Raw genomic sequence first — 115,343 nt, 5'->3', positions numbered from 1 at the left:
AGGGCCCACTTCCCCCGCGAGGTCTTTCACATCCTGGGTGACGCCGGGCTGCTCGCCCTGCCCTACCCGGAGGAGTTCGGCGGCGGCGGCCAGCCCTACGAGGTCTACCTGCAGGTGCTGGAGGAGATCGCCTACCGTTCGGCGTCGATCGCCGTCGGGGTGAGCGTGCACAGCCTGAGCTGCTTCCCGCTGGCCTACCACGGCACCGACGACCAGCGCGCCGCCCTGCTCCCCCGGCTGCTGTCCGGCAAGCTGCTCGGCGCCTACTGCCTGTCCGAGCCGCACGCCGGCTCCGACCCGGCGGCGATGACGACGGCCGCCCGCCCCGACCCCGACAGCGGCTACCGGCTGTCCGGGACGAAGGCCTGGGTGACGCACGGCGGCGCCGCCGACTTCTACACCGTGTTCGCCCGCACCTCGACGGACCGCTCCGGCGGCATCTCCTGCTTCCTCGTCGACGCCGGCACCGCCGGGATGGACGTGCACCCCCCCGAGCGCAAGATGGGCCTGACCGCCTCCCCGACGACCCAGATCGGCTTCGACGAGGCACCGGTGCCCGCCGACCGGCTCATCGGCACGCAGGGCAACGGCCTGCGGATCGCGCTGGCGGCCTTGGACGCCGGGCGACTCGGCATCGCCGCCGCCGCCGTGGGCCTCGCCCAGCGCGCCCTCGACGACGCGGTCGCCTACGCCAAGGAGCGCCAGGCGTTCGGCAAGGCGATCATCGACCATCAGGGCCTCGGCTTCCTGCTCGCCGACATGGCCGCGGCCGTCGAGTCGGCCCGGGCGACGACGCTGGCCGCGGCCCGGCGCCGCGACGCCGGCCTGCCCGCCGGCAAGGCCGCGAGCATCGCGAAGCTCGTCGCGACCGACGCGGTCATGAAGGTCACCGAGGACGCCGTCCAGGTCTTCGGCGGCGCCGGCTACACCAAGGACTACCCGGTCGAGCGCTACATGCGCGAGGCCAAGATCATGCAAATCTTCGAGGGAACCAACCAGATCCAGCGCCTGGTGATCAGCCGCCACCTCGCCCGCTCCTGATCAGAGGCTGTTTTCGCAGGTCAGAACTCCAAGTCGGGACCGGTCGGCGGTTCGGGCACTGCCGGGGTGATGCCCGGCGGTGTCCGGTCCAGTCCGGTCGTTTCCGGCTGGCTGTGGATGAGACGTGGATGAGAATCCGCCGCCTCCGGAGCCGCCGGGACCACGGGCGTGTCGCTCTCGGCGGCCAGGGCAGCGTCGATTCGCCGCCGGGCGGCCTCGTCCTGGCCGGCGATGCACTTCGCGTAGACGAGCATGCATACCCGGACGGAATGGCCTGCCCATTCCGCGGCCTGGGTGACCGGGACTCCGGCGTTCAGCCAGCCCGATATGGCGGCGTGCCGCAGGTCGTACGGCCGGCGCGCCAGCGGCGACGCCTGCTCGGCTGGTGTGAGCGCGATCTCGCGGGCCTGCCGCCACCTCGCCAGGTACCGGATCGCCTTCACCGGTCCATCCTTTCCAGACCGGAAAAGGCGCCCATCTGCGGTAATGCCGAACGTGTCGACGTGGCGGCGCAGGATCGCGACCAGTCGGGGGTTCAACGGCACCGGCCGCGTCTCCCCTTTCGCCCGGTGCTTGAGCTCGCGAGGCTGACGCGGCCCGTCCGGAGCGTCGGACCAGCGAGGCGAGATCTCAGGGTTGTTGCCATCCAGCAACGCCTCACCCCAGCCAGACTCGGGCAGGGTCAGCTGGTCGAGGCGTAGTTCCTGAAGTTCACCAGGCCGCAGTGCCGCATGGTAGATCCTGGCGTAGAAGGCCTCAAGATCGGGAGCATGCTCGGCGACGGCAGCGAACAGGCGGCGCGCCTGGTCGGCGTTGACGACGACGCGCCGGTCGACCGCGACGAGCTTGCGCGGTGGCCTCCAATCGAGCCCCGTGAGCGGATTGGCATCGAGGTCACCACGAGCCATGGCGTACTTGATCGCCATCTCGAAGACTTGCCGCCGACGGACGATGGTGTTCCCCGCAGCCGGCCGGCTGTCCATCCGCCGGGACAGCGCCCCGAGGGCTGCGCGGGCGACCTCCGGGTCCGCCAGGTCCGTGACCGGCCGGCTGTGCCGCTCCATCCACTCCAGCACCCCCGCCCAGTCGTCAGGCGGCGGCACCTCGCGGCTACGACCATCCCGGCCTGGCGTGGTGCGCACGCCGGTATTGAACGACCAGCCCGCCAGGGCCTCACGGACAAGTTCCTCGAACTCCGCCGGCACGGGAGCGTCGAATAGGGCAACCGTGATCGAGCTGAGCCCCTGCGCAATCGAACGCCGACTACCAGGAGCCTGACGCTCCTCCCACTTCGCATCGGTAAACCCCCGCGCCACCTCAAGCCATGAACGCGGCGCCGGAGGCGGCTTCGCCGCCCGCTGGGCGAGCACCTCACGCACCGGCAACCCAGTGACGACGTCGAACGCCTCCCCCTTCTTCACCGCAGTGAAGATCTCCGCCCGGCGCGCCTCAGCCGCCCCCTTCGTGGCAAACGAGCGGGCATTCGCCGTCGGCCGCCCGGCAACCGACCAACGAGCCTGCCACGCCGACCGCTTCTTCCCCTTCACCTCACGAACAGCCCACACCCGGACATCGAACGAGATCCGCCGCTCTTCCCCGTCCCCGTCAAGCCCGCCGCTCCCAGCGGACCCTCCGGAGGTACCGGTGCTCATCGGGCCGGGTCACGGGTCAGGCCGTCAAGCCAGGCATTCAGATCGTCACGAGCGACCCGGATCTGCCCGTTCGGCAACTTGATGACCTTAGGCCCGGTCCCCTTCCGCTGCCAGTCAGACCAAGTCGACCGCGGCAACGGCCCGTCCGGCCCGCCAAGCTCCACAAGCACCTGCTCGAGAGTCAGCAGAACCCGCTGATCGACCCGAACCGGCTACTTCCTCCCCTGCCCGGACCCCGCCGACCGGCTCATCGGACCCTGATGGACCCCGCCGCCGCCCTTGGATCCGTTCGAAGCCCCGGGAACAGGACTGCTTGGCTCTGAGCTTACCGAGAGTGAGCGCGGAGGGCGGCCCCGGCGTCTCGCGGATTGACCAATGGACGGCACGTGACCGGAGGCACTGCCGGCCCGGCGTGAGGAACTTTGCATGGCCCGACAGCATCAGCAGCGATGACATCGCCGCTGTCACCACAACCGACATCGCCCCCCGCACCGCAAGGATCGGCCCCGATCTGATCGACACCAATGACGTCATCGCGGCTCCTGTGACGGTCAGAGACACAAAGGCCGTACGGTTTGGGGTCGCCGCAGAAGCCGATGCAGCGCCGGCAAGTCGCCAGCCCGCGGACCGATCGGCACCGCGTATGCCTGGGCCCGCGTCCCGAGGAAGACGTGTCCTAAACACAACTGGGTTCTGCTGTCTACCGAGCCCACGGTCGAGGACATCGCGTCGGCAGCAGAGATCCGCGGGGCCAGTTAGCTGCTCTACCCAACGGCCGGGAGGAGGCGGGCACCACCCTCATTTTATGATCCAGAAGATGGCGAGGGACCAGGTCAACATGAATGACTATCTTGACCGATCGGACAGTCGGGCCGTTCAGGTCCGTTGCGCGGGAGGAAGTCAAGGTGCCGGGAGCCGCAGCGCGGTTCCGCGGCGCGCCGTAGACGTTGCCCCGCGCCCTCTATGGGCCCGCGGCCCGCGATCCCTGCTTCCTGCCGGCAAACCTGACTGCGGTCGAAGCCGGCCGGATCGGGCCGTCCCCGGATGATTCCCGACGACCGGTTCGAAGAGGTCGCTGCGATGGTCACCGAGCTGCGCTCAGGCCCGCTGAGAGCCGTTCGCCGCAGCACCCGAAGTTCACCCGGCCGAGCACTGGGGGCTCGCTGACTTCGGGGATGCGCCACTTGTTCTGTCAGCGCGCGTCCTGCAGGCCCCGTACGGGCTCACCCTCGGGCGCCCGGCGAACGGGCGCAGTGGGATCAGGATGACCGTGTCCAGTTCTCCGACCGACCCCGGCCCGACCAGGCCCCGACACCGGTCCGGAACCAACAGAGCCGCCGCCGGGCGGTTCCGCGGAACCGCCGCGGGCGCCCGGCTGCCCGCCGCTGCGCCCGGTCGACTGGGATGGCCCCTTCACCCGCACATGGCAGTCGAGCTTGGGGGGCGGTAACGCTCCGACGTATAAGTGATCCGCCGCCCATGGGGACAGCCAGAGCAGTAATCCTTCCTGATCTGTGGCGCGGCTGAACTGGCCTGGGCCGCGCTCGCGAGCAGGTCGGGGACGAGGGAGTCCGCCAGGGCTCGCTGGGTGCGGTCAGGCTGCCCAGCCCGGCGGGTACCGGCAGGTCGGGGTCGCCCTCCTCGTCGTCGAAGGCGTGCTTGTAGCGCTCCCCGCGTTCCCCAGCCATCCAGGCCAGGTCGGGAGGCCGTAAATCACTGGCGGCGATTCCAGCACGGACACCCACGATCGCCGGCAGCGACTCCTCGGCGATAATCCGCCCATCTGCCGTGCCGTCCCAGAAAAATTAATCTTGGAACAGTCTCACCTGCGAACTACGCGCCTGGAGCTGGCGCCATGAGCGAGGCGATCTCGTTGATCTGGCGGCGCAGGATGGACAGTTCGGCGGTCAGATCCAGAGGGTGAAAGGTGATCGTCGTGCCGGTGGTGAGGGTGTAGGTGCGGCGGACTTCGGTCGAGGTGCCGGCATAGACGACGTGACCGGCGGGCAGGCCGAGGGCGGTGCAGTACGCCAGCAACTGGTAGATCGTGTCGGGGTTGTCAGCCTTCTTCTCGATCTTGTATTTAGCATCGAGGACGGCAACAGGGACCCGTCGGCCGGTCGAGGCCTGCTGATAGCAGATGAGGTCGGGCTTCAGTTTCACCAGACCTGCCCGGTCCAAGTGGTGGGTCTCGTCCTGGAAGGTGACGTGGCGGCCCGGCACGCGGCCGGTTGGCGGCTGCAGGAGCGCGTCGCGAACAGCCTTCGTGACGAAGGCCTCGAACACCGTCCACATCGTCACCAGGAAACCGTCGACCCGGACGGTCGTCGGGCCTGCGCCGCCGCCATACTCATAGGAGTGACCGCGCAGGATCATTTCGGCGAGGCCCAGTGCCGTCCAGTAGCGAGCGTTGTGGGCGCTCGGTGTCCACGTCGGTGGGGACTCACCACGGCCAAGCGGGGTGACGTCGACGAGCTCGTCGATGATCTCGCGAAGCGCCATCCTGGTCGGTCGAATGATGCCGGGGAGGGCACGCAGCCGCCGGGCGGCGGCGAGGAGCAGCCGGTTCTCCGCGATGTCCACGGTGAACTCGTCGTACTCGCAGGGGATCGCGGGCCCGGACCAGTGGCGGCGGCGCATCTCGTCGGAGCGGACCCGGCCGCGGATCGTCATCAGGTCATCCTCGACCGGCCGGTAGCCGTAGAGCAGACCTCCGGCAAAGGCACGTTGCTGGATCGCACGGGTGAAGGACCGCGCAACGGCCGGCAGCAGGTCCTCGGCCTCGTCGACCTCGACCTCCTCCTTCTGCCACGTGCCTTTGTCCTGGGCATAGCCGAGCAGGAAGAGCAGCCGACCGATCGTCACCTTCGGGCGAATCCGCACAACCACGGTGTCCGGACCTGTACCGAAGGCCGCCGAGCCGACCTCGGCCTTCGCCTTCACCTTGTATCGACCCGCACCGAGAGGAGTCACTTCTACGGCGTCGGCTCCCTTCAGTGCTGCGACTTGCCCGGGGCTAAGCCGGTGCTCCTTGCTGCCGTACTCCGCCAGGTCGATCACCAAACGTCCGGTCGGTGTGGGCGCAGCGGGGCTGGACATCAGGCGCCAGCGGACTGTGGCGGTATGGCAGTCTGCCGCAGCGCGTCCAGGCCGAACTCGTGGTGCACGTCGGTCTCGTCATCGCCGTAGAAGTACTCCTCGAGCAGTGGCTCGATCTGCGTCAGCCAGACCAGGTCGAGTCCGGCATCGATGCCGTCCGCGTACAACTCGGTTTTCATCAGGTACGCCGGGCCGACGCGCGAGCCTGTGAAGCCATCCTTCGCATCGAGACGGCGGTTCAGCTCGTCGAGCACATCCGCCGGCTGGGCAGACAGTGACTGGGCCGTGAGCCAGGTGCGCAGCAGGGACCGGGTCGGCTCCTCCGCCGGGTCGAGGGTGACGAAGTGGAACCGGCGGCGGACGGCCGCGTCCAGGCGGGAGATCGACCGGTCGGCGGTGTTCATCGTGCCGAGGATGAACAGGTTCTTCGGAAGAGAGAACGGACGGCCGTCTTCCTGCCGGTAGAGCAGGTAGGCGACCTCGTCGCGGTACTCCAGCAGGAAGTACAGCTCCCCGAAGATCTTCGCCAGGTTACCCCGGTTGATCTCGTCGATGATGACGAAGAACGGCTCGTCGGGATGCTCCTCCGCCGCCTGCGCCAGGCGGACCAGCGGTCCCGAGACCAGCTCGAACCGGATCGACCCGTCACCACCCGCCTCGCCACGCGGCCGGTACCCCTGGATGAAGTCCTCGTAGCTGTACGCAGGATGGAACTGGACGAACGCGATGTTCTCCCGCTTCTGGCCGGTGAGGTGCAGGGCCAGTTCGCGCGCGACGAAGGTCTTCCCGGTACCCGGTGGACCCTGGAAGATCATCTGTGGCTTGAGCCGCAGGAGGCGCAGGCAGCGCCGCAACCAGTCATCGTCGACGTGCAGGCGCGCCGCCAACGCCTCCAGCCTGTCGTCGCCGACGTTCAGGAGTCCGGCCGCCGCCATGGTCGGGTCTGCGGATGGCCCTCGGGCTTCCCCTGCCCCGACATTGACTATGCCGCCCGCCGCCAAACCGCTCAGGGTGAGAGCCTCGCCCTGAACACGCCCGACGAGCTCGGGCAGGAAATCGCTCAGATCGATGACCGACTGGTCTGGAACGGCGACAGCGGCCGCGAGCGGGCCGGAGAGGTCGTCGGCGAAGTCGAGCGGGTCGCGCGGATTGCGCCAGCGGACAGTACGCCGTAGCTCGAGGACGGCCCCGGCGGGACTTTCCGGGTTCCGGAAGTAGTACGGCGAGCCGGTGATCTCGCCAACATAGAAATCCGCGCCGAAGTTGGTCAGGACCAGATCTCCGATGGAGATCCGGCTGAGGAACGCGTAGATGTCGTCGACTAGCCGCAGCCGCTGGTCGGACCGTCGCTTCGGGTAGGTCGCCTCGACCGCGTCGGCCACCACGCTGCGTCCCGTTCCCGGCCGCAGTTGGGGAAGCAGGTCGACTGGCAACGCGCACACCGCATCCGGAAGCCACTCGCCGCGGACCGCGTCCCGCCGGGATGGCGGTCGAACCAGCCAGGCGCGCCGCGCCTGCTCCGTCTCCAGCACGCCCGCGACGTCGTCGTCCCCGCCGTCCGCCTCGCCGACGACAGCGCGTAGGTCCGCCCCGGCGAGCTGGCGCAACGCATCGGCCCGACCCGTGACGATGTCGATGCCGTCTGCTTCCAAGAGCCCCAGCCACACCGCTCGCTCTCGCTCCGTGGCGTGAGCATCCCTCGGTAGCCGCCCGCCGACGTCAAGAGCACGGAACCAGCCTTCAGGCCGGCTCCCAACCAGGTAATGCACAATACGTTCGGCCGGCAGATCGGCGCTTTCGGCCAGGTCGCCGGCCCGAACCCAGTAGCCCGCCGGCACGGCCGCGAGCTCCGCCTCGACCAGGTCGAACTGATCCCTGTCACGCCGGTAGTCGGCATACCGGCGCCCGGCCTCCTTGCGCCAGGAGACAGGGTCTGGATACTCACGCAGCGACCACTCGCCGACTCCGGTCGCCAGCCAGCCCTCAGGAGTCTTGGCGAGCCAGCCGGCCCGGACCAGCTCGCTGCTTGTCCAGCGCAGCGTCTGCTCCGCGGTCGTCTTCCCGTTGGTCGCCGCCGCCCACTCGTCATCGACCGTCGGGTAACGCTCGTCGGTGACCGGATACTGCTGCCGGACCTTCGACCAGACCAGACTCGGGTGGACAGGCGCCTCTGCCGAGACCAGGTAGCGTACGGCGAGCTGCATCACCCGCGACATGACCTGTATCCGTACGGGCACCCCAGCCACCCCCAGTACCGCCAGCGGCCCACCGCGCCGCGAGCCTGGGCAGATTATTCACCTAAGGCAGCTACCTGGAGACTCTGTGGCCCAGCGTTGTGTCTGTGCACGACTACAGTGTGACGGAGTGTGCTGGGCTATGGGCTGCCGGTCTCCAGGGTCGAGAAGAGGGTGTCGGTCGGAGGGCGTGACGCCAGGACATGCTTTGGCCTGGTCGACGCCGGATGCCGCAGACCCTCCCCAGGGGGTGGCGTCAGCTCGGAGCGGAACGCCACGCCCGTCTCCTCCGCGCGGGTCATCTCGTCGTAGACCGCGAGGATCTTCTTCCTGGTCGCCTCGAAGAGTTCGGGCTCCTTGTTCCGGAAGGCCCGGAAGCTGGTCAGGGCGTACTCAACATCGGCTCGTTCCACGCCGTACAGCCGGAAGTAGGCGGCGTCGAGTTCCGCTCGCAGCACGAACCTACGATCGGGGTCCCAAACGAAAGGCGGCCCGCCGTCGTTGAGGTCCTTGGCGAATGGCTGCATGTCCCAGGCCGTGTAGGTCAGCTCAAGCACCCTGGCCGTGACCCACGAGTCCAGGGAGACATCGGGCCGCCAGCTGGCCTGGTCGTCGTATCGTCCGGGTTCGAGCACCGGTATCTGCTTGACCAGGAAATAGCTCACCGAGGCGCCGGACATCTTCTGACGTAGGACGTAGTCGAAGACGAACGAGCCGAGGTTCGCGAGCAGCAGGTGGCCGCGCTGGCCGAACAGCATCAGCGGAAGCTTGTGACCGACCGCGAGACGCGGGACCGCCGATGCGATCATCGTCCGAACATCGGAGCCGCGTGCCACATCGCGAAATCCCACCAGCCATCCCCGGTCCCACCTGGCCAGCTTCTTCTCCACCGCGTCTTCGGGCACCCAGTACCGAGGCATCGGCACGACGCTGGCGCCGTCCAACCGTTCCTTCCCTAGCAGTGGGGGCAGGATATTCTGTTTGGCTTGGGCCTCGGTCTGGCCGTCATACGTGCCGTACCGATGGTCGAAGTGGTGCACCATCTTGGCCTCGTACAGCGGAATCATCCGGTCCGGACCGTCGACCGGCCCACGGACGAAGACCGAGGAGACCAGCCGCCAGCCATCGGCCTGCAGATCCTCGCGGCACTCGAAGATCTTCGAGTCGTTCGACATGTGGAACAGGGTCAAAAAACTAATCATCCACGGATTTTCCGGAGGCGCGTCTCGCCAGATGACGGGCAGGCGGTTGTAGATTCCCTTAATGATCTGCGCATGCCTCGGGCTCTCGCATACTGGGGAGGTTTTCGTGTTCGGATTCAGCTGGGCAATGTCCTCGCGTGTCAGTGTGAACTCGATGTGGGCGATGTCCGGGACCTTGCGTGCACGGAAGGCGAGCCGGATATGTTCGTTCTGGGTACGGGATCCGCTCACCGTCACGAGCGCGAAGCGGAGCCGGTGGTCGATACCCGGGAACAGCTTCTCCTCGTTCTCGAAGTCGAGTACCGACACGAGAGCCCGCTCATCGACGAGATCACCGAAGAACTGTGCGGTGGTCGCGTCGGTGGCGATGCCCGTGGGCAGGACCTGGCCGAAGCGGCCGGCCGGGGCAAGGAGCGTTCGGGCGGTCTCCGCGAAGACGGCGTAGGTGTTGACGTCGCCGCGGCCCGTACGGGGAAAACGGCCCGAGCCACGGAGGAACTCCGACTCGCACGTCGCCGCACGCTTCGCGGCTTTGTACTCCGTGTGCAGTTCGAGGTCGACCGAATCCTTGCTAGCCAGCAGATCCTTGATCAGGCGCTCGCGGGCCGCCTTGTTGGAAGCGGCGGCGATGTCGACCCGGCGAGCGGCGAAGAACTCCTTGTCCTGGATTTTCACCCGGTCCCAGGGCGGGTTCCCAAGGACGCAGGAGAAGCCGCCGTTCCATCCCGGGTCCTGACCGCCCGGTACGGATGCGGCGTCCACCTGGAAGATCTGGGGAAACTCGAGGTGCCAGTGGAAGAAGCGGTTGCGCAGGGCGATCTTGCGCCGCAGGTCGTCGCGGACCGGGTCGGGAGTCAGGGTGCCGTCGCTGAGCTGCTGGACTGTCTCGCTGGTGATTGCCTGCGGGGCGTTCTCCCGCTTGGGCCAGAAGAACGCGGCGCACCAGGCGTCGGCGACCAGGACCTGGCGGCGCCGATCCGGCGAGTCGTCCAGTTCGCGCTGCGCTCTGGTCTGCTGGCGCATGTCGGCGAGGGTCAGGTCGTACCGGGCGCCGATCTGGTCGATCCGTGCGACGCTCTCGGCGAGGCTGGCGTTGTTCAGCCTGGTGGGATCGACCTCGAATGCTTCGATCTGCTGGGAACGTTTCGACCGGTTCTCGCTACGAAGGTGGGTCGCCCAGGCCGAGTCGTCGCCCTCCAGCGACTTGTAGGCCGTGTCCGGGATCCCGGACTGCAGCATCCGCGGCGTCACTCCCAGCAGGGCGTTGCCGGCGCGAATGTGGCCGTCGAGGAAGGCAAGTGGCCGGCCGGGGACAAGGGATTCCAACCAGAGGGAGACCTTGGTCAGTTCGACGGCCAGCGGGTTGAGGTCCACGCCGTAGACGCACGAACGGACGACCTTGTCGAGGGCGAAGCGGAACGCGGCCGGGGTCGGCTCCGCATCGCCCGTGTACATCTGGGCATAGCGCAGGGCGATGCGCCGGGCCGCGGCGACCAGGAAGTGGCCGGAGCCACAGGCCGGGTCGCAGACGGTCAGCTTCAGCAGATTGTCGGCGCCGCCACGAGCGTAGTCATCGATGACCGGGTCGAGGGCCGACTCGAGCAGGGAGTCGATGAGGACGGTCGGGGTGTAGTACGAGCCGGTGGTCTTGCGGTCGTTGCCGGCGATCTCGACGAGGGTGAACGTGCGGCTGGGCAGGTCGGGGCGCGGGACGAGTTCGAGCAGGGATTCGTAGACGCTGCCGAGTTCGTCGGCGCCGAGGTGCCCGAAGTCGACGCGGCGGAGGCGGCCGCGGTCGTCGGGTACGTGACTGAGCAGGCGGACCGCGGCGAGGAGGCGGCTGTTCGGTAGCTGGTAGTCACGCAGTTCGTCGGGCCGGCTGATGAGAGCGTCATCGGCAGCGCTGCGGGGCGCGTCGGGGTCGTCGGCTCGTAGATAGAGGCCGCCGAGTTCGGGGAGGGCGAGTTCGGGCCTGCCACCTTCGGTACCGAGGGCATCGAGGACGACAACGAGGCCGCGCCAGAGGTCGCCGTGCCGGTCGCCGAGGCGGGCGTCGGCGATGCGGCGCAGCCGCTTGGTGGAGAAGTACTGAAGGTAACGGTCCCGGGCCTGCTCCAGGTCGCGGCGGCTTCGACCACGCGCGGAATTCGGCCCGGGGATGACACCTACTCCGATGGGCCTGTCTGGGTCCGGCGGCAGTGGGATGAGCAGAGCATCGCGGTCCTCGGACACAAAGAGGAAAAGAATCTGGTAGGCGAGCCTGAGCAACTCGTGCTCGAAGTCAGCCGCGGAGATCCCGCCGTTGTGTCGGCCGGCTTTCAGCTTGTCGCACAGCGCCGGGTTGGTTTCGAGGAAACCGGTGCCGAGTTCTTCGAGGGCCCTGCGGACCTGCTCGCGCAGCTTGTCCTTGGCTTCGATGCCGGTCTGGTGGGCGAAGGTCCGCCACCGTTCGAGCCAGCAGTCGGCCGGGGTGCCTGGAGTGCCATCGTCGCGTGGCTGGACGGTGAGGCGGGAGGCGTGCAGCGTGGCGTAGAGAAGGGCGAACTCGTCGAACAGCTCGCCATCGAAGATGGCCTGGAGGTCGAACTCCAGATAAGCAGCACCGACGAGCGCCGAAGAGTCACGCAGCAGCCGCAGGTCTCGGCCGTTGGAAAGAATTCCCCAGAGGTGCTCGGGCCGGGCATTGAGATGCTCTTGGAGGAGCGCCTGCGGAGCGCGCTCGCCCTTGGAGCCTGGCCCGGTCTTGCCGAACCGTTCATCGAGGCCACGGTTCCAGCTGACGAGATGTATCGGCACGTGCTGCCAGAGGTGGCTGACCTGCGGGGTGCGGTCGCGGGGTGCCGGCGAGATCAAACCGTAGTCGAGCACCGAGAAGAGGGCCTGCAGCCAGTGCGTGCGGGTGAGTTCGGCGGTGACCTCGGTCGACGCGGTGCCCTGATGGCTCGCAGACTCCTCCTTGAGCCATTCCTGGAAACTCAGCCAGACGCCGCGCAGATGCGTCCAGTGCCGGGCGGCGGCCTGTTTGACGTTCTCGTTCAGGCCGAGGCCGTAGGTCTTCGTGTCGGTGCCCTTGAGTTCCACGTCGCCGTCGACGATGCGGCGCAGCAGGCGGGGCGGCAGGAAGCCGCCTTCGAGGGTGACGGCGGTGAACTTCTCGTCGTCGCGGCGGCTCATCGGGCGGCTCCGGCCGGCAGATACACGTAGACACCGAGCACGTCGGCGTGTTCATGAGGTTGGACGTCGAGGCTGCGGGTCCGCCCGCCGACGATCTCGCGCGCAGCGGCGTGCGCGGCGCGCAGCTCCGCGGCGAGCACCGCGCCCTCGGCGTCAAGGTGCGGCTGGGCGTCGGCGAGTTCGGAGACGGCGCGTTCGGCCTGGCGCTGGACGAGTTGCGGCAGCGCGTTGTCCGGCTCCGCGGCCAGCAGCACCTTGATCTCCTGGTCGTCGAGCCACTTGAAGCTGCCGTCGGGGTCGCGGCGGTAGCCGGCGAGCCGGGCGTCCTCGGCGACGACGGTGTTCGCCCGGGCGGTGCCCGGGAGGGTCAGATGGAAGCGGTAGCGGGTCAGCAGGAGCACGGTGCGCGTGGCCACGGTGCTGACGCGGAACACGCCGAGTCGGGCCGCCGGTGGCGGGGTACCGAGATCCGTGCCGGCCCACGGGTCATCCTCGGCGTCGCTGGGCAGCGCGGACGGCTGGTCGTCGAGGGCGGCTTCGACGATGATGCGGGCGAGCCCGCGCACGGCGGAATCGGTACGGACGAGCGGGCGCTGGCCGGGGCGGGCCGGCAGGTCGTCACAGAACCGGACCGACGTGACCTTGTCGTCACGGACGCCGAGGGCGTCGCGGACGGCGGGGCGCAGGCCGGCGAGCGAAACAGTAAAGCCGTTGTTCTCGGCGGTGATCTGGGCGCCGATCGAGGCCAGGCTGTCGCGGACGAAGCTGCGAACCTCGGTGGTGGTGCCCATCGCGGTCCGCACACCGGCGAGGACCCGTTCGACGTCGGCGTCGGCGATGCCCGAGTGAGCGAACTTCGTCGCGGCGCCCTTCTGCCGTTCCGCCGCGCTCTTCCAGGCTTCGTCTATGTCCGGTGCGAGGTCGTTCAGGTCGAGGTCGAGGGCGAGCTGCTGGCTTTGCAGGGCGTCAGAGCCATCGCTGAAGAGCCGGTTGACCAGCGCCTTGACGACACCGGTGGTCTCCTCGGGAACGGGCACGGCCACCCCGGTGTTTTTCGCGATCTTACGGTGCTTGCAGAGCAGGACGTTGAGGACGATGCCGTCGATGCCGTTGTCCTGGCCGTAGAGGGTGACGGCGCGGACGATGTCCCTGCGCTGGCCGAACCGGTCGACGCGGCCTTCGCGCTGCTCATGGCGGGTCGGGTTCCAGGACAGGTCGTAGTGCACCACCGCGTCGAAGTTCTCCTGAAGGTTGACACCCTCGGAGAGGCAGTCGGTGGCGATCAGGACCCGTTTGCCCGGCACGTCGCCGAACTCGGCGACGGCCTTCTCTCGCGCGGCGGGCGGGTCCTCGCCGGTGACGTAGCGGATGGTCGTTTTCCTGACGAGGGCCTTGCCGAGTTGGGCATGCAGGTAGTGCGCGGTCGGGATGTACCGACAGAAGACGATCGGGTTGTAGCCGTCGGCAAGCAATCCCTTTACCGTCTTGATCAGTAGGCGGAGTTTTGCGTCGGTGTCCTTGCCCGCGAGCTTGGCCGCCGCCTTACCGAGCTCGCGCAACCGCTGCCGGTCGGGCTCGGGAAGGGTCTCGTTGTCTGCTCCCGGTGGGACGTCGGCGCCATCGGCGGCGTCATCGTCCATCGGGTCGAGATGCTCCTGCCGGCCCAGCTGTTCGATCTCCTTGTCGGACATGTTCAGGTCGAGGCCGGAGCGCGATTCAAAGGTCGCGACGGCGGCCGCCGGGGAGCTGGCCAGTGAGCGCAGCAGTGCGAGCGAGGACCACCAGCGGATCCGCCTCTTCAGGTCCCCATCGGCGGTACGGACCATCTGCCGGGCGAACGCGAGGGTGTCCCGGTAGAGCGTCTGGTAGTCCTCGTCGAGCCCGTACGGCAGATCCTTGTAGTCACGATCGCTGGGGAATGGCGTCTCCTCGCCGATGAACTTGCGGATGTCCTTGCGGCGGCGCTGCACGAAATAGCGCGCAAGCCGGTCGCGGCTCATCCTGTCTTCCAGGTCGATCGTCGCCAGATCCGGCTTGACCAGGCCGAGAAGGGCGCGGAACGCCTCGTCGTTGCCCGAGTGCGGCGTTGCGGTGACCAGCAGCAGATGGCGGTTCTCGTCGGCGGCGATCCGCCTGACCAGGTCGAAGCGCTGGTGGCGGTCGACCGACGAGCCACCGACGACGGTATGGGCCTCATCGACGATCACCAGGTCGGCGCAGCCACGGGCAACGATGTCACGCCGACGATCGGCCTTGACGAAGTCGGTCGACACGACCGTGAACGGGAACTTCTCGAAGATCGATTTTTCGCCGGACAGCCGCTCCAGGCGGGTCGCCGTGGAAGTAAGGACCAGCTCGGCCTCGATCGCGAACTTCTCCGCGAGTTCCCGCTGCCACTGCTCGGCCAAGGCCGGGGAGCAGAGCACGGTCAGACCGGTGGCGTCGCCCTGAGCGAGCAGTTCCTTGGCGATCAGCCCAGCTTCCACGGTCTTACCGATGCCCACATCGTCGCCGATGAGCATCCGCACCGTCGGCTGCCGCAGTGCGACCAGCAACGGGACCAGCTGGTAGTTGCGCGGCGTGACGGCCACCGAGGCGAGCGAACGCAGCGGCCCGGCGCCCGCGTCGAACCCGAGCCGCAACGCGGTCGTCAGCAGCCGGGCGGACTGGTGATCACCTACCGTATTTGGCCCGACCTTCGGTCGCGCGAACGCGGCCGGGCTGATCTCATCCGGGAACAGCGCGGCGATGAACTCCTCGTCGCCGTTGAGCGGCCGGGCGATCAGCAGATCCGCGGCGCTACCCGGGAGGACGACCCAGTCCCGACCGCGCGCCGCGACGACACTGCCCGGCTGGTAGGTGGCCGCGCCCGCCGGGGCGATGGCACTGCTGGCTGCTGCCGTCTGCGGAGGCATCAGAAAGCCCGCCCGGTGCCGAAGACGTTCGCGTTGGCGTGCACGACCTGTTCCCACTCCTCGTCATAGCGGAACCGGACCACGAGCCAGCCCAGGTCGGCCAGTCGGTCCTCGGCCGCCGCGTCGCGCTCCGCGACCGGAGCGGCGTCATGGTGCGGCCCGTCCACGAACACCGCGACGGGGCCAGAACTCAGGTGATACACGAAATCCGGCCGGGCGAACGCCCCGTCGACCATGGCCTGCGCGGCGTCTGGTAGCCGAAAGCCTCCGTCTCGAAGAAACGTCAGCAGTTTGCGTTCCAGATCCGACTCGGCCCGCTCGGCCAGTTCGCCGGCGTGGCCGTCCGGTCCGTCTGGATGGCCCTGGTGTCGGACGGTCTCGGCACTGGCGAACCGGCGGAGCAAGTCGACGACGAGGTGCCGGTCGATTCCCAGATGAAAGGTCTGGTTCGTGTAGGACAGCAGGCAGTCGTAGCAGCCTCGCTCGCACCGCTCCCGCGCCCCCGGGGCGTGGCCCAGGTCCTCACCTGTTTTCGGGTCGTAATGGATGAGCTCCAACGCCTTGGCCGCGACCTCGGCCAGAGCCGTCGGTTCGTCGTGCAGCCGACGCAGTACGCCGGCGCCGCCCTCCGCACTCTCGATCAGGAGGAACCGGCCCTGGCCCGCGTTGTCGGGCAGTGCCTCGCTGGTCAGCTCGGAGTCCTCCAGCTGGAACATGGTCTCGATCCCGCGTTCCAGCGCGTAGCGCAGCGTCGTCGCGGTCGCTTCGTCGACCGGAGTAGCGAGGCGGATCACGGCGATGTTGCGCCGGTCCTCGACGAACGGGACGACCTTGCGGGCCCGCAGGTCGTCAGCGAAGTCCGCCAGCTCGGACTCCTCCGCGACCGGCTCCCCCGTCGCCTTCTTCTCCGTGATCCAACGGCCGTTGACCGGGTCGAGCCAGAACCCCAGCTGGTCCTTGCGGCTGCGGCGACGAAGCCCCTGGTTGATCACCCGAACGGTGGCGGTATCCCCGAACACGAGGCTCGCGAGCGCTCCTGAGCCGCCTTCTGCTGGCTCGATCGTCGCGGCGAGGCGGCCAGGGCGCTGGCCGTGGGTGGCGAACCGGTAAGTCGTCAGCAGGTCGAAACCCGCGCGACGGCGTTCCTCTTCGTCCGAGGAGATCCGCCGGCGCCGCTGCGTCGTGACGGTCTGCAGGTGCATCAGCCCCGGCATGGGCGTGCTCAGCAGAGCGTCGCATTCCTCGCAGCGGTTCGTCCCGACGCCGCGGTCGTGCCAGTAGCCGCATTCCCCGCAGAGCCGGGCCTCGGTCGTCGCGATGTCGCCGGCGGCGTTGAGCCCACCGGGAATCTGGACGCGGGTCACCTGATAGCGGTCACCCTCGTGGTAGATCAGCGCGCCCGGGCCGAACTCGGCGACCGCGATGAAGCGAGGCCGCTGGATGTAGTCGCCGCCCGTCCGGCCGCCCCGCTCACCGGGGATGTAGGCCGCCAGCGGCAGGCGAGGGAACGAGTAACCCGGCAGGAAACCCTCGGAGGCGAAGTAGCGGTACGAGTAGAAGTCGGAGAACGGGGTCTCCTCCGCCTCGTTCGTCAGCAGCTTGATCCGCTCCTCGGCCTCGTACCGGCGCCGGCGGGCCAGGTCCCGGCTCGGCGAGGCCATCGACCGGTCGAGGACGCGCAGGTTCTGTTCCCGCTGGTCCTCGACCGCGGCCCGGTACATGTCGCGCCACCGGTCACAGGCGGCGTCGAATGCTCGGGGCGCGGCCTGGATGACGTCGTCGATCCAGCCGTCGTGCCACCAGCCCGCCGCATGGATCTCGTCGCCGGTGAGCACGGCGGCCGCGGCTGCCGAGGCCCGCAGCCGCGCGTCCGGGTCGGTGAGCTGCGCGGCGAGGTGCAGGTGGACCGGGAGCGGCAGCGCGCCGCGGGGCCCTTCCTCGACGGCGAGGATGTCGGTGAGGCTGCGGCCGAGACTCGCGCCGGTCTCGGCCAGCCAGATCGCGTGAACGTGCGAGCGGACCAGGTCCTCGTTCTTCAGGTCGAGCCGCGGCGGGGTGACGCTGCCGGCGACCATCTGATGGGAGCGGCGGAAGTAGTACTGGTCGTGCGCGCTGCCGGTCGAGCAGTACGTCGTGACCAGCGCCGGCTGCCCCGATCGGCCCGCCCGGCCGGAGCGCTGCGCGTAGTTCGCCGGGGTCGGCGGCACGTTGCGCATCGCCACCGCGTTCAGCTCGGCGATGTCGACGCCGAGTTCCATCGTCGGCGAGCAGTACAGCAGCGGCAGCCCGCCCTTGTCCGGGTCACCGCCCAGGCGGAACGCCTCCTCCCGCTCCTGGCGACGTTTCGCCGGGACCTGCGCGGTGTGTTCGGCGGCCAGCAGTCCGTTCAGATCCGACGCCCCGGAACGGTAGAGATCGCGGAAGAACGTGTTGACGCGCATGCCGGTGTCGTCGTCGACCATCTTGCGCAGCGGGTCCGGCGCGCCCCGCGTCCCATCTCCGGCCCGCCAGATCAACGTCGACGAACGGATCTGGTAACCCCGCGTCCCGCGCGGTCCGTCGACCTCCGCGATCAGGCCGTGCCGGACGAGTACCTTGACCAGATCGCCGATCATGCCGTCGGCGTCGCCGATCGTCACCTTGCTCTGTGCGTGCGGGAATTCGCCCGCACGGCGCAGATAGCGGCCGAACGCGCCCCGGGCGGTGATGTGCACCGCGTCGCGGGGACCGCCCTTCGTGCCGGCCGAGGCGAACATCGTCCGCTCGTTGACCCGCGGCTCGCCGGACGGAATCGCCCACACGCCCTTCAGGAGCTGGTCGCTGGAGGTGAGCAGCCGCTCGTGACCCGCCTGGGTCAGCACCTCCGCTTCGACCGCGAGCGCCCGGCGCATCTCGTCCAGCAGGATCCGGCCCAGCTGCGCCCGGTGCCGCGCGCTGTCATCGCGCAGCAGGCCATGCGTATCGGCCCACAGGTCCTGCTCCGCCGCGATCTCGGCAAGGTCGACGTAGTCGAACAGCAGCAGGCCGGTCTGCTCCAGGTTCGGCATCGTCACCCGCCAGCCGCGCTCCAGATCCGCGTAGATCCGGTAGGCGACCGCGGCGCGCAGCGCCCGCAGCACGTTGTCCTTCTGACTGAACCGCGGGTCCTCGATCCTGGAGAACGACCGGAGCGGCAGGTCGAGCGCGTCGGTGACCTTCTCCGCCACCTCGTGATGGCGCAGACCGCGCTCATCGGCCGCAGCCGCCGCCTTCCACAGGGCGCCGCGTAGCCGCGTGACCTGGACGAAGTCGTTGAGATGGCCCGCCTGAAGGCTCGCGTCCTGCCGGTTGTCGACGAACGTCAGCAGCTTGCGAGCCGACTCCTTCAGGTCCTCCTGAGCCTGCAGGCCGCGCAGCACACTCACGCTCAGCAGCGACACCGCCGAGCTGCGGCCCTCGGCGGCGAACGTGGCCAGCTTCGCGAAGTCCTTGATTCTCGGCTGCTCGTAGGAGACCCGGCAGCGCAGGCAGAACCGGAACGGGACCGCGACGAACCATGCCTGAGTGCCCTCGCCCGGCGGTGTCTCACGGCCGTCGGTGCCCGCCCAGACCGTCTTCGGCAGATACTCGACAAGCCGTGGGAGGACCTTCGGACCGCGGGTGCTCGCCGGGTCGAGCCAGGTGTCCGGGATCCGGCCCGCGGCCACCGGATCGTCCGGCCAGACCGCGTCCTGGTCATCGTCCGAGGCGAGGTAGAGGTAGCCCGGGTCCGCGTTCTCCTGGGCAGCCGTCGTACCCGTGCGGGCCAGGTAGCGGACGCCGTCCGCGTCGGTGACGCGGGTGACCTCCAGGTACTCGTGTCCGCACTCCCGGCAGAACGCGAGCGGCAGCAGCGGCCAGTCCCGCTGGCCGGGCACCGACACCTGGTACTGGCTTGTGATCCGCCGTGTCTGCGGCGGCTGAAGGCTGACGTAGGCCGTGTCGCCCTTCGTCAGGAACTGGTGCAACCGGAAGGCGAACAGCGGCCGCTCCGTCTCCGGCTCGCGCGCCGCGGCGCCCTCGGCGAGCATCGCGCTGATCGCGGCGGCGCACTCCTGCTCGGCCCGCCCCGTCCGCTGGGCGAGTTCGGCCGCGGCCTTCGGCAGCGTCGTCGGCGCGCGCCGCTTCAACCGGCCGTCGTTCTCGTCGGTCTCGAGCCCGAAAATGTCCTCGACCCAGATCGCCAACGGATCGCTCGCCAGCTCGCCGTACGGCCGTCCCCCGACGGCCTCGAGCCCGCCGACCTGTCCGCGTTCCGCGGCCAGGGCGACGGCCGTCGCGATGGCCTTGTCCAGCTCGGAGTCGGACGGCGTGCGCGCTTCGGTCGCCCGCCGCAACGTCTCACCAATGACCGCGGACGGTTCGACATCGACCCCGAACAGCCGGCTCGCGACCTGTGACACCTGCGCCTGCGTCTCGGTGAACGTCGTCGCGGTCGCCATCGTCGCCGACGTTCCAACGCACTTCATCTCCGGCGCCGCGCACGCCTCCCGCAGCCGGCGCACCAGCAACGCCACATCCGCGCCCTGCCGCCCCCGGTAGGTGTGCAGCTCATCGAGCACCAGGAAACGCAGGCCGCGAGCCGCGCCGATCAGCACCTGCCGCTCGTGCGGCCGGGTCAGCAGGTACTCCAGCATCACGTAGTTCGTCAGCAGGATGTCCGGCCGCCGCTGGAACACCCGATCCCGGTCCGCCGCCGACTCCTGCCCGGTGTACCGAGCGAACGTCACCTTACGATCCGCCTGAGGGACGCCCCACGACAGGTACTTGGTCAGCTCGTGAAGCTGGCTATTCGCCAGCGCGTTCATCGGGTAGACGACGATCGCCGAAATCCGGTCCTCCCGCGGCGCGCGGAGGATCGCGTCGACGATCGGGACGATGTACGCCAGGCTCTTGCCCGATCCGGTACCCGTCGTCAGCACATAGCTGCCACGGTTCTGCGCCGCCTCAACCGCCTCACGCTGATGCTGGTAGAGCGCCAGCGACCGGCGGCCCGGATCGTCCTCGGCACGCTTCGCCCGGAAGTATCGCCCGCAGTTGGGATGCAGGACCTCGTCGCGCACAAGATCGTCAATCGAGCCACCCGACGCGAAGGTGGGGTTCAGCGAGATCCACGGGTCAGGCCACCGGACCTTCCGCTCCCGCTCGTCGGCCAGGTGCGCGGCAATCCGACCGTCCCGCACCTGCACCAGCGAGTCCGTGAAGTCCGAATAGTCCTTGATCAGCCCCGCATGTATGTCGAAGACCCGCATGCCCCCGCCTACTGTCGCGCACCCGCCGGTCCGGGCCCAACCATCCCCAAATCTTCACCCTACGGCGATCGCCGCCGCCGACCGCGACAGCCCCACCGCCGTCCGCAACGGCCCGCCAACGACAGCGCGTCAGCCGCCGCCCCTGTGCCCCGGCGCAGCGCATGCCGCAGCACGAACGCGGCCGTCGTCTTGCCCTACCCGGTCGGTAGCAGCGTCACGTTCGAACTATCAAACAGATCCGGAATCAGACGGCCACAGTGCCGCATCCGCCGCGGCCTCTTTCCGGACACGCGGCGCCTTCCGTCCCGACCACATCGTCTTCGCCTCGATGAACGAAAGGCTCGTCAGAGCAACGCGATGGCCTGCAAGGCCAGTCCGAGCAGATCGGCGCGACGACGACGTACCGCGCCGGCCGCGGCTGCCACAGCTCGGTCTCGATCGACCACCCTCCGCGGTCGATCAAAACCGTGATTCTTCAAGCGCTACCCCGGTCTCCGATGGACCTCTCACGAGATGAAGTCAGGCGTCGCCCAGGGCCGACTCTCGGAACACCAGAGTCACGTCGACGTCGCCGAAGTGTTCGACGAAGACGGCACCGGACGGCATCGAGGCGAGGACGGCGGCCACCTCACCGACGTCGCCTCGGGCGAGACCGCCAGGCCAAAGTCGACCACCGGCGGGTGCACGACGCGGGTCACCGTGACGGCCCCCGAGGAGCGCCGTGCACCGCTTGGCGGCTCAGCGGACTGGGCTTCGATCATGAGGCGATCCTCCTTGCGGATCGGTCGCGGCGGCTCGGTCTCGTGCCGTCGGCACCGGGAGCGATGCGGCCTGTCGACGCATCGGGTTGCAGCGCTGCAACCGGCAGTATGCGCCCGACGGTTGCAGCGCTGCAACTAGCTAGTGTTGCGCCGTGACGGACGAGACCATGACCAGCAGTGACATCGCGTCGTTGCTCGGGATCTCCCAGACCGCCGTCAACAAGATGATCTCAAAGGCGTCCGGCTTCCCGGCACCGATCGTCGAGCGGCCGAACTTCCGCGCCTGGCGCCGTTCCGAGGTCGAGACCTGGCTACGGCAACACCGCCCAGGAGCGCTTGACAGCCAGTAAGACCTCGGTCATGCAAGGACTTGCGTCACGCTCGTACTGCAGAGCTGGGCCGGCCGCGCGCTGCAGGTGAACGCCGGCGAAGTTGAGGCGGTAGATCGCCGGTGTCGGCATCGACAGCCAGAAGGCGCAGTCGATCGGAAGGCCCACTGCGAGGAGGGCTCGGGCGATCCACGTCCCGTGTGTAGCGGCCAGGATCGTCGATGCGGGCGCCCCCGACGCCACGAGATCACGAACCGTGTTCCTGGCGCGGGTGGCGAGCTCGGCGAGTGTCTCACCTGTTCCTATGCCCGTCTCGGGGTCCGCCCAGCTCCGCTCGTAGTGGGCCTGCCAATCAGACCGCGGGGCCAGACCTGACCGCCATTCGCGAAGCTCATCACGGCGCTGGACAGGCAGTCCCAGGGCCCGGGCAGTCGGTTCAATCGTCTGAATCGCGCGAAGATACGGACTCGACAGGACGATCGACGCACCGCAATCACCGAGAAACGCGACGAGCGCGCCTGCCTGTTCACGGCCCCTCTCGGTCAGCGGCCGCCGGAACTCGTCGTGACCACCAGGGACCGGGGCAACCGAGACAGCGTGACGAACCAAGATCAGATCGACCATGGTAACGATCATGCCTCACCGCAGTTCCCTGCCATGCTTCCGGGACGGAGGACGCGAGGTCGTGGCGCGTGCGATCGGTGGCATCAAAGGGTGAGATTCGGCGGCTCGACGGCGCGGGGGTGCTGCGGGATGGCGGCGGGCATCGGTGACTGGCCGGCAAGCGCCGGTGCGGACGGCGCGCGGCGGGGGCCGGTTTCCGAGTCGGTGGCAGGGGTTTCGAGGGCCTCGGGGGCGTAGGCGGTGACGAGGGCGGCGAGGGTGATGAGGGTTTCGGTGCCGTCGAGGTTGATCCAGGGGTGGCCGGCGAGGATGCCGCGGAGTGCGTTCGGGGATCGGGTGACGGCGGTGGACAGGGTGGTGTTGTCGACTTGCAGGGTGCCGTGGCGGGGGTCGTGGAGGCGGAGGGTTCCGTCGGTTTCTTCGCTGAGGACGGGGGTGCGCCAGCTGGGTCTCGAGGTTTCGTCGACGGCGGGGTCTGCCTCGTGGAGGCCGAGGAGGTCGTGGTCGCCTTCGGGTGCGTGGCGTTGGACGAGGTAGAGGGCGCGGGCGAGCTGCGGGTGGGTGCCGGGGAGGCGGAGCAGGTAGGTGATGGTGGATCCGCTCTGGCGGGTGGCTGCGCGGTAGGCGTCGACGATCCAGGTCTGGTCGTTGTCGCCGAGTGTCGTGGAGCCGGTGGGTGTGGCGGCGGGGCGGAGGAGGGCTTGGTGGGCGAGGAGGGTTTGGACGGCGAGGCCGCTGCGTTCGGCGATCTCCGGGAGGAGCAGGGCCGCGTTGCGTGTCACGTCGAGGGCGCGGGCGAGGTCGCGGCGGTCGGGGTTCTTGCCGGTGCGGGTGTTCGCGCCGAGCAGGCGGCTGGTGGTGTGGGCCAGGTGGGGTATCTGGTGGCCGTCGGTTCCGCGGGAGGTGGTGTCGAGGAGGAAGGGGCGGATGTCGCGCCAGGAGCGGGCGGTGTCCGCGGCCTGTTCGCTGGCGATGTCGAGGTGGGCGCGGTTGGGGCCGCGGGTCAGGGTGGCGGCTCGGCGGGTGAGGACTGATGTTCGGTCGCTGATGGCGATGGCGAGGTTGGCGAAGCCCAGGAGGGCCTGCTGGCTGATGAGGGCGTCGGGTTGGCTGAGCTGGTGCAGCATCCGTCGGACCTGGTGGATGTGGCGATCGAGTGGCGGTGCGGCGGGGTCGCCGAGGAGTGGGGCGATGGGGTCGAGGGCGTGGTCGCCGGTCGGATGAAGGCGTTCTCGGGACATGCGGATCGGGCCGGCCAGGGCGCCGAGTCGGGTGAGGACCTGGGCGGCGGGGATGGCCGAGGGGACATTGGTCTGGAACGGTGCGAGCAGCGGCGGGAGGGCTCGGGCGGCGAGTGCGGCGGCGAGGGTGATGTCGGTGAGGCGGGTCATCGCGCCGCGGACGGCGAGGGGGTCGCCGAGGATGACGGCGTCGAGGCTGCGGTGGTGTCCGGCGCGGTCGACGTGGGTGGCGAGGAGGTCGTGGGCGGCGCCGAGGTTGTCGGCGGCGCGATGCCAGGGGGTGTGGCCGGGGGTGGGTTGGGCGTAGAGCTGGTCGGCGATCAGTGCTGTGGTGACGAGGCGGTTGACGAAGGTCGTGGACCGGCCGGAGCCGCCGAAGGGGGCGTCGAGGAACTTGGCGTGGCGTCCGGCGGTGGCGAGGAGCCGGCCGATGCCGGCGGCGTGGTCGAGGATTTCGCCGACGCGGGCGCTGGGCCGTGGCGGGTTCGCGGCGGCAGTGGTGGCGATGCGGGCGGCGGCGTCGGCGAGGCTGCCGTAGGTGAGGGGGTCACGCATCGCTCGGCGCGGTGGGTGCGGGCAGTGGTGTCGCTGCCGGTGGAGGGAGAGGCTGCCGGGCGCGCGGCGGGTAAGCGTCGCGGCGGCGGGGACGGGCCCGGTTCCGCGCGATCGGCCCTGCCGGGGCTGCGCCGTTCGGCTGGTTCATGGGTGTGCCGCCCGGCTGGGGGGACGTCCTGGCGTTCGGTCTTTCAGTGGTAGTTCAGGCTGCCGCCGGTCCTGCCTGCCGCTCTGGCCCCGGTTCGCCGTCGGTATGCGTGGGGGCACCGGCGGCCGCGGTTCGGATCTCGTAGGCACACCCGAGGCCGATTGGACGGTTGCTGCCGGCAGGGCATGAGGAGCACCGGCTAACGCGGTCGGGTGGGAGTTCGGGTCGGCCGGGTCCTCCTGGCCGGTCAGGCCGAGGGCGTGGAGGAGGTCGGTGGTGCGGACGCGGTAGAGGCGGCCGTAGCGGCGGACCGGGCAGGGGAACTCGTCGTCGCGGGCGAGGTTGTAGGCGAGGGTCCGGCCGAGCCCGAACAGCTTTGCAGCGGTGGGGAGGTCGATGACGGGTGGGAGGCGGCGCAGTCGGGTGAGCTGCCGGTCGGTCCATCCGTTGCTCTCGAGGCCGAGGGCGTGGAGGAGGTCGGCGGTGCGCACCCGGTAGAGCCGGCCGTAGCGGCGGACCGGGCAAGGAAACTCGCCGGCGCGCGCCAGCTCGTAGGCGAAGGTGCGGCCGATCCCGAACAGGGGTGCCGCGGTCGGCAGGTCGAGGACGAGGGGTAGGCGTCGGAGGTTCTCCGGTGATGGCGGCGCAGGCATCTGGGTGGGCTTCTCTCGGGGTCGAGGTTCGGCGTGGTGGGGCCGCAGGCCGCGGTGAGCCGCTGGTCCTGGTCACAGGCCGGGAGTTGGCGGTCCCGGCCAGCCGGGGAGACCAAGGGGCGGGACAGCCGGAGCTGCCGGTGGTGTCGTCGTGGTTGCCGGTCCGGCTCTTGGACGCTGTTCTGGCTCCGGCCGCCTGGCGGAGGGGGTGGTTTCGGTCCGGGGTGGCGGCAGTGCCGCCGGCTCGGTTGCTGCCTGCGGCGGTTGGTGGGGCGGGGCTGCGAATGGTTGGGCTGCGGGTGGTGGGGCGGGTGGGTGTAGCTGCTGCGGGTCGACGGTGAGGGCGCGTCGCAGGGCGCGTTCGGGGAAGCGGGCGAGGAAGGCGACGGCGCGGCTGGGGTGCGGGGTGATGTGCCAGTCGGCGAACCGGGCGTGCGCCTCGCGGGAGGCCTCGTCGAGGAGTTGGCGGACCTGGACGGCGTCGGTGGCGGCGGGATCCCACCGCCAGGTCCGGGCGTCGAGGTCGGTGTCGGTGGGCGCGGCACGGTGCAGCGCGTCGGCGAGGGCGGTGGTGTCGCCGTGGGCGAGGCGGGCGCGGATGTCGTCGGTGACCGCGGTGGGCAGGGCGCGTTCGACGAGTTCGCGGTGGTGGCGTTCGTCGGGGGTGCCCAGCAGCCAGCCGTTGCGGTCGCAGACCGCTTTCAGCGCGGTATCGGTGAGATCCACCGGATGGGCCGGGGGCGGGAATCGGCGGGCGAGGCTGCGCAGGTCGGCGAGGCGGAGCGCGCCGGGTCCGCGCAGGGCGAGTTCCGCGGCCACCGTCGGGTGGGAGGCGTGCAGGACGCCGAGGGCGAGGAGCACGGTGTCGCTGTGGCCGCGGGCGTTACCGGCGCCGGCGAGCCAGCGGCGGCCTTCGGCGGCGGTGCGTACCGCGGCGTCGAGGTCGCCGAGGGCGTGCTGGATGCCGAGCCAGCCGATGAGATCGGTCCGCTGGGGTCGGATGACGGCGTCGGGTCCGGGCACGGTCGCGGGTTCGGTCAGGATCACCTGGGCGGGGATGCCGTGGGTGAGCGCGTTCGCGACCATCCACAGGCGGGGCAGGTCGGGATCCGAGAACGCCGCGTTCTCCCGTAGGTGGAGGCGGGCGAGAAAGGTGTGCAGTGCCAACGGGAGGTTCGCGCCGTGCAGCGCGTTGAGGGCGGGCTTTCCGTCGGCACGACCGGGCCGTGCGCCGCGGTGGCCGCCGGCCGTGGCGTCAGTGCGGGCGATGAGGGTGCCAAAGCCGAGGGCGACGCCGAGGAGCAGCTCCGGGTCGAGCCGATGAGCGGCGGCGATGCGCCGGACGGCCGCGAGCTGCGCGCGGGCCGCCCGGCCGCCGGTCTGACTGGCGGTCTCGTGTAATGCGGCGAGCAGCCGGGAGGGGGGCACGGTCGGCAGCCCGGAGGCCGGTCGAGGGATGGCGCGTAGCTCATTGATGATGTCGGTGGCGCGGCGGCGGAGGTCGCGTTCGTTGGTGGCGGCGAGTGGGGTGTGGGCGGGCCACATGCTCGCGGTGCGGGACAGGCCGAGGGTGCGGTCGTGGGCTGCGGCGGCGCCGACCCGCCGGGGCCTGGTACCTGTCCACGGAACGCGGGCGCCGGCGAGGTCCCGCTGCCCGCGGGGGCTGCTCTCCCGGTCGAAGAAGCCGTGGTCCCGTCGGCCGAGCGCAACGCTGTCGGCGTCCGCAGGCGCACCGCGGCCGGGCAGGTCGTCGTCGACACGGCTCATGGCAGCTCGCCCGGTCGGGTGGGGGCGGCGGCGTCGGAGCGTTCGCGGGCGAGGCGGTGGGCGCGGATCCACGCGGCGGCGGCGAGTTCGGCGGGTTCGGGTTCACCCCAGCTGCGCACGAGCAGCCAGCCGTCGCGGCTCTCGCGGAGTTCGAAGACGGTGCTGATCGTCCGCAGTGCCACGACCCCGCTGTGCGCGAGCTGACCGATGATCCGCGACGCGGTGGGGGCACCGGCGAGGTGGCGTTCCAACGCGACGGCGGCCAACGCGAGCAACGCGTCGGGATCATCGCCGAGCCGGTCGGGGACCGTGAGGACGACAGGCCGGCCGAGCACGCGGATGTCCCAGCCGGGTTCGGGTGTGGTCATGAGGGTCCGTCCAGGTCAGGGCCGGTCGGTGCCTCCGGCTGCGCGGCGTCCGGCACTGGCGGCGGTGGCTCGGGCGGTGGTGGGGTGGGGGGTGGTGGGGTGGTGTGGATGTTCGGGAGGTCGGGCAGGTGCAGGGCGGCGAGGGCCGCGAGGGTGACGGGGGGTTCGGTGCCGTCGATCCCGCGGACCAGCGGTCGCAGGGCGCGGACGAGATCGTCGGAGCGCAGCGTGAGTGCCGCGGCGAGGTCGTCGGCGTCGACGTGCAGCCAACCGAAGCGAGGGTCGCTGACGGTGGCGGTGTCGCCGTGCCAGGTCAGCGACACCGAGGCCGGGGGCTGCGCGGGCTCGCGCCAGGCCGGTTCCCGGGATGGATGGGCACCTGGGCCGCCGGCCGTCGGGCCGCGGCCGGACCGGTCGGCGGCGTCGGGGGCCCAGACCTGGGCGGCCAGGGCGTGCTGGGCGGCGGCGTAGGCGGCGGGCAGGGTGGGGTGCGGGCCGTGCAGGACCAGCGCGCCGCGTTCGACGGCATGCAGGTAGCCCCACCACTCGATGACATGGACCGCGGGCGACGGCGGTGGCGAGCCCGGGCGGGCGGTCGACCGCGGGACGCCGGCGAGCTGGGGGCGGGTGACGGCGCGGAAGCCGAGGACGTCGCCGAGGTCGATGATCTGCGGTAGCTGCAGGCCGCGGCCGTGCGGGCCGCGTTCCCATTGCAGGTACGACCAGCCGTTGGGTGCGGTCGACTCGGGCCAGAAGGTGGCGACGTAGACCGCGGCTCCCGGCGGCGGGGTGAACGGAAGGTCCAGCAGCAGCCCGCTGGGGTGCAGCCGGGCAACCTTGAGCCGCGGCCCGGCGAGATCGGTCGTCCGGGGCCTGGCCGGGGTGGGAGACCGGTAGGTAGGTGGCGGCGGATCGACCGGGGCGTCCGAGGGTCCCTTGCCGGACGATGCAGGACCCGGAGTGGGGCCGGGGTCCGGGTCGGGCGGTGGCGGCGACGCCGGGTCCGAGGGACGCCCCGGCGGAGGCCCGGTCACAGGTCCGGGCCCATCGCACCGAACCCCGGGCCCTCAGGCGGCTCCGGAAGGCGGGGAGACGGGATGCCCGGCGGGCCCGTGGCGCCCGCGACGGGAGGCAGGCCGGAGACGTCCGCGGCCTGCGGAACGTCGGAGAAGGCCGGGTGGGCGGGCCAGAACGGGGCGTCGGGATCCAGGACCCGGTCCGCGGAGAGCAATGCCTCCCGGACGAGCGCGCCCGCTACCGGCGGGTCGACGTCGGGCATCACCGCGACTTCGCGGACCGCGACCAGGATCTCGCCGGGGATCAATGGCACCCGGTCGATGTCACGCGCGAGGAGTAGCCGGTCGATGGTCGGCCAGGCGGTGCCGGTCAACGGGATCACGTCGTGGACGTCCAGCCGGTAGCAGACCCGCGGATCGTCGATCGGCTGGACGTCGTAGGCGAGTCGGCCGGCGTCGTCGACGGCGCGCAGGACTGTTCCGCGATCGAAGCGGGGGTCATCGACGGTGGCTATGGTCGCGCCGAAGGTGAGGACCACCGGGCCGTCCGGTCCGTCGACGGCGGTGTCCTTCGCGGCCAGCGTGTCGCGGACCTGGTCGGCGTCGGCGTGCAGCACGTAGTCGGGGCGTCGGTGGCCGGGATGGCCGGGCAGGTCGGCGACGTCCGGGCGCCACAGATAGCCGGCCGTCCGACCGCCCCGCACGACCGGCCCGCGGACGACTCCGGTCGCGGTCAGCCCGCCTGGGAGGTTGACCAGGATCCGGGTGCCCCCCGAATAGGGCGGGGTCAGGCGCAGAGCGCGCAGCGCGAGACGTTCCCGGTTGACGTCGAGGAAGCTCTGCTGCGCGAAGGAGGCCTCCCCGCGGTCCCACGGCTGGTCGATGACCCGGTCGATGACCCTGCGGACCGCGTCGTCCGACCTGGGGTCCGACTCCGCCGGGATCAGGGCGTCCTGGCCGGCGAAGATGACGTCCCCGTTGAGGCAGACCCGGTAGGTCAGGGCATGCCCGCCGCCAGCGAGGCCGTCGCCGCCGGGGGTGGCGCTGACGATGTCGACCCGGTAGGGATCGTGCTGCCAGGTCCGCAGCGGCGGGTCGACGTGCAGCAGCCGACCGTAGGTGGCCGGCTCGCGGCCGGCCAGGTCGACGCGGCTGGCCCGCCACGGCCGTTCGTCCCAGTCCAGGCCGATGTCGAGGAGCAGCTGTGCCTGCGCGACCTGCCAGCCCCCGAACGGCCCGGGGAGAACCAGATCGTTGCGAGGTGGTGACGAGGCGAGCGTCGCACCGACGGCCTGCGGGAGCGGGAAGCCCAGGGTCTGCTCGAGGTCGGCAAGACTCGGTCGGGCGACGCTGACGATGAGAGGAGGCTCGCCGTCCTCAGCGGGCCAGCCCAGCAGCTGGGCCGTGACGGCCCGGGCGTCGTCGGCTCCGGTCGTCGCCAGGAACCGCCACCAGCCGGCCGACACGGTGATGCGCATTGGTGCCGGATCGATGAAGTACGGGTAGGAGCCGCGCGGGTCCCCGTCCCCGGGGATGGGAGCGGTCATCCGCCGGCCCCCGCCGGACCGGCACCGAGGTCCAGTTGGATCGGCGGCGCCTCGGACGGCCCGCTCGGCAACGCCGGTGCCGGTGCCGGCAGGTTGACGTCGGCGGTGGAATCGGGCAGAAGGCTGGCCCGCACAGCCGCGGCGGGGCTGACTATGCCGCCGCGCAGGACACCGCGCGGGCCGAACAGGCTGCCGGGCATTGATGTCCGGTCAGGGTTCCACTGGTAGGACCGCACATCCTGATCCGCGCCCCGAATGGCCGCGGTGACCGTGCCGGTGAGAGTCCGTCCGTCGGGCAGGCGCACCTCGACGCGCTCGTCGACCCGGAACGGCCCGGGATTCTCCGCGACCAGGCTCAGCAGCTCGTCACGGCGCCGGAGGAGAACCTGCTGACCGGCGGTCGGCGGCGCGTCGATGCCGGGGCTGGTCAGCATCGTGATCAGGCCGCGGATCGTGTCGCTGCTGCGCACCACGAGGTCCGCGGGCACCTCGATGTCGTTCCCGGCCACCAGCACCCGGCTGTTCAGCGACAACCGGTAGGTGAGGTCGCGGCGGCCCTCGTGAACGTCCCGGCCGAGCGCGAGGGCATCCAGCCGGTAGACGTCGGAAGGATCCTCGAGACCTGCCTCCTCCCAGCGCAGCAGCGGCCGCGACCGGGCCAGGGACTCGGCGTAGGTGACCGGCTGCCGGCCAGGTAGCCGCAGCAGATCCGCGCCGCGGGGAACCCGGCCCTCGTCCAGATCCGGCCGGTCGGTTCCGCACGCCGCGACGAGAACGCCTCCCACCGTCGCGCCCAACGGCACGGTGACGACCGCCAGGCGCAGGGCCTCATGAACCTCGTCCCCGAGAGCCGCCCCGACCAGCGGCTCCAACTCCCAGCTTGTCGAGGCGGTCACGGTGTACGCCGGGACGGAGAACAGTGCATCCGCGTTCGGCCCGGTCGGGCGATGCACGGCGACGCACAGCCGGGTCGCCGGGTCGACTCCGATCAGCCACTCCCCCGACGGCGTCTCGAGGACAGCAACCCGCTGATCGACGGCGCCACCGCCGCCGGCGGTCTGCGACACCCCAGAGGCGCCGATTCGGATCCGCGGGGCGGCGGAGATCTGCTCGGGGCGGGTGAGTTCGCCGCGGCGGACGACGGACGCCCTGCTCCGAGAGGCGGTCACGGTTCGCGGGGTCCTCTGGGGCGGGTCCTCGATGGCAATCACTCGCCCGCTCCGTCGGGATCACGCCACCGGCCCCAGAGCCGGCGAACCACCGGGCCGAACCGGCGGCGCTCATCCGGGCGTACGGCGTCAACCGCGGGCACGACGGGCCTCGGGTCGCCGGCGGCCAGAGCGCGCAGCGCCGGGTCCCGGAACCAGTAGCGGCCATACAGATGGACCGGCGGCAGCGTGTTGTGCACCAGCAGAGCCTGTCCCGGGGCAACCTGGCGCAGCAGATGCGCCGGCAGCAGTTCCAACCTGGTCGGGGCGTCGCTGACACCCTGGCGTCCCCCGCCCGGCGCGGTGTCACTGGACACGCTGCGCGCGGCGACATGCTCCTGTCCCAGCAGCGACGCCGCGTAGTCCAGGGTCGACTTGTCCGACAGCCCGGAGAAGAACACCTTCGTGAGCGCGTTGGAGACGATCACGTCGGACTTGTTGCCGTAGGCCGCGTCGATCTGCGCCTTGCTCTGATAGACGAGCATCAGCTGAATGCCCATGCCCGCACACGTCGAGATCCGGCCGGGCAGGTTCTGCATCGGCCAGTTCCCGGCCTCGTCGATGACGACGAGCAGCGGCGGGTCCAGCGGCTTACCCGTCGCCCCGACCCGGGCATACACCGAGCGGATCAGATCGTCGACCAGTCCCCCGAGCACCGGCGCCAGACGTTCCGCGCCGTCGAGATCCGCGCACAGGTAGACCGTGTTCGCACGCTGCCGCGCCCTTTCGCCGGGCGGCGCGGCGTCACCGATGCCCTCGGCGAGCGAACCGTCGTCAAGGGATGGCGCACCATCCGCGAACGGATCGGTGTCGAGGTCAGCGAAGGCGTCGTCGTCATCGGCGAAGGGGTCGTCATTGTCGGAGAAGGGGTCGACGGCGGTGTTGGGATTGGCGTCGAGGAGCCAGTCCAGGTCGATCTCAGAACTGTCGGCGGAATGGCGCACCGACGGTTCCTGCCACGGCCGGATCATCTGCCGGGCCACGAGAAACACCGACGAGACCTGCTTGGGATCCGTCTTCCACACCGCGCTCAGCCCGGCGAGCACCTGCTCGCCGTCGGCGCGGATCACCGGATCGTCGTGGCGGGCGAACGCCTGCGCGAAACGCAGCACGCCGTCGCGGTCCATGCTCGTCGTCCACCCGACCACCGCGTGCATCCCGAGCCCGGCGGTGGCCGCGACCCAGAACAGCAACCCGAGGAGATCCTCACCAGCGGCGGTCCAGAAACCCATGTCCGATCCGGCCGACGTCCAGTCGGTGCTGTTCGCGATCGACCGGGCCGCCAGCCGCGCCCCCGCCAGATCGGTCGCCTGCGCCAGCGGCGACCATGTCGCCGACAGCTCGCCGGTGATCCCCGTCGGGTCGAAGACCCGCACCTGCCCGAGCGCCCGCCGCCGGCGCACCGTCGCGCCCAGCAGGTCGGTCTTCACCGACAGCGCGATCAGCGGCCCGTCCCACTCCAGGATCGCCGGCACCGCCAACGCTGCGGTCTTCCCGCACCGGGTCGGACCGATGACCAGCACCGCGCCCCGATCACCACGCCGACGGTCGACATAGCGGCGCAGCAGCCGCGGCACCGCCTCGTCCACCGGCAGGGAGGCGTCCTCGGTCGCCACCAGCCGGCTCATGCGACCGCGGCGGGCCCGGCCGAGGATCACCCGGCCGGCCACCGGCTGGCGCACCCACATCGGGGCGATCTCCCACAGCCGGGCGAACCGCGCCTCGGGGTTCAGGCCCATCCGACGTCGACGGGCGACCCCGACCTCGCCCTGCAACAGCCAGTACAGCGCCGCGCCGAGCAGTAGCGCCCCGGTGATCGGAATCGCGGTGGCGATCCAGTACGCCGTCGGTCCCGGTAGCAGAAACGCCTGGTCGTCGGGCCAGGCCAGCGCCGGATCCCCCGGATGCAGGGCAAGAAGCGGCACCGCCACCAGCGCCGAACCCAGCCCGACCGACATCGGCTCATGCGCGCCGAACAGCACCGCCGCGACCTGCGCACCCGCCCACACCCCGCCTGCCAGCGGCAGCATCGCGGCGAGGAGCAGCAGCACCTTGGGATTCGTCAGGAGCCCGCCGGTCGGCTCACTCGGCGCGATCATGCCGACCTTCCCTCGGACACGCCTGCGGCGGGCGCTGCGGGCCCGGCGGTGCTCCCCGGAAGAGCCTGGCGAGGCACGGGGAGGACCGCAGCCTGGAGCGCACGGACGGCGGCGTCCCGGCGCAGCCGCACCCCGCGATCGCTGATCCCCGCCCGCGCGGCGACCTGCGCCTGGCTACGCCCGACGATCGCCAGCTCCGCGAGCAGGCGCAGATGCGCCGGCCGGACCCCGCCGTCGCGGCCGTCGGCCAGTACGGCGAGCAGCTCCGCGCACGACCCGCCCCGCGGCCATCCGTCCGCCGGCCGCCCGTCCAACCCCACCGCCACGTCCGGCAGGAGATCCCGATAGACGGTGGACCGCTCCGTCAACGGCCGATACCCGAACACCCGAGAGACCGTGTCCCACACCACGTTCACCGCGATCTTCCGAGGACGCCGGTCCAACGGAAACGTGCCGATCACCAGCCACGCCGCACCGACCAGCTCGGCCAGCACCTCACCGAACGCCGAACCTTCCACCGCTGCGCCGGTCACCGCGGCGCCGCCCGCACGCCGCGCCCTCTCCGCGGCGCGCACCGTCAACGCGGGCATCACCCGCTCCAGCACGACCCGCGCCGCCGCCCGATCCTCCGCCCGCGCAAAGGCGATCAGTGCCGCCAGACGCCCGTCGGCAACCGGTACTGCGACCGTCCGGTCCCGTCCGCACGCGGCAAGCAGCTCGGCAACCGACTCGCAGTGCTTGGCAAGCAGGGGATGGGTCGCCCATCGACGCAGTCCATCCGCCGCCTCAGCCCCTGCGGACCAGCGCTCCCAGTCCCGTTGCCAGCGTTGAAGAGTCGCCGTGCGCGGCTCGAACCGCCGGCGATCGACGTCGGAATCTGTGTGGTTCGACATGACACCCGACGGTCCGAACCAGCAGCATCCACACCGTCATCGTCACCGTCATCGCCGAGGTCATCGCCGAATTCGCCCGCATCCGAAACGTCATCGTTGCCGTCATTCCAGCGCCGGGCGGGGTCCACCCCATCCACCGTCCCCGGGCGGCAAGACGGCTGCCCGCGCACGCCACCGGCTGCCGTACCAGCTCGGAGATGCGAATCTGGCGGTGTTGCAGGCGTCGCGACGGACACCAACGGCGACGTCATTCAGCAAGCTGAACCAGGCCAGAGATGACGAGATCCGGAGCGCCTGCTTGAGCTGTCCCCTGGACCGATGGCGGCCCCGGCGAGCACGCCGCCGATCTCCATCCCATCCGCAGGCGCAGCTCTTCCGCGTGTCGGCACTGTCGACTTCTAAAGCTTCGCGGTTTATCCGCCGACGGAAAATATCCTCATAGGTGCACCGAAGAAGATCGAGCCATACATCGGCAACGGTACGGACGCGGATGCACCACTCGAGATCAACTGTCGCCCGGTCCTCCCGCTTGACGGTTTACTCGTGCCGATCCTCACGTCGCTCTCCTTGCAGGAGCGAGCCGAGATAGGCGGCTGCTTCCCAAGCGCAGCTCCCAACAAGCCACTCAGTCTAGCGGTCCACGCTGCATCCATGCACACGCCATCCCAGGGATCTAATGGTGTTACCAGCGCAAACGGCTGGCTCGGATCGCCCTCAGCCCGTCTTACGCCCGACGGGTGGCCCAGGGGTCCTCGGGTGGTCCGTCATACAGGGCCTGCTGGGTGAACATCCAGGCGATCAAAAGGGGGTCCTCGGGCGCTTCCGGCATCAGGTGGGGGCCGGGAGGAATGCGGTCAGCGGGAACGTCGACGGGCTCATCAGGGATGAGATCGTCGTGGGCGACGACGCGAGGTGGAGGCAGCCGACGGCTCCAGCGTTGCCGAGCGCCCTGGCGGGTACGGCCGGTGGCCCGACCGATCTGGCCCCAGTCGGCGCCGGCCGCGACGGCGTCGGCGACCGCCTGGTCGCGTTCGGCGTCCAGGCGCTCTTCACGTTGTGTCAGGACGGCGAGATAGGCCAACGCGACGGTGCGGGGGCTGGCGTGTCGCGATGGGAGCCATTCCGGGTCAAAGGTTCTCACACCCCAACAGATTAGCCACTTTCGGCAACAGATGTTGCCGACCACCCCGACAACATCCGTTGCATCAGTTTTTGAGCCCCCCGGGACCGGACACCCCCATCGATGGCAGTGTCCGCTCCTTCCTTATAGACGCGACAACCTGCGTTTCCGGCAACAATCATTGTCGAAACATCGTCCCGCATGCGACAACCACACCTGTCGTCCTGCATACGACAACCATACTTGTCGTTCTGTGCACGACAACCACATTTGTCGTCGGCCCGGCGGATTCGCTGCCCGCCCGGCTGGAGCAGTAGCCGTGCACGGAGAACGGGAGTGAACGCCGTCGCCGCGATCCTGGCCACGGCCACGGTCCCGGTCCTCGTCGGACTGCTGCTGCGCTACCTCCCCGACGCGGTTCTGACCCTGCTCGCCGGCCTGATCGCCCTGTTCAGCCGCAATCCCGTACGCAGCCGCCGCGCCATGGCGCTCCTGCGCCTCCTGCGCGCCCACACCGACAACTCGCCCCACCCACCACCATGATCGACACCTTCGCGAGATGGCGATCACCAAACGAGGCGTCGGATCGACCGCCGGCCGCCAGGCGCCCGTCGCCTAGACTGGCGAGCAGTAACAGTTTTTCGCGCACGGATGGTGCGCGTCGCGAGCGCGCGGGGTCGACTGCCAGCCTTGGTTCTGTCGCCAGGAACGGAGAGTGCCTGGCAGCGAGAGGTCGAGCGGGCTGTGCCCGTCCACAACAGGAAGCAGGAAGGCGGATCCGGTGGTGTCCAGGGCGCTCACGCGCACGAAGGATGCGGGACAGACGATGCTCGCCGCGCTCGGTCTGTCCGACGGCGCAATCATGATCATGGTGGTGGTTACGGTGGTGACCCTCTTTCTGGCCTGGGTGGTCAGCAGTGATGCGCGTACCCGGCGGCTGTCCAGCCTGATCCGGTCACGACGTGCAGGCGCGCGGCGATGACAACAGCGGACGACCGGATATCCCGGATCGAGGCGGCCCGGGCGGCCGAGGTGGAACCGCCGGCGGTGAACAACTGGGCCCGCCGACACGCGGATTTCCCGGCACCGTCGCACACGACAGGACAGGACCTCTACTCCGTTTCCGCGCTCGCCACTTGGCTCGACTCACGGCGCATTCCCCGTAACGCCCTGCACAGCAAAGAGCCGCTCGGCACGACCTACGGCCAGCGGTTTCGGCAGAACCTCAACCTCCCCTCACTCACCCCGGCCGAAAGGGTCCCACGGCACAGCGCGATGCAGACCGAGGATGCACTGGCGAAAAACCTCTGGGACCCGCTCGAAAAGATCTGGGGCACCGTCGACTTCGGAACGAACCTCGAACTGGTGCTGTCCCTGCTCGACCTACGCGGCTCGGACACCATCCACTGGAAGCAGCTAATCAGCACAAAAGGAAGAATTGGGGATTTCCTCGGGAAGGCGCTGCCTAGGCAGGTGGAACGCTCACCCGGCCTCTCCGGCGTTTACGCCGGGATCCGGCAGGAGCGATGGCCTGACGAGGACCTGACACAGCTCATCACCATCATCGAACGTGCTGCCCCGCGCGAATCCCCGGACACCATCACCGGCGACACGTTCGAGGCCGCCGCCTGCCGGTTCCTCCTCGAAAAGGTCGCCGCCACCCACGGCCGACGAGGAAAGGAGTACTTCACTCCACCGCCCGCGACACGCATGATCATGGAACTGATCAATCCACAGCCCGGTGAACGAATTTGCGACCCCTGCTGTGGCACGGGTGAACTCCTCGTGGCCGCGGGCATCCACGCCCGGCAGGCAGACCGTGCCACGCCCGACCCCCAGCTGCGCGGCTATGCTCTCGATCACCAGTCCTGGCGGCTGGCCACGCTCAACGCGGCCATCCACGGCCTGTCCGTCGATCTCGGCGGTCATCCCGTCAAGCCGCTCTGGCTGCGGCACTCACCAGCCGTCCACGACGTCGTCGTGATGAATCCGCCGTTCAACACGTCCGGCTGGAGCGACGGCGACCCCGCCGAACAGCCCTACTGGGAGTACGGCCCGCCACCCGGACACAACGCCAACTTCGCTTGGCTGCAGTACGCCGTCTCGATCCTCGACGACGGCGGCCGCGCAGCGGTCGTGATGCCCACCATCGCCGCGACCATCGACAAGGCCGGCGAAGGCGCGATCCGCGCAGCAATGATCACCCGCGGGGTCGTGCGCTGCATCATCGCGCTCCCCGACCGTCTGTTCCGCGAGACCTCCATACCGGTCGCCCTGTGGATCCTCGGCAGACCGACCAGCAGCCAGCACGACGTGCTGTTCATTGACGCCCACCGAACCGGCGTCGTCGTCGACCGCACCCACCGAGTACTCACCGACGCCGACCACGCCCAGATCACCCGCGCCTACCAGGACTGGCTCCACAGCCCCCCCGGCACCTACACCGGAGTGGCCGACTTCGCCGCCACCGCCACCCCCAGCCAGATCCGCGACCGCCGCTACCAGCTCAACCCAGCGACCTACCTCACCACCGACCCGCCCGTCATCGACCTCCACGACACCGCAGCCACCCTGCGCGCCCTGCAACAGGAACTCGACTACCAGCACGAACAAGCCGCCTGCGCCGACAGCGCGGTCGCCCGACACCTCAGGTGGATCAATCTGTGAACACACTCCTCGGCCCGGTGCCCGACACCTGGACCACCACCACCATCGGCGACACCTGTCTCGTCCAGGCCGGCCCCTCCGGCACCACCTACCGCCGCGCCGATCGAACCCCCACCGGAATCCCGGTGCTCACACCGAAGGACATCCGGGACAACCAGATCATCTTCGACAGCTGTCACACTGTCAGCCCCGAGACCGTCTGCAGACTCAGCCGCTACACCCTGCGGGCCGGTGACATCATCTGCACCCGCATCGGCGAGACCCGACGCCACGCCCTCGCCGGCGAGGACCACACCGGCTGCCTGCTCAGCGCCGCCTGCATCTTCATCCGCCCACAGCAGGCGGTACTCCCCAGATACCTCGACCACTACCTACGGCACCCCCTCATCCAGACCTGGATAACCCAGCGCATCACCGGAGCCGCCGTCCCGACCATCACCGCCGAAACCCTCCGCGACCTCCCCCTCGTCCTGCCCCCCTTCGAGACACAGCTCGCGGTCGCTGACACCCTCGAAGCACTCGACAAAAAGATCACAGCCCACAGAAGGATCGCCCAGATCGCCACGGAGATGCGCGACACCCTCACGCCCGCACTCCTCATCGGCGCCATCTCGCCAGACGGAACGACGCCCGACGACTGACACGACCTCCACTAAGATCGACTTGGTGGCGGCTGATCGAAGCTCGTCTGGACCGCGCCGCCTCGTCCGAGGGGACGGCCCATTGGCAAGATCAGGTCGTGGCGGCGGTGGTAGGCAGCCGGGCACCAACCACGTCTCCGTGATCACGCGGGACATTTCCTGGCCGCTCCAGCGCCAGCAACCGCTCGCTGGCCAGGCCGCCCGAATGGTCGTCACCGGGGGCCTGGTGGCGCCAGGGTGTCCTCGTCCACCATCCGCGCCTTCCTGCGATCGCCGAGGTCGGCCGGCAAAGCAGTCAGGTCGATCGGGTCGCTGTCGTGGAGGTGAACTCCAGCCACCCCACCTCAACCTGATTGATCGCGTCTTCATCGACACCAACGACGACCGCACCGACCGGCCCTCGCCTTGGAGCCCGCCGGCTCGAGAAACGTCCCGCTTCCGCGTTCCGGATTTGGCAGGCTTGTTCACACAGCGCAGGTGAGCCCGTCCGCTTCGGAGAGGACGCAGCCGCGGGATGCCGACGATTGATCGCGACGCCGTCCTCGACGCCACCGACCTTGCCGCCCTCGCCACGGAGATCTGCGGCGAACCCCACGGCCGTGGACGAGGTGCCCGCTGGCACTGCCCGAACGCCGACCACCCGGACGAACACCCCTCGATGGGCATCTTCCAGGGAGTCCACGGCCGGTGGCGCTGGAAATGCCACGCTTGCGGCGAAGGTGGGACCGCCGTCGACCTGCTCATGACGGGCGCCGGCATGAGCGTGCGGGACGCGCTCCTGCACCTTGCTGACCGGGCCGGTATCCCGGCAGCCCAGCACCTCGCCGGGGTTCGTCCCCGCAGAACCGCCCAGCCCGCACCAAAACCAGCGGCCGAACGGCCCGCCTCGATCAACCCGGCGATCGGCGAGCTCGTCACCGCCGCCGCTGATCTCCTCTGGCAACCCGTCGGTAGCGGAGCGCTCCGCTACCTGCACAGCCGCGGCTTCACCGACCGGCTCCTCGCCGCGAACCGCATCGGCTTCGACCCAGGACCCCGCCAGCTCCCCCGCCCGGACGGACTCCCCCACCAAGGCCCCGGCATCGTCTTCCCCGTCCTGCACACTGAGGAGCGCCGGCCCGTCTACTACCAGCTCCGCTACCTCAACCCTGCGCACCGCCGCCGCTACGACCAACCCGCCCAGGACCTCGCCCCCAACCCCAAACTCGCCCACCTGATCACCGACGGGCCCGCCCACCCCGGCATCACCGTCATCTGCGAAGGATTCCCCGACGCCCTGACCGCCGCCCACAGCGGGCTCGCCGCCGTCGCGCTCCTCGGCACCGGCCACGCAAGCCCCACGGGTACCCCTGCTCTCGCTCGCCGCCTCACCGACGAACGCCCCCACTCCGCGTTCGTGATCTGCTTCGATGACGACACCGCGGCGAACCCGGGCAAGGCTCCCTCCGGCCAGAACGCCGCGCTCCGCCTCGCCGACGAACTCGCCCAGCACGGACAGCTCGTCCTCAACATCCAACCCCCGGCCGGGATCAAGGACCTCAACGCCTGGTCGCAGCACGACCCCGACACCGTTCGCGCCGCCTTCCGAGATCTCCCCAAGGCGCTCGGGATCCCGACTCTCACTCCATCGCCTGATGGACCTGAACTCACCGACTTTCCGGGGCTGTCCGAGGGCCCGTGACCGCCCGAAGCCGCTGCCCTGCCCCGGCAGACGTGATGATAGTGATGGTGGTGGTGGTGACGGCCGGCTGAGGGAGGTGCCTCGGTGGTGGCGGTGGTGAGGTGATCGGGCCGGGAGACCCAGGCTCTACGCGAGGCGCGGCAGATGAGCGTGCGGGCCTCCGCCGCGCACCTGAGCGTCGCCTTCCCCTCCGTCTCCAACTGGGCGACTGGATGGCGAGTGCCTGACCCCGCTGACGTTCCCGGTGCCGGCGGCGCAGCCGTCGTCGGCGCGGCCGACCGGTTCCGGCAGCTTGACCGGCTGCACAACCACTGGGCACGGCCGGGCGAACGCCACTCCTGGCAGTGGTACCTGACCTTCGAGGACTGCCCGGAACTGCACGCGCTGGCCGGACGCTGCCAGGCAGCGGTCACGTTTCCCTACTACGATCTCGTTCCCCTCGATGGGCTGCACCTCACCCTCGGCCGCATCGCGCCCTTGGACGAGATCACGTCCGGGCAGGTGAATGCAATCGCGACAGCCGCGAGCCGGGCCTGCGCGGCCTTGGAGCCGTTCGTCATCACGATCGGCGTCTTGGGTGGGACAGCAGGTGCTCTCGGGTTCGCCGTGGACCCCGCCGAGCAGCTGCGCCAGCTACGCGACATGCTCCGTGAGGCCACCTGCACGGCCGTTCCCAGCGTGAGCCCGACGAGCCCGCAGTTCGAGCCGCACGTGTCGATCGCCTACTGCAACACCGACGGCATCCCGGCCGCACAGGCCGCCGCCGCGGTGGAGAAGCTTCGCGCGCTTCCGTCCGCGACGGCCATGGTCAGGGCCGCGGTGATCGTGCGGCTGGAACGACAGGAGCGGGCCTACGTGTGGCGGCCAGTTGCCAAGCTGCCGCTGCAGGCGAATGCTCGGTGATCTCGTCGTGGTGTCCTGGTGGGGTTAGCGGCCAGGCGAGGGTGCCAGCCGATCTCGGCACAGGCGTGGTTGACCAGCAGAGCGGTCGCTCACCGACAGAGGTAGGGGAACCGGTACAACGATCGCCGTGAAACAGACCGAGGACATTCCCACCGCCGTGAAGACTTCGTTCCCCCCATCCCACCCGCCCTGACCTGGGCCGAGCCGGCGCACCGGGCGAGTAATTTCGGACCGCCAACCCCTGTTTCCGGCTGCGTGACCGATCCGTTACGGTGAATCTGTCCTGCGTCCGCCCTGACGGGAAGAGGTGCGTCTTCGTGGGCAAGCAAGGCCAGCGGGCCGAGCAGGAGGAACTGCGGATCCGGATGCGTGCCGCGGGGATGACGCACGAGGAGATCGCCGTCGAGTTCGCCCGCCGCTACCGGCTCCGACCCCGCGCCGCCTACCGCGTCGCGCACGGCTGGACCCAGCAGCAGGCCGCCGACCGGATCAACGCCCACGCCGCCCGCGCGGGCCTCGACCCCGACGGCATCGCGGCGATGTCCGCCCCCCGGCTCAGCGAGCTGGAGAACTGGCCCGTCCCCCTCCGACGACGGCCCACCCCGCAGACCCTCGCCCTGCTCGCCCATGTCTACGGCACCAGCATCCACGACCTGCTCGACCTCGACGACCGCGAACACCTCGCCCCTGCCGACACGCTCCTCATCAACGATGTCGGCCGCGACCTCAGCCGGGGGGAAGCGGACGCGACCGGGACTGGCATTTCCCCGAGGACTCATGGGGAGGTGGGACCGCCGGTCGGCAGCGCCGGACCGGGATCTGAGCTGCCGGCGCGGCTTGCCGCTGCGGCGTTGATCGCTTCGAGGTCCGTGGTTGGAACCGGCGGACCCGACGAACAACGATGGAGACACGAGACGGCCCTTCCCACACCAACCCCAGAGGTGGATCGCGGGGTGTCCTCGCTGGGTACGCGGCGGATCACCAGGCCACTGGACTTCATCAAGCCTCCGTCAGGCAGCCACCTTGGCGCGGATCTCCCGGATCATCTTCGTCGCCGCACCGCCCGCCTGCGCCGACTTGACGACATTCTCGGCGGCGGCGAAACCTACGATCTTTATCGCGCCGAGTACGAAGCCACGAGCGCCATCGTTCAAAGCTCCGGCTACGACGAAGCCACCGGCCGGGCCCTGCTGTCCATACTCGCCGAGCAGGCCCAGCAGGCGGGTTGGGCAGCCTTTGACGCGGGTAATCAGGCCGAGGCCAGCCGACTGTACAAGGAATCACATGAGCGTGCCGTCGCGGCGGGCGACTCGCCGCTGGCGGGAAATGCGTTGGCGTATCTTGCCTATCAGACCGGCGAAACCGACAGGCGGGCGGCGGTCAAGCTCGCTATCAAGTCCTGCCAGGTCGCGGGTCCCGACGCGCCCAGCACGGTGAGGGCGTTGCTCCGCACGCGTCTCGCGTGGGCCCATGCGAACGTCGGGAACGCCCGGGAGGTCGAACGAGCCCTCACGGCCGCGGAGGCGGCCCTTGCCGAAGATGACGAAAGGCCGCAACCGGACTGGGCCGCGTGGGTCGACCACAACGAAGTCTCGATCATGACGGGACGCTGCTGGGCCGAGCTGCGACGACCCCTGCGCGCTGTGCCCGTCCTAGAACGGGTTCTGGGCAGCTTCGATGAGGCCCACGCCCGCGACAAGTCGCTGTACCTCTCCTGGCTCGCCGACGCCTACCTTACTGCCGACGAAATCGAGCAGGCCGCGAGCGTCGCTGGCCGCGTGTTGGATCTCTCCGCCGGCGTGGCATCGGCCCGACCTCGCCAGCGGATCATGCCGGCTCTTCGTCGCCTCGACCTGCACCGCTCGCTGCCCCGAGTTCGGGAGACGCTGGATCAGGCGAAAGCACTCGGATTCAGCTAGGACTGGTCAGGCTCTGTCGTCTGGCGTACCCAGTCCAGATACGACTTCGACCCCTCCAGAATCGGTAAGGCGATGATTTCCGGATTGCTCCACGGATGGTGAGCCAGCAGGTGTGCCTGAAGATCAGGATACCGGTCGGCGCGCGTCTTGAGGAGGAGCTGCCACTCCTCGCCGGACCCGAACTCACCCTGATGCCAGAACACCGAGACCACCGGGCCGACGATCTGCGCACCCGCGGCCAGGCGTGCCCGCACAGCGGACTGAGCCAGCACCACGGCCGCCTCACGGGTCTCCGTCGCCGTCGACACCTGAACAAAATCAGTCACGTCAGAACAGCCTAGTGCCACGCCAGCCTGCGCTCGCTCGGTCGACGATCTCCCCCCGGGCCGGAGGGGCTCCGTCCCGCACTTCGCCGTCGCGGCCGGAAAACCAGCAGGCCGGAGAGCGGGTTGTGGCACGCGAACGTCTTCTCGTCCCTATCCGCGTGTCGAGCCGAACGAAACGGCCCACTGTCGCCCATGTTCGCAGGTCACGGGTCTGATCGGGCGCGGACCAGAGGTTCCCTGCGGAGGGGATGGCCATGCCACAGCGATGGGCAGGGTTACACCCCGTTGCCGCCGGGGGCTGCGCGACGCCCGATGTATCCGATGCGATCCGGCCGAGACGGCCCGGCTTACGCCGACCGGCGACGACAGACTGTGAGCGGGCTGGAGATCGGCGCCGGCGGGCTGAACGCCGCGCTGCTCGCCGAGGTCGTGGAGGCAAGGGGCGAACTCTGGTTGATCGGTCATACGGGCGCGTTGCCGAATACGGCCTCCTTGGCTGCCCGCGCGAGTATGGCCTGGGTGGTTGCTGTGAGGCCGAGTCGGTTCCAGTGGAAGATCACGTGTAGCGCGATGACCTCGCGTATTCCCCGGGTGAGCGTGCCGCTTTCGCGCAGGGTTCGCAGTGTTCTGCCGGTTTCCTCGAAGGCGGTGAGCCAGTCGCGGCCGATGAGGTCTGCTCGGGCGTCGCCGAGGAGGAGGTGGCGGACGTTGCTGGTGAAGGATGCCCAGACCTGTGGGTCGGGTGGTGGTGCGTCGGTCTGGCCGGGGCGCTGGTCGGTGACTCGTGCCCAGACGTCGCCTTGTTCGTTGAAGTCCAGTCCTGCGGTTCGCATGAGGGCGGTGCACAGCACGAGTGAGTGTTCTCGCCGGTCGGCGGGGCCGTGGTGGAGGAAGGCGAGCAGGTGGTGGCTGTCGCGGTGGAACAGCGTGTGCGCGGTGTTCATGCTGCTGGGGCCGCCGAAGGCGTGGACTTCCGGTTCGTAGATGTCGCCGGTCCAGACGACCCCGTCGGTGAGCAGGGGGCGTAGGGGGTCGATGTCCCTGCCGTCGTGGCCGTTCGTGTCCTGCGCGATCAGGTAGCGGACACGCCAGGGGCCCTTGCGGATGAAGAACCAGGAGGTGATGAGGCCGTCGGCCTCGGCTGCGGGCAGGACGCGGGCGAGATGGTCGACGGCTTGCCGTTCACGCTGGTGAGGATCGGAACTGGGGTAGGTGATGTTCACCTGCTTCCAGGGTGTCGCGTCCATGGTCGGGCCTTTCGGCCAGCAGAGCAGCTCGGTCAGCAGAGCAGGAGGCAGGCGTCCCAGCTGGTCGCAGTCCCGGCGGCGACCAGGTCGACGCCGGCCGCGCCGTCGAGGAACCCGGCGGGTTCGGTGGTTGCGGGCATGGTGTGCTGGTGCAGGTGTGCCAGCGGTCCGATTGAGATCGGAATGAGCGCGTCGGCGGTGATCCGGCGTGCGGCCGTGAGGAGCCCGGCGGTTCCGTGGCAGAGGCCGCGGTCGACGAGGCGGCCGAGTTGCATTGGATCGGTAATGCAGGCGACGAAGGCGGTTTCGGCGTTGTGCTGGCGGGTGGTGTCACCGAGGGCGCGGGCGGCGAGCTGTTGGGCGCGGGCGATGCCGGGGGTGCCGTAACACCAGGACGGGCGCAGCGGGCCGGTCTGGGCGGGCTCGGCGCATTCGAGGTCACTGAGGGTGACGGTCTGTGGCCACCATGCGGCGCCCTCACGGGCATGCCGCTGCCAGCTGTCCAACCATCGGACGATCCGCGTGATCGCCTCCGTCTGGCCGTCGACGTGAACGCCGTCGAGGTGCGTGAGGGCCAGGAGCGCGAGCGGGCCGGCGATGCCGTGGGCGACGCCGTGGTTTCCGTGCCCGCCCGGAAGGGGCTGGTTGCGGTGGGGGCCGTGCAGGCACCACCAGCCGGGCAGGCCGTTGATCGGGTCGGTGAGGCGGACCAGGTAGGTGAGCACGTCGCGGAGCAGGTCGAGGTCGCCGGTGCGGCGCAGAGTCACGCCGAGTCCGGTCAGCCCGCGGATCAGGTCGTATTCGGCGTACGGGGGTCGCTGGCGTCTGTCGATGCGGCGGTGGGCTGCGTCCAGGCGGTGGCGGGTGACCGTCGCGGTTCCGGCGGCGGCGGTCGCTTTCGCGCGGGCGAGGCCGGGCTGGTCGGAGGCGGCGAGGACGAACGCGAGGGCGGGAGCGCCCCAGTAGAGGCTGGCGGGCTCGGCGGCGCTGACGCCGTCGGCGACGGCCTGTTCCAGCGCCGCGTAGGCCGCCTGCCAGTCACCGGTTTCCAGGTGGAGCAGGGCGATGCCCGCCGCGCCCTCGGCGAGCGACTGTCCCGCCGTCACGATGCCCGCCCGGCGAGGTCGGTGCGGGCGACGGCGCGGGCCAGACGCAGGCAGTGCCACTCCGAGGCGGTGTCGACTCCGATCATGCGGGCGTGGTGCAGGTGCAGCAGGTCGGCCAGCACCTGGTCGGTGTCCAGGCCGTCCCGGTCGGCGAGGGTCCTATAGGCGGCCAGCGCCGCGGCCAGGGCGCCGTCTCCGTAGGGCAGGTGGGCGCGGGCAACCTGGGCAGCGTCCAAGCGGGGGCCGCTGCGGTGGGGCGCGTGGTCGACGAGCCAGCGCGCGCCGTCGCTGGTGAACCCGTGGGCGATAGTGATCATCCCTGCGGCAGTGGTGGCCTGCCGGTCGCCGGACAGCTGCCCGAGGGCGGCGTGGGAGTCGGCGGCGAACACCGCCTCGGCCGCGGCGAGGGCCGGGCCGTCTCCCCAGCGGGTTTCGGGCCGGTAGGTGGCCAACGTGTAGTCGGCCAGCAGTCCGTCGTCGTGCAGCCGCTGCGCCCACGCCGCGAGGTCGTGGGCGGCGTCGGCGAACCGGGCAGCGTCCCGCAGCGGGATGCGTAGCCGCAGGTGAGGTTCAGGGTTCGGGTAATGCAGGAACCACCAGCCCGCGGGAAGATCGGGAAACTCGGCCAGGCGGGCGAGGATGTGATCGGAGTGTCCGAACAGGCGGGCGTCCAGCCAGCGCGACCGCCCAGGCCGGTGGGCGAGGGTGCTGGCGGGACGGACCGGCCGGGCGACCCGGCGGTGGGCCGGTGCCGCGCGAGTGTGGGTCAGGGTGAGCAGGAATTCGGCGGGTCTGCCATCGATCCACGCCGCCGGCCCGCCGGCCTCGGTGAGGACAGCAGTCGCGTGCCGGTCGAGGTGGCTGCGCAGCACCGCGAGATGGGCGTTCTCGTCCAGGTCGAGACGCAGTCGCACATCATCGTCGCCGATCAGCACCTGCCGCGGCAGCCGGTGGCGTTCGCGATGCCGGTGCCAAGCGGCCTGCCACTGCGGCCACGTCGCGGTGCGGGCGGGGAGCGCGGTCGCGGGGATGGTCCAACGGGCCGGGTGCAGGATGGCGCGGCCCCGCCGGACCCGGGGCAGGAACGGCAGAACGCGGGCGTGCCCCCAGTCGAACCGGGCGCACGGCGCCGTCCAGGCCGTCCAGATCTCGGTGAGGAACCGGATGAGCGGCTGCTGACTGGTTGGCAGGAGCACACAGTTGACCAGCAGCGGCTCGACCGGCCGCCCGGTAGTGCGCGACACCAGCCACAACCGCTGGCCGTCGCCGGCCACCGCCAGGTCCTCCACCGTCCACGGCGGGTCGGGGTGGAAGTCGCCGACGGGCAGCACCGGCAGAAGCTCGGGTGTGCGGGCGACGGTGGCCAGTCGGGCGTCCAGCGGCGGCCCGGACAGATGCACGCTGTCCGCACCGGGCAGGGCGGTCGGCAGGTCGGCGTAGACGCCGCGGAAACGTTCCAGCTCGGCCGGGGTGAGCAGGTGCAGGAAGCGGGCCGCCGCAACACCCGCATGCCGGGCCCCGCTGACCACCGTCAACGTGAACGCGCCGCGTTCAAGGTCGCGTGGTGTTGCGGCGGCGAGGGTGAACCGCAGCTCGGTGTGCGGGATCGGCGGCCGGTCGTCGTCGCCGTGCAGCGATCCGATCAGATCGTCATCGAGGACCACCTCGGCGCCGCCGTCCAGCGCCGACTGCTGGGCGAGCGCCGCGAGCAGCCTGTCGCGGGTGGTGAATGTTGCCGGGTCGTGGCGGGGCGAGCCCCGGTACCCGGCAGGGAACCCGAGGACGCGCAGGACATCGCGCAGGGGCACGGCCGCGCCCGGACCCCACCGTTCGAGAAACGCGCGATGGTAGGCGGTCCAGCCGGGCAGCTGCGGCGCGACGGCGACGAGCGCGCCGGCAACTTCCTGCGCCTCGCGGACCACGGCGGGGGGCAGCGTCACCGCGCAGTCGACCCGCAGATCGACCGCAACCCTGCCGCCTGGGGCGGGCAGGGCGAGGTGGCGGGCCAGGTGCGCCGCCGGGTCGGTCACGGTCATCGCCGGCCGGACCGCCGACAGCAGCACCCCCGCGCACACCAGCGCGACCAGCAGCCTCTCAGCCGCCGCCATCTCGGTGGCCAGTTCGTCGGCCATCGTCGCGGCCAGCTCCCCGAACGCGATCGGGGCACGGGCCGCCTCGACCGCCACCCGCACTGGGCCAGTCAGATCGATCTCCACATCCCACACCCGGTCGCCCTCGACGCGGATGCAGGGCAGCACCCATATCCCGGCGCGCCGATATCCCAGGGAGTTCGTCACGACCGCGACCGTGCGCAGTGTCGCCACGTCCTGCTCGGCCACCGCCGTCCACTCGGCGATGGAGCAATCGTCAGGGCGGGTCACCTCGTGATGCCGCTCCCCCCAGCGGACCGCCACGCGGGGGCCGAATGCGACCGGAGCCACACCGGCGAACCTGCCGAAGGGGGTCGCGCGGGTCGTCCACCGCAGCAGATACCGAACCGTCGCCTCCACCAGGCGCCGTAGCCTGCGCGCCTGGATCGGCTCACCGGCAACAGCGCGGGTGATCTGGGCGGCCAGGTCCGGCGCGGCCTGCCCGACGGCGGCGGCAAAATCCGGCAGCGCCCACGCCTCCCGCAGCCACCCCAGCCACGCGTCGGGCCGGTCCTCGATCAGGTCGGGCCACGCGGGCAGCCGCAGATCCTGAGGGTAGGAGGCGGCTCTGATCAACGCCGCGTCCGCCGCTTGGAACATCTCTCACTCCGCGTTCCGGGGATAGGCGGAAAGGATGGCGGGCCCGGCCCCTTGAGGCCGGGCCCGTCGGGTGCGCGGGGGTCAGCGACCGCTGCCGCCCGAGCAGGCGTCCGAGGCCGTGTCGCCCGAGCCGCAGTTGTCGTCGGTGCTGGTGGCGTGGCCACTCACGGGCCCGGCGTCGACCAGGCGCAGGTTCAGCTCGTACTCGTTCTCGTTGTCCATCAGGGGGTTCCCTTCTCCTTGGAGGTGAAGGCCAGGACGAGGCGACTGTGCCGCTTGTCCAGGACCGCCCCGTCCGGCAGGTCGCCGTCGGGGGCATGCGTGGGAAGGACGTGCAGCACCGGCGGCGGGCCGCCCGCGTCCACCCACGCACGCATGTGCTCGACCATCCGCCCGGCCGCCGCGGCAGCCTCGGCTCCGTGGGCGTAGGCGCCGAGATCGAACCGCCGGTCGGTCCAGCGCAGGGCCGACCGGTAGGCGAACGTGCCGTCGTGCAGGGTGGCGGGGGTGCCGAACTGCCAGGAGGGCGCGACGATGCCGGACTCGATGGCCGTCTTCTGCGCCGTCAGCACCACGAACTCCCCCGCCTCGCGGGTGAGGCGGGTCGCCAGCCACAGGTTCAGGTCGATCAGGACGGTGCGGGGCGGCAGGCTCGCCCCGGCCCACGCCTCCTCGCGGGGATGCGCCAGAAGGCCATCGAGAACGGTGGGGTCGATCTGCTGGCCCTCATCCAGCCGCAGGTGGACACCGTCGGCGATGTCGACGTACCGCACCTGCTGGGCTCCGTCGCCCTGCACGGAGACGAACCCGCACTGGCGACTGCTTTCGCTGACCAGCCGATCCCCGCGACGGCGCAGCGCCCACGACTTGGTAATCCCGAACGTGCGCAGCGGCACGACGAGCACACCGCCGTCGGTGAGCTGATCACGCCACGCGGGCGGGATGTCCCACGCCCCCGCCGTAACGATGATCAGGTCGTAGCGGCGGGCCGGCGCGATCGGATGCTCGGCGTCCGCGCACACCACGGTGACGTCGTTGTAGCCCGCCGCCGCCAGGCAGGCGGCTGCCCGGTCGGTCACCTCGGGGTCGATATCGACGGTCGTGACCGATCCCGACGGGCCGACGAGCTCCCGCAACAGTGACGCGTTATAGCCACCGCTGCCGATCTCCAATGCGTGACGGCCCGCCAGAGAGCCGAGCGCGTCCGCTGCCTGACCGAGCATCTCCGCGATCAGGAACGGCGCCGACACCGAACTGACGGCCTCCTCGCCGCGCAGCTTCTTCAGGACCGCTTCGTTCTCATACGCCTGCTCCAGCGGAAGGCCCGGCGTGAACAGCTCACGGGGAACGGCCCGCATCGCCGCCTCCACCTCCGGCCGCAAAGTGAGGCCCTTCGCCGCATGATCGGCAGCCAGCCGGTCGACCATCGCGTTGCGAAGTCCCTCGCTGCCCATGGTGCCGACGCTCATGACGGTGTCCTCTCCCGATACGTACGGGCCCGCCGCGGGTCGGGTGGCCCCTGGTATTCCTGCAGCCTGGTGGCCAGCCACGGGCTCTGGTCGCTGCACGGCTCCTGATCGTGGGCGACGCTGGTCGCCGGGGTGGGCACCTGGCTTCTCCTCGAACGCGGATGGTGGCTTTGAACAACGGTCTGTCGACCAGCCTCACCGTGTTGATGATCTTTCTGGAGTGAGCGGGTCCCACGATGCCGCACCCGGAGGTGCGAATCATTCCCCCCGAGGAGAACATTCGACTTCGGGCCCGCATGGGCCGCTGAGCTGCGGAAACAGCGACCGCCACCCGTTGTCGTTTCGGCTCGCGGGCCAGGAATCAGGGCCGACTTTTTCGCGTTTCGAGGCCGAGCGCGGACGTCGCGGGTCTGATCTTGACCTGGCTGCGGGCGGGCGGACCAGCGCCACCGCGCCCGCGGAGTAGCCGGAGTTCGACAGCTGCCCGCCCGCACTGGCACCGACCTGGCAGCGGTGACTGCAGCTGTGCCGGTGAGCTCGTACTCCCCTGCCCCGAGGGTGAGGAGACGGTTACTGTTGCGCTGTTCCGATTGGGGATGGTCGCCGGGCGGCCTCCCCCGGAGCGCCGTCCGGTGTCCAGTCCGGAAGGGGTGCGCGACGTCGTCATGGGCAAGCCTGGCCTGCGAGCCGAACAGAACGAGCTGCGGGCACGGATGCGCACCGCGGGAATGACGCACGAGGAGATCGCCGTCGAGTTCGGCCGCCGCTTCCGCCTGCGACCTCGCGTCGCTCACCGAATCGCGCACGGCTGGACCCAGACGCAGGCCGCCATCCGCATCAACGCTCACGCCGCCCGCGTCGGCCTCGACCCGAACGGTACGGCGACGATGACCGCCCCTCGGCTGAGCGAGGTGGAGAACTGGCCGGTTCCGCCACGCCGACGTCCGACCCCGCAGCTCCTCGCGCTGCTCGCCGACGTCTACGGGTGCGACCTTCAGAGCCTGCTGGACCTGGCCGACCGCGAGCAGATGGCCCCCGCCGACATGCTTCTCCTGGACAGGATGCGCCGGGTTGCGTCCGGGCCGACGGAAGACGCGAACTGGCCGTGTGCTGCGGCCGAACGCCGCGAGCGTCGTCCGCGTGAGCCGCGGACGGGGTGGACGGTGGAGAGGATGGTCATCGTGGCCGCTCGTGCGTCCGCTGATTTCGGCCGAGGGGCCGAGAGGAGCAACGTGGGTCCCCTGACCGTCGAGCAGTTCCACGCCGATCTGACGCGGCTGGCCGAGCGCTACCCCAACTGTCCCGTCGCGCCGTCGTTCGCCGACGTCATCGAGCTACGCAATCACGCTTTCACCCTGCTGGAAGATCGACAACGCCCCAGTAAGACCTCGTTTCAGAATGATCCTTGGAGTTTCCGTAGGCAGATGATCGAGCAGGCCAGGCTCAGGAATGCCTGGTGGATGTCGACGCGGCGTTCCCAGCGGGTGCGCAGCCGGCGGAACTGGTGAAGCCAGCCGAGGGTGCGCTCGACAGGCCAGCGTTGCCGGCCCAGGCCGGAGCCATGCGGTGCTCCGCGACGGGCGATGATCGGAGTGATCTGTCTGGCGGTGAGCCTGCGACGGTAGGCATCGTGATCATAGGCGCGGTCCGCGAGCAGGTAGCGGGGCCGGCGGCATGGCCGTCCCCGGCGTCCACGGATCGGGGGGATCGCCTCGACAAGCGGGATGAGCTGAGTGACGTCGTGGCGGTTCCCGCCGGTCACGGTCGCGGCCAGCGGCACCCCGGACGCGTCGGTGATCACATGGTGTTTGCTGCCGGGATGGGCTCGGTTGACCGGGCTCGGACCCGTCGCGCCCCCCCTTTGAGCGCGTGGACGTGGGAGGAGTCCACCAGAGCCCGGTGCAGGTCGAGCCGTCCCGCGGCGTTGAGCTCGGCGAGCAGGTGTTCGTGCAGAGCTGTCCACACCCCGGCCGTGTGCCAGTCCCGCAGCCGGCGCCAGCAGGTCACCCCCGACACCCCGAACAGGCCCGGAGGCAGTTCCCTCCAGGGGACGTCGTTGCGCAGGACCCACAGGATGCCCGCCAGCGCCGCCCGGTCGTCGACCGGCCGACGGCCCGGATAGCGGAACCGCCGCGGTCGGACCGGGACCAGCGGGGCCAGCCGGTCCCACAGTTCATCGGTCAGCACGTCATCAGTCACACAGACAGGACCTACCCCGAGCAGGCCTGATCACTCATTGTGAAACGAGGTCTAAGAGGTACCACGCTGCGATGCGAGGTCGTCGACCGCCCGCCCACTGTCACTCCACCGCCCCTGGCGACAATGATCGTCAAGCGGGCAATGGCGCACCGCGTGACGTTGGATGTGATCTGCGAGATCCGTCCCGACCTGACACGCGATCAGGCGAAGGAGTTCTGCGCGGCGACGAAACAGGCGCCGCAGGCGCTGCTCGTCGGCCGTCCGATCCTCGAAGTCGAGGTGGGGGCCAAGCGTTTGCAGCGGATGGGTCCGTCCGTCGAGGTGGTACTGGCGGACCCGCCCGCGCTACCAGGCCCCACGGCCGAGATATCGCGTTCCTGACGATGCCCGTGTCGAGCGTGCGTTCGACTCCAGCCGGGTGCAGCTCGTCCTCGACGGCGAGGTCCTCGACCTCGCCCCCGGCTATGTCGACCGTGACGTCGAGCGGGCACGAATCGGCCAGGCCGCGTTCCACTGCGAGGTCGAACAGCTCCACCTCGCCGCGCACCGTACGGCCGCCGACCCGGCCGCCATCGGGCGTCGGCCCATTGCCCGAGGGCCGTTCACGTTGGGTGGTATCACGGGCCACGACGACCCTGGCTGGGCTCGGGTTCCTGGCGGCGCTCGTGGGATACGAGCACGGTCACCCAGCGAGTGGCGGAGCCGCCGTGCACCGCCCCGAACCTTCGCGGCTCGTCTCCGCCGCGCCGATGCAAGCCGCGGCAAGGTGGTCACGATGATGCCAACATGGGGGATCTCGTACGGCCCGCACCGATAATGCCGCGATTCTGCTGCTCGTCCTGTTCGTCAGCGTGACGGCGGCGCTGGCCTGGAAGCTCAAGCCCGACACGGCGCTCGCCTGGCTCGGAGTGGCTTGGTGGCGTCCTGTGCCCACCAAGGCTCTGACTTGCTTGGGCCTCCTACTGGGACAACCGGGCCAAGGATCTGGAGATCACCGGTGTACTTCACCTCGCGCTGGTGCCCCATGAGTGGGCCGGCGCCCCGACCGACAGGAAAATCGTCCCGCTACGTGTCGCCGACTGCACGCCGCTGAAGGTGCTGTCCACGATCGGCTACCGGGACCTGCACGGCGTCGACGAGGCCACCGCACGGCGCCGGCTACGGGAAGCGGTCGGCCTGGCCTGGCCCGCCCGGCTCTCCGGCAGGTTCCCCGGTGGCCCGGCAGCGCCAGCAGAAGAGGTGCCCGTTCCCGAGCCACCCGCCGACGTGTTGCCGTGGACAGGATGTGGCTAAGCGGCATGACTCCGGCGGGTCGCGAGGCATCGTCCCAGCTCACGACCAACATTGATCTTCGGGGACGAAGCTCATGCAGATCTTCGAGGGAACCAACCAGATCCAGCGCCTGGTGATCAGCCGCCACCTCGCCCGAGGCTGATCAGAGGGCGTTTTCGCTGGTCAGAGTTCCAATTCGGGTGCGGGTAGGTCCTCGGCCGGGTGCGGGCCGCTGTCCGGCGGCGTCCGGCCTGGCCCGGTCGTTTCCGGCTCGCCGTGGCCTATTCGTGGACCAGACCGCGCCGGCCGCGCGGCCGCGCGGCCGGGATGACGTCGGTTGTCCCGTCCGCGACGGCAAGGGCTATTCGAATGCGGCCGCGGCCTCCCGCAGTACCCGGATCAGAGTTTCCGGATCGTCCGGCCCGGACTGCCCCGGCGTGTAGGTCACCGTTCGCAGGCGACCTGTGTACCGGAAGCTTCCGTGCCGTTCGTGGACGGGCCAGGAAACCGGGGACTTGCGATCCACCCCGACGCTGATTCCCTGCAGGGGCGCCATGCCGATCAGTTGATGCACGCTGGCCAGCCGCCCGGTCTCGGCTCCGTCGACGGAGATCCGCCAGTCCCAGCGAAGCCCCGACAGCGCCGTGGCGGCGGCGCGGATGGTGTGCTCACCGGCGGCGAGCGGACCGGCGTCCACCTCGCGGAGCGCACCGTATTCGTTGTAGGCGAGGCGCAGCCGTCCCTGTTCCACGTAAATGCTGTACCCCCCGCCCTGGTCGCCGTGGGAGACGAGCACGCCCTCATCGCCGGGCCCGTGGTCGGCCAGGTCGATGTCGATGTCGAAGGACCGGAAGGCGATGAGACTGGCGGACCGGTAACGCTCCAGCTCGGGCGTGCCGGGCAACAAGGTCACAGGCCGCCGCAGCCGTTCCTCGTCCGGGTTGCGCAGGGCCAGCGCGCCGCCGGCGTCGGGGAGCGGGAAGACCCCGTTATGCCAGGCCGCCTTCTCCCAGGCGGCCGCCAGCTCCTCGACCACTGCGGGATGATCGGCGGACAGGTCGTCGATTTCGGTCGGGTCGCGGACCAGGTCGTAGAGCGCCCATTCGCGATCGTCGTAGGGGGCGCCCGGGCGGTGCAGGGTCACCAGTTTCCAGCCGTCCCGGTAGTAACTGCGGTTGCCGATCATCTCGCAGTACTGCTCATGGTGGGTGCTGACCGCGTCGGGGTGCGCGAGCACGGTGGCGAAGCTGACCCCGTCGAGCGCCTGGACCACGTGCTCCAGGCGGCGTGCCGGACGCTTCACCCCGGCCAGTTCGAGCAGTGTGGGTGTGAGGTCGGTGACGTACTGGTACTGCGTGCGGATGCCGGTGTCCGCGTGGGGCCGGTGCAGTCCGCCCGGCCAGGACAGCAGGAACGGGACCCGTACTCCGCCGGCGTACGTCTGGCCCTTGTAAAGCCGGAACGGCGTGTTCGACGCCATTCCCCACCCGCGCGGGTAGTGCACCAGGCTGCGTGGACCTCCGATGAGTTCGGCCTCCCGCTCGACGTCCGGATTCCAGTCGGCGGGCAGTGCGGGATGGTGGGCGAACCGGCTGAAGTAGCTGCGGGTTCCCTCGGCTCCTCCTTCACCGGTGCCACCGTTGTCAGAGGTGAAGACGATGATGGTGTTGTCGAGTTCGCCGAGGGCGTCGAGGGTGTCCACCAGCCGGCCCAGGTTCTGGTCGATGTTGTCGACCATCGCGGCGTAGACCTCCATGTACCGGGGGTACAGCCGCTGCTCCCGCGGTTCGAGGTCGCTCCATGCACCGACCTCGAACCCCGCCTCGAAGTTCCGGCGTGGCAGCCGGGTGCCCGGTGGGAAGAGGCCGGCCTCGAGCTGCCGGCGGAACCGGGCCTCGCGCAGCGCGTCCCACCCGCTGTCGTAGCGGCCGCGATGCCGGGCGATGTCCTCGGGCCTGGCCTGCAACGGCCCGTGCACCGCGTTGTGCGCGAGATAGAGGAAGAACGGCTTCTCCGGGTCGTGCGCGCGCAGGGACGTCACCATGGAGATTGCCTGGTCGGTGATGTCGTCGGTGTAGTAGTAACCGGCCGGCAGCTCGTCGACCTGGAGCGGGCTGTTGTCACGGACCAGCTGGTGTGGGTGAAAAAGACTGGTCAGTCCCTCGAGGACGCCGTAGTACTGGTCGAAGCCCTTCTGCAGCGGCCAGTTGCGCCGGTCGTCCGCGGCGTTCGACGCGGAGTCTCGGGTCAGGTGCCATTTACCGACCGCGTAGGTGGCATAACCCGCGTCGTGGAGCAACTGCGCCAGCGTGGGGACGTCGTCGGCGATCTCCATCCCGTAGCCCGGGAACCCGGGGTCGGCGTTCGCCACCATGGCATAGCCGACGCGATGCGGATTGAGTCCGGTCAGGAGGGCGGCCCGGGCCGGCGAGCACAACGGCATGGTGTGGTAGTTCGTCAGGCGCACTCCGCGTTCGGCGAGCCGGTCCAGGGCGGGCGTAGGGATCTCCGCGCCGAACGGACCGATGTCGCTGTAGCCCATGTCGTCGACCAGCACCACGACGATGTTGGGCGCCCCGGCGGCCGGACGCTCACGGGGCACCCAGGCCGGTTCCGACTCGGCGAAGGTACGGCCGATCCGCCCCGGGAAGTTCGCATACGGGTCGCGACGGTCGGGTGTGCCGTTCTGGACGGCCGGGGGAACGACCTGGGAGGCCGGCTCGGAAGGGTGCCCGGCGGACTGGCGGGACATTCGGCTATCCCTCGCTTCGTCGTCGGTGGGACGGGTAGGTCACGATGGCCGCGCTCATTGAGCGGTGGGCGCCGTCATCGAGCGGTGGGCGCCGGCTCCTCCGGGGCGGGCGGGGTGACCCGCCGCCATCACCTGCCAGCCCGTTTCGGCGGGCTGAGTGCCCGGGCGGTGAAGACGTGGTTCTGGTCCCGGCGGCTGCCGGGCGTGCGGCCGTGCCCCCAGCCCAGCCACCGCCGGTACTCCCCGAACCGGTTCTGCGCCTCGAGCGCGGCTTCGTCCGCAAGCGGTGAACCGGTCGGGGCCGGCCCGGCCAGCGGTGCGACGAACAGGGCGTCGGTCGGGCAGTACGCCTCGCACATGAAGCAGGTCTGGCAGTCCGACTGCCGGGCGATGACCGGAGGGCCGTCGGCTGACAGGTCGAAGACGTTCGTCGGGCACACGTCCACGCAGATGCCGCAGTCGACGCAGCGACTGTCGCTGATCACCTCGATCACGGGACGGCTGTCTCCTCGGTCTCCTCGGTGCGCAGAAGGGCAGGTGGGGCGACGTCCAGGGCCGTCCACACCTCGTCCAGGCCACCGACGCGGATCCGGCGGGCGAAGGCTGGCGTGGTCTGCGGTGAGTCGTCGCGGAGGTGCATGCCGCGGGTCTCCGGCCGGGCCAGCGCACTGCGGTACATCCACCGGGCGTGTGCGAGCATGGCCGTGGCCTCACGGGTACGGAGGACCGAACGCGGGTCGCCGTCGGCCGCGGTAAGCCCGCCCGCCACAACGGGCCACAGCGCGTCCAGCACGGTGAGAGACTCGCGCAGGTCCGCCGCGGTGCGAAACCGGTTGTGCCGCAGGGGCAACACCCGGTCCTGCACAGCCTCCACGACGTCGTCGGCTCGCAGATCGCCGCGAGCCGCTCGGGGGCGCAGCCCCGGGCCGCCCCCGTGCGCCAGTGGCGCGGTCCGCCACTGGCCGGCACGGGTGCTGGCGAACCGCGCGGCCGCGGCTCCGGCCCAGCTGCCAGAGGCGATCGCCCACGAGCCGTTGTGGCTGCCACCGCCGCTGACGGCACCGGTGACCGGCTCCCGGGAGGCGGCGTCGCCGGCCGCGAACAGCCCGGGAACGGCGGTCGCGCACCCGTCGTCGACGAGGCGCAGCCCACCGGTGCCGCGGACGGTGCCTTCCAGGACGAACCGGATGGGGAACCGCCGGGCGAACGGGTCGACACCGATCTTGTCGAACGGCAGGAAGAAGTTCGGCTGCGACCAGCGCATTGCCGAGCGGATACCCGGCTCGGCCAGGTCGAGCTGGGCGTAGACCTGGGAGTACAGCGCTGCCCGCTGTACCTCCAGCACACCGCCGGGCCGCAGGCCACAGGCCAGTTCGGTGCCGTCGGCGGCGGTGAAGGTGGCGAACTGGTACATCAGGCCCTTGGTCTGCGCACCGAACGCGGGCGCGATGCCGTACTGGCAGGAGAACTCCATGCCGGACAGGTCCGCTCCGAGCTCGGCAGCCATCAGGGCACCATCACCGGTGTCGACGTTGAGCCCGAGCGCCCCGGACCGGAAGGCACAGCCGCCGGTGGCCAGGATCACGGCACCGGCGCGAACCTCCCAGCGCTCACCGGCGTGCTGGCGCCGGAGGCCGGCGGCGCCGGTGACGACACCGTCCGGGTCGACGAGGAGCTCGAGCGCCGGCGACTGGTCGATGACGGCGACGCCGGCGCGGCGGACTCGGCGGCGCATCAACCGCATGTACTCCGGGCCCTGCAGGCTGGCACGACGCTGCGTGCCGTCGTCGGACGTCGGAAACGGATAGCCCCAGTCTGCCAGCTGCCCGACGGCGTCCCACGTCTGGTCGAGGAGGCGAAACATCCACCGCCGGTCCGTGAGGTAGCCGCCGGAGATCTCCCGGGCGGCGACGGCCTTCTCCCGGGCCGGCCCGCCCGGGGGCAGGTACCAGAGGTTGTTCCCGGCGGCCGCCGTCGAACCGCTCGTCCCGCAGTAACCCTTGTCCACGAGCGTGACGCGCGCGCCGCGACTCGCTGCTCCCAGTGCCGCCCAGGTCCCCGCCGGACCGCCGCCTAGCACGAGGACGTCGGACTCGGCGGGGATGGCCACCGACGGCGACCGGCGCCGCGGCCCGCCGGTCACCGTGGGACGCCGGCCCCGGCGGCGGGGCGGGCCAGCCGGTAGTGGTCGCGTAGCGTTCTGCCCTCGTACTCGGTCCGGAACAGCCCCCGCCGCTGCAGGATCGGAACCACCTGCTCGACGAAATCGGCCAGCGCCCCCGGCAGATAGGGCGGCATCACGTTGAAGCCGTCCGCGGCTCCGCCGGTGAACCACTGTTCGAGTTGGTCGGCGACCTGTTCCGGGGTGCCGGCGAAGACCCGGTGGCCGCGGCCGGCGGCCAACCGGACCAGCAGCTGGCGGATGGTGAGGCGCTCCCGGCGTGCCAGCTCGATGACCAGGGAGAAGCGGCTCTTGTTGCCGTTGATGTCGTCCACCGTCGGTAGATCCGCCGGCAGCGGGCCGTCCAGCGGGTGGTCGAAAAGGTCGAGACCGACCATCTTCGACAGCTGGGTGAGCCCGTACTCGGGCACGATCAGATCGTTCAGCTCGGCTTCTCGCCGCTTCGCCTCCGCCTCGGTACCGCCCAGGATCGGGGCGATCCCGGGCAGGATCTTGATCTGCTCGGGTGGGCGGCCGTGGTGACCGGCCCGCCTTTTCAGGTCGGCGTAGAACCGCTGGCCGTCGGCCAGGGTCTGCTGCGCTGTGAAGACCGCCTCCGCGTACCGCGCGGCGAACTCGCGGCCGTCCTCGGACGAGCCGGCCTGCACGAGCAGCGGATGGCCCTGTGGACTACGGGGAACGTTGAGCGGCCCGGCGACGGAGAAATACCGTCCGGTGTGGTTGACCGGTCGGATCCGATCCGTGTCGGCGTAGACACCCGCCTTCTTGTCGTAGACCAGGGCGTCGTCCTGCCAGCTGTCCCACAGCGCGCGCGTCACGTCCAGGAACTCGGCGGCCCGCTGGTAGCGGCTGTGGTGGTCGAGATGTCTTTCCTGGTTGAAGTTACGCGCTTCGTCCTCCTGGGCGGAGGTCACGATGTTCCAACCGGCCCGGCCACGGCTGAGGTGGTCCACGGAGGCGAACTTCCGGGCCACGTGGAACGGCTCGTTGTACGTCGTGGACACGGTGGCAATCAGTCCGACGCGGCTGGTCGCCATGGCGAGGGCGGACAGCAGCGTCAGCGGCTCGAAACGGCCGGCGAAATTGTGCCGCACATTGTTCCACAGAGCGAGTCCGTCGGCCAGGAAGACCGAGTCGAACTTCCCCCGCTCAGCGAGCTGCGCGAGGCCGACATAGTGGTCGACGCCGTCCCGCTCCGGGTTGGTCGCCGGGTGCCGCCAGGCTGCCTCGTGGTGGCCGACGTTCATCAGGAATGCGTTGAGATGTAGCTGGCGAGACTGGGCGCTCATTCTGTTCTCGACTCTCAGTGGCTCGGACCGCCGGACCGCCGGGCGGGCGGGCGGGCGTCGGCGTGGGCGATTACGAGCCGGGCGTGGCGCGCCAGCGCGAGAAGCGCCGCTCCACGGCCAGCAGCAGCTGGTTGATCCCGACACCGATCACCGAGATCGTGATGATCCCGGCGTACATCTCCTGGATGGCGAAGTTGGACTGTGCATAATTGATCAGATAGCCCAGCCCGGCCTTCGCGCCCACCAGCTCGGCGGCTATGAGCACGACGATCGCGAAGGCCCCGGCCAGCCGGATCCCGGTGAAAATGGTGGGCACCGAGGCCGGCAGAATCACCTTCTGAAAAAGTCGCGGCGACGACAGTCCCATCGACTTGGCCGACTTGATCAGAAGCGGGTCGACGGTCCGGACGCCACTTACCGTGTTCAGGAGTATCGGCCAGACGCAGGCATAGGTGACGATGCCGATCTTCGAGGACTCACCCAGGCCGAGAATCAAGACGAAGACTGGCAGCAGGGCCAGCGCGGCGGTGTTGCGGAAGAGCTCCAGAAGCGGGTTGAGGATCTCGGCCAGGCGTGGGAACCAGCCGATGACAAGGCCGAGCGGGAGACCTATCGCGACGGCAAGGGCAAAGCCGGCGCCGGTGCGCTTCATACTGGCTTTCGTATGGGCCAGGATGTCGCCGTCCAGGAACAGCTCCCACCACTTGTCGATCACCTCCGAGAAGGGCGGCAGGAACACCCGGTCGACGACGCCGGCGCGCGGAAGAACCTCCCAGGCGACCAACAGCGCCGCGATTGCGACGGTACGCCGGAAGACAGCGGCGGCAATACGCAGCGGCACGGCCCAGGGCCGGGCGCCACGCGACGGGACCCGGTCGTCGCTCACAACGACGGCCAGGTCACTCGGGTCATCGGTAATGACCAACGCCGCTCACCTTCTTCTCCGACGACGCGTTCTTTTCCAAGGAAGCGTTCTTCTCGAACGACACGTTCTTCTCGAACGGCTCGCCTGCGCCGGCCACCGAGGAGTCCCTCCCGGCAGCGGTCGCTCCGCCGCTACTGACGGCCCTGGCCGAGGCCGGTCCTGGGACCGGGGCGTGCGGCGTCCTCTCCCGCTCGCGCGACACCGTTCCCCGGCGTTCCGCCGCCTGTGCCTTGGCGACCTCGTCGCGCAGCAACTCCCACACCAGGTGTCGATAACGCACGAACTCCGGGGCCGACCGAGGGTCGCCGCCGTTGTCGTCAACAGGCGGAATGTCCAGGATCTCCTTGATCCGACCCGGTCGCGACGTCATGACCGCCACCCGCTGGCCCAGGTAGACAGCCTCGTCGATGGAGTGTGTGATGAACAGGATGGTCTTGCGCGTCTTCGCCCAGATCCGCAGCAGCTCGTCCTGCAGCGTCTCCCGTGTCTGGGCGTCCAACGCTGCGAACGGCTCGTCCATCAGCAGGACGGCGGGGTCGTAAGCCAGGCTACGAGCGATCGCGACCCGCTGTTTCATCCCGCCGGACAGCTCATGCGGGTAGCGGCGCTCGAACCCCGTGAGCCCGACGAGAGCCAGGTAATCACGGGCCCGCGCCGATCGCTCGGAGCGCGGAACCCGCTTTGCCTCCAGACCGAACTCGACGTTCGCGAGCGCGGTGCGCCACGGCAGCAGGGCATACTGCTGGAATACGATTCCCCGGTCCAGGCCCGGTCCGGTGACCGGAACGCCGTCCACCAGGACCTCGCCGCTGTTCGGCCTGCTCAGGCCGCCAAGCAGGTCGAGCAGAGTCGACTTGCCGCATCCGCTCGGGCCGACCAGGACGAGGAACTCCCCGCTGCGGATGGTTAGGTCCACCTCGGACAGCGCGGTGAACTCGGTCGTCGTGCCGCGCCGTCCGGAGTCGCGTACCGCGAACCGCTTGGTCGCGCGGCGGAACTCGATGGTACTCATGATCAAATATCCTCGCTGTTGCCGCCGGATGCGGTGCCCGCTCAGCGACCGGAATCAGGCCCGCCGGGTCGGAACGGATTGAACTCGTTCGTGTACAGGTCGGCCGGCTTGACATCCTTCTTGAGCTGACCGTCCTCGCGCAGGAAGTCGATCCAACGGGTGAAGTTCTTGTCCGCGATCAGCCCGCCCTTGTCCGGGACCCCGTAGCTCTTCCAGAATCCGATCGCGCGCTTGTCCTCCTTGCGGTCCCGTTTTTCGATGATCTGCGTGAACCGGGCGATCACCTCGTTGCGCGGATGGGACTTCGCCCATTCGAGTGCTCGTGCTACGCCTTCGATGAAAGACCTGACCGTCGTCGGGTTCTTCGCGATGAAGTCCTTCCGGAAAACATAGCTGCCGGCCGCGAACGTGCCGTAGAGCTCGTAGTCGGAGAAGATCGGACGGATACCACCGCGGTCGAGTGCCTTGTCCCGGAGGAGACCGCCGAGGACGCCCACCTCGATTTGCCCGGCGCGCAACGCCTGCTCGGTGTTGACCGGTGGCACCACGGTCGGAACGACCTTGTCGATCTCGGCCGAGCTGAGACCCTCCTTCTTCAGGTACGAGTCCAGGACGGCCTCGACGTGCGCGCCGAGCGTGTTCATGCCGACCTTCTTGCCTATCAGGTCCCGGGCCGACCTGATAGGACTGTCCGCGAGCACGTAATAGCCGCTGTACGAGTCCTTGTCGACGCCGTAGTAGCTGATGACCGACTTGATCGGCGCCCCCGCGGCGACGAGCTTGATGATCGCCCCGTTGAACGCGCCGCCGAAGTCGGTGTCGCCGGTGGTGGCGGCCTGGATGTCCTGCGGTCCGCTGATGGTGTTCCCGATCCACTCGAGTTTGACCGGGCCGAGGTAACCGAGATCAGCGGCCAGCTCGGGCAGCGTCACCTGACCGACGGCGCCCTGGTAGCGCAGGGTCGTCTTCTCCTGGTCGGAACCGCCACCGCCGCCACCGCCGCCACCGCATGCGGAGGCCAGCAGGGCCGTCACGGCCAGGGTGGCCGCGGTCGTGAGCAGCTTCGATTTCCGACGAATCCTGCGATGCATGAGGTGTGTCCTTCTGACATGGCCAAAGTTCCGAAAGTGCACGTCGGACCCCTCGGTGGGAGGAACCCCCGCCGAGGGGTCGGGAGATGCCCGTGCGTCTGTGGACAGCACGGGGATCAGGAAAAGCAACGGAAAACCGCCCGCCGCAAGGCGGGGGGGAACTGGGGGCAGCAGTTTGTGAAGGCGCGAGGCGCTATAAATGACCACAGGTTCACCGGCTGCGTGAAACAGTTCTCTGGCGTCGTCGGATCACTCCGGGAACCACGCCAGGAGAAGCCGGCTTCCTCGATCTCAGGGGCAGGCCGTAGCGGGACGAAGAACGAGTATTCTCGGATCCCGCGACCGTGGCGGCCGCACTCCGATCCCGTTGTCTACTCGCGACGGACCGCAGACGTGATCACAACGTCAGCGGCAACACAAGGCGCTGGCCACGTGGACATAGTCCACGGGCCGCCGAGTGCACAGTCGCTTCCCGATCACGTTGCTCACTATCTTGATGAAGAACCGTCCTGTCAAGGGTTGTCGCCAGTTTGAAGCAAGCGACCCCTGCCACTTACCCAGAGTATCGAGATCACCACTCGGTGAACGGAATTATTTTCTCTCGACTGTTAATTATTGACGTCCGCCCCCAGGGAACGTAACCCTGATGTCACGAGCGGGATGGCGGCGTGGCGACCCTGATACCCGCGAGCGGGATACGATCTCCGGCCGGCGGCCCGATGTCCTGGGCTCGGGTCCCGTTCGGCCGACCGGTCAATTACCGCTGCCCGCCCCCTCACTTCTGGTACCGCTGGCGAGACCCGGAGAACGGCGGCGGGTCCGCCCGTGATCCGAGCACCAGCTCCCGCGGGCGTCGGGTCGCGGCCGTCTCGATGGCAGCCGGGCGCTCGTCCGGGTCCCCGCACCGGCGAGGTCCCGGTCGGCACCGACGGCAAGACGCCGGAGCCGGCCGGCTCCTCTCCCGCCCACTGAACTCGCCCTACGACCCAAGGAGCCCTCCATGGCTGTCATCAGCACGGATCTCGGCGTCCGCAAGGTAGCCGGACGGATCGGCGCCGAGGTGACCGGCGTCGACCTACGCGGCGACCTCGACGGCGAGACCATCGCCGCCGTCCGGAAGGCCCTCCTGGAACACAAGGCGCTGTTCTTCCGGGGCCAGGAGCTCGACGACGAGGGGCAGCAGCGGTTCGCTGCCCGCTTCGGTGAACTCACCAAGGCTCATCCCACCGTCCCTTCGCTGAAGAACAGCCCGAACGTGCTGCGGGTGGACTCGTCCGAGGGCCGCGCCAACCACTGGCACACCGACGTCACCTTCGTGGTGAGCCCGCCGGCCGCCAGTACGCTGCGCAGCATCGTCGTCCCCCCGTTCGGGGGCGACACCCTCATCGCCAACACCGCGGCCGCCTACCGCGACCTCCCGGCCCCCTTGCGGGAACTGGCCGACGGGATCTGGGCCGAGCACACGAACGACTATGACTACGTGGTCCCACCGTCCGCGACAGCGCAGACGAAGGCTTACCGCGAAATCTTCGTGTCCCGGAAGTACCGGACTGCACATCCGGTAGTCCGGGTCCATCCCGAGACGGGCGAACGCGCCTTGTTCATAGGCGGTTTCGCGCAGCGGATCATCGGCCTGTCGAACAGCGAGTCACGCGATGTTCTCGGTCTGCTTCAGGCCTACGTGACCCGGCCGGAGAACATCGTCCGTTGGACGTGGGCACCCGGCGACCTCGCCTTCTTCGACAACCGGATCACCCAGCACTACGCCGTGGACGACTACGACGACCTCCCGCGGTTGCTGCACCGGGTCACCGTCGCCGGCGGCATACCCGCGGGTCTGGACGGTCGGGGCAGCTACGCCATAGAAGGGGATGACGCCTCGCACTACACTCCGATCGCGGCTTAGCAGCGATCGCCGTCGCAGAGACCGCCCGTCTGGATCCGACGGGCGGTCTTCTGCACCAGCGGTGTCGGTTCCGAGTTCGTAGTGGCCGCGGCGCATGTTCTGGATCAGGGCGTGCCCGGCGCTGATCGTCTGGACGGAGCGCAGCCGCTTCAGGCCGCGCATCGGTCGCAGCCGTGCTTCGAGGCGACCATGGTCGGCTTCGATACTGCACCGGGGCCGGCCCGGCCGAACGCAACAGAGCCCCTGCCACCTTGATCTAACAAACTACCGAGAGGAACGACGTCAGAGGACGGCGGCCAGCGCGGTGGTGGACGGGACCGCACACCGGGGCGGCGAGGCACCCGATGTTCGGGCGAAACTCTCCTCGGTCGACGGCGAACCCGAGGCTACGCACGTCCTCGAGTTCGCCGTCCAGCGCCCGGGAGGCCAGGATCGTCCGATTGGTGGAACGGACGAGCTGGTCCGCGCGGTCACCGAGCGCTTCGTCGGCGAAGGCCAGCAGTACCTTGCCGAGCGCCGTGGCATGGACCGGCAGGATACCGCCGACCTGCACGGGCAGCGGCGCGCTACGGTGCCCGTGCAGCCGCTCGACGCACAGCACCCCCTGGTCACGCAGGACACCGAGATGGACCGCCTCATCGGTCAGTCGATGCAGTTCGAGCAGATGCGGCAGCAGGTGCTCACGCAAGTGCATCGTGCGCATCAGGACGTTAGAAGGCGTTTTCGCTGGTCAGAGTTCCAAGTCGGGTGCGGGTATGCCCTCGGCCGGCTGCGGGATGCCGTCTGGCGGTGGCCGGCCCGAATCTCGAAGACCTGGCGTCGGCGGGTCGTGGTGTTCGCCGCGGCCGGTCTGCCTGTGACGGGGCTCGATGAAAGCGTGGGCAGTGGGGGTGGTCCCCGCCGGCATACTAGTCGGACTCCTCTTGACCGAGCCGACCTCTGACTCCGAGGTCAAGTCGCACCTGGTTGATGAGCGACTTCCGGAGATCCCAGTATTCTCCCTTCCATTCCCGGAACCGTTCAGGCGAGACAGAACCCTGCGGAACGGACTTGGAGCGCAGATGCTTCCATAAATCTTGGGAGCACTCCACTACGGCCATGGAGCTCGAAATCCTGACGTTCTCCAGCGCCACCTGCCCTCGTGCGCCGTTAATGCCGCGCAGCGCAGCGATTAATGCGCTACGGTCGCCGACACCGGGGGCACCTTCGACGATGCCGCGTATCTGTTCGAACAGATCGGCGGTCTCCGACATGAATCTGGCGCAGCTTTCACGCGCAAGATTATCCATTCCGACCCGCCGATCCCGCCTATCCTTGTGGATCTGGGCGCCGAAGGCCGCTCCGGCCCCTAGTACCGTCCCAACCAGAGTCCCGACGACTCCAACCAAGTCGCTCACGTGGCCACCCCTCGACGATGAACCAGTGGTTGACGTCTTCCCAGAAGCGCACAAACATCGGTTACGTTCCCGACAACCACTCCAAAATAGCGCAACGCGTCAGCTCCTGGAGCTTTGGCACCAATTCAGTAAAGAGTTCTCGATCAGGTTCTCCATGCGCAAGCCGGTTCCTGACGCTCCGCAGCGTCGTCGGGTCAAGACCGGTCAGCAGGTCGTTTTCCCTGAAACAACTTCTCAACCTCACGTCAAGATCGCCACTCTCGGCCTGGAACATCGTCCGCACGGGAGACATGGCTTCCAACGACGCGAACAGGAAGAGGATTTTTTCCCCTGCCGAGAGATGGGGAAGGTGGCTCTCAAGAAACAGATCCAGCGGGGCTCTTTCAAACTCATCGGCCCGCCCCAGCCAAGAGAGGAGCACCTCGAGCAGTTCGCCTCCTCTCCGCACGCACTCGGCGGTAAGGGGTGACACGTCAAAGTCGCCGTCATACATTCTCTCCCGGTAAGGCCCGAACTCCCGTCGATTCAGTCCTGCATCACGGCGCCGGCGCCCACCGCTCCGGAAGTAGAGTGCGATAATTCTCGGATCAATCAGCGTGTCCTGACCGGAAAGCTTCAGTGCCGCAAACGAGGCGTAGATCTCCGGACCATAGTCCACAAAGATGGCACTCGCCGACCGGTCCGGGCCTGCTTCCCACACCATGAAAGGCACTGCGACAGTGCCGTTGTCGACCAGGTGATCGTATTCTTCTACCAGATCCCCGCGCTCGATCATCAACCAACTGACCTGGTCGATCAGCGTTATCACCGCGCGACCGAGCCGAAAAGGGCTGGTAATCGATATCCCCCCGAGCGGGGCAAGAACCCACGCGCTTTCCTCGGAGAGCTTCAATGGCCAGGGCGGCGGTTCGTCCTCCACAGCCGTCCCCCCATCGTCATCGATTGTCAAGCCATCCTCCGAAGAATCGCGGATCATCGGCAGAGTCGTGCTCTGGGATGTGCTCGCCATAAAGCTGGATGCAGGTCGCCAACGCACGCCGAGAATAGTAATTGATCAAGTGTAGCCCTTCATTGGGACGAAGGCGTCTTCCGTGTAAGCGGCGTGAGCGTGTATCGTAGATCAGCTTGGCCGCACGGCTGGCCTCAGCTGGATCTTCACCAGCGATTCTCAGCAAGATCCCGACTCGCCGGGTAAAGGTTTTCGTGACGGCTCCGAACTCGCCGGGCATCACCAGCTCCTCCAGAGCAATCGCACACAGGGTCGTGTCGCTCACCATACTCACGCCGTCCATCGCACCCGTTGTCAGTGCCGACAGGCCGAATCTGACCTCCGGTTTCTCAAACGGCCTCGCCGAAGGATGAAGACTGCGAAACGAATCGGCATTTCCCTGCAAACTGTCCTGCTTCAACAGAACGTCGTCACCGGAAGTGTTGGCTATCGCCGATCGACCCATGATTCCAACGCGACGCGACACTCCACCATCCAGGCCCGAGACGTACCGAATCGACTGCGAGGGATGCGCAACCCTCCGACCCGACCAGGCAACAACGGAAGTGAAAAGGAAATTCTCCAGGACGTCCGCCGAGATCTGCGAATCCGAAGCTCTCAAGGTGAACACCGGCTTCCTTGCTTCATACCGGGACCTCCCCCTGGAGGCGAACCACCTGTCAACTTCTTGCCAGACATCAAAAGGTAGCTGGCAGAGTACAACTTCAAGCTGAGGGATGGGTAACACAGGCGTCTCGAGCGATAGATTGGGATAGTGAGTTATCTCGAACCCTCGTGGAAGCGTCCCCCCCAGGTGTTCGACAAGAAGTGCTCCTGCGACGTCACGGGCTTTTGTCAAGCGCGCACTCCCATCTCGCGCAGAACTTCCTCATCACCGGCCACTCCTCCTCTACCGCCAGCAGCCAACGCGGTCACACCCTGATGGAAAAACGGTGTTTCAACGAACATCGACCTGGCGAGTACAGCCACCAAGACCCCTGGCGACAACAACTCGCCGGGGATCCTCCAGTTTCCTGCGGATGGGTCCACAACGTCTGGTGCCGCTCGCACGGGACGCCGGGAACCCGCGGCAGCTCCGAGCTGACCTGGGGTACGCCCAGGCTGTCTCGTTCGGCGGCGGCGTGGCCGAAGCCCGCGACCGCATCGTCGAGGTGGATGGTCCGGGCCAGGGCGGAGAAGTCGGCCGGAATCTCATCGGGTTGCTGGTGACTGTTTCCATGGACTTCCGTTTCCATGGGACTTCCATCGCTGACGTCCTGGGATGTAGCACGGGTGCTCGGATGACGTCGTGGGCTGCTCGGACATGGGCAAGGTACTCAGGAGATCCCGCCGAACGCGTCGCAGAGCCGCCAGGTCCGCACCAGCCCCTCCGTCACTCCCAGAGACTATCCCAGCAGTCTGGGTGACTCGCCAAGGTGTGCAATCCGCATCCGCTGGATGGTCGAGGAACTACGGGTGAGCCTGTCCACGCGGTCCCTGTGCGCCATACCTGGTCGCCGTGGAACGCATCCACCGCGCGACCGGCGAGCCGGCCCGAGTCCCATCCGCCCGGATACGGATCAACCGGCACAAATCTTCGAATTTGCGGCACCGGACGGCGGACACGTCTTTCCCTGGTTCCCCCGCCGTTTCCCATCGGTTCTCGGGCCGTCGGCCAGGGGCGGCACAGTCGGCGCCAGGCGGCTATCCGGAACGCGACAGCACAGAGTCGGAGAACCCGAAGCCGAGGCCAGTCGGCCAGATGTACTGTGCGCTCTGAGAGCATCTGCCGGCCATTCGGACGAAGGCCGCCAGCAAACGCGGAGCCTGGCCGTCGCCTTTCCGGAGGCTGGATTCCGCGTCAACCACCGCGCCAGCCAGGGGGAGACTGTGGCGATTCCGTTTGCCGAGAACTATGTGTCGGTCCGCTACCGACGCGCGAGTTCCGCGGTGATCACCGCGGAACTCGCGGACCTGGAGTCGGTGGCGGCCGCAGGCGATGCGAGGGACAGCAATCTGCGGTCCCATCGCGCCCTGCTGGAGATCGAGCAGCACGTGACCGCCGGTCACGAACTCTTCGCCGCGGGCACGTTCCGGCAGGCCATCCAGGAGTACCAGATCGCCCAGGGGCTCGCCTACCGGCTCCTGAGCCCGTCCTTCCCGGTCGCCGTCTCGACGCGGCCCGGCCTGTCGCTCCCGATCCGGGCAGCGATGCTCGAACCGCTGCTGTCGGCCGGTCTCAGCCTGGTCGAGGCGATGGACCCGAAGACGGTCGAGGTCGACTTCTCGGCGACCGTCGAGGTGTCCGACGAGGTACTTCGGCCGCTGGTCGACATAACCGAGATCGGTGTCGACGTGGTCAGCGGCGTACCGCGTACCGCGCGCGCCGACAGCCGGCTCGCCGCGGCCTACGCGCAGCGGGGGCAGTGGGACCGCGCGCTGTTCTTCCTCGGGCGCGCCCAGCGCCGGCTGGACGGCGCCGCGTCACCGGAGGCGACGGTGGCCAGGGCCGCGACCGACCTCAGCGAGGGCGGCGTCCTGGTCCAGCTCGGCCGCATCGACGACGCGAAGAGCGCGCTGGCGCGCGCCCAGGAGGGCTTCCGGTCGGCCGGTGACACGGTCGGGCTCGCGCAGGTGAACCTCAATCTGGCGGCGGCGCTGGCCAAGGAGGGCAACCACGGCCAGGCCGCCCCGCTGCTGGCGAGCGCGGAGAAGCTGATCAACACGGCGCGGGGGCTGCCGGCCTCGCCGACCGACACCGGCAGCCCACCCGCCGCGGCCACCCCGCTGGGCCGGACTCCCGTCGGCGAGGTGCTCTCCCACCGGGTCGGGCTGGCCACCACCGCGCTGGCACGGGCGAACCGGGCCGTCTCCCTGGCGGGGGCGGCGACCCTGATCCGCCCGGAGTCGGTCCGGCCGGAGTCGCTGAGCGATGCGGTGAAGGACCAGGGACTCGCGGTCACCTTCCGCCAGCCCGAGACGGGCGGCGGTTGGACGACCCAGCCGGTCGAGACCAAGGTCGAGGCGGCTCAGCGCGGGGTCGTCAAGGAGCTGGGGTTGCTGGTCGGCGACGACGTCACCAAGATCTCGTGGAAGCCCGGGGAGGCGATCGCCAGCGGGCAGGTCCTCGACGCCTTCTATCGGAAACGGATCGGCTTCAACCGGCTCCAGGACGTCGCCGGCCGGTGGGATCTGCCCAGTGACCTGGCCGTCCATCTGCCGCATCTCTACTTCTACGTGATCCCGTCGAGCCTCGGCGACTGCTACCACGCCCTGGGTGACCACGCCGCGGCGCACGACAGCTACCTGGCGGCGGCCGACTACGAGTTCATCAACACCAGCCTGGAGGCCCCGGCGCTGTGGCAGCGGCTGGCCCGCAACGCCCTCGACTGGGGCGACCGGCACTACCGGGCGGACGACGCCACGGCCGCGCTCACCGCGTACCGGATCGTGCTGGAGCCGCCGGGCGGCCCGGCGGTCCCCGCGAACTCCCCGCTCTACGCCCATCCGAACCTGAAGACCGTCGGCGGGACCGTCGCCGGGATGCTGGCGACCCTCGACGCGGACGGGCCGGGCGGGCTCAACCCGACGCTCGCCGCCGTCGTGCTGGAGATCCGGGCCCGGCTGATCCAGCTGAACGCGGGCCTCGACTTCCTCGGCGTGCCCGCGTCCATCGTGCCGATCTGGACGTTCGAGTTCCTGCAGAACGTGGCCCGGTACTTCACCCAGCAGGCGATCCAGGCGGAGCGCGAGTACGTCGGTTGGACGGACCGCGCCGAGAACGAGGGACTGACCCGCGACCAGCTGCTCCAGACCGTGGCCCAGGCGAGCGCGGAGCGGGCGGTGGCCCGCGAGCAGACCGAGGCCGCCCAGGCGGAGGAGACGGCCTACGCCGCCGCGGCGGCCCTCGCCCAGAAACGCGTGGACAACGCCGCCGCGAACCAGGCCGCCTACGACACCATGAGCTGGGAGCGGCTCTGGCTCCAGCGGGACATGGCCTGGTACTCGTCCCAGAACCCGTGGGAACGCAGCCACCCGATTCCCTCCGGCCCCGACGCCGGCAAGCAGATCCACCAGGTCATAGCCGAGAAGACCCAGCGATCGCAGACCATCACCCGGAACTACGAACTCGCGTCGATGGGACGGCAGGTCAAGGAGCTGCAGGCCGCCCAGGGCGTCGCGGTCGCGCAGCTGGCGGCGGCCACGGCCCGCGTGGACGCCGCGCGCCAGATGGAGGTCGTCGCCGACCTGCGCCGTTCCGCCGCCGTCAACAATCTCGCCGCCTTCGACAGCCAGGTCTTCACCCCGGACGTGTGGTACCAGCTGGGCCAGTTCATGCGCTCCATCTCGACCCACTATCTGACGATGGCGATCAGGACCGCCCGGCTGATGCAGCGCGCCTACAACTTCGAGAACGACACCGAACGCGCCCTCATCAAGGTGGACTACTCGACCAACTCGGTCCGGGGCCTGCTCGCCGCCGACGCGCTGCTGCTCGACATCGACGCGTTCACCTTCGACATGATCACGACGGTCGGCCGCAAGCGGATGCCCGTCAAGCAGACGATCTCGCTCGCCGAGCGCCATCCGTTCCTGTTCGAGACGGCCCTGCGCGACACCGGCACGATGGCCTTCGAGACCAGGATCGAGGACTTCGACCTCGCGTTCCCGGGGACCTTCCAGCGGCGCCTGGAAAAGGTCGAGGTCGAGATCGACGGTGTGCTGCCCCCCGGCGGGGTGCGCGGGGTCCTGACCAACGGCGGCATCAGCCGGGACCGCACCCCGGACCCGGACGTCGTGACGGTCCGCATCCAGCCACGGGAGAGCCTGGTCCTGTCCGAGCACCGCATCCGCGACGACGCCTTCGTCTTCCCGGCCGACCCCGGGCGGCGCGGGGTCTTCGAGGGCGCCGGGGTGGCCGGCACCTGGACCCTGGAGCTGCCGCGCGCCGCCAACGACCTGGACTACCGGGCGATCACCGACGTCCGGCTCGTCCTCTACTACCAGGCCGGCTACGACGCCGACCTGGCGACAGAGCTCAGCGCGCGGCTGGCCACGCTCGCGGGGCGCAACCAGCATGCCCGCTCGCTGCCGCTGCGGTGGACGGACCCGGACGCGTTCTTCCAGTTCCAGGACACCGGCCGGCTCGGCTTCGCGGTGACGCCGCTCGACTTCCGCCACAACGAGCTCGATCCCCAGCTGACACACCTGGCTGTGCTGCTGGTGCCCGACCCCGGCGTCGACCCCTCGGGCTGGAAGGTCCGCCTCGGCACGCCCGCCCACCCCGACACGGTCGTGGGCCAGCCGACCACCGAGGGCGCGGTCACCGCGGACGCCGGGCACCCCTGGGAGCCGCTCGCCGCCGGCCCGGCGACCGGCGACTACCTCGTCGAGATCCGGGCGGAGGAGAACCCCGGCCTGGTGGTCGACGGCCGGCTGGACCTCGCCCCGGTCCAGGACGTCGTCCTGGTCTTCGAGTACTCGTTCACGCCGCGCGGCTCCAGGGACAGGTGATGACCAACTCCAGCGGGACCGCCGAGCAGATCCTGTCGCTGCCGAGGGGCGGCGGCGCGGTACGGGGGCTCGGCGAGACGTTCCAGCCCGACTTCCACACCGGGACCGGTTCCTACGCCATCCCCCTCGACCTGCCGAACGGGCCGAACGACATCGCGCCGAAGCTCACCCTGCTCTACAGCACCGCGGCCGGTGGCGGGCCCTTCGGCATGGGTTTCGGCCTGAACCTGCTCACCATCGGGCGCTCGACGAACCGGCGGGTCCCGACCTACACCGACGGCGACCCGCTGGTCCTGCACGGCGGCGGCGAGCTCGTCGACGTCGGCGGCGGCCGGCTGCGGCTGCGCCACGAGAGCGCCGACTGGCGCATCGCGCGCGACGGGGACGGATTCCGGCTCACCGACGCCGACGGGAGGATCCACCACCTGGGGTCGACCGAGCAGGCCAGGCGGCGAAGCTCGGGGGTCGGCCCGCCGAAGGTGCTCGACTGGCTGCTGGAGCGGATCGAGGACCCGCTCGGCAACCGCGTCGACCACAGCTACCTGCGCGACGACGCCCAGCTCTACCTCGAACAGGTCAGGTACGGCCCGTACACCGTGACGTTGCGCTACGAGACGCGGCCCGATCCGATCCTCGACGGCCGCGCCGGGTTCCTGATCCGGACCAGGCTGCGCTGCACCGCGGTGGAGCTGACGCTGGACGGCTCGCCGCAGCCGCTGCTGCGCCGCTGGGACCTGGCCTACGGCCTGAGTGCCGCGGGGCACTCGCTGCTGCGTGAGGTGACCTTGACCGGCTTCGACGAGACGGGGGCGCAGGCGAGCCTGCCGGTGCTGCGCCTGGGGTACTCCGGGTTCGCGCCGCGACGGCTACAGCGGTTCCGGCCCTCCACCCCCACCGCAGAGCCCGGCGCGCGCCTCGACAGCCGGCGCGAGCTGGTCGACTGGGACGGTGACGGGCTCCCGGACCTGCTGGAACTGGGCGCGGGGCAGCGCCGCGTGTGGCCGAACCTCGGTGACTGCACCTGGGGACCGCCGCGCTCGCTGGCGGCCCTGCCGGTCCCGGTGGGGCTGGACGAGCCGGGCACCGCCTTCGCGGACATGGCCGGCGACGGCACCGCCGACCTGCTGATGCTCGACCGTGCCCTGACCGGCTACTACCCGCACCGGCCGAAGGGCGGGTTCGACCGCCCGGTCCGGTGGCGGCAGGCCCCCGCGGCCACCCTGACGGACCCGGACGCCCGGCTGGTCGACCTCGACGCCGACGGGATCGCCGACCTGCTGGTCACCGGCGAACACTCCGTCCAGTTGCACCTGCGGTCGGGCGCGGACGGCTGGCGGCAGCGGCCGGTGACGATCCCTCGCCCGCAGGCGCCACCGGTCCGGCTGCGCGATCCGCGCGTGCACCTGGCGGACATGACCGGCGACGGGCTTCAGGACCTGGTGCGGGTCGACGGCGCCGGTGTCGTCTACTGGCCGTATCTCGGCAACGGCACCTGGGCCGCGCCGGTGACGATGGCCAACCCGCCGGCGCTGCCTCCGCACCATGATCCGCAACGGCTCTTCCTGAGCGACATCGACGGCGACGGCTGCGCCGACCTCGTCTACGTCGACGCCGACCGCATCCTGTACTGGCTGAACGGCGGCGGCGCCCGGCTGGGCGACCAGGTCGAGGTGGCCCGCACCCCGCCCGCGCCCCGGGGCGCCGCGCGGCTGGCGGACATGCGGGGCAGCGGCACCGCCGGAGTGTTCTGGTCGTGCCCCGTACCCGGCCGCCCGAGTGCGTTCTTCTACCTCGACTTCACCGGCGGTGCCAAGCCCTACCTGCTCAGCCGGATCGACAACGGGATGGGCCTGGTCACCGAGATCAGCTATGGCACGTCGACCCAGGAGGCGGTCCGCGACCGCCGGGCGGGCCGGCCCTGGCCGACGTTCCTGCCCTTCGCCGTCCCGGTGGTCACCGCCATCACCGCGACCGACCAGCCGACCGGCCGGCGCGCGCAGTCCCGGTTCCGCTACCACGACGGCCACTACGACGGGACGGGCCGGGAGTTCGCCGGCTTCCGGACCGTCGAGATCTCCGAGGTCGGCGACGCCACCGCGCCGACCATGCTCACCCGCAACACCTACCACCTGGGCCTCGACCCCGCCGACCTGGGCCGGCCGCTGACCGGGCAGCAGCGCCGGCGCCTGCGCACGCTGCGGGGGAAGCTGCTGGCCGCCGAGGTCTTCGGCCTGGACGGCAGCCCCGACGAGCAGCGGCCCTACACGCGGACCGAGAGTGCGTGGCACCCGGAGGTCGTGGCGAGCGCCGGGGACTCCGAGATCTTCGCGCCGCGGCTGCTGTCGACCACGGTCAGCGCCTTCGAGCGGCAGCCGGCGCCCTTCCGCGTCACGACCGACCGTTCCCTGGCTTTCGACGCCGACGGGCGGGTCACCGAGCGCGAGCAGATCGCCGACGACCCTCGCGACGCCACGCGGCGCCGCGTGCTGCGCACGACCACCAGCTACGCCGCGGACCCGGCCGGCCGGATCCGCGGCAGGCCGGCGCGCACCAGCCAACTCGACGGCGACGGGACCGTGGTCTCCACCACGATCAACTACTATGACGGCCTGCCGGCGGGACAGATCGGCGCGGCGGGCCTGCTGACCAGGATCGAGTGCCTGGTCCTACGCGACGCCACGGTCACCGCCGTGTACGGCGCCAGCCCGCCCGACCTCGCCGCGCTCGGCTACCACCGGCGCGCCGGCGAGGACGGTTGGTGGATCGACCAGGTGGCGTACTCACGCACCGACGACGCCGCCGGGCCCCGCGGCACCACCACCAACGCGCTCGGCCGGACCACGCAGATCGCCTTCGACCCGCACCGGATCCATCCCGTGCGGCTGGTCGACCCGCTCGGCAACGTCTCCGCCGCCGAGTTCGACCTGCGAGCCAACAAGATCCGCACCCTGACCGACGCCAACGGCGCAACGATCACCAACCGGTACGACCCGCTCGGCCGCCTCCTGCTGACGATCGAGCCGGGGGCCGACGAGGCGCTGCCGACGACCCGGTACGACTACCAGAGCGCGGTGCTGCCGGCCGAGGTGTCGGTCGCCCACCGCGCCGTCGACGGCAGGCCGGGGGTACTCGCCGGTCGCACCCGCTACGACGGGCTCGGGCAGCTGCTCGAGGAGCGCAGCGGCGGCCCGGGCGCCGAGGTGATCGAGCGCGCGCAGCTGTACTCCAGCCGCGGCCTGGTGCGCGCGCAGTTCCTGCCGCGGGCCGCGGCCGGCCCCGACTACACCGCCCCGACCGACGATCTGCCGCACCAGGCGTTGCGGTACGACGCCATCGGGCGGCTGATCGAGATCGTCAACCCCGACGGCTCCGCCCGCCGGTACCACTACACCGCGGGCGCCGTGGCCGCCTTCGACGAGGAGGACACCCGCGCCGGGGGCCCGCACGCCGACACCCCCACCCGGACGTTCTACGACCCCACCGGCCGGGTCGCGGCCGTCGTCCTGGACCACGGTGGCGGGCTGGTGGCCACCCAGTACGAGCACGACATCAAGGGCAACCTCATCGCGGTCACCGAGGCCGACGGCCGGCGCTCGGCGTTCGCCTACGACCTGCTCGGCCGCCGGCTGCGCACCCAGAGCCCGAGTTCGGCGACGACGACCTTCCTCTTCGACGCGGGCGGCAACCTGGTCCGGCGGACCGACGCCGCGGGAGAGGCGGTCGAGTACACCCACGACGCGCTCGACCGGCTGTCCCGGGTCTCGTTCCCGGCGACCGGCGAGGTGAGCGCCGAGTACACCTACCACGACACCGGCACACCCGCGCCGCCCGGCGCCGGTCCCTTCACGCGGGGCCGCCCCGTCGCGGTCACCCACCAGGGCGGCCGGGAAGTGTTCGGCTACGACGCGCTCGGCCGGGTCACCAGCAAGACGGTCACCAGCCCCGACCTGCCCGGCGGCGAGGTGCGCTTCGACTACTCCTACCGGGCGGACGGGCAGCGTGACGCCGTCACCTATCCGGCGCACGCCCCCGGCGCGGGCCGGCTCCAGGTCCGCTACGACTACGACGACCGGGGCCGGCCGCTGCGCATCCCCGGCTTCGTGCGCCTCATCACCTACAACGCCGCCGGCCAGCGCACCCGGGTCGAACACGCGAACGGCGTCGTCACGACGTACGCCTACGACCCGCTCACCATGCGGGTGACCGACATCGACACGACCGACCCGGCGGGCACCTCGCTCCAGAGCCTGCGCCACGCCTACGACCTCGCCGGCAACCTGCTCGCCGTGGACGCCCCCGATCCGCGGGCGGCGGCGACCTACGCCTACGATCCGCTCTACCGGCTCACCGCCGCCACCCGCGGGGCCGGTGAGTCCTGGGCTTACGCCTACGACGACGTCGGCAACCTCACCGCCAAGTCGGATGTCGGCGCCTTCACCTATGACGCCGACGGGCGGCTCGCGGCGGCGGGCGCGAGCACGTTCACCTACACGCCCGCCGGCCAGACCAGGACCGGCCCGTCCGGACTGCACGAGTGGGATCCGCACGGCCGGCTGCTGTCGGTGACGAACGGAGCCGAGCGGACCGCGTGCGGCTACGACCACGACGGGCGGCGGGTGAGCATGCGCGTCGACGGCGGCGCGGCCCCGCTCGACGTCCTCGCACCCGACGAGCTGCTGACGATCGAGAACGGCGTGTTCCTGGCCGTCATCATGGACTCGCTGGCGCAGGTCGCCACGGTCCGGCTCGACACCGGCGCCGTCGGGTTCGTGCACGGGGATCGGCTCGGGAGCACCACGCTGGTCACCGGCCCCACCGGCGACGTCCTCCAGCGGACCTACTACGACCCGTTCGGAGCCGTGCTCGACTCCCTCGTCACCGCGGGCGCCGACGAGACCCGACGCCTGTACACCGGGGCCGAGCTCGACGCCGCCACCGGCCTCGTCTACCTCCGGGCGCGCTACTACCAGCCGGAGTACGGCCGGTTCCTGAGCCCCGACACCCTGGTCCCGGACCCGCACGACCCCGGTGCCTGGAACCGCTACAGCTACGTCCAGAACAACCCGCTGCGCTACGTCGACCCGACCGGCCACTTCTGGGAGGAGATCGGCGGCTGGTTCGCGGACAACTGGCAGGCGGTGGTCGCGGTGGTCGCGATCATCGCGGTGGTGGTGCTGACGGTCGTCACCTTCGGCGCTGGCGGCCTGCTCGCGGTCGGGATCGGGATGGCGATCGGCGGGGCGATCGGGGGGATCAGCGCCGCCGCGGCGGGCGGCGACGTCCTGCTCGGCATCCTCGTCGGCATGGCGGTCGGCGGCGCGGCCGCGTTCGCCGGCCTGGGCATCGGCGCGGGCATGGCCGCCCTGGTCGGCAAGGGCACCCTGGCGGCCGCTCTGCTGACCGGCACCCTGTCCGGCGCGGTCACCGGCGCGGCGATGGGGTTCGCGACCGGGTACGCCGGCGGCGCGGGCAACGCCGCGGCGATCTGGGACCGGATGTGGAAGGGCGCCCTGGTGGGAGCGGTCACCGGCCTCGCCCTCGGCGGGCTGTCGTACGGCTTCCAGCACAGTCCGTTCGGTCCGCGGATGCCGGCGTCCTGGCGCGAGGCGGGGCAGGGGATCCAGGAGTCGGCACAGGGAGCGGCGAAGCAGGCCGGCGAGGCCCATGGCGTCGGGCTCGGGACCGCAGCGGGGCTGGTGAAAGGAGCGCTGACCGGCAGCCAGAACACCGGCGGCTACTGGCTCTCGCCGCTGCTCGGCGGCGGATCCGTCCTCGGTGGCTCGGTCGGCGCCTGGCAGATCAGCGCGATCGGCCTCACCTCGGCCGCCAGCGGTGTCCTCGTCCTCGACTGGGCGGACGACCTGTGGAAGTGGGCGACCGGCGCGGGCCTGGTGAAGATCTCGTACGAGACGGACTACCCGAAGGTGAAACAGTAGCCACCGCAATCCGGTAGTCACCGCAATCCGGTACCCGAGACAGCTCCATGCCGACCACGCCGGACGATGATCAAGAGGCGGTGGGCGCGGCCCCTATGATTCGTGGCATGACCCCGCCCGGCTCCCGCCCCGATCTGCCGACGACGTACTCACCGTCCTCGGCGGAGGAGGCCGTGTACCGGCGCTGGGTCGAGCTGGGCGTCTTCACACCGTCGGGAGGTTCCGACCGGCCGGCGTACGCCATCGTGATCCCGCCGCCGAACGTCACCGGTCAGCTGCACATGGGCCACGCCTTCCAGCACACCCTCATGGATGCGCTCACCCGCCGTCGTCGCATGCAGGGGTATGACGCGCTGTGGCTGCCGGGGACCGACCACGCCGGCATCGCCACCCAGAACGTGGTGGAGCGGGCGCTGGCGCAGGAGGGAGCCAGCCGCCACGACCTGGGCCGGGAGAAGTTCGTCGAGCGCGTCTGGCAGTGGCGCGCCGACTACGGCGACCGCATCTTCGCCCAGATGCGCCGCCTGGGTGACGGCGTCGACTGGAGCCGGACCAGGTTCACGATGGACGCCGGGCTGTCCCGGGCCGTCCGCACGATCTTCGCCCGGATGTTCCACGACGGGCTCATCTACCGGGCCCAGCGCATCATCAACTGGTGTCCCCGCTGCCTGACCGCCCTGTCGGACATCGAGGTGGAGTCGACCGAGGACGACGGCGAGCTGGTCTCGATCTCCTACGGTCCCGTCACCGTGGCCACCACCCGGATCGAGACGCTGCTCGGCGACACGGCCGTGGCCGTGCATCCCGACGACCCGCGCTACCGTGACCTCATCGGCACCCAGGTGCGGCTGCCCCTCACCGACCGGTGGATCCCGGTGATCGGCGACGAGCACGTCGATCCGGCCTTCGGGACGGGCGCGGTCAAGGTGACCCCCGCGCACGACCCGAACGACTTCGCCATCGGGCAGCGCCACGATCTTCCGAGCATCACGATGATGGACGAGCGGGGCATCATCACGACCCACGGCCCCTTCCAGGGGCTCGACCGTTTCGAGGCCCGGTCGGCGATCCTCGCCGCGCTGCGGGCGGAGGGCCGGATCGTCGCGGAGAAGCGGCCCTACCTGCACGCCGTCCCGCACTGCGACCGGTGTAAGACGGCGGTCGAGCCGCGCCTGTCGCTGCAGTGGTTCGTCGCCGTCGAGACCCTCGCCCGGGCCGCGGGGGACATGGTCCGCGACGGCCGGGTCGCGATCAGCCCGCCGGAGCTGTCCGGCCGCTTCTTCGGGTGGGTCGACGACATGCACGACTGGTGCGTCAGCCGCCAGCTGTGGTGGGGCCACCGGATCCCGGTCTGGTACTGCCCGGACGGGCACACGACGGTGCCGGCGGTGGGCGACGAGATGACCGACCCGGTCGCCTGCCACGTCTGCGGCAACGGCGAGCTGCGCCAGGACGCCGACGTCCTCGACACCTGGTTCTCCTCCGGCCTGTGGCCGTTCAGCACGCTCGGCTGGCCGGACACCACGGCCGACCTGGCTCGCTTCTATCCCACCGACGTCCTGCTCACCGGCTACGACATCATCTTCTTCTGGGTCGCCCGCATGATGATGTTCGCCTCTTACACCCTGGACGACGTCCCCTTCCGCACCGTCGTGCTCACCGGTCTCGTCCGGGACGCCCGCGGGAAGAAGATGAGCAAGAGCTGGGGCAACGTCATCGACCCGCTGGATCTCATCGACCGCCACGGTGCCGACGCGCTGCGCTTCGCCCTCGCCCGGGGCGCCCATCCCGGGGTGGACGTCCCGCTGTCCGAAGAATCGGTCGAGGGCAGCCGGAACTTCGTCAACAAGCTGTGGAACGCGACCCGCTTCGCGCTGATGAACGGTGCGATACCCGCTCCCGGTGCGCTCGCCGGACGCGAGCTGTCCACGGCGGACCGCTGGATCCTCTCGCGGCTCACCGCGGTCGTCGGCCAGGTGGATCAGTGTTATGAGGAGTTCGAGTTCGCCAGGTCCTGCGACGCGGTGTTCCATTTCGCCCGGGACGAGCTGTTCGACTGGTACCTGGAACTCGCGAAGTCGCCCCTGCGCACCGGCGGGGAGCGCGCGGACACGGTGCGCGCGGTGCTGGGCCGCTGCTTCGACACCATCCTGCGCCTGCTGCACCCCGTCATGCCGTTCGTGACCGAGACCCTGTGGTCGGCGCTGACGGCCGGCCACCAGGGCGCACCCGGCCAGAACCCGGCCAGCCACGACAACACGGCGCCCCAGAACACGGCGCCCCAGAACACCGCGGCCCAGAACACGGCGACCCAGAACACCGCGGCCCAGAACACGGCGACCCAGAACACCGCGGCCCAGAACACGGCGGCCCAGAACACCGCGGCCCAGAACACGGCGACCCGGGACACGGCGACCCGGGACACGGCGGGCGAGCAGGCGGCGTCGTGCCTCGCGGCGGCCGCCTGGCCCCGCGCCGGCGAGATCGGGGATCACGACTCCGACGCCGAGGCCTGGATCGGCGAACTCCAGCTCCTGGTGACGGAGGTGCGCCGGTTCCGTTCGGCGCAGCGACTGCGCAGCAACCAGCGGGTGCCCGCCGTGCTCGTCGCCCCGGCGCGGATGGCGGCGTGGGCGGAGCAGATCGGGGCGCTCACCGCGCTCGAGGTCACGGTCGCCGACGCGCCGCCGACGCAGTGGCCGTCCGTGGTCGTCGGGGCGTCGACCGTGGCGCTCGACCTGACCGGTGTCGTCGACATCGCCTCGGAGCGGACCCGCCTGCAGCGGATGCTCGCCACCGAGCGCGTCGAGCAGGCCCGGATCGCGGCGAAGCTGGCCAACCCCATGTTCGCCGAACGGGCACCGGCGGCGGTCGTGGCGAAGACCCGCCAGCGCCTCACCGACGCCGAGTCCGCCATCGCCCAGCTCACCGAGCAGATCAGCCAGCTCTGACGGGCCGTGCGACGTCAGGGGGCGGCGCGGGACAGCTTCGAGGGCCACCAGATCGTCGCTCCGATGTCGTGGCTGAGCGCCGGAACGAGCACGGAGCGGACCAGGATCGTGTCCAGCAGCACGCCGAAGGCGACCGAGAAGCCCACCTGAGCAAGGAAGACCAGCGGTAGCACGCCCAGTACCGCGAACGTCCCGGCGAGGACGACGCCGGCCGAGGTGATGACGCCGCCGGTCACCGCGAGGCCGCGCACGATGCCGGGACGGGTGCCGTGGATGAGCGTCTCCTCCCGCACCCTCGTCATGAGGAAGATGTTGTAGTCGATGCCCAGGGCGACGAGGAAGATGAACGCGAACAGCGGGAATCCCGGATCGGCGTTGGCGAACCCGAAGATGTGGTTGAACACCACCGCGCTCACCCCCAGCGTCGCGGCGAACGACAGCACCACGGTCGCGATGAGCAGGATCGGCGCGAGCAGCGCCCGCAGCAGGACGCCGAGCACGACGAGGATGACCGCCAGCACGATCGGGATGATCAGGTTCCGATCGTGGCGGGACGCCGCCTGGGTGTCGAGATTGATCGCGGACTGACCGCCGACGATGGCGTCCGCGCCGGGGATCGGGTGCACGGCGGCGCGGATCGCGGTGATGGTGTCGTAGGCCGCGGGTGTGTCGTAGCGGTGGACGATGGCGGCGTCGACAGCGATCCGCCCGTCGACCGGCGCGATCCGCACCGCCGCCGCCGGGCACCCGTCCGCCGCCGGTGCGGGGAGCCGTCCGCCGCCGGAGAGGATGCCGGCGAGCTTGGCGTAGTCGACCTCGACGCACACCGCACCCGGATCCCTGGACACCCCGTCGACCTTCGAGACGGCGGCGATGACCGCGGGGACGGCCTCGGTGTTGGTGATGATGACCGCGGGCGCGCCCTCACCCTGACTGAAGTTGGCGTCGAATATTTTCTGGCCGACGATGGCATCGGGGTGGCCGGTGATGCTGTCGGTGGACGACAGCCCGTCGACCTTCAGCGTGGTGATGAGCCCGGCGCAGGCCAGCAGCACGACGGCGGTGACGATCCAGGCGAGGCGGGCCCGGCGGACGAGCCCGGCGGCGAAGCGGGCCCACAGTCCGTGGCCGACGAGGTCGGCCTGGTGGTCCAGCCGGGGGATGCGCGGCCAGAAGATCCACCGGCCGCCGAGAACGAGGAGGACCGGCAGGAAGATCAGCATGACCAGGACGGTGCAGGCGATGCCGATCGCCGCCACCGGGCCGAGGCTGCGGGTGGAGTTCAGCTCGCCCAGGCTCAGGCACAGCAGGCCGAGGATGACCGTGACCGCCGAGGCGATGATCGCCGGTGCGGCGCCCCGCCAGGCCCTGATCATCGCCTCGACCCGACTGGCGTGGGTGTGCAGCTCCTCGCGGTAGCGGCTGACGAGCAGCAGGGCGTAGTCGGTGCCCGCGCCGATCACGAGGACCGACAGGATCCCCTGGCTCTGCCCGTTGAGGGTGAGCACGTCGTGCTTGGCCAGCGGATAGATGATCAGCGCCGAGACGCCGAGGGCGAGCACGGAGCTGAACAGCGGGAAGAACCACAGCACCGGGCTGCGGTAGACGAGCAGGAGGATGCCGACGACGACCAGGCCCGCGGCGAGCAGCAGCAGACCATCGAGCCCGGAGAACGCCTCGATGAAGGCGACCAGCAGCCCACCGGGTCCGGCCGAGTGCACCACCAGCCCCGCCGGCGCCCCGGCCCGCGCGGCGGCGAGGACGGCCTTCTCGACGTCGACCAGCTCGTCGCCCTGGACCTCCCGGTCGCCGTCCTTGCCGATGATCGGCACGGCGACGTTCGCCACCTCGCCGCCCCGGGCGAACTGCGGCGGCCCGAGCTGGCCGGCGTCGACGCCGGGGATCGCGGCGAACGCGCGGACATCCGCGGTGATCTTCGCCTTGTCCGCGGCCGTCAGCCCGCCGCCGCGCTGGTAGACGACGAAACCCGGGATCGTCTGCAGCGCGCGGAACTCCTGGGCGGCGTTGTCGACCTTGGTCGACTCGGCCGAGCCCGGCAGGTAGGCCGCGTTGTCGTTCTTCTGGACCTCCCCGAGCCTGCCCTGGTAGGAACCTCCGACCGCGCCGAGCAGCAGCCAGCCGACGGCGAGGACCGCGAACACGTAGACGACGCGCGGCCGGCGGCGGGCCGAGCCGGGTCCGCCCGCCGGCTCGGCGGGCGGGCGACCGCTGGGCTGCCCGGCCGCGGCGGCCAGGGATGGCGGCCGCGCCGCGGGCAGGACTGCGCCGGCCTCCGCTGCGGACGACCGGGGCGACCCGGCCGCCGAGCCGGGCACACCCGACGAGGCCACGGGCTCCCCGCCGCCCCTACCGTCGAGTCGCTTGCCGCTGCTCATGCCTGTGTCCCATCCCAGTCATGCCGTGCCGATCCGCCGAGGGCGATTCTGGCGCACACCTCCGACAAAACCGGCCCAGCCCGCCGCGTTGCCGGCCCGAACGGTCGGACGGCTCAGACGGGGCTGCCCGCCTCGGCGGCGGCCCGGGCGGCGAGCAGGGTGTTGCGCAGCAGCATGGCGATGGTCATCGGTCCGACGCCGCCGGGAACCGGGGTGAGCCGGCCGGCGACCTCGCGCACGGCGTCGAAGTCGACGTCGCCACGAAGGCCCTGCTCGGTGCGATGCATGCCGACGTCGATGACGGTCGCACCGGGCTTCACCGCGTCCGGGCCGATGATCGCCTGCTTGCCGGCGGCGACGACGAGCACGTCCGCGCCGCGGCAGACGGCGGCCAGGTCCCGCGTGCGGGAGTGGCAGATCGTGACGGTGGCGTTGCGCCCGACGAGCAGCTGGGCGACCGGGCGGCCGACCAGTTCGGAGCGGCCGACGACGACGGTGGGGGTGCCGCTGAGCTCCACGTCGTAGGCGTCGAGCAGCTCGATGATCCCCGACGGGGTGCAGGGCCGCAGGCCGGGCAGGCCGCGGGCGAGCAGGCCGACGCTGGGCGTCGTGAGCCCGTCGACGTCCTTCTCCGGCGGGATCCGCCCGACCAGGGCGGCGCCGTCGAGCCCCTCGGGCACGGGGAGCTGCAGCAGGATCCCCGAGACGGCGGGGTCCGCGGCGAGGGAGTCCAGCAGAGCGGCGATCTTGTCCTGGGGAGTGTCGGCGGGCAGGTGCTGGTGCAGGTCGGCCATGCCCGCCTCCACGCAGGCCCGACGCTTGCCGCCGATGTAGACCGCGGACGCCGGGTCGTCGCCCACCAGCACGGTCGCGAGCCCCGGCTGGCGGCCCGTGGCCGCGCGGAACTCGGCGACGTCCCGGGCCACGTCCGCACGCACCCGGGCGGCCACGGCCTTACCATCGATGATCACTGCGCTCATGTCGGCCTTTCGCCCTCACGATGTCCGGTCGGATCCGCCGTCCGCGACCCGGCGCGCCGCCCGCACCGGGTCACGCGGCCGGCGTCGGCGACGGCCCGACCGAGCACGCTACGCCAATACGCCCCACCGGTGCCCGCGGGCGCCGCCGGTCGGCGACCGGGGGACGGGATGGAATTCCCCGCGACCCCGGCGGCGGGCCACGGAGGTCACCGTCCGCCGGCCCGCGCCGGGGTCGGCGACTCGGCGATAGCAGTGACCCGCTTCCCTCTCTCAGGCTCGGGTGAGGCTCTCAGGCTCGGGTGAGACACCCTCACGGGTGCGGGTTGGCTGGTCTCGGGCTTTCACCGCTGATCGCCGATTCGGGGTTCTGCTCGCCGAAACGGTGCGCGTCAGCGGCCTGGACCAGCGGCTGTCCGCCCCGCCGACGGTTATAGAATGATGTTCCGCGTCGCGTTGCGGGGGCTGACGGTGGCTGAGAGTTTTGACGTTTTTGTCTGCTACGGCCGTGCCGATCGGGCGTGGGTGCGGGGGCTCGCGGAGGAGTTGAAACTCGCCGGCCTGCGCGTGTTCTACGACGAGTGGGAGATCCTCGCGGGCGACCATGTCGTGCACCGGCTGGACGAAGGCATCCGCGGGTCCGCGGCCGGCGTCGTGGTGGTAAGCCCGGACGCCCTCGCCCAGCCCTGGGTGGCGGCCGAGTACGCCGCCATGCTGCACCAAGCCGTGGAGGGCGCGCGGCCGCTGGTCCCGGTGCTGCTCAAGGACGCCGAGCTGCCGCCGTTCCTGGGCTCCCGCGCCTACGTGGACTTCCGCGGCCTCGACCGGCCCAGCGGGACCGAGGCAGGCGGCGAAGGCGGGGAGAGGCCCTACCGGAAGCGGGTCGCCGAGCTGGTCGCGGGGCTGCGCGGAGCCCGGTCCCCCACGCCGCCCCGGCCTCGCTACGACGTGTTCCTCTCCTACGGCACGGCAGACCTGCCGGCCGCCACCCGGCTGGCGGACCTGCTCGAGGCGCGCGGGGTGCGGCCGTTCCTGGACCGGCGCCATCTGGTGCCCGGCGCCCCCGTACAGGAGGCGATCGAGGGGGTGCTGTTGGCCACCGAGGCGGTCGCGGTCCTGGTCGGTCCGGGCGGGCTGGGCAGCTGGCACCACGAGGAGATGCGCGCCGCGCTCAACGAGGCGGTCCGCAGGCGCGGCGACGTCCGCGTCATCCCAGTGCTGCTGCCGGGCTCCGACGCCGGTGCCCTGCCGCCGTTTCTCGCCCGGCGCCTGGAGGTCGACCTGCGCCGCGACACCGGCGATCCGGCGGCGATCGAGTCGCTGGTGGCCGGCATCCGCGGCCACGCCGCCGACCATGCCGCCGACAGCGCCCGCGTGCGGCTCCCTGACACGCCTGCGCCCTATCCCAGCCTGCGCGCGTTCACAGAGCACGACGCCGACCGGTACTTCGGCCGGTCCGCCGAGACAGCCCAGCTACTCGATCGCGTCCGACGGTCGTCGTTCACCGCGGTGGTGGGAGCCTCCGGCTCGGGGAAGTCGTCGCTGGTCCTGGCCGGACTGCTGCCGTCGCTGCCGAAGGACGCATGGGCGGTCCGGACGCTGGTGCCCGGGGCATGGCCGCTGCGGTCACTCGCCGACGCCCTCGCCGCCACCGCACCGGGAGCCGACATCCTCACCCTGAGCCGGCAGATCGAACGGGATCTCGCCGGTTCCGCCGACGAGCTCGCGAAGATCGTGGGCACCCTGGCCGGCGCCCACCTGGGCGAGCGGCGCCTGCTGCTGGTCATCGACCAGTTCGAGGAGGTGTTCACCCATCCACCGCGCACGGACGGCGTGCCCTCCGACGTCCACGCCTTTATCGCCAACGTCTGCGCCGCAGCCCGGCACAGCGAACGGATCCGCGTGGTCATCACACTGCGCGCGGACTTCCTGCAGCACTGCCTCGACTTCGGCGAGCTGCGCCTCCTACTGGAACCGAACCAGTTGCTGCTCGGCGCGCTGGACGACCGCTCCCTGCGAGAGTCGATCATGATGCCCGCGCTGGCGGTGGGGGCGATGTTCGAGGGCGGGCTCGTGGACCGGATCCTGGCCGACATGCGCGGCCGCAGCGGAGCGCTCCCCCTGCTGCAGACCGCGCTCGCCGAGCTGTGGCACCGCCGCCGGGGCGTCTGGCTTGCGCACCCGGACTACGACCAGATCCACGGCATCGGTGGCGCGCTGAACCAGCTCGCCGACGAGCTCTACGCCGGGCTCTCCGAGCGGCAGCGGAAGCTGGCGCGGCTGCTGTTCCTGCGACTGGTCGCGCTGGGCGAGGGAGGAGCCGCTCACACGCGCCGCCGGGTGGACCGGCGCGAGCTCGACATCGTCGACGCGGATCCCCGGGAAATCGAGGAGCTGGTGCTGAAATTCTCGCACCGCGACGTCCGGCTCGTCACCGCCGAGCGCGACACCATCGAGATCGTCCACGAGGCCCTGATCGACAGCTGGGCCGCGCTCCGGTCCTGGCTGCGGGAGAACGCCGCCGACCTGCGGACCCACCGGCTGCTCACGGAAGCAGCCGCGCACTGGGACGAGCAGGGCCGCGACGACAGCTACCTCTACCGGGGCCTGCGCCTGACGACCGCGGTCGAATGGTCGACCCGCAACGGCGCCGACATGAGCCGCCTCGAGGCCGCGTTCCTCACGGCCAGCGGCGAGACCGAGGCCGCCGCGCACGCGCGGGAACAGTCCGACCGGACGCTCGCGCGGGCCGGCCAGTCGCTGTTCGAGCTGGAGACCTCGCCGGAGAAGGCTCTCGCGCTGGTGTTCTCGGCCGCCCTGGACGCCGCGGATTCCGCGGACGCCGACGAGAACCCACTGGTCCAGCGCGCGATGTTCCACGTGCTCGACCGGGCCCGGGTGCAGCGCATCCTGCGCGGCCACACCGACCGCATCTCCTCCGTCGCCTGGCACCCCGACGGCTCCACCATCGCCTCCGGCAGCTACGACGGGACGGTGCGGATCTGGGACGTCGCCACCGGCCGCACCGTCGCCGTCCTCGCCGGCCACCAGGACAGCGTCACCTGCGTCGCCTTCGACGCCACCGGCGCGCGGCTGGCCAGCGGCAGCTGGGACAACACAGCGAAGATCTGGGATGTCGGCACCTGTGCGGAGGTCCGGTCGCTGGCCGGGCATGACAGCTGGGTCTCGTCGGTCACCTGGAGCCCGACCGGCCGGTTCCTCGCCACCGGCAGCAGGGACAACACCGGCCGCATCTGGGACGTGTCCACCGGCGAGACCGTCTGCGTGCTGCGGGGCCACCAGGAGTGGGTCCGCTCGGTCGAGTGGCACCCGTCGGAGACGACGGTCCTCACCGGCAGCTACGACCACACGGCGGCGCTGTGGGAGATCCCGTCAGGACGGCAGCTCGCCGTCCTGCGCGGCCACGAGGGCCCGGTGCCGACCGTCGCCTGGAGCGCGGACGGGCGCCAGGCGCTGACCGGCAGCGAGGACGGGACGCTGTGCCGCTGGGACATGCAGGAACGGCGCCCCCTGCGGACCATCCGCGTCCACACCAGCCCGGTCTACTCGGTGGCCTGGGCCGATGGGGAGGGCCGGGCTGTCACCGGCAGCGAGGACGGCCGGGTCAGGATCTTCGACGTCGAGTCCGGCGAGCTGCTCGGCGCCCTGCCGGGGCACACCGGCTGGATTTCCGGCGTGGCCTGGAGCCCCGACCGGCGCCACGTCGTCTCCGGCAGCGAGGACCGGACCGCACGGATCGCAAGCATCCGGCCAGGGTTCGAGCCCCGCGTACTCGGCAGACACGCCGGCTGGGTATCCGATGCATCCTGGCATCCGGATGGCCGCCGCGTGGCCAGCGCGGGCCAGGACGGAGCGGTGCGGGTCTGGGACGTCCGGCCACCCGCCGGCACGGCGGCGGGCGTCGGCACGGACCCGGGCGCCAGCGCCGACACCGGCACCGGCACCGACGCCCCGGTACAGATCGTCCAGCTGGCGGTGCCCGACCCGATGGCCTTGGCCTGGAGCCCGAGCGGCACGCTGCTGGCCTGCGGCGACCTGACCGGCAGGATCACAGTCTGGGACGCCCGGTCCTGGGCAGTGCTCGCCGCCATCCAGGGGCACGAGGACAGGATCAGCGCGCTGGCGTGGACGCCGGACGAACGGCGGCTGGCCAGCGCCGGCTACGACGGCTCGGTGCGGCTGTGGGACCCCGGGGACGGCGGCGGGGACGCGCCGCTCGCCGCGGTCCGTTATGAGCAGTGGGTCTGCGACATCGCCTGGAACCCCGACGGCACCCGGCTCGCGATCGCCGCATGGCAGGACGAGGCCCACATCTGGCAGGTCGACACCGAAGCCGACGACGGCGTCCTCCTGCCGCTGCGCGGCCATTCCGCGCCGCTGCACTCGACCGACTGGAGCCGCAGCGGCCGGCACGTCCTCACCTCCAGCGGCGACGGCACCACCCGCGTCTGGGACGCGATGACCGGCAGGCAGCTGCACGCCCTAGGCTCGGGCGAGGCGCACGACGCGGCCTTCAGCCCCGCGCGCCAGCACCTGGCGACCGGCAGCCGGGACGGCAACGTCCGGCTGTGGAGCATCGTTGACGAGCCGGAGATGCTCGTTTCCTACGAACATCCGGCTGCCGTCCTGACGGTCGCCTGGCATCCCGCCGGGACGTATGTGCTCTCCGGAGCCGAGGACGGCATGCTCCGGCTCTGGCCCGCAAGCTCTGCGTTCGTGTTCCGGGAACTGCGCGAGAGGGTCCGGCACCTCTCCGCCTGAGCAGAGGCCTGCCATGCGATGATCCTGCGGCTGGCGGGTCAGGTGCCGAGCCGGCCCGCGGACAGCGACCGCACCATCGGCAGGCTCGGGGCCGCCACCGCCCCGAGCCACAGCCGCACCTCCCGGGCGGTGCACAGCCGCACGACCCGGGCGGCCGCGCCGTGCGCGTCGAGGGCCCGCAGCAGGCGGGCCCGGCTGTCCCGCGGGTAGTTCCACAGCCAGCGCAGGAACGCCAGGTCCAGCTTCTCCGGGCAGCCGGGGGCGGCGTCGGGACGGTTGCGGCCACGCCAGCGAGCCCAACGGCGCAGCACCCGGGCGATCGTGATCCGCCGCGGCAGGTCGAGGAAGACGATGAGCTCGGCGGCGGGGATGCGCAGGTCCAGCGTGCCGGCGTAGTTGCCGTCCATCACCCACGCCGGGTTCGCGACGAGGCCGGCGACGACCGCGCGCCACTCCTCCACCGGCGTCGCGACCCAGCCGGGCCGCCAGAAGTACCGGTCGAGGTGCACCGCCGGCAGGCCGGTCTGCCGCGCGAGTTCGCGGGCGAGGGTGCTCTTGCCGGCGCCGCCGCTGCCGACGACGAGTACCCGCTGGACGTCGGGGGTCATCGACGGCGGGCCCTGCGGGCCCGTCCCGAGCGCATTCACGACGCCAGTCTCCCACCGGGGCGATCGTTCCGCGTGCGGAACGTGCCGCTTCGACCCACCCGTGCCCACCCGGATCGGGTGCGCCCGGCGACGGTGATCAGCCGGCGAGGGCGTGGTGGGTGAAGAACTCCCACATGACGGCGGAGGCGTCCGGTGCCGGCGGCGGCGGATCGGCCTGCTCCCGCGGTCGGGTGCCTCCCGGCCAGGCGTGCCCGGCGCCGGTGATGCTGTACAGCTCGACGGCGCCGCCGGGCGCGCACGGCCCGTAGACATCGTGGACGACGGCGCCCTGCCGGGTACGGGCCGGTGTGGCCGGGCAGCCGTCGTGGCGGGTCCAGAGGGCCATCGCCTCGGCCACCGACCGGTCGGCACGCTCCTCGCCCCGGCGCAGCCCGATGGAGGACTCGCCGCCGTCGTAGCGGACCTTGTCGTCGGCGGTGCCGTGGAAGGCGATGACCGGCACGGGCCGGCTCGGTGTGCAGGAGGTGGTGTTCAGGGCGCCGGAGACGGGGGCGATCGCGGCGATGCGCCCGGCGAGTTCGCAGCCCAGCCGGTAGGACAGCATGGCGCCGTTGGACATCCCCGTGACGTAGATCCGCGCCGGATCCACCGGGTGGTCCCGCGGCAGCTGGTCGAGCAGGGCGGCGATGAAGCCGACGTCGTCGACGCCGTTGCCGTGGGCGTAGCCGCAGCAGGTGCCCGCGTTCCACGTCAGCAACGCCGACTGGGGCCGGCCGGTGCCGTCGGGGTAGACGGCGAGGAAACCCTCCCGGTCGGCGACCAGGCTCATCCCGGTCTGCCGCTCAGCCAGGCGGGCGGACCCGCCGCCGCCGTGCAGCACGAGCACGACCGGCAGTCTGCCCCTGGTCGCGGTCACGGTGGCGGTGGCGGCCGAGGGCGGCACGTGCACGAGGTAGGTGCGGCGCCGGCCGTCGGCGGTCGTCAGCGTGTACGGCGTGGTGCCGGCGCGCAGGGCCGCGTCGCCGGCGCCCCCGGGTGTGGCCGTGGCGGTCGGCCCTGGCGCGGAGCCGGAGGCGACCGGCCCCACACCGCCCCCCCGCCGCCCCGACGTCGGCCGACGCGCTGGCGTCGCAAGCGCCGAGCAGCGCGGCAGCGACGGCGAGGGCGCCCGCGGCCGCACCGAGGCGCGACGCTCCCCGGTGCCACGGCCGGCCTCGCACGATCCCGCGGGTCACCCCACGGGCCGTCCAGGACGGGTCCACCCGCCTGCATCGGGCTTCGCCAACGGCGTTCCGCCGCATCCTCGACCTCACGGATCCGAAGGTAGGTCCGCCGGATGTGAGAATCGTGAGAGGTGGCCCGGCCGGCTCAGCCGAGGCCGCGGGAGTCCTGCTTGAGCGCCGTGTCGATGGTGAGGGCTGCGGCGACGACCAGGCTGTGCAGCGGCTGCGGCAGCGGCCGGTGCAGCTGGACGACGTAGTTGTCGGCCGTGGTGAACATCGTCCGCATGAGGCCCTCCCAGGTCTTGGTGACCCGGGCGACCTCGACGTCGGCGTGGTCGACGATGGAGAAGTTCCACGCCCGCCAGTTCTCGGCCTTGATCGCCCCGATCGTCGTGCCGCCCGCCTGCAGATCGAACCGGATCCGGCCGAAGACGTTCTGCTGGGCGATGACGCCGAGTTCCGCGCCGTCCGGCAGCGAGACGATCACCTTGGACTTGAACACCTTCGCCGGGCGGTGCAGGAGCAGCTGGACGGTGCCGGCGGCGTCACGGACCTCCAGGCGGTGGGAGAGGAACTGGTCCCACGAGGTCAGCACGCGCGCGGCCTTCTTCAGCGCGCTCTGGCCGACCTCGACGACCGAGCCGATCTGGTTGCCGCCCTGGTCGAACACGGCGTACTCGTTCGTCACTTCAATGATCTTGGACTTCTGGTTGACCACGAGCACGGGCTCGCTGAACAGCGTCCCGCCGCCCGGTCCTGTCGGCTGCACACCGGCCCGCTCCCGGACCTGCCGCTGCACCTGCTCGGCGCTGTGGTTGGTCTGCACCGCGGCCGGCTGCACGCCCAGCGGCGTACCCCAGGTCTGAGCCGGCACGGCCGCAGCCTGGCCCTGCCCGGCCCCGCCGTACTGCCCGGCCCCGCCGTACTGCCCGCCCTCGCCGTACTGGGCGGCCCCGCCGTACTGGGCGGCCCCGCCGTACTGGGCGGGCGGTGCCGCCGGCTGGATGTGCTCGGTCCACTGGTTTCCGTCCCACCACCGGGCACCGTGCTGCCCGCTCGGATCGGCGTACCAGCCTGGCGGGACCGTCTGCGTCATGGCGCCACTGTGGCACCTTCGGCCCGCGCCGGGCCACACCTGCCCGACGTCTGCGTCCCGCCAGCCTTGTCGTCCCCTCCGGCCCCCGACAGATGCGTCGCGCGCCGCCCGTCATGCCTGCGGCGCCGCCCGGTCCGTCGTCGGGGTGCTCGGCGGCGTGTCATCGGCCCCCGGCACCAGGCCGCTCGGGTGGGACGGGCCGCCGCGCTCCGTTCGGCCGCCGCGCTCCGCCAGCCGGTGCCGGAAGTAGTCGTTGCGGAACTTCCACAGCGCTCCCTCGCGGCGCAGGATCTCGTACCGGTGCAGCAGGTCGAGGTAGCGGATCAGCCGCGGCGGCGAGCCGGCGGTCAGTGTGAACCAGACGGCGCAGACCAGGAAGGTCGGCCAGGCCGTGGTGTAACTGGCGAGGATCAGTCCGACGGTCAGCGCAAACCACACGCCGTCCCAGGGATGAAGGTGCATCGTTCTCGCGTCGACGCCGTGGATCAGCGGCGAGAGCGGGCCGAGGACGAGCGCGATGGCTCCGGCCGTGATGAGGCCGACCAGTACGACGCACCCGAGGGCGATGACCATGTCGGCTCGGAACGTCGAGCGGGGGGTGGCGGCGGCGGTGGACCCACCACCGGGCGGCGGCTGGTTGAGCCAGGTGACGATCCCGGCGACGAGGCCGACCGGAAAGCCGACGACGATGCTGAACAGCACGGCCACGCCGATCCCGTGGGCGCCGCCGTCGCGCACCCCGCCGACGAACCCGCCGGCCGTACCCACCAGCATGCAGGCCGCGACGCCGGTGAGGAGGAACCGCCAGATCGGGGGCCGGCCCTCCCAGCGCCGCAGGTCGACGCGGGCCGGCGTCATCGGCGCGGCGGGCTCGGTCATCGACCGGGCGACGGCCACGGCGACGGCGACACCGAGGAACACCGACAGCCCTACGTGCGCACCCCGCGTGGGCCCGGCGTCGCCACGGCAGGCGAACGCGACCAGCTCGGTCGCGGCGGCGGTGGCGAGCGCCACCCCCGCCGCGGTGCGCAGAACCGTCCTGACGGACTCGAACATGCGGTTCCACTGCAGCAGGGTCAGCAACAGCGCCGTGCCGAACTGCGTCGCGTGCGCCAGAGCCTCCCCGGGGGTCGTCGCGGCCAACCCGAACGCGAGCACCACCGCCGCGCTGGTCACGGCGCCGACGATGGCCGCGGACCGGTCCATGTCGCGGCCGCGGGTCATCCCGAACACGAGGGACAACAGGATGCCGATGGCGAACCCGCGAGTGAGCCCCGGCGGCAGGATGAGCGCGATCCGGTAGGCCGGCGCGGCGAGCAGCCCCACCGCGGCGGTGAACGCGGCCATGGGGACACCCTCCTGCAGGCGCCACCAGGCCAGCATCTCCTGCTTCAGCTCCACCATGCGCCCGGCCATGTACTCGACGGTGCGCCGCGCCCGGGCCGGAGTGGGCGAGGTGAAGCGTGCCATCGCGTCCTCGAGGAACCGGTCGATGAGGAACCGCTCGAGTCCGTCCCGCCCGCGCTCGGCCGCCAGCTCGACGAGCCGCGCGGGTTCCAGACCGTCGGCGCAGCACCGGTAGGCCAGCGAGACCATGAACGGGGTTCCGAGCGCGGCCGCGAGGACGCTCTGGGGGTGGTCGCGCAGCTCGCGCAGCACCGGCTGCCAGGTCGCCGGCCCCGGTCGCCGCTGAGCGAGGAGGCTGAGATAGGCACGCACCTGATCCGCGGTCGGCCGCACCAGCGCCAGCACCGCGCTGGAGTGCAGGTCCGCCAGGCCCGGCGTCCCATCGCGGGCCAGCAGGAGCACGGGCCGGTCCTGAACCTTCGCGCCGATCAGTCGCACGGCGGAGACGTCGGGGGACGAGGTCCGCACCTCGTCGACGCCGTCGAGGACGAGCAGGACCCGGTCGGCGGCGAGCAGGGCGGTGAGCAGGGTGCCGTCCCGGGCCGGGCGCAGGGCCGCGGTGCTCGGATAGGTCGTGCGTAACTGCCGGTCGAACCAGGCGGCGAAGTCCTCGTGGGTGTCCCACGAGGCGATAGTGAGCAGCAGCGGGATCCAGCCCTGCGCACCGGCCCCGCCGGCTGCCGCAGCCGAGGGGTCGCCGTCGACGTCGAGCAGCCCGAGGGTCAGCAGGAGACCGAACGTCGACTTCCCGCCGCCCGCGGTGCCGGTGACGATCGCCCGCCGGAGCAGACCGTCGCGCACAAGTCCCGCCGCGAACGCGCGGTAGTGCGCGGGCTCCCATGCGACGTCACCGCGGGGCAGCAGGATCGACCGCGCGCCGCCATCACCGGTAGATCCGGAGCTACCGGCCGACCCCGAGCCACCGGCCGACCCGAGGGCGTCGCGGGCCTCCAGGGTGATCGGGAGCAGGGGGAGGTGCAGCAGCCCCCGCTGGTCGGCCTCCAGGCGCCACTCCTCCCGGATCTGCGCCCGCAGGCTCTCCCTGAGCTCGTCGACGGTCTTCGCCGGCTCCTTCGGACGTTCGACGAGAACCGTGATGATCGCGCCGAAGCCGCCGATGAGCCCGGCGACCTTCAGCGCGACGTCGAGGTCGGCCAGGACGAGCACCAGCAGGAGGACTCCGAGCAGGCCGGCAGCAACCCTGGCTACCCGGCGCTGTCGCCGTGTGAGCACCACCATCTCGCAGCTCCCCCGAGCACCCGTGACGAGGTGTTGATCAGTTCGCGGGAGATCGTAGCCGACGGAGGTGAACACCGTGGCGTACGGTCACACCACGGTGCTGGTCTCGTCGACAGCGCAGGTCCCGCCGGCGGCCCAGGTCTCCCCCTGCGGCCCAGGTCTCCCCGCCGGAGCAGCCCTCCCCCGGCGGCCCAGGTCCCGTGGACGGCCGTCCACGGCCCGGCACCGCCCGGCAGCGGTCGGCACCGCCCGGCAGCGGTCGGACCGTCAGGGTCGCGGTGGCGGTCCGGAGCCCCGCACGCACCGCGTCAAAGCGCCTTCTCGGTGACGAGGCCGCCGTCGACATGCAGGCGGCGGGTCACCGCGACGGTGTCGAGCATGCGGCGGTCGTGGGTGACGAGCAGCAGCGTGCCGGTGTACCCGGCGAGCGCCTGTTCGAGCTGCTCGATGGCGGGCAGGTCGAGGTGGTTGGTGGGCTCGTCGAGCACCAGGCAGTTGACGCCGACGGCCTGCAGCAGCGCGAGGCCGGCCCGGGTCCGCTCCCCCGGCGACAGCGAGGCGGCCGGCCGGGTCACCTGGTCCGCGCCGAGGCCGAACTTGGCGAACAGGGTGCGGACCTCGGCCGCAGGCCAGGTCGTCGCCCGCTCGGCGACGGCGAGGGCGGTGGCCTCGCCGCGGAACAGGCCCCGGACCTGGTCGATCTCACCGAGACGCACCCCGGTGCCGAGGGACTGGCCACCCGCGTCGAGCGGGAGCCGGCCGAGCAGGGCGGCGAGCAGGGTCGTCTTGCCGCCGCCGTTCGGCCCGGTGATGACGATCCGGTCGGCCCAGGCGACGGTGAGGTCGATCGGGCCGAAGGTGAAGGCGGGCCGGCGCACGACCGCACCGGTGAGGGTCGCGACGACGTCGCCGGAGCGGGGGGCGGCCGCGATCGACATGCGCAGCTGCCACTCCTTGCGCGGTTCGGCGACCTCCTCCAACCGGTCGAGCCGGGACTCGATCGACCGGACCCGCGCGGCGCTCTTCGTCGCCGCCTCGATTCGCGCACCTCGGGCGGCCCGGTCGTTGTCGGACATCCGCCGCTTGGCCCGCACCGAGCCGCGCACGGACTGCTCCCGCTGACGCTGCGCCTGCGCGACGAGACCGTCACGCTGGTCGGCGTAGTCCTCGTAGCGCTCGCGGGCCTGCCGCCGGGCGACCTCGCGGGCCTGCAGGTAGGCCACCCACCCGCCGGCGAACAGGCTGAGGCCGTGCGTGTGCGGGTCGATCTCGGCGACGGTGTCGATGGTGCGGTCGAGGAACTCGCGGTCGTGGCTGACCACGACGAGCGCGCCGGACACACCGCGGACGAAGCGTTCGAGCCGGTCCAGCCCGTCGAAGTCGAGATCGTTGGTGGGCTCGTCGAGCAGGGTGATGTCGAACCGGGACAGCAGGACGCTCGCGAGCGAACCCCGGGCGGCCTGGCCGCCGGACAGGGCGGTCGTCGGGCTGTCGAGGGCGTCGGCGGGCAGGCCCAGCTCGGCGCAGACCTCCTCGGCGCGGGCGTCGAGATCGGCGGCGCCGAGGGCGAGCCAGCGCTCCAGCGCGAGGCTGTACCGGTCATCGGCACCGGCGACGCCCGCCGCCAGCGCCTCGGCGGCGTCGTCGAGCTCCCGCTGGGCGGCGCCGACCCCGGTGCGGCGGGCGAGGAACGCCCGCAGGGTCTCGCCGGGCAGCCGGTCGGGTTCCTGGGGCAGCAGGCCGACGCCCGCGGTCGGCGGCGCGAGATCGACCCGTCCCTCGTCGAGGGTGACCAGGCCGGCGAGGGCCCGCAGCAACGTCGACTTGCCGACGCCGTTCGGCCCCACCACCCCGAGCCGGTCACCGGGTGCGACGGTGAGCGAGACACCATCGAGAACGGTCGCCCCACCGCGGGTGACGGTGAGGCCGGAGGCGACGAGAGTTGCGGACACCCGGCCAGTCTCGCGCATAGCCGGCGCGCGGCGGCGGCCCGCCCACGCACCGCGGCCACAAGGGCAGCCAGGGCGTGCACGGTCATCCTCCGAACCCGGGCAGGGCGAGCTGCTCGTCCCGGCCGACCGGCCCGGCAGACTCGGCCGGCGCGGCTGGCCTCCCCGCCCCGTCGGGCCGCGGCGCAGGCGCCGCGAAGCGCCGGACGCGATGCGCGGCGGCCCCGATGCCGGCCCGCTCGGCGAGCTCCCGCACCTGCGCCGCGATCCGGTCCCGGTAGGCGCGCGGCGCGTAGGCCCCGGACCCGTAGAGCCGGCGGTACGCAGCGACCAGCGCGGGATGGTGCTCGGCGAGCCAGTCCAGGTACCACTCCCGCGCGCCGGGCCGCAGGTGCAGCACCAGCGGGGTGACCGACGACGCCCCGGCCTGCGCGATCTGCTCGACGGCCCGGGCGAGCGCCGCCGGGGAGTCGGTGAGGTACGGCAGGATCGGCGCCATGAGCACGCCGGCGGGAATCCCCCGCTCGCCGAGCGCCGCGCACGCCTCCAGCCGCCGCCGGGGATGCGGCGTCCCGGGCTCGACGAGCCGCCACAGCTCGTCGTCGACGAAGCCGACGGACAGCACGACGCCGACCTGCGTCACCTCCGCGGCGGCGGCGAGCAGGTCGAGATCACGCAGGATCAGCGAACCCTTCGTGAGCACCGAGAAGGGATTGCGGGCGTCGCGCAGCGCGGCGAGGACGCCGGGCATGAGCCGGTAACGACCTTCGGCCCGCTGGTAGGGATCGACGTTGGTGCCCATCGCGACGTGCTCGCCGCGCCAGCGGGGCGCGGCGAGCTCCGCGCGCAGCCGCTCCGCGACGTTGACCTTGACGACGATCCGGGTGTCGAAGTCGCGCCCGGTGTCGAGGTCGAGGTAGGCGTGGGTGCTCCGGGCGAAGCAGTACCGGCAGGCGTGGGAGCAGCCGCGGTAGGGGTTCACCGTCCAGCGGAACGCCATCCGCGACGCCGGTGGCACCCGGTTGAGCACGGACCGGGCGTGGATCTCGTAGAAGGTCAGACCGGTGAAGCCGGGGGTGTCGAACGCGCGGGTGACGGCGCCCCGGGCGAGCAGCGACGGCGCGCTCGCGCCGGCCGCGACGGCCTGCTCGGTGGCGGCGAGCCGGAGGTTGTCCCAACGCACACCCAATGAGAACACATGTTCGATCCACTGTCCACCCCGGACGATGTCCCGCACGGAAGCGGGCTGCGGGTACGGGCCTGGAGACGGCGGAACCGGGGAGGCGGCGGGATAGTGGACGCGTGCGGCTGAGCGGCGTCGAGGCCCGAGACCGGTTCGCGGCGGCCCGGGTGGCCCGGCTGGCCACCGCCGGCGCGGATGGTCAGCCGCTCGTGGTGCCCGTGACCTTCGCCGTCGAGGCGGCCGGTGTGCCCAGCGGGGCGGGGGGTGGCGAGGGCGACGGTGGCGACGGCGACGGCGCCCGTGGCGCCGTGGAGTCGGCCGCGACGATCGTGACCGTCGTCGACCACAAGCCGAAGAGCACCCGGCGCGGGCTGCGGCGGCTGCGCGACATCCGCGCCAACCCGCTGGTCAGCCTTCTGGTCGACCAGTACGACGACGACTGGACGCGGCTGTGGTGGGCCCGGGCCGACGGGCTGGCCCGCATCGTCGAGGCCGGGGATCCGCGGCACGCCGCCGCCGTCGCCGCCCTGACCGCGCGCTACCCCCAGTACCGGCAGGTCCCACCGACCGGACCCGCCATCGTCGTGACCGTGACCCGCTGGTCCGGCTGGGCCTACGCCGACTCCCCCGGGGCCGCGTGAACCACGCCGCGGCCCGCCCGGCCCCGGGGATCAGGCGCGGGGGCGGTCCCAGCCGGCGGGCAGCGCGTCGGGGGTCCGCCAGGACGGGTCCGGCCGGAAGTCGGTCCAGGTGCCGTCGAAGGGGAACGCGCCGGCCTCCACCAGCCGCAGCAGCCGTTCCCCCTCGGCCCGCACCGCGTCCGGGTCGGGCACCCAGTAGTGATCGGGGAAGGCGAGCCGTTCCTCCAGCTCGTGCTCGTCCTTCCACTCCCAGGTCCGCTCCGGCGTGACCCACAGATCGAGGTCGTGATCGGTGGTGTCGACTCCGACGAGGCCGTCGTGCCGCCAGGCGACGGCGGGCTCCTCCAGGTTGATGTACCAGCGGACGAACCGGCCCTGCCAGTCCCAGAACCACCACACCGAGTTGGCGCCCCGCGGCGGGACCAGCATGAAGATGTTCGGCCCGCGCCACACGGTCGTCGTCATCACCGTCGGTTGGCGGATCCACTCGGCGAAGGGCATGTCCCGCAGTCCGCGGCCGTCCGCGCTGAGCTCGACGGCCATCGGGCAGCCGTGCGGGATCCACAGCCGCAGGCCGCGCTCGTCGTGGCCGACGACGTGGCCGACACGGACGAAGACCAGCCGCTTCGTGGTGAACGACCGGTGCACGACCACCTCGCCGGGCGTGTACGGCGCGGCCGTCGCGAGGCTCCTGGCCGCTCCGTCCGACGCCGCCCCGGCTGCCAGCCGGGAGACCGGGTCGGTCGGGGACGTGCCCGCGGACGAGACCCCCGCCAGCCGGGGCGGCGGCGAGGCGGGACCGGGACCGTTGACCGCTGGACTCTCCGGCATCGTCACCGCCTGACTGTACGGCGAAGGCCCCCGCGGGCCGCGACTTCCGGCCCACCCGCCCGGACCAGACGCGTGGACCAACCAGGCCGGACGGCCCGGGAAGCCCGACCGGAACGGGCCCGCAACCGTGCCGCCACGCGGCCTCGTTTTGCTGGACGGGCGGCCTCGTGGGCAGCCCGCGGTCGAGTTCCACCTCCACACGGCCAACGGAGGAACGGTACGCCACGTGACCCCCGCCGCATCATCATCGCTGCCGCAATCCCCGTCCCGCGGCCGGCCGGCGCCGGCGCGCGCACGACTCACCACGACGGCCCGGACCATCTGGTGATCTCCGAGCATCCGGTCCTGCGCCGATTCTGGTATGCCGTCTGCTTCGCCGGCGACCTGACGACGGCGCCGCTGGCCCGCACGGTCCTCGGTAGCCCGCTGGTGCTACGACGGGCGTCACCCGAGGCAGCGGCGAGCGTCGCGCTCGACCGGTGCGCGCACCGTGACGCGCCGCTGTCGCGCGGCTGGATCGCGGACTGCCACCTGGTCTGCCCCTACCACGGGTGGGAAGGGGACGCCGCCGGGCAGACCCGGCGCATCCCGCAGTTCCCGGACGCGCCGTTCCCGACGAGGAGCGGGCTGACGATGCTCGCCGCACAGCAACGGTATGGTCTGGTCCGGGTCTGCCTGGACGACCTACCTGGTAGCCGACCCACCTGTAGTCGACCCGTCCCTCGCGGGCGCGCCGTTGACGAGGATGTCAGCCCGGCCGGCGACGTCCTCGGCGGCGAAGTACCGATCCTCGTGGCGAGCCCAGCGTTCCCAGTGCGGGGCGAAGGTGTCGCCGTCCCGGGCGAGCGCGCGCCGCCGTCGCACCGCCACCGGCGCCGCGACGCAGACCAGCCCGCTGAGCAGGGGTGCCGCGGCCCGGGCACCGGCGCCGACACCCTCGACGACCAGGATCGCGGTCGCCGGGTCCAGGGTCTGGTCGGAGCTGTAGCGCCGCTGGTGCCAGTCGTAGCGGCGCCAGCGCGCCCGCTCCCCCCGGGCCAGCGGCCGCAGGATCCGCGCGACGAGCTGGTCGATGCCGGCGGCAAGCCCGTCCCACCCGTCGTACAGGTCGTCCATCCGCACCACGGGCGCATCGAGGCGCTCGGCGACGGCCTGGGCGAGCGTCGTCTTACCCGCGCCGGAGCGCCCGTCGACGGCGAGCACCCGTGTGTCCCCCGCCCGCGCCCGCCGGCCGGCCAGCCAGAGCGCGATCCCCACCGGCGGGCTCGCCCCGACGCCCGTACCCGCGCCGCCGTCCACCACGTCGCAGATCCCCTCACTCTCGCTTCCCCCGCCGGCCCGCCGACAGCAACGCCGACGGTCGGCTCTCCACGCTGGGCTGCCGCGGTGGCTCCTACCAGCGCTGGGACCGTGCCGGCTGATCGGAATGCGCGCCGGCGCCGGGCCGGCGGGTCCAGTCCTCGCGGCTGACGGCGTAGATCGTGTGCGTCTCCTCGTGCAGGTACTCGGTGCCTGTCCGGCGCATGCCGAGGCGCTGCGCGACCCGGACGGAACGGGTGTTGGCCGGGACGATGGCCGCACACACCCGGTCGAGCTCGGGCCGCCGCCCCAGCACCCAGGTGATCGCCGCGGCCGCCGCCTCCGCGGCGTACCCCCGTCCCCACCAGGGCCGGCCGATGTACCACAGCGCCTCGACGCCCGGCCAGCCCGGCTCGTCCCAGAGCCCGGCCCGCCCGACGAGCGTTCCGCTCTCCCTTTCCACCACCGACCACGGCCCGACCCCGGTGAGCAGCCAACACCCGATGCACCCGGCCATCTGGTGCCACACGGCGTCCGGTGACGTGACCGGACCACCGACATGACGGGCGAACTCCGGGTCGGACCAGATCCGGGTGAACCCGTCGACGTCACCGTTCTCGATCGGCCGCAGGATCAACCGCTGCGTCGTCAGCCTAGGGATGGTCATGCCTTCATCGTTGCGCCCACATGGATGATCGGGCCAGCCGCCTGGACTCCCGCCCTATCCGGAACAGGGCCTCGAAAGCGCACATGGTTCGGACTGTCCGCGGGCAGCCTGCACCGTCATGAGTGGCGAAGCGCCTCCAGGACCTCATAGGCGACGTCCAGTTCCTCGTCCGTCGCGTCGTGCGGTTCGTAGCCCCGGCTGCGGATGTGCTCGACGAATTCCGGCTCCGGGGCGATCTCGTAGACGTCGAGATAGTAAGCGACCCCGTCGGACCAGATCCACGCGCCGTCGGAGCGATAGCTCATCGGCATTACCTCCCCTTTCGAGAGGTCGAGCGGATCCGTGGCGAGAGCGGTGGTTCGCAGCAGGAATCGCGCGCCCCGCCGGAAACGCAGCATACTTTCCTTCTCCGCCTGGCTGGATACACGCGCCCACTGCGAGAGATCGACAATTTCATCCGTATAAGAGTCATACAGCCTGGCCACACGGGGACTCCGTCCACCGACTTCAGACATAGTCACGTCCTTGTCCGGTCCGGATCGAAGCTGCGCCAGCTGCCCTCTTCGGTGGCCTTCGCACCATACCAGCTCCGCGTCTCCGCACTGTCGATCATGGGCACTCCGCGGTGGTTGACCCAGAGCGGGCCTGTCGGCGCCTCAACCCGCACGCCCAGCTCGTTGGCGAGGCCCTGCGCAACCGGCTTTCTTCCCGCTCCCGTGGAGCAGGACAGCAGCCGCACGGAGCGGTTCTGCCCGGTTTCATCGACCCGGATGAGATCTGCGAGATCCTCGGCACCCAGTGTCTCGCCGCCTACTCGGAACGCGGACGGGCTGCCGTGCAGATCCGCCGTGTAGAAACCCGTCTTCGGTCTCGGGGTAAGGGCGGACTGGCGCAGCCGTGCGTCGTCCGTCTCGAAGAAAGCGCGGCCGGCGGGAGTGGGCAGGCTCTCGTTGTAGATCTTCTCAAGTCTGCCGTCGAGTCTGGGAGTCTCGACCGGATCTCGTGCGTCCCGGATCTTCGCGCTATCCGGCAGGGCGCGCCCCGACGGATGTTCGGGGCCGAGCGCTGCCGTAAGGCCTTCCCGACCGGCAATCGGCCCGACCGGCAATCGGCCCGACCGACGGGGCCCGATCGACTGGATGATCGAACTTCGCAAGCTTTTGTCCGATCGAGGAGGCGGCGTCTCCCGATATCGGGGAGGACGGCTCCGGTACGCCAGGTTGTAGGTCTGCTTGGCGGGCCCGGCGTTCGAGTGCATCCAGTTTCGACTCGATCCGTGCTCGGTCCGCGTCCGGGGCCGCCAGCGAGCCGCGTTCGTCCGCACCGTAGGCCCGCGCAGTGGGATCGTCCAGCAGGCGCACCTTCGTCTCGACCGCGGCCGCCGACGAATGCGATCCGGCGGAACTCCATCCAGCGGACGGTGCGTCAACGTCGAACCACGGGTCGTCACGAACCATCGGCGCTCAGCGCACCAGTATCACCGCGCAAAGCCCCCACTACCATGCAAATCGGACGTTGCATGGCCGGCGCAGGAACTACTGATCTTTAATCCGCCAGGTCGAGCTGGAGCGGATCCTGCCCGGTTCCGGTTCCGCGGAACACCATGATCACCATCGGGGTCGGGTCGGGTCGGGTCGGGGGTGGGGTTGTGTGCCGGCCGGCGGCCGTCCATGGGCCGGTCCGACGCCGCCCTGGCCTGCTCGGCGGGTACCTCGCCGTCGCCGGGCCGAACGTGAAGCGATCATCATGATCCATCGACCGGTATCGCACATTGAAGATCAGTAGTCGCCCGGGAGCCGTGCCGCGGCAGACTGGCGCGATGAGTGGTCGCCGCGGCACGGTATGGCCGTTCTCGGTGTCCCCTGCCATCCCCCTCCGGGCGGCTTTCGGCCGGCGGCGCTACGGCCTCCCCGTGAGGCAGGGGCGTCCGCTGGTCAGCCGGCGGGCTGCAGGGACCAGCCGCGGTCCTCGGCGAAGATGGGCGACAGGGCGACCAACGGCGGGAAGATCAGCGCGGGGTGCAGCCCGAGGGTGAGGTCGTTCTCCACCACGCCGATGGTGACCGTGCCCGGCCGCGGGCCCTCGACGATCCGCCATTCGCGGGCCTCCGGGAGGGGCCGGACCCGCTCGAAGACGTCCGGGGAGCCCTCGAAACCGACGAAGAGCGGCGCGGAGGCCTGCCGGATGGTGTACGTGCCGTTACCGTTTTGCCCGCTTCCGGACTGCTGGATCTCCCACTCCTGCCCGGGGCCCTCACCCGGCAGGAGGAAGATGTTGTTGCGGTCGGGGGAGCTCAGAGTCAGGTTGTCCCGGCCGTCGATGCGGATCCGGTAGACGCCGTCAGCAATTTTTCCCACGGTCAACCCCGTTTCTGGTCGTGAAGCAGCCGGCCGTGACACGGCCGGCTTCGGGCGGGAGGATGCCGCGCCGCGGCGGGATGTCCCCTCCCGCAGCCGATGCCGGCAGGTCGCCGGCGCGGCGGATGCTGCGATGGCGCACGGGCACGCGGCTGCGCGGTGAACGTGTGGTTCGGAGGTGAGGTGCGCCGCCCGTGGCGCCGGGCACCATCATGCCCGCGCATGGTCCGGCAGGCCGCGAGCGCCACACCTCGATTCCGCGGGGCGGCGAAACGACCGCCACCGGGCTTCCTCGTCACTCTCGTACTGTCACGTCCGCGGACCTGCCCGGTTCCCCTTTCTTGTGGGGACGACCGGTAACGGGATAGCGGTCCGTTTACACGCGCCGCGAGATCGCATTGCGGGCGATGAGGTATTCCGCCCATCCCTACCGGGGGAAAACCACCAGACGAAGGCAGGGAATTCGGTGGGGAATGCTACCCGCACTCGTCGGCGGGGCGTGCCGGTCTTCCCGGGCGGACCCACGGCCGCTCGGCACCGACAATCCCGATGGAGTGCCCGCCGCGCGCGATGCTCCCCGCGCGGCCGTGCCGTGGACGACCAGGGCGGGTCGTCCACGGCACAGGGCGGCCGATCCGCGGCAGGTGGCCGCCCGGCCAGATTCCCGGGGCGCCCCCCCGTGGGCGGCCGCAGCTAGTCGACGCTCTCGAAGCTCCAGCCGTTGTCCTCGTTGAAGACCGGCGAGAGCGCGACCAGCGGCGGGAAGATGAGCGCCGGGTGCAGGCCCAGGGTCAGCTCGTTGTTCGGCACGCCGATGGTGAAGGTACCGGGCCGCGGGCCGTCGATGATCCGCCATTCCCGCGGCTGACCGAACAGCCGGACGCGCTCGAAGGTGTCCGGATCTCCGTCGAAGCCGAGAAACTGCGACGAGTCCCCCCGACGGATCACCCAGGTCTCGTTGTCCGTCCGCTGGACCTGCCATTCCTGCCGGCTGGTGCGCTCCGGCAGGAGGACGAGGTTGTCCCCACCGGCGGCGGTCAGGATCTGCCGACCGTCGAGCGTGATCCGATAAATTCCGTCGTTCACACTTGCCATGCTCCACCCCGTTTCCTGACGCGCGACCGGCCCAGCCCTGGAGCAACCGGGTTCCGCGCGAAAATCAGCATTGATGCCAGATGTGATTGTTCGTGGGCCGGATGGCGCCGTCAACCGGAATGGGGATTTCAGACCGAACCCGTGACGATACACGGAGATCTCTCATAGATATCAGGGAAAACCCGCACCGAAAAAGCTCCACACTTCGCGCCCGACAGCGTCAGAAGATGTCAGGTAAGCCGAACAAGGGACGAAAACGTCCAAACAGTGAGGCCACCACCGGCTGCAACCACAGACCGCCCTACTCGCCCACCCCGCCGTCCTCCTCGGACACCGGGTAGGCCCCACCGGCGGACCAACCGCCACGCGGCTCTCCGCCCGCGGACCACCGATCGCCGCGACGCGACAGGCCACGTCCGCCGCCCCGAGGCCACCCGTTGCGGGTCCGATGGCCAGCCGGCTGGCCATCGACAGGCCGTCCCGGATCGGGCCTCCACCCCTCGCTCCCTGGCGGCCGGGGCCTTGGTGGCGACCCGAACTCGCGGGGCGACCCGGACTCGCGGGGCGACCCGAACTCGCGGGGCGACCCGGAACCGTCGGGCTGCGACGCCTCCCCGGGCGGACCGGAACCGTCCCATCGCCCGGGAGCCGAGGCCGGTGAGGGGCCGGGTGGGACCGAACCGCTCCGAGGCGGCCCGCTCCCGGACGCCCCCGGGTCGGCGTCCGACACCCGTCGGCCGCCCGATTCCTGGACCCAGTCGTCGAACGAACCAGGCAGGTATGCCTCACGCGTCCGCCGGTCGAACTCCTCGGAGGGGTTCCAGCGCTGGAGAAAATGCCCCAGCTCCCGGGCCAGCAGGCTCCGGCGAGCATCGCCCGACGTCGGCAACACGCAGGTGACGAGCGCCCGGGCATGGTCCTCGAATGCCAGCACGGGACCGGACGGCGCGGCGGGCTGGGGCTGCCACGGTGAGGCGCGCTCCTCCCGTGGTTTGCCGGCGACGACCGACACCAGATATTCGAGTTTCTCGAGGGTCAGTCCAGTCCGATCGACGTCCGCGCTGGGGTTCAGGAGGTGCCAGAGGACCGCCGACCTGGTGGAGCCGAACACCCGCCCGACCCACCGCAGCTTCTGCCATTCCGGCACAAGATCGCCGGGCAGATCCGCAGGCGGCTCCGACGCGAGGAGCCAGTCCGAGGCCGGCAGCCGATCCGCCGCGGAAGGCAGGTGTGGGAGGGGTGTCCCGGAGGCCGGCGGCGCCGCGAACCGGTCGGACGGTGCCGCGGTGCGGCGCAGCCACGGGACGGCCGTGACCAGCGCGAGCGCGGCGGCAAGCAGCACCCAGACCACCGTGGGTCCGCCGGCCAGATGTCCGAGCAGCAGCGGAGCGGCGACCGCGCACAACAGGCTCACCGCGGCCGGGATCCGGCTGTCCCGCCCGGTCACCACTCCTCCTCGTCACCGGCGAGGTCCGCCGTGCGGCCCAGCGCATCGACGTCCCTCGTGGCATCCAGCGGTTCCCCGCCTCCGAGGAGATAGTCGATACGGGCGACCACGCCGGCGCGCGCCGCGTCCAGACCTCGGCCGTGACGGGACCCAGCCGAATACGCGGCCCGCACGCCGGGGGACGGTGACGCGGAGGACGGTGACTGCGTCAGGTTTCCTGGCCCCGTCAAGGCACCGGTGTCGAGGCCCTCGCGGTCGGCGTGGCAGCAGACCAGACGGAGGGTGGCGAGCAGGTCGAAGCGGTCCCGCAGCCCGTCGACGAGCAGGTCGGCCAGCCCTGTACGAGGCGGTTCGATGTCGGTGTCCGGGCCGTCCAGCCACTCGACGATGCGCTGCTCGACCGCGGGCGACAGGCGGGACTGCGAGCGCCGATCAGAACCGGCGGCGCCGAGATCCTGGTCGATCACGTCGACCCAGCCGGCACGCAGCAGGTCGCGGACGTCGGCGTCGTCGACCGCGCGCCACCCGCCGTGACGTTCGCACAGCCGGGGAACGGCGGCCAGCCGCAGGAACACCTCGCGGTTGCCGGCACTGCCGGCCACCGGCTGGGGCGCGCGCAGCACCCGGTCCAGCAGGTGGCGGTAGCCCTCGGGGTCGGCGGTGGCGAGCCGTTCGGCGGCGACGAGTGCCCTGGCGGCCACCTGTGGGTCCTCGTGCGCGGTGAAGTTGTGCAGACGGGTCAGCGCCTGCCGCGGATAGGTGAGGGCGACGAAGTCCTCACAGAGCTGGACGCAGAGCAGGGCGAGGTACGTGTTGAGGTGGCGGTTGCGCGACCAGGTGAGGATCGCCCGCCGGAACGCCACGCCTCCCGTGCCCTCCTCGCGCACGGCAAGGCCCTCCTCCAGCAGGCGGGAGCAGCTCCCCATCGCCGCGGCGCCGCGGCGCTCCACCCACCGCCGGGCGAGGGTCAGGGCGTCCTCGGGCCGGTCGACCCGCAGCGACTGGGCGGCGAACCGCACGCCGAACTCGCCGAGGTCGCGTGCCGTGAGATGCCGGTCGGCGTCGACGACCACCGCCACCGCCCAGCCGAGGAAGTCCGCGCGCAGCAACGGGTAGTTGTCCCAGGCGTAGCCCCGGACGATGGCGGCGCGCTGCGGCGGGTCGAACTCGATCCGGCGGCGGTCGTTCCACCCGATGCCGAGGTCCCGCAGCCGCAGGCGGTACCCGGGGCTGGCGAGTGGGTGGGTGTCGACCGGCGGGAGCCCACAGATCGCGGCGAGGCGGCGTTCGGCAGCGAGGACTGCGTCGCGGTCGGCGCCCGCCAGCATCGCGGCGGCGACGAGCAGCGAGGCCCGCCGTCCCGTCGCGTCCTCCGCGAGCAGCTTGTCGATCTCCTCGCCGCCCCTGGCGTCGTCCCGGCCGACGGTCTCCCATGCCTGTCTCAGACAGGTCGCCGGCTCGTCGCCGGGATGGTCGCCCTGCCATCGGGCCGCCTCGCGGGCGACGCGGCTGACCTGGTCGATGGTGGCGCCGGCGAGCCCGGCGAGTACCGGGTCGACGAGCGTCGCGTCGGAGGGTGCCGCGGCGGGCGGAGCGGCGGCGGGCGGAGCGGCGGCGTTGAGCAGCGACGCGAGTCCGGCCGATGGCCGCGGCAGCAGGGCCTCCCAGTGTCGGGTCAGCACCTCCCGCCAGTCGGGTCGGCCGAGTGGCTCCGCCAGGGTGCGCAGCTCGACGGGCAGCCACGCCTCGGCATCGGGCGGAAGCAGCACCACGAGATGCCTCTCGGCTCCGGCATCGCCGACCCGGGCACGCAACGCCTCCAGCCGGCGGGTCTGCTCGGCGGCGGGCGGCAGGTCGGAGCCGCAGAGGTCGAGCAGCAGCCCGGCCCGTCGCGGCACGTCGCGGGGCAGCGCGCCGGGATCGGCCTCGTCGACCTCGACGGGAAGACGCCACACCTGGGACAGGCCGGCGGCGGCCCCACCGGCCTGCGCGGCCAGCAGTCCCCCAGCGGTGCGGCGCCCCTGCCCCGCCGCCGCGAGCAGCAGGACCATCCGCTCACGTTCCAGGACCGCCCGCGCCCGGGCCCAGCCGTCGGGGCGCACGAAGACGTCGGCGAGGTCGCGCAGCGTCGAGGCCGCCAGCGGCGCGGGCCGCCCGTGGCGGCGGCCGGCCTGCCGGACGTGATCACCAAGGAACGTGACGACATCGCCGGCGACGGCGATGGCGGCCCCGTGCGCCCCGGACTGGGCGGAGAGCAGATCACCTTCGCCCGTGTGGGTGGGGCCGCCGGGGTTGACGGCGAGGCCGCCGCCGACGGAGCCGATTCGCCAGGTCTCGTCGGCGGCCGAGTCTCCCGCCGGCTCGGCGGCGAACATGCCCGCGGCCGGATCGTCCCCGTCCCAGCTGCCGACGGCGAGGCGCGGGTCCGCCGCGGCGGGGCCCGCCATGCCCGGGTGGTCCGCCGCCGGGTCGTCTCCGGAGGGAGAACCCCCCGCGGGAGAACCCGTCGCGGCGGCGCGCTGCGGGAGTTCGCCGTCCGGCAGGAGCGGCGGATGGTCGTGGTCGTGGTCGTGATCAGTCATCGTCGGCCCCGTCGGACCCGTGGTCGTCGCCGTCGTGGTGGCCGGGCCGGTCCTGCCGGCCGGATGGGGGTGACGCCGCCTGGGTGAAGGTGTAGCCGCTGAAGGAGGAGCGGTCCACCGGACCGTTGATCTGAGGGCCGGCGCCGTGATGCTCGCTGCGGTGCTCCGTGCGCGGCCCGAGGTACTGGTCCCGGCCGGCGGAGTAACTGTCGCGCCGGGTCGAGCGGAAGTCGCCCGAGTTGAGGTCCCCGAAGCCGTTGTGAGTCGGGCCATTGCTGCCCACCGATACACCGCCACCCACGTTGCCGACGCTGAGAGACGATCCGGAGCCGGCGGGTCCCCCGCTGGGCTCGCTCGTGTGCGAGGGGGCGTGTCGTCGGGCGCCGTCGCGCCCGGCCGGGTCGGGCGGGGCCTGCGGCGGCCGGAAGCCCCGGTTCAGCAGGCCGCCGGTCGGCCGTGGCACCCGGAGGTACGCCGTGCCGCGGTACGTCTTCTCCGCGACGTCCACGGCCACGAAGTCGCCGGGGCCCAACCGGCAGAAGCCGCCGGTCACGGCGTCCTCGAAGGCCCGCGACGACAGGATCGCGGCGACGAGGGTCGCCTGCGGGTCCGAGTCGTCGAGCAGGTGACGCACCGCGTCGGCGTCCAGCAGCCGGTGCAGGGCGATCCGGGCGTCGCCACTGCCGTCGCCGAGCCGATTCGTCCCGGAGTCGGTCACCGGGCCGATGTTCAGGCTGACGCGCATCCGCAGCGGCCGGCCGCCGCCGGCGCCCGTCGACGCGACCCGGTTTCGGTCCTCGAGCTCCCGTTGCAGGTTCTCCAGGAACGGGTGCACGAGGAGGGGCAGGGTCCACGACTCCAGGACGAGGACGTGCCCGTCCCCGGTGCTGATGTCATAGCGCTTCGCCGCCGTCCAGTCCGGCCAGCCGCAGCGGCGAAACGTCTGGTCCAGCAGGTTCGGCACCTCGCGGGTCAGACTCTCGTGCCAGCGGCCGGGCACGCCGCTGAAGTCCTTGATGTCGACGACCAGCAGGGCTCGGTAGGGCGGGAGCTTCGCGGCCGGGGCGGGAACAGCACTGGTGTCGGGCGGGGAGGTCATCGTCGGTCCTCCAGGTGGGGGTCGGTCCTTCCGCTGAGGCGGAAGAACACGGACCGAAGGTCCGCGGCAACAGCGTCGTGGCCGGCGCGGGCGGAAACCGTCCAGCGATGGACGGTCCGACGGTTACCCACATCACACCCGCCGCGGCCGGGCGGGCGATCAGCTCGCCAGCAGTCCCGCCTCCAGCCGCAACAGGCGCAGATCGGCGACGGCAAGCCGGGGACCCGGGCGCAGAACGCCGGCCGCCCGAAGTGCCGCCACGTGAGCGGCCACCGTGCTGCGGCCGAGCCCCAGCGATCCGGCGACCATCTCCAGTGAGAACGGCACCCGCATCGGGTCTGCGAGCTCCGGGCCGGCATGGGCGACCACGTCCAGCATCAGCCGGGTGATCTTCTGTCGGGTCGGAAGATGGACGAGCCGGTGCTGGTAGGGCACGGTCTCAGACAGCTTGCCCACCAGATAGTCGGCGAGGGCGCCGCGGGCGCCGTGCCGGTCGAGCAGCGCATCGAACGACGCCGCGGTGACCCGATACGCCATGCACCGGTCGATCGCCTGCACGGTGGCGGTGCGACCACCGCCGATCCGGGCCATCTCACCGATGACGTCTCCGGGGGCGCGCAGTGCCAGCAGCAGCTCCGCCCCCTCGGCGTCTGAACGGACGACCCTCACCCGGCCGCGAGCGAGCAGAAGCAGGAAGTCGCCTGGGTCGCCCTGGCGCAGGAGCGGTTCTCGAGGCCGGAAGTGACAACGAGTGCCGGCGTGGACGAGAAACTGCCATAGTTCGTCGCCGAGCAGGGCCCGCATTCCCCGCCGCACAGGTCGGATGACATCGGACATTCCGCAGGGGTATCGCAACCGCTTAACGGGAGCCGGGGCGAGGACGGCTTCATGTGGGACCTGTGACCAGTCGACCCAGAATATCCGGACAATCCCGTTTGCCATCCGCGCCCCGCGCCAGGCCGACGCCCGACCCGTCGGATGGTCGTCCCTGCTTCGCGCCGGCGACGGAGAGGCCATGTAGTCGTCGCCCAGTAGCTTGTCAGTTGCTGGAGCTTAGCGGTGGTTCACCGGTCCACGGTTGTTATCAACCTCCAGCAATTCGCCGCGTAGCAAAGCAGAGGCCAGCGGTCCGGGGCGGGGCCCCGCCCCGGACCGGTGCTGCGGGCGCGGCGGCCTGGAGTACGGACGCGGTTCAAGGCGAGTTAGTGACGCAGGCCGCGTGGGAGGAACCAGACCTGGCGCGGCTGCTGGGCTGCGACGTCGGCGGTGCCGGCCGAGGCCCGCGGCATCCCGCGGCAGACGCGCATCACCCAGCGCGCGGGCATGGCGGTCCTCTCGGCGGGCGCGCAGGCCAGCCGCGGACGGGAGGCTCGCCACAGCCTGGTTAAGGCACGAGCGGAACTGGCCGGATGGGTGGCCTGGATGGGACGGGCGGTGGCGACGGGACGGGCGGAGAGGGACGGGGCCGGGTGGGCGGCGCGGCGGCGCAGGGCGGGGATGGTTCCGGCGAGGCCGCCGAGGGCGAGGGCGGCGGTGTGGCCGATCCCGTCGAGCTCGCCGTCGGTGACGCCGTACATCATCGCGGGGCCGACGACGACGAGGGTGACGCCGGCGACGGTGCGCAGCCGGCGGCGGGCGGGCAGCGCGACCAGGGCGGCGAGGGCGCCACCGACGGCGTAGCTCGGGCCCACGTCGAGCACGTGCAGCGCGCTGGACGGCAGGCCGCCGGTCGCGACCCGAAGCCCCAGGATCCCCTCCGAGATCAGCGTCGCCGCGGTGTGGCCGCCGAACGCGACCGCGAGCGCCGCCACGCTCCCGACCGTGGCCTCCAACCCGCCGACGGCCAGGGCGGCGAACGCCAGCCACGGCGCCACCGGCCCTTCGGCCACCCAGGGGATGCTGCCGACGAGGACGCCGATGGGGTGGTGCAGCATCTGGTGCAGTGTCGTGCTGCTCGCCCACTGCCAGCGGGTGGCGAGATCCGGGTCCACCCCGCGCAGCACCCGCGCCGCGACGAGCACGCCGAGCAGAACGCCCGTCACCGGGAAACGCCGCGGCGCCAACCGCAGCCACGGAGCCCCCCGCGACGTCGTCCGGTGCGGTGCCAAGGCCCGGTGCGGTGCCAAGGCCCGGTGCGGTGACGACGCCCGGTGCGGTGACAGGGCAGCGCCGCCCACGAGGGCGGAACTCAGGCGCCGACCGTCGCGGGGTCGACCCGGCAGCATCACGGAACACCCCCGCCCGAGGAGGATCAGCGTCACCGTCATGACATCGTGACCCGCCGCGGCATTCCCCGCCACCCATCGAGGCAGCGTCGATGTGCCGACCGCCACACGCCTACCGCCACACGCCGACAGCCACCGTCCCGCCCGCGACGGCCAGTCCAGCCCAGCCCAGCTCAGCCCGGTGGCCGCACCCGAGGTCAGACCGGCGCGGCGGGACGCGCGGCCTGGCCGAGCGGGGGATGCGCGGCCGGTGGCCGGACGGGGACGGCGGTGGTCTGCGGGAGAGCCCAGGCCAGGCCGTCGCGCAGCGCCGGGCGCCACACGCCGAAGTCGTGGCCGCCGGGACGCAGCCGCAGCCGGACGGTGAACCCCGACCGCCGGCCCAGGATCGACGCCATCGCCCGGGTGTCGCCCAGCGACTCGTGGTCGCCGAGTCCGCAGTCGAACCAGATGCGCACCGGCGGGTCCGGCGCCAGCGTGGCGGCGTAGCGAGCGGGAGTGTTCGCGGCGGCGACCCGGGCGAGGTCGGGGCGGTGGCCGAACAGGCCGACCATGCCCCCGTCGTGGGTGGGCCGGTCCATCCCGGACATGTCGACGATCGACCCGACCAGGTCGCGGTGGCGCAGACCGAGGTTCAACGCGCAGAAGCCGCCGGCCGACATGCCGGCGAAGACCCGGTCGGCACGATCTGGCCGGGCGCGCAGCCGGGCGTCGATCGTCGGGATCACGTCGTCGACGACGTAGGTCTCGATGTGCTCACCGGGCCGGTCGACGCATTCGCTGTCGTCGAGCCAGCCGTGGCTCAGCCGCGGGGCGACGAGGATCGCCGGCCGGTGGTCGCCGGCGAGCCAGGCGCCGGTCTGCGCGGCCCGGTCCGCCCGGTACCAGTCGACCGGCACCCCCGGGGAGCCGTGCATCAGGTAGACCACCGGGAAACGGGCGTGCGGCTCGGTGAAGTACTGCGGCGGCAGGTAGACCAGCGCCTGCTGGACGCCGAAGCCGCTGCGGGCGCCGGGCACCGGCAGGTCGATGACCGAGCCGTGCGGGTGGGTCCGCGCCGGCGCGGCGGCGACCGCGTCCCGGGTCGACGCGGTCGGCCAGGACCTGACCCCGATGACGTCGTCGACCCGCGGCAGGTAGCCGTAGTGGGCGTTGACGAGGTCGGCGGCGGTGGCGAGGCTGAGCAGGACGGCGACGCCCGCCGTCCCGGCCGCTGCGGCCCGGCGGCCGCGCCGTGCCAGCCGCAGCCAGCCCACCCACGCCGCCAGCGTCACGCCCGCGAGCGTCAGCAGGAACCACTTCCCGATGATGACCAAGGAGCCCACACCCCACCCCCGCAGCGCCGCGCCGTCCGAGTCCGCCCGCCGGCCAGTCCGCCCGTTGGCCGAGTCCGCCCGTTGGCCGCGGTCAGGGCGCACCCGGCGCCCGTGCCCGGTCGTCCTCGGGGGCTTGGCGCTCGCGGCGGGGTCGGCGGGCGGCGGCGAGCAGCGCGCCGGGGCGGGGCACGTGGTCACGCCAGCGAGGCCGGACGAGGAACGCCTCGGCCTCGAGCATCGCCAGCGCGATCCGCGGCAGTTCGGCGGTCGCCGGATAGCAGACGAAGCGAGGCTGCCAGGTGGGCTGGAACTTGGCGTTGAACCGGTAGAGGCTGTCGATCTGGAACCAGCGCGACAGGAACAGCAGCGTGCCGCGCCAGCAGCGGATCACCGGCCCCGCGCCCAGGCGCTCGCCGCGTTCGAGGGCGGAGCGGAAGAACGCGAAGTTCAGCGACACCCGCGCGACGCCGAGCTGCGGCGCCTGGCGCAGGGTGCTGACGATGAGGAACTCGTTGAGCCCGTTGTCGGCCGACCGGTCGCGCCGCATCGCGTCGAGGGACAGCCCATGGCGCCCCCACGGCACGAAGTGCAGCAGCGCCCGCAGCCGCGGTTCCCCGCCCGCCGAGTCCGACGGGTCGGTCGGCTCGGCGGGGTCCGCCTCGGTGTCACAGGCGGCGGTCTCGTAGGCGAGGACGACGACGCAGTCGCCGTCCTCGGGATCGCCCAGCCGGCCGAGCGCCATCGAGAAGCCGCGTTCGGTCTCGCTGCCGCGCCACGCCGCCGCCTGCGCCTTCAGCCGCGCGACGTCGTGCGGCGCGAGATCGCGGACCCGGCGGGCGACCGCGGTGTACCCGGCGCGTTCCACCCGCGCGACGGCCTGGCGGACGTTACGCATCGCCCGGCCGTCCAGGGTGAAGGTGGCGGCGTCGACCACGGCCTCGTCGCCGAACTCCAGTGCGCTCAGCCCGGCGCGGGTCCACGCCGTGCCGCCGGCCTCCGAGCAGCCGATCACTGCCGGGGTCCAGGCATGGTCGGCGGCCTCGCGCAGGAACTCGCGGATCGCTCCCGGCCACGCCTCCCGGTCCCCGAGCGGATCACCGCTGGCGAGCATCACCCCGGAGACCACCCGGTAGGCCACGCACGCCTTACCGGACGGTGACCAGATCACCGACTTGTCGGAACGCAGCACGAAGTAGCCGAGCGAGTCGGCGTCGCCGTGCCGGTCGAGCAGCGCCCGCACCCGGGCCTGGTCCTCCTCGGTCAGCCGCGGCTGCGGCTGCGGTGGGCGCAGCGCCAGGTAGCCGGTGGTGCCGATGGTCACCATGCCCAGCGTGAGCAGCACCCGATCCGCGAGATCGGCGAACCGGTCGGAGGTGAAGTGCAGCGGACCGGGGACGCCGACGAGCCCCAGCACGATCTGTTCGAGCTGGGCCGACCAGGCGTGCGGGCCGGCGATGCGGTGCTCGCGCAGATGCAGCAGCAGGAAGCCGATCCCGATCGAGACGGCGGTGAGCAGCAGGCCGGCGCCGAGCGCCCGCCAGCGGGTCGTCGGGTCGCCCTTGGCCCGGAACTCCCCGCGGACCAGCACCAGCGCGCCGAACAGGGCGGCCGACACCGCCGCCTCGTCGTAGTCGAGCCCCTTGGCGACGTGCAGGGCGACGCTCAGCCCGAGCAGGACGATGACGGCCCGCCACGCCCGGCGCTTGCGCCGACGCAGCCCCGTGGCGAGCAGGACGAGCAGCATGCCCACGACGACGGTGAAGGCCGCGGCCTGCCGGGAGGCCGCCGCGGGCAGCAGGACCCGCAGGTCCGCCAGCCGGGTCCGCCATTCGGGGGTCAGCGCGGACACCACGTCGCCCAGCCCGACGGTCAGGGTGAGCAGCGC

Annotated in this window: 76 protein-coding genes and 2 pseudogenes (1 of these 78 cut by a window edge); 19 read left to right on the top strand and 59 right to left on the bottom strand. The window is 71.0% G+C overall.

The annotated features are described in order from the left end of the window. Positions 1–1,041 carry the 3' portion of an acyl-CoA dehydrogenase family protein gene (locus tag FRAQA3DRAFT_RS03725; RefSeq protein ID WP_009737737.1) on the top strand. Its footprint begins 108 nt before the window's first position, so 1,041 of the gene's 1,149 nt are visible here — the last part of the coding sequence; its start codon lies off the left edge, out of view; the stop codon is at positions 1,039–1,041. A 20-nt stretch (positions 1,042–1,061) separates the two neighbouring features. Here the strand turns inward: FRAQA3DRAFT_RS03725 and FRAQA3DRAFT_RS03720 are convergent, their stop codons facing one another. From FRAQA3DRAFT_RS03720 to FRAQA3DRAFT_RS34545, 7 genes are all read right to left on the bottom strand, one after another. Then, positions 1,062–2,606 (bottom strand): tyrosine-type recombinase/integrase, encoded by a 1,545-nt coding sequence (locus FRAQA3DRAFT_RS03720; RefSeq protein ID WP_232291904.1) that lies wholly within the window; start codon positions 2,604–2,606, stop codon positions 1,062–1,064. Between the two features lie 1,920 nt (positions 2,607–4,526). Continuing rightward, entirely contained in the window at positions 4,527–5,753 is a 1,227-nt protein-coding gene (locus FRAQA3DRAFT_RS03715) for an McrC family protein (protein WP_157467081.1), read from the bottom strand. Between the two features lie 38 nt (positions 5,754–5,791). Beyond that, the gene (locus tag FRAQA3DRAFT_RS03710) at positions 5,792–8,008 is read right to left on the bottom strand and encodes an AAA family ATPase (RefSeq protein WP_009737733.1); all 2,217 of its coding nucleotides are present in this window, start codon (positions 8,006–8,008) and stop codon (positions 5,792–5,794) included. A gap of 158 nt (positions 8,009–8,166) precedes the next feature. After that, positions 8,167–12,402 carry a DNA methyltransferase gene (locus FRAQA3DRAFT_RS03705; protein ID WP_009737732.1) on the bottom strand — a complete coding sequence of 1,412 codons (4,236 nt, stop codon included), beginning with the start codon at positions 12,400–12,402 and terminating at the stop codon, positions 8,167–8,169. Next, on the bottom strand, positions 12,399–15,317 hold the full coding sequence (locus tag FRAQA3DRAFT_RS03700; protein WP_009737731.1) for a DEAD/DEAH box helicase: 2,919 nt from the start codon (positions 15,315–15,317) through the stop codon (positions 12,399–12,401). Before FRAQA3DRAFT_RS03700 ends, FRAQA3DRAFT_RS03705 begins: the two co-directional genes overlap by 4 nt. Continuing rightward, positions 15,317–20,587 (bottom strand): DEAD/DEAH box helicase, encoded by a 5,271-nt coding sequence (locus FRAQA3DRAFT_RS03695; protein ID WP_009737730.1) that lies wholly within the window; start codon positions 20,585–20,587, stop codon positions 15,317–15,319. The genes FRAQA3DRAFT_RS03700 and FRAQA3DRAFT_RS03695 overlap by 1 nt, the downstream gene beginning before the upstream one ends. Before the next feature lie 519 nt (positions 20,588–21,106). After that, the gene (locus tag FRAQA3DRAFT_RS34545; RefSeq protein WP_157467078.1) at positions 21,107–21,214 is read right to left on the bottom strand and encodes a hypothetical protein; all 108 of its coding nucleotides are present in this window, start codon (positions 21,212–21,214) and stop codon (positions 21,107–21,109) included. Positions 21,215–21,515: 301 nt separating this feature from the next. Between FRAQA3DRAFT_RS34545 and FRAQA3DRAFT_RS03685 the strand changes: the two genes are divergently transcribed. After that, positions 21,516–21,698 (top strand): AlpA family transcriptional regulator, encoded by a 183-nt coding sequence (locus FRAQA3DRAFT_RS03685; protein ID WP_009737729.1) that lies wholly within the window; start codon positions 21,516–21,518, stop codon positions 21,696–21,698. On the opposite strand, the gene FRAQA3DRAFT_RS31200 is transcribed toward FRAQA3DRAFT_RS03685, so the two are convergent. The 11 genes from FRAQA3DRAFT_RS31200 to FRAQA3DRAFT_RS03625 form a co-directional block, all read right to left on the bottom strand. Beyond that, complete coding sequence (locus FRAQA3DRAFT_RS31200) at positions 21,660–22,301, bottom strand: histidine phosphatase family protein (RefSeq protein WP_009737728.1); 642 nt, start codon at positions 22,299–22,301, stop codon at positions 21,660–21,662. The genes FRAQA3DRAFT_RS03685 and FRAQA3DRAFT_RS31200 overlap by 39 nt on opposite strands. An 83-nt stretch (positions 22,302–22,384) precedes the next feature. Beyond that, positions 22,385–24,097 carry a hypothetical protein gene (locus FRAQA3DRAFT_RS03675; RefSeq protein WP_009737727.1) on the bottom strand — a complete coding sequence of 571 codons (1,713 nt, stop codon included), beginning with the start codon at positions 24,095–24,097 and terminating at the stop codon, positions 22,385–22,387. 144 nt (positions 24,098–24,241) lie between these two features. Then, complete coding sequence (locus tag FRAQA3DRAFT_RS35720; RefSeq protein WP_009737726.1) at positions 24,242–24,898, bottom strand: AlpA family transcriptional regulator; 657 nt, start codon at positions 24,896–24,898, stop codon at positions 24,242–24,244. A 72-nt stretch (positions 24,899–24,970) separates the two neighbouring features. Beyond that, positions 24,971–26,665, bottom strand: a complete 1,695-nt coding sequence (locus FRAQA3DRAFT_RS03660) for a hypothetical protein (protein WP_009737725.1) — start codon at positions 26,663–26,665, stop codon at positions 24,971–24,973. Then, positions 26,662–27,033 carry a hypothetical protein gene (locus FRAQA3DRAFT_RS03655; protein ID WP_009737724.1) on the bottom strand — a complete coding sequence of 124 codons (372 nt, stop codon included), beginning with the start codon at positions 27,031–27,033 and terminating at the stop codon, positions 26,662–26,664. Before FRAQA3DRAFT_RS03655 ends, FRAQA3DRAFT_RS03660 begins: the two co-directional genes overlap by 4 nt. Further along, on the bottom strand, positions 27,030–28,067 hold the full coding sequence (locus FRAQA3DRAFT_RS03650; protein WP_009737723.1) for a hypothetical protein: 1,038 nt from the start codon (positions 28,065–28,067) through the stop codon (positions 27,030–27,032). The genes FRAQA3DRAFT_RS03655 and FRAQA3DRAFT_RS03650 overlap by 4 nt, the downstream gene beginning before the upstream one ends. Continuing rightward, positions 28,064–29,596: a hypothetical protein gene (locus FRAQA3DRAFT_RS03645; protein ID WP_009737722.1), complete on the bottom strand. Its 1,533-nt coding sequence runs from the start codon at positions 29,594–29,596 to the stop codon at positions 28,064–28,066. The genes FRAQA3DRAFT_RS03650 and FRAQA3DRAFT_RS03645 overlap by 4 nt, the downstream gene beginning before the upstream one ends. Beyond that, positions 29,593–30,765 carry a hypothetical protein gene (locus FRAQA3DRAFT_RS03640; RefSeq protein ID WP_198287019.1) on the bottom strand — a complete coding sequence of 391 codons (1,173 nt, stop codon included), beginning with the start codon at positions 30,763–30,765 and terminating at the stop codon, positions 29,593–29,595. The genes FRAQA3DRAFT_RS03645 and FRAQA3DRAFT_RS03640 overlap by 4 nt, the downstream gene beginning before the upstream one ends. 38 nt (positions 30,766–30,803) lie before the next feature. Then, complete coding sequence (locus FRAQA3DRAFT_RS03635; protein ID WP_009737720.1) at positions 30,804–32,903, bottom strand: type IV secretory system conjugative DNA transfer family protein; 2,100 nt, start codon at positions 32,901–32,903, stop codon at positions 30,804–30,806. Further along, on the bottom strand, positions 32,900–33,796 hold the full coding sequence (locus FRAQA3DRAFT_RS03630; protein ID WP_009737719.1) for a hypothetical protein: 897 nt from the start codon (positions 33,794–33,796) through the stop codon (positions 32,900–32,902). Before FRAQA3DRAFT_RS03630 ends, FRAQA3DRAFT_RS03635 begins: the two co-directional genes overlap by 4 nt. A 724-nt stretch (positions 33,797–34,520) precedes the next feature. Then, the gene (locus FRAQA3DRAFT_RS03625; RefSeq protein WP_009737718.1) at positions 34,521–34,982 is read right to left on the bottom strand and encodes a hypothetical protein; all 462 of its coding nucleotides are present in this window, start codon (positions 34,980–34,982) and stop codon (positions 34,521–34,523) included. 270 nt (positions 34,983–35,252) lie between these two features. Here FRAQA3DRAFT_RS03625 and FRAQA3DRAFT_RS03620 point away from each other — a divergent pair, with 270 nt between their 5' ends. The 7 genes from FRAQA3DRAFT_RS03620 (at position 35,253) to FRAQA3DRAFT_RS35715 (ending at position 42,727) form a co-directional block, all read left to right on the top strand. Further along, complete coding sequence (locus tag FRAQA3DRAFT_RS03620) at positions 35,253–35,459, top strand: hypothetical protein (RefSeq protein ID WP_009737717.1); 207 nt, start codon at positions 35,253–35,255, stop codon at positions 35,457–35,459. Between the two features lie 241 nt (positions 35,460–35,700). Beyond that, entirely contained in the window at positions 35,701–35,898 is a 198-nt protein-coding gene (locus tag FRAQA3DRAFT_RS03615; RefSeq protein WP_157467072.1) for a hypothetical protein, read from the top strand. Beyond that, positions 35,895–37,583 carry an N-6 DNA methylase gene (locus FRAQA3DRAFT_RS03610; RefSeq protein ID WP_009737715.1) on the top strand — a complete coding sequence of 563 codons (1,689 nt, stop codon included), beginning with the start codon at positions 35,895–35,897 and terminating at the stop codon, positions 37,581–37,583. Before FRAQA3DRAFT_RS03615 ends, FRAQA3DRAFT_RS03610 begins: the two co-directional genes overlap by 4 nt. Next, positions 37,580–38,224: a restriction endonuclease subunit S gene (locus FRAQA3DRAFT_RS03605; RefSeq protein ID WP_009737714.1), complete on the top strand. Its 645-nt coding sequence runs from the start codon at positions 37,580–37,582 to the stop codon at positions 38,222–38,224. The genes FRAQA3DRAFT_RS03610 and FRAQA3DRAFT_RS03605 overlap by 4 nt, the downstream gene beginning before the upstream one ends. Positions 38,225–38,738: 514 nt before the next feature. After that, on the top strand, positions 38,739–39,905 hold the full coding sequence (locus tag FRAQA3DRAFT_RS03600; protein ID WP_009737713.1) for a toprim domain-containing protein: 1,167 nt from the start codon (positions 38,739–38,741) through the stop codon (positions 39,903–39,905). 144 nt (positions 39,906–40,049) lie between these two features. Continuing rightward, positions 40,050–40,808 (top strand): 2'-5' RNA ligase family protein, encoded by a 759-nt coding sequence (locus FRAQA3DRAFT_RS03595; protein WP_009737712.1) that lies wholly within the window; start codon positions 40,050–40,052, stop codon positions 40,806–40,808. Positions 40,809–41,173: 365 nt separating this feature from the next. Further along, positions 41,174–42,727 (top strand): helix-turn-helix transcriptional regulator, encoded by a 1,554-nt coding sequence (locus FRAQA3DRAFT_RS35715; RefSeq protein ID WP_198287111.1) that lies wholly within the window; start codon positions 41,174–41,176, stop codon positions 42,725–42,727. Here FRAQA3DRAFT_RS35715 and cutA read toward each other — a convergent pair. The 6 genes from cutA to fxlM all read right to left on the bottom strand — a co-directional run bounded on the left by cutA (position 42,724) and on the right by fxlM (position 49,625). Continuing rightward, positions 42,724–43,053 carry a divalent-cation tolerance protein CutA gene (gene cutA, locus FRAQA3DRAFT_RS03585; protein ID WP_009737710.1) on the bottom strand — a complete coding sequence of 110 codons (330 nt, stop codon included), beginning with the start codon at positions 43,051–43,053 and terminating at the stop codon, positions 42,724–42,726. The genes FRAQA3DRAFT_RS35715 and cutA overlap by 4 nt on opposite strands. A 461-nt stretch (positions 43,054–43,514) precedes the next feature. Continuing rightward, on the bottom strand, positions 43,515–44,300 hold the full coding sequence (locus FRAQA3DRAFT_RS03580; RefSeq protein WP_009737709.1) for a thiopeptide-type bacteriocin biosynthesis protein: 786 nt from the start codon (positions 44,298–44,300) through the stop codon (positions 43,515–43,517). A gap of 32 nt (positions 44,301–44,332) precedes the next feature. Further along, positions 44,333–45,406 carry a lanthionine synthetase C family protein gene (locus tag FRAQA3DRAFT_RS03575; protein WP_009737708.1) on the bottom strand — a complete coding sequence of 358 codons (1,074 nt, stop codon included), beginning with the start codon at positions 45,404–45,406 and terminating at the stop codon, positions 44,333–44,335. Then, a complete protein-coding gene (locus FRAQA3DRAFT_RS03570; RefSeq protein WP_009737707.1) occupies positions 45,403–48,156 on the bottom strand; it encodes a lantibiotic dehydratase in 2,754 nt (917 codons plus the stop codon). Before FRAQA3DRAFT_RS03570 ends, FRAQA3DRAFT_RS03575 begins: the two co-directional genes overlap by 4 nt. Positions 48,157–48,237: 81 nt before the next feature. Then, positions 48,238–48,378, bottom strand: coding sequence for an FxLD family lanthipeptide (fxlA, locus tag FRAQA3DRAFT_RS32380; RefSeq protein ID WP_009737706.1), 141 nt, complete (start codon positions 48,376–48,378; stop codon positions 48,238–48,240). After that, positions 48,378–49,625: a methyltransferase, FxLD system gene (gene fxlM, locus FRAQA3DRAFT_RS03565; protein ID WP_009737705.1), complete on the bottom strand. Its 1,248-nt coding sequence runs from the start codon at positions 49,623–49,625 to the stop codon at positions 48,378–48,380. The genes fxlA and fxlM overlap by 1 nt, the downstream gene beginning before the upstream one ends. 632 nt (positions 49,626–50,257) lie before the next feature. On the opposite strand from fxlM, the gene FRAQA3DRAFT_RS38390 reads away from it, so the two are divergent. Beyond that, on the top strand, positions 50,258–51,133 hold the full coding sequence (locus FRAQA3DRAFT_RS38390) for a hypothetical protein (RefSeq protein WP_369809390.1): 876 nt from the start codon (positions 50,258–50,260) through the stop codon (positions 51,131–51,133). Here the strand turns inward: FRAQA3DRAFT_RS38390 and FRAQA3DRAFT_RS32375 are convergent. Beyond that, positions 51,019–51,824 (bottom strand): IS5 family transposase gene (locus FRAQA3DRAFT_RS32375; RefSeq protein WP_369809389.1). Its coding sequence is split into 2 segments (ribosomal slippage): positions 51,019–51,479 and positions 51,479–51,824, totalling 807 coding nucleotides; the frame shifts between segments, so codons are not numbered across the junction. The two genes, FRAQA3DRAFT_RS38390 and FRAQA3DRAFT_RS32375, sit on opposite strands and share 115 nt — an antisense overlap. A gap of 123 nt (positions 51,825–51,947) precedes the next feature. Here FRAQA3DRAFT_RS32375 and FRAQA3DRAFT_RS03550 point away from each other — a divergent pair. Further along, positions 51,948–52,205 carry a hypothetical protein gene (locus FRAQA3DRAFT_RS03550; RefSeq protein WP_009737701.1) on the top strand — a complete coding sequence of 86 codons (258 nt, stop codon included), beginning with the start codon at positions 51,948–51,950 and terminating at the stop codon, positions 52,203–52,205. A 636-nt stretch (positions 52,206–52,841) separates the two neighbouring features. Next, on the top strand, positions 52,842–53,117 hold the full coding sequence (locus FRAQA3DRAFT_RS03545; protein WP_035920541.1) for a hypothetical protein: 276 nt from the start codon (positions 52,842–52,844) through the stop codon (positions 53,115–53,117). Between the two features lie 340 nt (positions 53,118–53,457). Here the strand turns inward: FRAQA3DRAFT_RS03545 and FRAQA3DRAFT_RS03540 are convergent, their stop codons facing one another. The 7 genes from FRAQA3DRAFT_RS03540 to FRAQA3DRAFT_RS03510 all read right to left on the bottom strand — a co-directional run bounded on the left by FRAQA3DRAFT_RS03540 (position 53,458) and on the right by FRAQA3DRAFT_RS03510 (position 62,347). Further along, positions 53,458–55,848 (bottom strand): arylsulfatase, encoded by a 2,391-nt coding sequence (locus FRAQA3DRAFT_RS03540; protein WP_009737700.1) that lies wholly within the window; start codon positions 55,846–55,848, stop codon positions 53,458–53,460. 128 nt (positions 55,849–55,976) lie between these two features. Then, on the bottom strand, positions 55,977–56,342 hold the full coding sequence (locus FRAQA3DRAFT_RS03535; RefSeq protein ID WP_009737699.1) for a ferredoxin family protein: 366 nt from the start codon (positions 56,340–56,342) through the stop codon (positions 55,977–55,979). Then, positions 56,339–57,958, bottom strand: coding sequence for an FAD-dependent oxidoreductase (locus FRAQA3DRAFT_RS03530; protein WP_035922112.1), 1,620 nt, complete (start codon positions 57,956–57,958; stop codon positions 56,339–56,341). The genes FRAQA3DRAFT_RS03535 and FRAQA3DRAFT_RS03530 overlap by 4 nt, the downstream gene beginning before the upstream one ends. A 29-nt stretch (positions 57,959–57,987) precedes the next feature. Further along, positions 57,988–59,319, bottom strand: coding sequence for an LLM class flavin-dependent oxidoreductase (locus tag FRAQA3DRAFT_RS03525; protein WP_009737697.1), 1,332 nt, complete (start codon positions 59,317–59,319; stop codon positions 57,988–57,990). A gap of 70 nt (positions 59,320–59,389) precedes the next feature. After that, complete coding sequence (locus FRAQA3DRAFT_RS03520) at positions 59,390–60,244, bottom strand: ABC transporter permease (protein WP_009737696.1); 855 nt, start codon at positions 60,242–60,244, stop codon at positions 59,390–59,392. Then, positions 60,228–61,256: an ABC transporter ATP-binding protein gene (locus FRAQA3DRAFT_RS03515; protein ID WP_009737695.1), complete on the bottom strand. Its 1,029-nt coding sequence runs from the start codon at positions 61,254–61,256 to the stop codon at positions 60,228–60,230. Before FRAQA3DRAFT_RS03515 ends, FRAQA3DRAFT_RS03520 begins: the two co-directional genes overlap by 17 nt. 41 nt (positions 61,257–61,297) lie before the next feature. Beyond that, the gene (locus tag FRAQA3DRAFT_RS03510; RefSeq protein WP_009737694.1) at positions 61,298–62,347 is read right to left on the bottom strand and encodes an ABC transporter substrate-binding protein; all 1,050 of its coding nucleotides are present in this window, start codon (positions 62,345–62,347) and stop codon (positions 61,298–61,300) included. A gap of 1,000 nt (positions 62,348–63,347) precedes the next feature. Between FRAQA3DRAFT_RS03510 and FRAQA3DRAFT_RS03505 the strand changes: the two genes are divergently transcribed. Further along, a complete protein-coding gene (locus FRAQA3DRAFT_RS03505) occupies positions 63,348–64,253 on the top strand; it encodes a TauD/TfdA family dioxygenase (protein WP_009737693.1) in 906 nt (301 codons plus the stop codon). A 63-nt stretch (positions 64,254–64,316) separates the two neighbouring features. Here FRAQA3DRAFT_RS03505 and FRAQA3DRAFT_RS34525 read toward each other — a convergent pair. The 5 genes and pseudogenes from FRAQA3DRAFT_RS34525 to FRAQA3DRAFT_RS34515 all read right to left on the bottom strand — a co-directional run. After that, positions 64,317–64,463 (bottom strand): annotated as a pseudogene (locus FRAQA3DRAFT_RS34525) (DDE-type integrase/transposase/recombinase); the annotation flags it as partial. 46 nt (positions 64,464–64,509) lie between these two features. Continuing rightward, complete coding sequence (locus tag FRAQA3DRAFT_RS03500; protein WP_051054128.1) at positions 64,510–64,956, bottom strand: IclR family transcriptional regulator C-terminal domain-containing protein; 447 nt, start codon at positions 64,954–64,956, stop codon at positions 64,510–64,512. 205 nt (positions 64,957–65,161) lie between these two features. Further along, positions 65,162–65,542 carry a hypothetical protein gene (locus FRAQA3DRAFT_RS34520; protein WP_198287018.1) on the bottom strand — a complete coding sequence of 127 codons (381 nt, stop codon included), beginning with the start codon at positions 65,540–65,542 and terminating at the stop codon, positions 65,162–65,164. A 169-nt stretch (positions 65,543–65,711) separates the two neighbouring features. Beyond that, positions 65,712–66,599 carry a hypothetical protein gene (locus tag FRAQA3DRAFT_RS03495; RefSeq protein WP_009737691.1) on the bottom strand — a complete coding sequence of 296 codons (888 nt, stop codon included), beginning with the start codon at positions 66,597–66,599 and terminating at the stop codon, positions 65,712–65,714. Beyond that, complete coding sequence (locus FRAQA3DRAFT_RS34515) at positions 66,586–67,269, bottom strand: hypothetical protein (protein WP_198287017.1); 684 nt, start codon at positions 67,267–67,269, stop codon at positions 66,586–66,588. Before FRAQA3DRAFT_RS34515 ends, FRAQA3DRAFT_RS03495 begins: the two co-directional genes overlap by 14 nt. A gap of 1,259 nt (positions 67,270–68,528) precedes the next feature. On the opposite strand from FRAQA3DRAFT_RS34515, the gene FRAQA3DRAFT_RS03490 reads away from it, so the two are divergent. From FRAQA3DRAFT_RS03490 to FRAQA3DRAFT_RS03480, 3 genes are all read left to right on the top strand, one after another. Then, positions 68,529–72,152 carry a tetratricopeptide repeat protein gene (locus FRAQA3DRAFT_RS03490; protein WP_009737689.1) on the top strand — a complete coding sequence of 1,208 codons (3,624 nt, stop codon included), beginning with the start codon at positions 68,529–68,531 and terminating at the stop codon, positions 72,150–72,152. Beyond that, the gene (locus FRAQA3DRAFT_RS03485) at positions 72,152–78,088 is read left to right on the top strand and encodes a toxin TcdB middle/N-terminal domain-containing protein (RefSeq protein ID WP_009737688.1); all 5,937 of its coding nucleotides are present in this window, start codon (positions 72,152–72,154) and stop codon (positions 78,086–78,088) included. The genes FRAQA3DRAFT_RS03490 and FRAQA3DRAFT_RS03485 overlap by 1 nt, the downstream gene beginning before the upstream one ends. 107 nt (positions 78,089–78,195) lie before the next feature. Next, a complete protein-coding gene (locus FRAQA3DRAFT_RS03480; protein ID WP_083873485.1) occupies positions 78,196–81,039 on the top strand; it encodes a valine--tRNA ligase in 2,844 nt (947 codons plus the stop codon). Between the two features lie 14 nt (positions 81,040–81,053). Here the strand turns inward: FRAQA3DRAFT_RS03480 and FRAQA3DRAFT_RS03475 are convergent, their stop codons facing one another. Together FRAQA3DRAFT_RS03475 and folD are read right to left on the bottom strand one after the other, a co-directional pair. Next, positions 81,054–83,435 (bottom strand): MMPL family transporter, encoded by a 2,382-nt coding sequence (locus FRAQA3DRAFT_RS03475; protein ID WP_009737686.1) that lies wholly within the window; start codon positions 83,433–83,435, stop codon positions 81,054–81,056. A 113-nt stretch (positions 83,436–83,548) separates the two neighbouring features. Next, complete coding sequence (folD, locus tag FRAQA3DRAFT_RS03470) at positions 83,549–84,415, bottom strand: bifunctional methylenetetrahydrofolate dehydrogenase/methenyltetrahydrofolate cyclohydrolase FolD (RefSeq protein WP_009737685.1); 867 nt, start codon at positions 84,413–84,415, stop codon at positions 83,549–83,551. 435 nt (positions 84,416–84,850) lie between these two features. Between folD and FRAQA3DRAFT_RS03465 the strand changes: the two genes are divergently transcribed. Next, positions 84,851–89,194, top strand: coding sequence for a TIR domain-containing protein (locus FRAQA3DRAFT_RS03465; protein ID WP_083873484.1), 4,344 nt, complete (start codon positions 84,851–84,853; stop codon positions 89,192–89,194). Between the two features lie 38 nt (positions 89,195–89,232). Here the strand turns inward: FRAQA3DRAFT_RS03465 and FRAQA3DRAFT_RS03460 are convergent, their stop codons facing one another. From FRAQA3DRAFT_RS03460 to FRAQA3DRAFT_RS03435, 6 genes are all read right to left on the bottom strand, one after another. Next, the gene (locus FRAQA3DRAFT_RS03460; protein WP_009737683.1) at positions 89,233–89,841 is read right to left on the bottom strand and encodes an adenylate kinase; all 609 of its coding nucleotides are present in this window, start codon (positions 89,839–89,841) and stop codon (positions 89,233–89,235) included. A 97-nt stretch (positions 89,842–89,938) separates the two neighbouring features. After that, a complete protein-coding gene (locus FRAQA3DRAFT_RS03455) occupies positions 89,939–90,889 on the bottom strand; it encodes a PHB depolymerase family esterase (protein ID WP_009737682.1) in 951 nt (316 codons plus the stop codon). A 281-nt stretch (positions 90,890–91,170) separates the two neighbouring features. Continuing rightward, entirely contained in the window at positions 91,171–92,121 is a 951-nt protein-coding gene (locus FRAQA3DRAFT_RS03450; RefSeq protein ID WP_009737681.1) for a phospholipid scramblase-related protein, read from the bottom strand. 111 nt (positions 92,122–92,232) lie between these two features. Next, positions 92,233–94,767, bottom strand: a complete 2,535-nt coding sequence (locus tag FRAQA3DRAFT_RS03445) for a hypothetical protein (RefSeq protein WP_009737680.1) — start codon at positions 94,765–94,767, stop codon at positions 92,233–92,235. Positions 94,768–95,075: 308 nt separating this feature from the next. Continuing rightward, complete coding sequence (locus FRAQA3DRAFT_RS03440) at positions 95,076–96,719, bottom strand: ABC-F family ATP-binding cassette domain-containing protein (protein WP_035922104.1); 1,644 nt, start codon at positions 96,717–96,719, stop codon at positions 95,076–95,078. An 82-nt stretch (positions 96,720–96,801) separates the two neighbouring features. Further along, on the bottom strand, positions 96,802–97,899 hold the full coding sequence (locus FRAQA3DRAFT_RS03435) for an Rv2578c family radical SAM protein (protein WP_035920538.1): 1,098 nt from the start codon (positions 97,897–97,899) through the stop codon (positions 96,802–96,804). A 119-nt stretch (positions 97,900–98,018) separates the two neighbouring features. Between FRAQA3DRAFT_RS03435 and FRAQA3DRAFT_RS03430 the strand changes: the two genes are divergently transcribed. Continuing rightward, positions 98,019–98,540 carry a TIGR03668 family PPOX class F420-dependent oxidoreductase gene (locus FRAQA3DRAFT_RS03430; protein ID WP_009737677.1) on the top strand — a complete coding sequence of 174 codons (522 nt, stop codon included), beginning with the start codon at positions 98,019–98,021 and terminating at the stop codon, positions 98,538–98,540. Between the two features lie 30 nt (positions 98,541–98,570). Here FRAQA3DRAFT_RS03430 and FRAQA3DRAFT_RS03425 read toward each other — a convergent pair whose 3' ends face one another. Further along, a complete protein-coding gene (locus FRAQA3DRAFT_RS03425; protein WP_009737676.1) occupies positions 98,571–99,371 on the bottom strand; it encodes a DUF402 domain-containing protein in 801 nt (266 codons plus the stop codon). A 72-nt stretch (positions 99,372–99,443) separates the two neighbouring features. Here FRAQA3DRAFT_RS03425 and FRAQA3DRAFT_RS38385 point away from each other — a divergent pair. Beyond that, positions 99,444–99,911: pseudogene (locus FRAQA3DRAFT_RS38385) on the top strand (Rieske 2Fe-2S domain-containing protein); the annotation flags it as partial. Positions 99,912–100,055: 144 nt separating this feature from the next. Here FRAQA3DRAFT_RS38385 and FRAQA3DRAFT_RS33995 read toward each other — a convergent pair. The 13 genes from FRAQA3DRAFT_RS33995 to FRAQA3DRAFT_RS03350 all read right to left on the bottom strand — a co-directional run. Beyond that, a complete protein-coding gene (locus FRAQA3DRAFT_RS33995; protein WP_009737675.1) occupies positions 100,056–100,673 on the bottom strand; it encodes a dephospho-CoA kinase in 618 nt (205 codons plus the stop codon). Positions 100,674–100,764: 91 nt separating this feature from the next. Then, positions 100,765–101,337 carry a GNAT family N-acetyltransferase gene (locus FRAQA3DRAFT_RS03410; protein ID WP_009737674.1) on the bottom strand — a complete coding sequence of 191 codons (573 nt, stop codon included), beginning with the start codon at positions 101,335–101,337 and terminating at the stop codon, positions 100,765–100,767. 116 nt (positions 101,338–101,453) lie between these two features. Further along, positions 101,454–101,822 carry a hypothetical protein gene (locus FRAQA3DRAFT_RS03405; RefSeq protein ID WP_232291902.1) on the bottom strand — a complete coding sequence of 123 codons (369 nt, stop codon included), beginning with the start codon at positions 101,820–101,822 and terminating at the stop codon, positions 101,454–101,456. A 32-nt stretch (positions 101,823–101,854) separates the two neighbouring features. Next, the gene (locus tag FRAQA3DRAFT_RS03400; protein WP_232291901.1) at positions 101,855–102,493 is read right to left on the bottom strand and encodes a hypothetical protein; all 639 of its coding nucleotides are present in this window, start codon (positions 102,491–102,493) and stop codon (positions 101,855–101,857) included. A gap of 778 nt (positions 102,494–103,271) precedes the next feature. Continuing rightward, positions 103,272–103,694 carry a hypothetical protein gene (locus FRAQA3DRAFT_RS03390; protein WP_009737671.1) on the bottom strand — a complete coding sequence of 141 codons (423 nt, stop codon included), beginning with the start codon at positions 103,692–103,694 and terminating at the stop codon, positions 103,272–103,274. A gap of 693 nt (positions 103,695–104,387) precedes the next feature. Beyond that, positions 104,388–104,789 carry a hypothetical protein gene (locus FRAQA3DRAFT_RS03385; protein ID WP_035920532.1) on the bottom strand — a complete coding sequence of 134 codons (402 nt, stop codon included), beginning with the start codon at positions 104,787–104,789 and terminating at the stop codon, positions 104,388–104,390. Positions 104,790–105,090: 301 nt separating this feature from the next. Beyond that, positions 105,091–106,236 carry a hypothetical protein gene (locus FRAQA3DRAFT_RS03380; protein WP_009737669.1) on the bottom strand — a complete coding sequence of 382 codons (1,146 nt, stop codon included), beginning with the start codon at positions 106,234–106,236 and terminating at the stop codon, positions 105,091–105,093. Continuing rightward, positions 106,233–108,818, bottom strand: coding sequence for a hypothetical protein (locus FRAQA3DRAFT_RS03375; protein ID WP_035920530.1), 2,586 nt, complete (start codon positions 108,816–108,818; stop codon positions 106,233–106,235). Before FRAQA3DRAFT_RS03375 ends, FRAQA3DRAFT_RS03380 begins: the two co-directional genes overlap by 4 nt. Then, positions 108,811–109,917 carry a hypothetical protein gene (locus FRAQA3DRAFT_RS31195; protein ID WP_009737667.1) on the bottom strand — a complete coding sequence of 369 codons (1,107 nt, stop codon included), beginning with the start codon at positions 109,915–109,917 and terminating at the stop codon, positions 108,811–108,813. Before FRAQA3DRAFT_RS31195 ends, FRAQA3DRAFT_RS03375 begins: the two co-directional genes overlap by 8 nt. Before the next feature lie 159 nt (positions 109,918–110,076). Beyond that, positions 110,077–110,754: a Crp/Fnr family transcriptional regulator gene (locus FRAQA3DRAFT_RS03365; RefSeq protein ID WP_035920529.1), complete on the bottom strand. Its 678-nt coding sequence runs from the start codon at positions 110,752–110,754 to the stop codon at positions 110,077–110,079. A gap of 365 nt (positions 110,755–111,119) precedes the next feature. Beyond that, positions 111,120–111,959 carry a rhomboid-like protein gene (locus tag FRAQA3DRAFT_RS31190; RefSeq protein ID WP_157467058.1) on the bottom strand — a complete coding sequence of 280 codons (840 nt, stop codon included), beginning with the start codon at positions 111,957–111,959 and terminating at the stop codon, positions 111,120–111,122. A 380-nt stretch (positions 111,960–112,339) separates the two neighbouring features. Then, entirely contained in the window at positions 112,340–113,467 is a 1,128-nt protein-coding gene (locus FRAQA3DRAFT_RS03355) for an esterase family protein (RefSeq protein ID WP_009737664.1), read from the bottom strand. Between the two features lie 82 nt (positions 113,468–113,549). Then, a partial coding sequence (locus FRAQA3DRAFT_RS03350) for a phosphatidylglycerol lysyltransferase domain-containing protein (RefSeq protein ID WP_009737663.1) occupies positions 113,550–115,343 on the bottom strand: 1,794 nt, incomplete at its 5' end.

The organism is Frankia sp. QA3 (assembly GCF_000262465.1).
Taxonomy (GTDB): Bacteria; Actinomycetota; Actinomycetes; order Frankiales; family Frankiaceae; genus Frankia.
The sequence above is the reverse complement of the archived record's forward strand: the minus strand, read 5'-3'. Positions and strand labels throughout refer to the sequence as shown.

Bases quoted from the DNA above. Each gene is read 5' to 3' on its own strand.
- FRAQA3DRAFT_RS03515 (WP_009737695.1), bottom strand. From the start codon at position 61,256: ATGAGTACCATCGAGTTCCGCCGCGCGACCAAGCGGTTCGCGGTACGC.
- fxlA (WP_009737706.1), bottom strand. From the start codon at position 48,378: ATGGACAACGAGAACGAGTACGAGCTGAACCTGCGCCTGGTCGACGCC.
- FRAQA3DRAFT_RS03510 (WP_009737694.1), bottom strand. From the start codon at position 62,347: ATGCATCGCAGGATTCGTCGGAAATCGAAGCTGCTCACGACCGCGGCC.
- FRAQA3DRAFT_RS03450 (WP_009737681.1), bottom strand. From the start codon at position 92,121: ATGACGCAGACGGTCCCGCCAGGCTGGTACGCCGATCCGAGCGGGCAG.
- FRAQA3DRAFT_RS03375 (WP_035920530.1), bottom strand. From the start codon at position 108,818: ATGACTGATCACGACCACGACCACGACCATCCGCCGCTCCTGCCGGAC.
- FRAQA3DRAFT_RS31195 (WP_009737667.1), bottom strand. From the start codon at position 109,917: ATGACCTCCCCGCCCGACACCAGTGCTGTTCCCGCCCCGGCCGCGAAG.
- FRAQA3DRAFT_RS03675 (WP_009737727.1), bottom strand. From the start codon at position 24,097: ATGCGTGACCCCCTCACCTACGGCAGCCTCGCCGACGCCGCCGCCCGC.
- FRAQA3DRAFT_RS03655 (WP_009737724.1), bottom strand. From the start codon at position 27,033: ATGACCACACCCGAACCCGGCTGGGACATCCGCGTGCTCGGCCGGCCT.
- FRAQA3DRAFT_RS03630 (WP_009737719.1), bottom strand. From the start codon at position 33,796: ATGTCGAACCACACAGATTCCGACGTCGATCGCCGGCGGTTCGAGCCG.
- FRAQA3DRAFT_RS34520 (WP_198287018.1), bottom strand. From the start codon at position 65,542: ATGGATAATCTTGCGCGTGAAAGCTGCGCCAGATTCATGTCGGAGACC.
- FRAQA3DRAFT_RS03445 (WP_009737680.1), bottom strand. From the start codon at position 94,767: ATGGTGGTGCTCACACGGCGACAGCGCCGGGTAGCCAGGGTTGCTGCC.
- FRAQA3DRAFT_RS03365 (WP_035920529.1), bottom strand. From the start codon at position 110,754: ATGTCCGATGTCATCCGACCTGTGCGGCGGGGAATGCGGGCCCTGCTC.
- FRAQA3DRAFT_RS03410 (WP_009737674.1), bottom strand. From the start codon at position 101,337: ATGACCATCCCTAGGCTGACGACGCAGCGGTTGATCCTGCGGCCGATC.
- FRAQA3DRAFT_RS03550 (WP_009737701.1), top strand. From the start codon at position 51,948: ATGATCGTCAAGCGGGCAATGGCGCACCGCGTGACGTTGGATGTGATC.
- FRAQA3DRAFT_RS03700 (WP_009737731.1), bottom strand. From the start codon at position 15,317: ATGCCTCCGCAGACGGCAGCAGCCAGCAGTGCCATCGCCCCGGCGGGC.
- FRAQA3DRAFT_RS03570 (WP_009737707.1), bottom strand. From the start codon at position 48,156: ATGTTCCAAGCGGCGGACGCGGCGTTGATCAGAGCCGCCTCCTACCCT.
- FRAQA3DRAFT_RS03465 (WP_083873484.1), top strand. From the start codon at position 84,851: ATGATGTTCCGCGTCGCGTTGCGGGGGCTGACGGTGGCTGAGAGTTTT.
- folD (WP_009737685.1), bottom strand. From the start codon at position 84,415: ATGAGCGCAGTGATCATCGATGGTAAGGCCGTGGCCGCCCGGGTGCGT.
- FRAQA3DRAFT_RS03475 (WP_009737686.1), bottom strand. From the start codon at position 83,435: ATGAGCAGCGGCAAGCGACTCGACGGTAGGGGCGGCGGGGAGCCCGTG.
- FRAQA3DRAFT_RS03425 (WP_009737676.1), bottom strand. From the start codon at position 99,371: ATGCCGGAGAGTCCAGCGGTCAACGGTCCCGGTCCCGCCTCGCCGCCG.
- fxlM (WP_009737705.1), bottom strand. From the start codon at position 49,625: ATGAGCGTCGGCACCATGGGCAGCGAGGGACTTCGCAACGCGATGGTC.
- FRAQA3DRAFT_RS03685 (WP_009737729.1), top strand. From the start codon at position 21,516: ATGACCAGCAGTGACATCGCGTCGTTGCTCGGGATCTCCCAGACCGCC.
- FRAQA3DRAFT_RS03525 (WP_009737697.1), bottom strand. From the start codon at position 59,319: ATGAGCGCCCAGTCTCGCCAGCTACATCTCAACGCATTCCTGATGAAC.
- FRAQA3DRAFT_RS03610 (WP_009737715.1), top strand. From the start codon at position 35,895: ATGACAACAGCGGACGACCGGATATCCCGGATCGAGGCGGCCCGGGCG.
- FRAQA3DRAFT_RS03635 (WP_009737720.1), bottom strand. From the start codon at position 32,903: ATGATCGCGCCGAGTGAGCCGACCGGCGGGCTCCTGACGAATCCCAAG.
- FRAQA3DRAFT_RS03480 (WP_083873485.1), top strand. From the start codon at position 78,196: ATGACCCCGCCCGGCTCCCGCCCCGATCTGCCGACGACGTACTCACCG.
- FRAQA3DRAFT_RS03385 (WP_035920532.1), bottom strand. From the start codon at position 104,789: ATGGCAAGTGTGAACGACGGAATTTATCGGATCACGCTCGACGGTCGG.
- FRAQA3DRAFT_RS03505 (WP_009737693.1), top strand. From the start codon at position 63,348: ATGGCTGTCATCAGCACGGATCTCGGCGTCCGCAAGGTAGCCGGACGG.
- FRAQA3DRAFT_RS31200 (WP_009737728.1), bottom strand. From the start codon at position 22,301: ATGGTCGATCTGATCTTGGTTCGTCACGCTGTCTCGGTTGCCCCGGTC.
- FRAQA3DRAFT_RS03500 (WP_051054128.1), bottom strand. From the start codon at position 64,956: ATGCGCACGATGCACTTGCGTGAGCACCTGCTGCCGCATCTGCTCGAA.
- FRAQA3DRAFT_RS03485 (WP_009737688.1), top strand. From the start codon at position 72,152: ATGACCAACTCCAGCGGGACCGCCGAGCAGATCCTGTCGCTGCCGAGG.
- FRAQA3DRAFT_RS03695 (WP_009737730.1), bottom strand. From the start codon at position 20,587: ATGCGGGTCTTCGACATACATGCGGGGCTGATCAAGGACTATTCGGAC.
- FRAQA3DRAFT_RS35715 (WP_198287111.1), top strand. From the start codon at position 41,174: ATGCGTGCCGCGGGGATGACGCACGAGGAGATCGCCGTCGAGTTCGCC.
- FRAQA3DRAFT_RS03645 (WP_009737722.1), bottom strand. From the start codon at position 29,596: ATGACCGCTCCCATCCCCGGGGACGGGGACCCGCGCGGCTCCTACCCG.
- FRAQA3DRAFT_RS03580 (WP_009737709.1), bottom strand. From the start codon at position 44,300: ATGGACGCGACACCCTGGAAGCAGGTGAACATCACCTACCCCAGTTCC.
- FRAQA3DRAFT_RS03705 (WP_009737732.1), bottom strand. From the start codon at position 12,402: ATGAGCCGCCGCGACGACGAGAAGTTCACCGCCGTCACCCTCGAAGGC.
- FRAQA3DRAFT_RS03600 (WP_009737713.1), top strand. From the start codon at position 38,739: ATGCCGACGATTGATCGCGACGCCGTCCTCGACGCCACCGACCTTGCC.
- FRAQA3DRAFT_RS03660 (WP_009737725.1), bottom strand. From the start codon at position 26,665: ATGAGCCGTGTCGACGACGACCTGCCCGGCCGCGGTGCGCCTGCGGAC.
- FRAQA3DRAFT_RS35720 (WP_009737726.1), bottom strand. From the start codon at position 24,898: ATGCCTGCGCCGCCATCACCGGAGAACCTCCGACGCCTACCCCTCGTC.
- FRAQA3DRAFT_RS03540 (WP_009737700.1), bottom strand. From the start codon at position 55,848: ATGTCCCGCCAGTCCGCCGGGCACCCTTCCGAGCCGGCCTCCCAGGTC.
- FRAQA3DRAFT_RS03710 (WP_009737733.1), bottom strand. From the start codon at position 8,008: ATGTCGCGGGTGATGCAGCTCGCCGTACGCTACCTGGTCTCGGCAGAG.
- FRAQA3DRAFT_RS03595 (WP_009737712.1), top strand. From the start codon at position 40,050: ATGAGCGTGCGGGCCTCCGCCGCGCACCTGAGCGTCGCCTTCCCCTCC.